The following is a 112,613-nucleotide window of genomic DNA, read 5'->3' on the forward strand; positions in this document are numbered from 1 at the left end:
TGATCGAAGCGACGCTGTCGGGCGCCGCCGAGGTCGAAGCCTATGAGATGTAGCCTGATCCTCCCTGTGGCGAAGCCATGGGGAGGGGGACCGTCGCCGCAGGCGATGGTGGAGGGGCGACGACCGTTGCGCCATGGCCCCTCCGTCAGCGCTTCGCGCTGCCACCTCCCCATGGCTGCGCCACAGGGAGGATCATCGCGCGGCGACGATATGCTTGAAGCCCGGCCGCTTCGTCTCTATGTGCGCCGCGGGCGCGGTTCCTTGTCGGCCGTGCAAGTTCGGGAAAATATGATGTCCAGCCTTTTCACCTTTGTGCTTGTCCTGCAGGCGCTGGTTGCCGCCGCGATGATCGGCGTCATTCTGATGCAGAAGTCCGAAGGCGGCGGCCTGGGAGTCGGCGGCAGCCCCGGCGGCATGTTGTCGGCGCGCGGCGCGGCGGATTTCATGACGCGGGCGACGACCATCCTGGCCTGCCTGTTCGTCGGCCTGTCGATCGTCCTCGCCGCGATGGCGTCGGTCGGCCGCAGCGGATCGACGATCGACACCTCGCTGTCGAAGACCGCACAGCCCGGCGGCGCGGCGCCGACGTCGTCGCTGACGGCTCCGGCCCAGCCGGCGCCCGACGCGCCCGCCAATGCGGCACCGGCGCCGGTCAGCAACGATCCGCTCGCCGCAGCCGCGGCAGCCGCGACGCAGGACGCCGCACCGATCGAGGCACCCGCGAAAAAATAGTCCGCGCGGCTTCGGCCGACCGGTTCCAGCCCGCAAGGCGGAAATATTTCCGCTCTTTGCGATTCGACGGCTTGCGCCGTCCCCCTCCCTTTGAGTAAGTCTTTCCTCCCATGGCGCGGTTCATTTTTATCACCGGCGGCGTGGTCTCCTCGCTTGGCAAAGGTTTGATGGCGGCTAGTCTGGCCGCCCTGCTGCAAGCGCGTGGCTATCGCGTCCGCATCCGGAAATTCGATCCCTATCTGAACGTCGATCCCGGGACGATGTCGCCCTATCAGCACGGCGAGGTCTATGTGACCGACGACGGGGCGGAAACCGACCTCGACCTTGGCCATTACGAACGCTTCACCGGCGTGGCGGCGCGGCAGAGCGACAATGTCACCTCGGGCCGCATCTATCAGGGCATCATCGCCAAGGAACGCCGCGGCGACTATCTGGGCGCGACGGTGCAGGTCGTCCCGCACGTCACCGACGCGATCAAGGAGTTTGCCCGCGCCGAAACCGACGACCTCGATTTCGTGCTGTGCGAGATTGGCGGCACCGTCGGCGACATCGAATCGCTGCCGTTCATCGAGGCGATCCGCCAGCTGAAAAACGAAGTCGGCCGCGAAAATGCCATTTCGGTCCACGTCACCTTGGTCCCCTATATTGCCGCCGCAGGCGAGCTGAAGACCAAGCCGACGCAGCACAGCGTGCGCGAACTGGCGTCGCTCGGCGTCCAGCCCGACATTTTGCTCTGCCGCTGCGAAAAGCCGCTGCCCGAAACCGAGCGCGCGAAGATCGCGCAATTTTGCAACGTGCGCAAAGAAGCGGTGATCCCGGCGCTCGACGCCGACAGCATCTATTCGGTGCCGGTCCAATATCATGGCGAAGGGCTCGACGCCGAAGTGCTCCATGCCTTTGGGATCCACGACGCCCCCGCGCCCGACCTGACGGCCTGGTACGACATCATGGACCGCAAGCAGCATCCCGAGGGCGAAGTGACGATCGGCGTCGTCGGCAAATATGTGTCGCTGCCCGACGCATACAAGTCGCTCAACGAGGCGTTGGTCCATGGCGGCATGGCGCACCGGGTGAAGGTCAATATCCGCTGGCTCGACGCCGAAATGTTCGAGCGCGACGAGGATCTGGCGGCCAATCTGGAGCCGCTGCACGGCATATTGGTGCCCGGCGGGTTCGGCGAGCGCGGGTCCGAGGGCAAGATTTCGAGCGTGCGTTTCGCCCGCGAGCGCGGGGTGCCCTTCTTCGGCATCTGTCTGGGCATGCAAATGGCGTGCATCGAGGCGGCGCGCAACACCAGCGGGATCGCCGACGCATCGAGCACCGAATTCGGTTCGACGAACGAGCCGGTGGTCGGCATGATCACCGAATGGATGAGCGCCGAAGGGCTGCAAAAGCGCGGCGCCGACACCGATCTGGGCGGTACGATGCGGCTGGGCGCGTATGAGGCGAAGCTGTCGCCGAACAGCCATGTCGCGACGATCTATGGTGAGAACGACATCAGCGAGCGCCACCGCCACCGCTACGAGGTCAACGGCGCCTATCGCGAGCGGCTGGAGAAGGGCGGGCTGGTGTTTTCGGGCATGTCGCCCGACGGCATGTTGCCGGAAATCGTTGAGCGGCCCGACCATCCGTGGTTTATCGGGGTGCAATTCCATCCGGAGCTCAAGTCAAAGCCGTTCGATCCGCATCCGTTGTTTGCGGGCTTTATCGAAGCGGCGGTGAAGCAGAGTCGGCTGGTCTGACCGTTCGGATTAGGGGGTATCAGGGGCATGGATCACGCAAAACTAGCCGCGTTGCAGAGCCCCGACAGCATCTTTTCCGGCCTGTCGATCGACGATTGGGCCGAAATCGCCCGCCGCGCGGTGCAGGTGAATTTCGCCAAGGGCAAGGAACTGCTGGTCCAGGGCGACCCCGGCGACATGATGCTGATCCTGACCGAAGGCACAGCGCGCGTGTCGATGCTGACCGCGGGCGGACGCGAGATCGTGCTCGCCTATGCCGAACCCGGCGCGGTGCTGGGCGAGATCGCGCTGCTCGACGGCGGCGAACGCACCGCGTCGGTCGTTGCGACGAGCGCTGGGAGCGCGCTGCAACTGGGGCGCAATGCGCTCAAGGATTTTGCCGCGAGCCATCCCGAATTCGCCTGGTCGCTGATGCAGCAACTGGCACGGCGGCTGCGTACCGCCGACCAGACGATCGAAAGCGATCGCGCCTATGCGTCGGGGCCGCGGCTGGCGCGGTATCTGAAACGGTTGATCCGCAAGGATGTCGGGGCTGCGCAGCGCGTCGAGCTGAGCCAGACCGAGCTGGGCAATTTCGCGGGAATGAGCCGCGAGCATATCAACCGCCAGCTGAAAAGCTGGGAGGAATCGGGGGTGATTTCGCTCGAGCAGGGGCGGGTACGGGTGCTCGATACCGCCATGCTGGAGGATATCAGCGAGAGCGAGGGGTAGGGGAGCGGTAATTCCTCCCTGTGGCGTAGCCATGGGGAGGTGGCAGCGCGAAGCGCTGACGGAGGGGCAATGGCGCCGACGTCGCGGCCCCATCCACCATCCGCTTCGCGAGCGGTCCCCCTCCCCATCGCTGCGCGACAGGGAGGATCGGCGATGTCGCCTCTTCGCAACCCGGTTGTCAGTTCCGTTTGCGGAAAGCCCCGAATCACAACGCCCGGGCCTCTTGCGAAACCCGGGCGCGTGTGACGAACACTCGCCATCCCCTTTTGTTGCAGGCCTGGCGAAAGGCCTGCACTCCCTGGAACCGGGCCTTGGGCCGCTTGATCCAGAAGTCATCGGGCTAGGCGCAAGGGGGCGGTTTGTCACCCTGTGGAAGCCATCCGCCGCCGCTTTTGCTGCCGGTTGTGGCCAATGGGCAACATATTGTGCGATTCGTTCGCAACAGCCGCGCGCGCGAGCGGCCATTGCCAGCCGCGGCGATGCCCCGTAAAGCCGCCGCATGTGTGTCATTTCGCATGCGCCGCAACGGCCGGTCGCCCCATGATCCTGCGTCCGTACGAACGCACCATCTTCAAACGCTATTTGCTGCCCCAGCGCGGGGAGGGGTTCATCTTTGTCGCCGCGGCGTTCAGCTTTGTCGCGGTGACCTTGGGCGTCGCGGCGCTGGTGATCGTGATGAGCGTGATGAACGGGGTGCGCGCCGACCTGTTCGACAAGATCGTCGGGCTCAATGGCCATGCGGTGGTGCAGGGGTTCGGCGGCCGGCTCGACGACTGGCGCGATGTGCTGAAACAGGCGAAGGCGACGACGGATGTGGTGTCTGCAACCCCGCTGATCGAACAGCCGTTGCTCGCGACATTCAGCGGCCGCGTCGAGGCGGTGCTCGTGCGGGGGATGACGGTGCCCGACATCCTCGACAACGATACGCTGGGCGCCAAGGTGCTGCAGGGCAATCTGGCCACGCTGACCGCCAATGCCGGCAATATCGCGATCGGCAGCGAGCTGGCGCGCAACCTGGGCGCGACGGTCGGGTCGAACCTGACGATCATCAACCCGCAGGGGCGCCCGACACCGTTCGGCACCGTGCCGCGCGAGATCAGTTACCGCGTGACCGCGGTGTTCGAGATTGGCGTCTATGATTTCGACAAGGCCTATGTCGTGATGCCGATGGAGGATGCGCAGCTGCTCCTGCTCACCGGCGATCAGGTCGGGATGATCGAGGTCAAGGTCACCGATCCCGACAAGGTGGGCGACATCTTGGCGCCGCTGAAGGAAAAGGTCGCGGCACAGGCGGTGATTTCGGACTGGCGGCAGATGAACAGCAGCCTGTTCGAGGCGCTGTCGATCGAACGGGTGGCGATGTTCGTGATCCTCTCGCTCATCATCCTCGTCGCCTCGTTCAACATCATTTCGTCGCTGATCATGCTCGTGCGCGCCAAGACGCGCGACATGGCGATATTGCGCACGATGGGCGCGCCGCGCGATTCGGTGATGCGGATCTTCATGGCGATCGGGCTGTCGATCGGGATCGCCGGGACGCTGATGGGCATGGCGCTGGGGTTCGGCCTGCTCTATTTCCGGCAGGGGGTGCTGCGCGGGGTCGAGTTTCTGACCGGCCAGCCGCTCTGGGATCCGTCGATCCGGTTCCTGACCGAATTGCCGTCGAAGCCCGATCCGTTCGAAATCACCGGGATTGCGGTGATGGCGGTCGTGTTCAGTTTCCTCGCGACGCTGTATCCCGCGTTCAAGGCGGCGAATACCGACCCGGTGCAGGTGCTGCGTTATGAATGATCTGGCGCTGGAACTGGTCGGCCTGAAGCGCAGCTTTACGCAGGGCGAAGTGACGATCGAGGTGCTGCGCGGCGTCGACGCGCACCTGAAACGCGGCGAGATCGTCGCGCTGCTCGGGCCGTCGGGGTCGGGCAAGTCGACGATGTTGCAGGCGGTCGGGCTGCTCGAGGGCGGCTTCGACGGGACGATCCGCATCGACGGCGCCGACGTGACGCAATATGAGCAGGGCGAGCGGACCAAGACGCGGCGCGAAAAGATCGGCTTTGTCTATCAGTTCCACCATCTGCTGCCCGATTTCAACGCGATCGAGAATGTCGTGCTGCCGCAGCTGATCCGCGGTGCGGTGCAGGCCGAGGCGGAGGAACGCGCCGCCGATCTGCTCGGGCGGCTGGGGCTGGGCGAGCGGTTGCATCACAAGCCGAGCAAGCTGTCGGGCGGCGAACAGCAGCGCGTCGCGGTGGCGCGCGCGCTGGCGAACCGGCCGTTGCTTGTGCTCGCCGATGAGCCGACGGGCAACCTCGACGAGGCGACCGCCGACCGGGTGTTCGACCAGTTTGTGAAGCTGGTGCGCGACCATGGGTCGGCGGCGCTGGTCGCGACGCACAATGAGCGGCTGGCGACCAGGATGGACCGCGTGCTGCGCTTGCACGAGGGACGGATCGAGACGTAATTTGCTTCAACCCCTCCCACTTGCGGGAGGGGCAGGGAGATTTGGCAGCTTGCTGCCTAGTCGCAACGGGGTGGGCCGGGACAGAGCGGTTCCACAGCCCACCCCGCTGCGACTAGGCCTGGCTACGCCAAGCCAAGTCTCGCTGCCCCTCCCCTGAAGGGGAGGGGCTATTATGGGAGATAAGACCATGAGCCTTTATGATTTTTCGGCACCGCTGCCCGGCGGGGCAAGCCAGTCGATGGCGGATTATCGCGGCAAGGTGCTGCTGATCGTCAACACCGCGTCGAAATGCGGCTTTACCCCGCAATATGAGGGGTTGGAGGAGCTGTACCGCGATTACAAGGATCGCGGGTTCGAGGTGCTGGCCTTTCCGTGCAACCAGTTCGGGGCGCAGGAGCCGGGCGATGCCGACGAGATCAAGAATTTCTGTTCGCTGACCTATGACGTCAGCTTTCCGGTGATGGCCAAGATCGAGGTCAATGGCGACGGCGCCGACCCGATCTTCAAGCATCTGAAGCAGGAAAAGTCCGGGCTGTTGGGCAGCGGGATCAAGTGGAACTTTACGAAGTTTCTGGTGGACCGCGACGGCAAGGTGGTGTCGCGGCATGCGCCGACGACGAAGCCCGAGCAGCTGCGCAAAGAGATTGAGGAGTTGTTGGGGTAACCCCCCAAACGCATCGTCATTGCGAGCGAAGCGAAGCAATCCAGAGTGTGACAAGCCGCCCTGGATTGCTTCGCTTCGCTCGCAATGACGATTTTGTGCATAGGGCGGTGGTCGAATCAATGGCGCGGCGTTAGCGTCGCCCCATGGCCTACAGCCCCTTTGTCCCCCTGCGCGTCTTTTCCAGTTACACGATGCTCGAAGGGGCGATCGAGCCCAAGGCGATTGCCAAGGCCGCACGCGATCGGGGGTTTCCGGCGATCGCGATTTGCGATCGCAACGGGCTGTACGGCGCGATGGCGTTTGGCGAGGCGTGCAAGGCGGCGGGGGTGCAGCCGATCGTCGGCGCGCTGCTGAGCGTCGCGCGGCCGGGGCAGCGGCTGGCGAATGGCGCGCCGCTGATCGACTGGCTGGCGCTGTTTGCGCAGGACGAGGCGGGTTACAACAATCTGTGCGCGCTGGTGTCGGCGGCGCATCTCGGGCGGCCGGTCGAGCAGGAACCGCATGTGCTGTTGTCGGGCATGGCGGGCAAGACCGAGGGGCTGATCTGCCTGACCGGTGGCGGCGAAGGTGCACTCGCGCGCTTGCTGGCGGGCGAGCAACAAAGCGCCGCCGAGGATTATGTCGAGCAGTTGGAGGCGCTGTTCGACGGACGCCTGTATATCGAATTGTCGCGGCGGAACGACGCGACCGAAATGGCGGCCGAAAACGCACTGATCGATCTCGCCTATGCGCGCGCGCTGCCGCTGGCCGCGACCAATCCCGCCAATTTTGTCGAGCCGCAATTCCACCCCGCGCACGATGCGATGCTCTGCATCGCGCAGTCGGCCTATGTCGAAAGCGAGGACCGACGGGTGTCGAGTCCCGAAGCGTGGCTGAAGCCTGCCGAGGCGATGGAGGATGCGTTTTCGGACCTGCCCGAGGCGATCCGCAACACGCTGGTCATCGCGCAGCGCTGCGCCTTCATGGCGCCCAAACGCGCGCCGATCCTGCCCAGCCTGGCGGGCGACCGCGAGGGTGAGGCGGCGCAGCTGAAGGCCGACGCCCATGCCGGTCTCGCGGCCCGGCTGGCGCTCTATCCCGATCTCTCGGACGAAGATCGGCAGGCCTATGTCGAACGGCTCGACTTCGAGGTCGACGTCATCACCCAGATGGGGTTTCCCGGTTATTTCCTGATCGTTGCCGACTTCATCAAATGGGCGAAGGCGCAGGATATTCCGGTGGGGCCGGGGCGCGGGTCGGGCGCGGGCAGCGTCGTTGCGTGGGCGCTGACGATCACCGATCTCGATCCGCTCAAGCTGGGGTTGCTGTTCGAGCGCTTCCTCAATCCCGAGCGCGTGTCGATGCCCGACTTCGACATCGATTTCTGCGAAACGCGGCGCGGCGAAGTGATCCGCTATGTGCAGGAAAAATACGGCCGCGATACCGTCGCGCAGATCATCACGTTCGGGAAATTGAAGGCGCGCGCAGTTCTCAAGGACACCGGGCGCGTGCTCCAGATGAGCTATGGCCAGGTCGACCGGCTGGCGAAGCTGGTACCGAACCATCCGACCGATCCGTGGACGCTCGAACGCGCGCTGAACGGCGTCAGCGAGCTGATGACCGAGTATAAGCAGGACGACGGCGTCCGCCGCCTGTTCGACATGGCGCGCCAGCTGGAAGGACTGCCGCGGCACAGTTCGACCCACGCCGCGGGGGTGGTGATCGGCGACCGGCCGCTCGACCAGCTCGTGCCGCTCTATCGCGACCCGCGCTCGGACATGCCGGTGACGCAATTCGACATGAAATATGTCGAGAGCGCGGGGCTGGTGAAGTTCGACTTTCTCGGATTGAAGACGCTGTCGGTGCTGAAAGAGGCGCGGCGGCTGCTGGCGCTGCGCGGGATCGACGTCGATCTCGATACGCTGAGCTGGGACGATCCGGCGGTTTACGAATTGCTCCAACGCGGCGAGACGGTCGGGGTGTTCCAGCTGGAATCCGAAGGAATGCGGCGGACGCTGTCGGCGGTGAAGCCGACCAGTTTCGGCGACATCATCGCGCTCGTCGCGCTCTATCGACCGGGGCCGATGGACAATATCCCGTTGTTTGGCGCGCGCAAGAACGGGCGCGAGCCGATCGCCTATCCGCACCCGTTGCTCGAGGGCATTCTCGCCGAAACATACGGCATCTTTGTCTATCAGGAACAGGTGATGCAGGCGGCGCAGATCCTGGCGGGTTACAGCCTGGGCGGCGCCGACCTGCTGCGCCGCGCGATGGGCAAGAAGGTGCAGGCGGAGATGGACGCGCAGCGCGACACCTTTGTCAAAGGCTGCGGCGAGCATAACCAGATCGCACCAAAGGCGGCGAACGAGCTGTTCGACTTGATCGATAAATTCGCGGGCTATGGCTTCAACAAGAGCCACGCCGCCGCTTATGCGTTGCTGTCCTATCAGACGGCGTGGCTGAAGGCGCATTATCCACACGAGTTTTTCGCGGCGTCGATGTCGTTCGACAGTCACCAGACCGACAAATTGTCGATCTTTATCGACGACATGCGGCGGCTGGGGGTGGCGGTGGCGCCGCCGTCGATCAACGAGAGCGAGGCCGATTTTTCGGTCGGACAGAGCGGCGACGAGCTGACGGTGCGCTTTGCACTCGGCGCGCTGAAGGGCGTCGGAGAACGCGCGATGGAGGCGCTGGTCGCCGAGCGGCAGGCGAAGGGGGATTTTGCGAGCCTCGACGATTTCGCCAACCGGATAGATCCCAAGCTGCTTAACCGGCGACAAATCGAGGCGCTGGCGGGGGCGGGGGCGTTCGATTGTGTCGAGCCCAACCGCCCGCGCGTCTATGCCGGCGCCGAAAGCCTGCTTGCCTGCGCCAACAGTTCGGCGCACGAGCGATCGACGGGGCAGGCCGGGCTGTTCGGCGGCGACATCGACGTCGCGCCGGTGCTGCAACTGCCCGCCGCCGAACCCTGGACGCTGGCCGAGCGGATGACGCGCGAGAAGGAAGCGTTCGGTTTCTATTTCTCGTCGCATCCGGTGGAGCAATATGAGGCGATCGTCGCGGCGCGCGGCGCGCGCAGCTATGGCGACATCTGCGCCAATGTCGAAATGACCCCCGGCACCCGCATCCCGATGATGATGGCGGGCATGGTCGAAAACGCCAAGGCGCGCGTGTCGCAGCGCGGCAACCGCTTCCTCAACCTGACCTTGTCCGACCGCAGCGGGCAGTTCCAGTCGAGCTGTTTCGACGAGCAGACGTGCAAGCTGCTGGAGACGCTGGCCGCCGACGGCGGCTGTGCGATGCTGTCGGTCGAACTCGACCTGCTGGAAGGCGAAGAGACGCCGCGCGTGACGGTGCGCGGGGCGCAGCCGCTGGCCGAGATCGCCGCGACCGCGGCGCTGGAGCTGACGTGCCGCGTCGCGCTGCCCGAGGCGATTGCCGACATGGCGCGGTTGCTGGAAAAGCGCGACGATGCGCGCGGCAAGGTGATTGTCGTGGCGGACGACCCCGACACCGGCGGCGAGATCAGGATATGCCTGGGCCGCCGCTTCGCGCTCGGCCCCGATGTTGTATCGCGGCTCGAAACCGTCGCGGGGATCAGCGAAACCGCGCTGGCGCTGGTGACGCCGCGCGATTTTCGGGTGCGCGGATAGGTGTAGCTGATCCTCCCTGTCGCGCAGCGATGGGGAGGTGGCAGCGCGAAGCGCTGACGGAGGGGCTTTCACACTACCGGCGGCGCCCCTCCACCACCGCTTCGCGGCGGTCCCCCTCCCCATGGCTTCGCCATAGGGAGGACCTCCAGTTTCGGATGCCCCTTGCCACATGGACCGTCCTCGCCTTATCCCTTGCGGAAACAAGAGAGGAATGCCGAAATGTCCGGAATGCAAAGCCAGCCGTTGCTGGTCACCAGCCTGATCGATCATGCCGCGCGCGAACATGCGGGACGCGAGATTGTGTCGCGCTGGGCCGACGGCAGTGTGACGCGATCGAACTGGGGCGAGGTCGGGCAGGATGCGCGGCGGTTTGGCGCGGCGATGGTCAAGCTGGGGATGAAGAAGGGCGACCGTATCGCGACGCTGGCGATGAACCACGGCCACCATCTGGTCAGCTGGTACGGTAGCGCCGGGATGGGCGGGGTGCTGCACACGGTGAACCCGCGGCTGTTCGACGAACAGCTGGTCTATATCATCAACCATGCCGAGGACCGCGTGCTGTTGTTCGACGCGATGTTCCTGCCGATCGTCGAACGGCTGCGCGATCAATTGCCGACCGTCGAGCATTTTGTGCTGTTCGACGCGCCCGCGCAGGGCGATTACAAATCGTACCGCGACCTGATTGATGCCGAGGACGGCAGCTTTCAGTGGGTCCACCTCGACGAGCGCGATCCGGTCGGGCTTTGCTACACCAGCGGCACGACCGGTAATCCCAAGGGCGTGCTGTACGAGCATCGCTCGAACGTCATCCACGCGATCACCGAGATTCAGCCCGACGCGTTTGATTTGTCGAGCCGCAGCGTGATCCTGCCGATCGTGCCGATGTTCCATGCGAACAGCTGGGGCATCCCCTTTGCGGCGGCGACGGTGGGGGCGAAGCTCGTGTTTTCGGCGACCAACGACGCGCAAGTCCTCTGCGACCTGATGCACGCCGAGGGCGTTACGCATAGCGCCGGGGTGCCGACGGTATGGCTTGCGATGTTTGCGCATATGGACGCGACGGGGATGGGTTATGGCGCGCTCCATCATGTCATCATCGGCGGGTCGGCGGCGCCGCGCGCGATGATCGAACGCTTTATGAAGGCAGGGGTCTATGTCGGCCACGCCTGGGGGATGACCGAAACCAGCCCGATCGGGACGATGGGCAAGCGCCCGTGGAACTGGGACGCGTTGAGCTTCGACGAACAGGTCGACATTATCTGCCGTCAGGGCTGTCCGCCATTCGGGGTCGAACTGCGGATCGTCGATGACGAGGGCGGCGAACTGCCGCGCGACGGACAGACCAGCGGGCGGCTGCAGATCCGCGGGCCGTGGATCATCCAGCGCTATTTCAAGGCCGATGCCGATGCAGCGGATACCGACGGCTGGTTCGACACCGGCGACGTGTCGGTGATCCACCCCGACGGGGTCATGCAGATCACCGACCGGGCGAAGGATGTGATCAAGTCGGGCGGCGAATGGATTTCGTCGATCGAGCTGGAAAATGCCGCGGTGGGTGCGCCGGGGGTCCAGGAAGCGGCGGCGGTTGGTGTCTATCACCCAAAGTGGGACGAGCGGCCGATCCTGCTGATCGTCAAGAAACCCGGCGCCGAGACGAGCGAGGCGGCGATCATCGATTATCTGAAGGACAAGGTCGCGAAATGGTGGCTGCCCGACGAGGTCGTGTTCGTCGACGAGCTACCGCACACCGCGACGGGCAAGATTTTGAAGCGGCAGATCCGGGACGATTATAAGGATTATAAACTGCGGTCGTTGGCTGAGGCGTAAAGGCGCCAACCGCAAAAGCTGCGTCATTGCGAGGAGCCGAAGACGACGCGGCAATCCAGAGGAGGTATAAACCGCTCTGGATTGCTTCGCTTCGCTCGCAATGACGATGTGCCTCTAGAACAGCTCCATCTGCCCATCGCGCTCGGGCGGTCTGAACAGGTCGCTGCGCAGTGGCGGAAACCGCCTGTCCATGTCATGTTCGCGCGCCGCGCGTTTGACGCGGGTGCGGATCAGTTGCGCCCAGACGCCCTGACCCTTCATGCGGGTGAAGAACTCCGCGTCATTGTCGCGCCCGCCGCGGATGTCCTGCACCATGTGCATCACCTTGTCGGCGCGGTCGGGGTAGTGGGCGGCGAGCCACGCGCGGAACAAGGGCGCGACTTCATAGGGCAGGCGCATCAGGATGTAGGAGGCGCGGATGGCGCCCGCCTGCGCGGCGGCGGCCATGATCGCTTCGATCTCGTGATCGGTGATCGCGGGGATGATCGGCGAAATATTGACCTGCGTCGGAACCCCGGCGTCGATCAGCTGGCGGATCGCGGCGAGGCGGCGTTTGGGGTGTGGGGCTCGCGGTTCGAGGGTGCGCGCAAGCGCGGGGTCGAGCGTCGTGACCGAGATCGCGACGCCGACCAGATTGTCGCGCGCCATGGCGGCGAGCAGGTCGATGTCGCGGAGCAGCCGGTCGGACTTGGTGGTGATGAGCAGCGGGTGGCGCGTTTCGGCGAGCACTTCGATCACCGAGCGGGTGATGCCCCATTCGCGCTCGATCGGCTGGTAACCGTCAGTGTTGGTGCCGATCGCGAGCGGGGCGGGCGTGTAGCCGCGCTTGGCCAGTTCTGCGCGCAGCAGTTTGGCGGCGTCGGGTTTGGCGAACAGGCGGCTTTCGAAATCGAGCCCGGGCGACAGGTCGTGAAAAGCGTGGGTCGGGCGCGCGTAGCAATAGATGCAGCCATGCTCGCAGCCGCGATAGGGGTTGATCGAGCGGTCGAAGCCGATGTCGGGCGATGTGTTGCGCGCGATGATGGTTTTGGGCTGTTCGACGGTGACGGTGGTGCGCAAAGGCGGCGGGGCGCCGTCAACATCTTGCGCTGTGTCGAGCCAGTCGCCGTCGGCCTCGCGATCCAGCGAGCCGGTGCGCGTCGGGCGCGGGTTGGCGGGCGCGCCGCGGCCGGAAATCGGGGGGAGGGGTTTGGCGGTTTCCACTGGGCGAGGATATCGCGGCGATAGGAACAAAGAAAGAACATTATTGCATCGTCATCCCGGCGAAGGCCGGGATCTCGCCCTATCATCACCCATCACCGGTGAGATCCCGCCCTTCGCCGGGATGACGGAGTGGGAGCTATTCCATCAACCGCGGCATCAGGTCGACGAAATTGCAGGGCTTGTGCCGACTATCGAGCTGGGTTGCCAAAATGCCTTCCCACGCATCGGTCACCGCGCCCGTCGAACCCGGCAGCGCGAAGATGTAGGTGCCGCGCGCGACGACGGCGCAGGCGCGCGACTGGATCGTCGAGGTACCGATCGTCTGGTAGCTGAGCCAGCGGAACAGTTCGCCGAAACCGGGAATATCCTTGCCGTCCAGCCGGTGTAGCGCTTCGGGGGTCACGTCGCGGCCAGTGAGGCCGGTGCCACCAGTGGTGATCACGACGTCGACGTCGGGATCGTCGATCCAATTGTGGAGGCGCGAGACGATCAGCGACGTTTCGTCCTTGATGATCGCGCGCGCGGCGAGAATGTGGCCCGCGGCGGTCAGCAATTCCTCGAGCTTGTCGCCCGAGCGGTCTTCTGCTGCGCTGCGGCTGTCCGAAATCGTCAGCAGCGCGATCCGGACCGGTTTGAAGGTCAGACTTTCGTCAATCGGCATTGGCGAGGCCGCCTGCCCAGGTCAGCCGGGTGCGGTCCTTGCCGTCGGGGAAGCGCGGCCATTTGCCCTGCGCCAGCGCGGCGCGGCTGACCGATGGCTTGCCCTGTTGCGCCTCGTACATCCAGTAATTGCGCAGCACGATGCCGACATAGCCGCGCGTTTCCCAATAGGGGATCGATTCCATGTAGAGCAAAGGATCGCCATTATCGCGGATTTCGGACTGCCAGCGGGCGATCGGGGCGGGACCGGCGTTGTACGCGGCGATCACCTTGGGCAGCTGGCCACCGGTCGAGGCGTCGCGGGCCAGATATTGCAGATAGCTTTGCCCCATGTCCATGTTGACCGCGGGGATCGACAGGTCGCGTGTGTCGATCGTGTCGCCGCGCCAGCGCGCGACGTCGCGCGCGGTGCCGGGGCGCACCTGCATCAATCCCTTGGCGCCCGCCGGGCTGACCACGGCGCGCTGGAAGCGCGATTCCTGCAAGGTGTGAGCGAACACCAGCGCCGGATCGACCTTCCACCCGCCATTGGGTTCCCATTTGGGCTGCGGATAGCGTGCCTGTGCGGCAGGCTTGCGGCCCTGCGGGGTGTTGTGCGCGAGGTAGAGCTGCGTTTCGGGCAGGCTGAGCGCGCCTGCAATGGCGAGCAATTGTTCGTGTTGGCGCGGATCGCCGATCCGCGCCTGGTGGCGCAGCACGGCGTCGGCATATTTATCTTCGCCGATTTCGGCGAGCGCCATGGCGGCGCGGACATTGGGCAACTCGTCGAGCGCGCGCCACGCGCTGCGATCTGCACGGACCAGCTCGCGCTGGTTATTGACCGCAATGCCCAGCGTTTCGACCGCCAGCATGCCGTAAAAGGTTTCCTCGTTGGCGGCGGCGGAGCGCAGGCGCGCCTGTACCGAAGCCGGTTCGCCCGCCGCGACGGCGGCACGAGCGGCCCAATAATAGGCGGCCGCGCGCAGTTCGGCGTCGGGCGCCTCGCGCGAAACGCGGTCAAACGCTGCCAGCGCGGTGCGATAATCGCGGGTTCGCCATGCCGCGAGCGCCTGAACCCACGCGCCTTGCGTCGACCAGGCACCCCGTCCGGCAGCACATTCGCTCGCGAGACGGAGCGCATTGGCGTCGTCGTTTTCGATATAATAGGACCAGGCGACCTTTTGCCGCCATTCGTCGCGCGCTTCGGGCGTCAGGCGGTCGATGACGGCGTTAAGCAGCGCCTCGGCGCCCGCCGGGTCGTCGTTCTTGATCCGGTCGGGGATCGTGCGTGCGAGACCGGCAGCGACCGGATCGCTGTTGACGGTGTCGGCGTTCAGCCGTCGCGGCGCGCTTCCCGCCCAGGTCAGGCGAGCCTGCAAGGGGAGTGTCGGCAGATCGGTCGCACCGCGCCGCGCCGCCAGCCGGCCAAGCTGTTCGGCCTGCGGCAAATGCGGCGATCGCGCGAGGATCGGCATGATGTCGGTCACTTCGGCGCGGGGACTGTTCGCTGCGGTGAGCAGTTCGGCCCGCAGGAAATCGTTGAGCGGGCCCCCTTTTGCGTCGGCGTCGGCGCTATCGAGCAATGCCTTGGCATCGGCCCAGCGCTGGCCGCGGATTGCGGTCAGCACCTGCGTATAGAGCTGTTTCTGTTTCGCCGACAAAATGTCGGGAACGGTTTGCGGCGCGGCGACAAGATCGCGGCTGCTGGCATCGACCGCCCAGACCGGTGTCGCTGTCGCGGTCGCGGCCAAAACGGCCGCCGAAACAAGGTTTCTGGTCATCATCGTCATCTGTCAACGTCCCCGGTTGAGCAGTTTCAGGCTGTCCCACACCGCCGCCTTTTGCGCGGGCCGGGCCAGGAGCATCGCGGGATGCGCCACAGCCACCGCCTCCACCTTGCCGCCATCTTGGTTAATATCGAGTAACTTTCCGCGGGTTTCGGGCAGCCCGGCCGCCGCCGCCATCCGCACGATGTCGCTGCCGATCAGCAGCAGCCTTTCGGGCCGCGCCAGTTTGAGGTGATGCCATAGCAAGCGGTCGAGTTCGGCAGCATCGGCGCCGTCGCAACGCCCGCCCGCGGGGCGGGTGACCGCAAGACTCGCCATATAACAGGCGTCGCGGGTCATCCCGATCGCGCGCAGCATCGCGTCGAGCAACTGGCCTGCGGCGCCGGTGAACAATGTGCCGTCGCGCTGGTCGTCGATTTCGGGCCAGGCGGTAAGCAGCATCAGCGGCATGCCCGCCTGACCGACCGGCAACACGCGGCGCGCGTCCCACTGGCTGCCCGGCACGTCGTCGCCGGTTGCCAGCCAGCGCTGAAATTCGTCCCAATCGTCGGGAAAGACGACCGGGCCCTTGGGCGCCGCCACCTCTGGTGCCTCGTGCCGCTGGAGTGCGGCGGGGAGGGGGGCGGCTTCGGCTTCCGGCGCCAGCGTCGGTCTGAGCCGCACCGCCGTAGCGTCATTCGCCGGGGGCAGCACCAGCCAGCCCGCCGGTTCCTCACCGACGAGCGCGTCGACGCCCGCCAGCGACCACCAGTCGGTTATGCTTTCCGCCAGCGCCAATGATTGTGGCCCACCCATGGGAAATGTTCAAACAGGCTGTTGACGGACACGTCAATTGGCGGGCATCGCAATTCGTGACAGAATGAGCGCAGGACACGATGAATGTCCGCGCTGGGACGGCAGAAAGGTATTTGCGGTGAGCGAACGGGAATCGATGCCCTATGACGTGGTCATCGTCGGCGCGGGTCCAGCGGGGCTTTCGGCGGCGATCCGCCTGAAACAACTTGCGAATGAAGCGGGCAGCGAGCTGTCGGTCTGTATCCTGGAAAAAGGGTCCGAGGTCGGCGCGCACATCCTGTCGGGCGCGGTGATCGATCCCAAATCGCTCGACCAACTGCTCCCCGAATGGCGCGACATGGGCTGTCCGATGGCCGAGGTGCCGGTCAACGACAACCAGCATTGGGTGCTGACCAAGACCAGGAAAATCGGGGTGCCGCACTTCATCACGCCCGGTTTCATGCACAACAAGGGGACTTATACGGGCAGCTTGGGCAATCTGTGCCGCTGGCTCGCCGAGCAGGCCGAAGGGCTGGGGGTTGAAATCTTCCCGGGCTTTCCGGCGGCGGAAATCCTCTATAACGATGACGGTTCGGTCAAAGGCGTCGCGACCGGCGACATGGGCGTCGCGCGCGATGGCAGCCACAAGGCGGATTATGCGCCGGGGCTGGAACTCCACGCCAAATATACCTTCTTTGGCGAAGGGGTGCGCGGGCATCTGACCAAGATTTTGAAACCGCAATTTGCGCTCGACGCCGATTGCGAGCCACAGGTTTACGGGCTGGGCGTCAAGGAATTGTGGGACATCGATCCCGAAAATCACGCGCCGGGCCGGGTGATCCACACGCAGGGCTGGCCGCTTGACGAGCATGCCAATGGCGGCGGCTTTCTGTACCACCAGGCAAACGGACAGGTTGCGCTGGGGTTCGTGACCTGGCTCAATTACCGCAATCCCCACATCTCGCCGTTCCAGGAGATGCAGAAGTGGAAAACGCATCCCGAGATTGCGAAGATTTTGAAGGGCGGCAAGCGCGTGTCCTATGGCGCGCGCGCGATCAGCGACGGCGGTTATCAGTCGGTGCCGAAACTGGCCTTTCCCGGCGGCGCGCTGATCGGAGACAGCGCCGGTTTCCTCAATGTCCCGCGCATCAAGGGTACCCACACCGCGATGAAATCGGGGATGATGGCGGCCGAGGCAGCGTTCGCGGCGGTGACCGCAGGACGCGGCGGCGACACGCTTGATGCCTATCAGGCGGCGTATGACGACAGCTGGGTCAAGAAGGAACTCAGCGTCGTGCGCAACGTGCTGCCGCTCGTCGAGAAATGGGGCGATCTGGGCGGGACGATCCTGTCGGGGATCACGATGTGGCTGGAAACGCTCAAGATCAAAGTGCCGTTCACGATGAAACATCATCCGGACAATGAGAGCCTTTACCGCGCCGACATGATGCCGAAGCCCGATTATCCGAAGCCCGACGGCGTGCTGACCTTTGACCGCCTGTCGTCGGTGTTCATTTCGAACACCAACCATGAGGAAGACCAGCCGGTCCATTTGCAACTGAAAGACCCGTCGATCCCGGTCGCGTACAACCTGCCGCTCTATGACGAACCCGCGCAGCGCTATTGCCCGGCGGGGGTTTACGAGATTGTCGGCGAGGAAGAGGGCGATCCGAAGTTCGTGATCAACGCCCAGAATTGCGTCCATTGCAAGACGTGCGACATCAAGGATCCGACCCAGAATATCAACTGGGTCACCCCCGAAGGCGGCGGAGGCCCCAATTACCCGAACATGTAAGATCGTCCGCCTGTTGCTGGCGGCCGGGACATTGGCCGCTGCCGTTCCGGCACAGGCGGCCGACCAGGGCGGCGGCGCCGCGATCAATGCGCTGGTACGGGCGCGGCTCGCCGAGGAACGGGGGGATGCCGCTGGGGCACTGGCGGCGCTGACCAGCGTTTCGAGCCTGGCGCCGGACCTGCCGGGGATACGCGGCCGCATCCTCGAACAGGCGATCGAAGCGGGCGATCTGGCCGCGGCGCGCATTGCGGCCTTGCAATCGTGGAACAGCGGCGAGCGCCGCTTCGACGCGCAGCTGGTCCTGCTGGTCGATGCGATGCGGCGGTCGGACTGGAAAGGCGCGCGCGCGGCGATCGCGGGACGTGACGACAAGACCGGGACCGATGTCATCGGGCGGCTGGTGATGCCGACGGTCAATGCCTGGATCGACGTCGGGGCACGGCAGGCGACGCCCGAACGGTATCTGCTGGCGGCGCAGGGCCGGACCCGGCCCGAACCCTCGCTGGCGTTGCAGGCGGCACTGATCCAACTTGCGACGCGGCGGACGGACGAGGCGGCGGCACTGGCCGACGACATCGTGCTGAGCGACCGGACAAGCCAGCTTGTCGCCCTGCGGCTGGCGGCCACGCTGGACAAGGCGGGTCGGCGCGACGCCGCGGTCAGGCTGCGCGGGCGAACGCTGCTCGCCGCGGCGCAGCGCGAGGACCCGATGCTGCTGCTGCCCGACCAGCCGGTCGTGACAGCACGCGCCGGGGTGGCGCAATGGCTGGGTCTGCTCGCGGACGGGCTGGTCCGGGTGCCGAACAGCAACACCAAGCTGCCGCTGCTGTTCGCGCGCGCGGCGCATTGGCTGAACGATAAAGACTGGGCGGTGCAGGCGACACTGGTCGAGGTGCTCGATCGCAATGGCCAGCGCGACGCAGCGGTCGCCCTGTTGAGCGGCGGGCGTTCGGCGCTGCCGCCGGTGCTCGTCATGCGGCGCGCCGAATTGCTGGCCGATAGCGGCGATCTCGCCGGTGCGGCCAAGCTGGCAGAAACAGCGGCGGCGGGCGAAACCGCGCGTAGTCTGCTCGTCCGGCTCGCCGATATTGCACGGCGATCGGAAGATCGGAAGGCTGCGGCGGACGCGTATGAGCGGCTGGAAGCGGCTTTGGGAGAGGAACAGGGCGACCAGCAGTTGCGGGGAACGCTGTTGATCGCGCGCGCCGAGCTGTTGCTGCAAGCCGATGACTGGGACGCGGCGGCACCGCTGATCGAACAGGCCGTGGCGTTGCGCCCTGCCGACGCGATGATCCTCAACTTTGCCGGCTATTCGGCCCTGGAGCGGCGCAAGGACGTGCCGCAATCGCTGGCGCGGATCGAGGCGGCGTGGGCGAAGGAGCCGCAGAATGCCAGCATCACCGACTCGCTTGGCTGGGCCTATTTCCTGACCGGGCGCACCGGCGAGGCGGTCGAGTTGCTGGAAAAGGCGCAGCGTGGCGAGCCGACCAACGCGGTGATCGTCGAACATCTGGGCGATGCCTATTGGCAGGCGGGACGCAGGTTCGAGGCGCGCTATAAATGGCGCGCCGCGGTGCTGCTCGCCGAGGCGGAGATGGCGACGCGGCTTGAGGCGAAATTGCGCGACGGGCTGACCCCGGCGACGGTGGCGCCATGAGTGCGGTGATGGAGGAAACCGGCTGGGCGAAGATCAATCTCGCGCTGCACGTGCGCGCCCGGCGGAACGACGGCTATCATGAGATCGAAACGCTGTTTGCCTTTGTCGATGGCGGCGACGGGATTGTTGCCGAGGTGGCGGATGCAGATCGGCTGACGATCGAAGGTGAATTTGCCAAGGGATTGAGCGACGGCGCCGACAATCTGGTGATGCAGGTGCTCGCGCTGCTGCGCGCGCGCTATGGTACCGATCGGGTGCCGCCGCTGGCGGTGACCTTGACCAAGCACTTGCCGGTCGCGGCGGGGATTGGCGGCGGGTCGGCCGATGCAGCGGCGATGGCGCGGTTGGTGCGGACGCATTTCCTGCCCGAACTGGGTGATGCCGTGCTGGCACGGATCATCAGTCCGCTGGGCGCCGATATTGCTGCTTGTGTAGCGAGCACGACCTGTCTGGGGGTCGGGGTGGGCGAGGAGTTGCGCGCGGTCCCCGAACTGCGGCTGGGCGGGACACCGGTGCTGCTGGTCAATCCGCGCCAGCCGGTCGCGACCGGGCCAGTGTTTGCGGCATGGGACGGGATCGACCGTGGGGAACTGTTCGGCGATCCCGCCGGGCGGGCGCAGCTGCTGGCGGCACGCAACGATCTGCAACGTCCGGCAACGGCGCAATGTCCTGCGATAACCGACATGTTGACCGAATTGGGAGCGCTTGGCCCCTGGCTGGCGCGGATGTCGGGGTCGGGGGCAACCTGTTTTGCGCTGTTCGACGCCGCCGCAACGCGCGACGCGGCGGGGGTTCGACTGGCGCAAAGCCATCCGCATTGGTGGTACATGGCGGGCGCGCTGCGATGAGTGAGGCGTGGCGGCAGCTCGGAACGCCGCGCGCTGGCGGCACCCTGCTGATTGCCGATCATGCGTCGAACCATGTTCCCGATGACATTGATCTCGGCATCGATCGGGCGCTGCTGACCAATCATATCGCGATCGACATCGGGGTCGCCGAAGTCGCGGCACGACTGGTCGAAGGTGGCGCGGTTGATGCGGCGATCCTGGGCGGGGTGTCGCGGCTGGTGGTCGATTGCAACCGCGACGAGGACGCGCCGGGGGTGCTGCCGATCGCCAGCGACGGCCATGCGGTGCCCGGCAACGCGCTTGACGACAGCGCGCGCGAGGCGCGGCTGGCGCGCTTCTTCCGTCCCTATCACGACCATATCGCCGCGACGATCGCGGCGCAGCGGCCCGCGATGATCCTGTCGCTGCACAGCTTTACCCCGGCGCTGGCGGCGCATCCCGACCAGGTGCGACCGTGGCATGTCGGGGTGCTGTATAATGAGGATGACCGGCTGGCGGCGGCCGCGATTGCGGCGCTGGCCGATGAAGGGCTGAACGTCGGCGACCAGCTGCCCTATTCGGGCAAGCTGCTCAACGCGACGATGAACCGCCATGCCGAAGCGAACGACATACCCTATGTGGGGATCGAGATGCGGCAGGATCTGGTCGGCGACGCGGTGGGACAGGCATTGTTCGCCGAGCGACTGGCGCGCATGTGCCGGAAAGTGGCGTTGAACATCGGGGCTTAGGCGTGTAGAGGCGCATCTCGCCGCTGGTCTGCGAAACAAAATTATCAGGATTGAGTAAAATGCCTTCTTATCGTTCGCGAACCACGACCCACGGCCGCAACATGGCGGGCGCGCGCGGCCTGTGGCGCGCGACGGGCATGAAGGACAGCGATTTCGGCAAGCCAATCATCGCGGTGGTCAACAGCTTTACCCAGTTTGTGCCGGGCCATGTCCATCTGAAGGATCTGGGCCAGATGGTCGCGCGCGAGATCGAGGCGGCGGGCGGCGTCGCCAAGGAATTCAATACGATCGCGGTCGACGATGGCATCGCGATGGGGCACGACGGGATGCTCTATAGCCTGCCGAGCCGCGACCTGATCGCAGACTCGGTCGAATATATGGTCAATGCGCATTGCGCCGACGCGATGGTTTGCATTTCCAACTGCGACAAGATCACTCCGGGAATGCTCATGGCGGCGCTGCGCATCAACATCCCCGTGGTCTTCGTGTCGGGCGGGCCGATGGAAGCGGGCAAGGTTGTCCTGAACGGGAAGACAGTTGCCCTCGATCTGGTCGATGCGATGGTTGCGGCGGCGGATGAAAAATATACCGATGAAGAAGTCACCGCGATCGAGCAGGCGGCGTGTCCGACCTGCGGTTCGTGCTCGGGAATGTTCACCGCCAATTCGATGAACTGCCTGACCGAGGCGCTGGGGCTGTCACTGCCGGGCAATGGCTCGACTCTGGCTACGCATGCCGACCGCAAGGAGCTGTTCCTGCGCGCCGGGCGGATCGTCGTCGAAATGTGCCGCCGCCATTATGAGGAGGGCGACGACAGCGTGCTGCCGCGGAATATCGCGACCTTCGAGGCGTTCGAAAATGCCATGAGCCTCGACATCGCGATGGGCGGGTCGACCAACACGGTGCTGCACCTGCTCGCGGCGGCGTTCGAGGCGGGGGTCGATTTCACCATGACCGACATCGACCGGCTGTCGCGCCGGGTTCCATGCCTGTCGAAGGTCGCGCCGGCCAAGTCAGACGTCCATATGGAGGACGTCCACCGCGCGGGGGGGATCATGGCGATCCTTGGTCAGCTGGAACGTGCCGGGCTGATCCACGCGCATCTGCCGACGGTGCACAGCGCGACGCTGGGCGACGCGCTGAACAAATGGGATATTTCGCGGACCAGCGATCCTGATGTGCAGAAATTCTTCATGGCGGCGCCGGGCGGGGTGCCGACGCAGACCGCGTTCAGCCAGGACCGGCGCTGGGATTCGCTTGATCTGGACCGTGAGACCGGGGTGATCCGTTCGGCGGACCATGCGTTCAGCCGGGATGGCGGGCTGGCGGTGCTGTCGGGCAATCTGGCGGTCGATGGCTGTATCGTGAAGACCGCCGGGGTGGACGAGAGCATCCTGAAATTTTCGGGTCCGGCCAGAGTTTATGAAAGCCAGGACGCCGCGGTGGCGGGCATATTGACCGGGCAGGTGACGGCGGGCGACGTCGTCGTCATCCGTTACGAAGGGCCGAAGGGCGGACCGGGGATGCAGGAAATGCTCTATCCGACGAGTTACCTCAAATCGAAGGGGCTGGGCGCGGCTTGCGCGCTGGTCACCGACGGGCGCTTTTCGGGCGGCACATCGGGGTTGTCGATCGGTCATGTCTCGCCTGAAGCCGCCGAGGGCGGAACGATTGCGCTGGTCGAGGACGGCGACCTGATCGACATCGACATCCCGTCGCGGACGATCACGCTGGCGGTGGCGGACAGCGTGCTCGCCGAGCGCCGCGCGGCGATGGAGGCGATGGGCGAGGCCGCATGGCAACCCGCCAAACCGCGCCCGCGCAAGGTTTCGGTAGCACTTCAGGCCTATGCCGCGATGACGACGAGCGCGGCGCGCGGCGCGGTGCGCGACCTGTCGCAGTTGAAGGGCAAGTAATGCGGACGTGGGGAGGCATTGCGGGGTTGCTGTTGCTGGCGGCGTGTGGTGGCGCCCCCGACAATGGCGATCTGGCCGAGGCCGAGGCGCGCGGGGCGCGCGAAGCAGCCGCCGACGGCCGGATCGAATGCGCGCTGGAGGGCGCCAAGCTGTTCGATCGTACCTGTACCGTCGAACAGATCAGCGGAGCGGACGGGACGGTGCTGGTCGTCGGGCGCGCCAATGTCGGCTATCGCCGGTTGCAGATCACGACCGACGGGCGCGGGGTTGTATCGGCAGATGGGGCCGAACCGGCGAAGGTGACGATCGTCGGCGACGGAGTGATCGAGGTGGCAATCGGCAGCGACCGGTACCGGTTGCCGGCGAATACGGGTGGCACGACCTAAGGAACTCGTCATTGCGAGCGCAGCGAAGCAATCCAGAGCAGTTCATGCCTCTCTGGATTGCTTCGCTGCGCTCGCAATGACGAGATATAATGGCGGGAGCTTCCATCGCGACTTTTCGGTCAACCGTGCTAGTCTAGCGCCATGCTCATCCCCGCCGACGCCCCGATCCTGACCAGCGCCGCGATGCGCGAAGCCGAGGCGGCGTGTGCGGCGCAAGGGACGTCGCTGTCCGAATTGATGGAGCGCGCGGGGGCGGCGGTGGCGGACACCGCATGGCGCATGGCGGCGGGCGCGCCGGTGCTGATCCTGTGTGGCCCCGGCAACAATGGCGGCGATGGCTATGTGGCGGCGCGGATACTGGCGGCGCGGGGTGCGGCGGTGCGCGTGGCGGCGTTGGCCGAACCGGCAACTGATCTGGCGACGGCGGCGCGCGCGGGGTGGCAGGGTGCCGTCGAACCGATCACCGAGGCGCTGGCGCCCGCTCCGGTGATTGTGGATGCGCTGTTCGGGGTCGGGTTGTCGCGGCCGCTGGACGATGGAATGGCCGCTACGCTGCGTCGGTTTAGCGGTCGCCGCGTGCTGGCCGTCGATATGCCTAGCGGCGTGGAGAGCGACGGCAATGCCGGCTGGATGCCGCCGCTGCCAGCCGATGTCACGCTGGCGCTGGGCGCATTGAAGCCCGCGCATGTGCTGCTGCCGACCGCCGCCGCGTGCGGCAGCGTGCTGCTCGCGCCGATCGGGATCGCTGCGCAGGCAACGATGCGGACGCTGCCGAGCCCGACGGTCGCAACACCCGCCGCGGCGGCGCATAAATTCGACCGCGGGATGGTGCTGGTCTTTGCCGGGCCGATGCCCGGCGCGGCGGGGCTGGCGGCGGCAGCGGCGCTGCGCGCGGGGGCGGGCTATGTCGTGCTGGAAGGCAGCGAACGCGCTCCGCTGTCGGCGATCATCACCGAAAGCGATGCGCGCTTCGGCGAAAGGCTGAGCGATCCGCGGGTCGGTGCGGTGGTGATCGGGCCGGGCTTTCCCGCCAGCGACGAGTTGCTGTTCGACGTCGAGGCAGCGCTCGATTCGGGCAAGCCGCTGGTGCTCGATGCGGCCGCAATCGCCGCAGCCCTACCGCGCTTGTGCGAAACGCCGTGCCGCGCGATTCTGACCCCGCATGAAGGCGAGTTCGCGCGCACCTTTCCCGAGCTTTACGGGAGCAAGATCGACCGCGCCAAGGCGGCGGCAGTGCGAACTGGGGCGGTCGTCGTCTATAAGGGCGCCGACACCGTCATTGCCGCGCCCAATGGCCGGGTCGCTGCGGGGTGGCCGGGTAGCCCATGGCTCGCGACGGCGGGGACGGGCGATGTGCTGGCGGGGGCGTGCGGCGCGATGCTGGCGCGCGGCGGTGATCCTTTCGACGCCGCGGTTGCCGCGGTGGGGTGGCATATTGCGCGCGCAAAGGCTATCGGCCCCGGCCTTGTCGCCGACGATCTGGTTGCCGACGATCGTATGAAAGCCTGATGTGACCGAAACCGCTTTGATTACCCGCATTGCCGCGCGCGGCGACGGCGTCACGGCCGATGGCCGCCATGTTGCGGGCGGTGTGCCGGGCGACAGGGTGCGGGGCGACGGGATCATCATCCCGGGACCGAACCGCGCCGAACCGCTGTGCCGCCATTTCGGCAAATGCGGCGGGTGCGAGTTGCAGCATGTCGCCGAAGGCGCGCTCGCCGATTTCGTGCGCCACCGGGTGGTTGGCGCCCTGGCGGCGCAGGATGTTGCCGCGGGCAACGTGCTGCCCGCGCTGCTGTCGCCGCCGCAGAGCCGACGCCGCGCGGCGCTGACCGCGCTGCGTACCGGCAGGCAGGTCGCGATCGGCTTCAACGCCGCGCAGAGCAACCAGATCGTCGACATGCAGCAGTGCCCGCTGCTGCTGCCCGAATTGTTCGCGCTGATCGCGCCGCTGCGCGAGCTGTTGACCGAGATTGCGCAGCCAAGGCGGCCGGTGAAGGTCAAGCTCCAGATGCTCGATCAGGGGGTCGAGGTGTTACTGGAGGGGGTCAAGGCAGAGGGGCTTGACGCGGCCATGGCGTTGCAGGACTTCGCGGGCGTGCATCGGCTGTCGCGCTTTGCCGTCGATCAGGGCTATGGCCTGGAAACCCTGTGGCAGCCTGAACCGCCGACGGTGGGGTTCGGCGAGGTAATGGTCGAAGTGCCGACCTTTGCCTTTCTGCAAGCCACCGCGGCGGGGCAGGCGGCGCTGGTCGAGGCTGTGACGAACGCGATCGGCGATGCCCCTGCCGTGGCCGATTTGTTCGCCGGGGTCGGGACATTTGCACTGTCGATCCAGAAGGGGCGCAAAGTTTATGCCGCCGAGGGGGCGCGCGATGCGATCGCGGCGCTGACTGCCGCCGCGAACCGCACCGGGGCGCTGGTCGCGACCGAGCATCGCGACCTGTTCCGCCGCCCGCTGATCGCCGCGGAGCTGAACCGATTTGGCGCGGTCATTCTCGATCCGCCGCGCGCGGGGGCGGAGGAGCAGGTGGTGCAACTGGCGGCGTCGGCGGTCCCGGTGATCGCTTATGTCAGTTGCAATCCCGCCAGCTTTGCGCGCGATGCGAAGCTGCTGGTCGCGGGTGGTTACACGCTCGATTGGGTGCAGCCGGTCGGGCAGTTCCGCTGGTCGACGCATGTCGAATTGGCCGGACGGTTCAGCCGGTAGCAGAAGCCCCTCCCCTTCAGAGGAGGGGATGGGGTGGGGCCATCAGCCTTGCGCAAGGCGTCGGACCCCCACCCGCTGCGACTAACGAACAAGTTCGCAAGTCTCGCTGCCCTCCCCTGAAGGGGAGGGCGTAAGGGCTTCAGTTCAACACAAACCCCATGAACGCATGCACGCACAGCGCGAGCAGCGCGAGGCTGGCCAGCGCGAACACCAGGAACCGCCACATCACGCGGTTGACCGTCACCTGGATCAGGCTGTGAACGATCCGCAAGACCACATAGGCCCAGGCAAGCTGGGCGTTCAGCCCGCCGCCCATGCCGCCGACCGCCAGCGCAATGGCGACCGCGTAGAACACCGTCGGTTGTTCCATCAGATGGTTATAATTATGCGCCTTCCACTGCACTTCGGCGGGCAGCACGTCGTCGAGCCCCTTGCCGGTGCCGCCGACCATCTTGGCGGCGTCGATCTTAGCGCGTTGCATGGCGGGAATGCGAGTCGCGTACATCCACACCCACATGATCATCGACCACAGCGCGAGCGTGGCGACCGGCCCAAGAATATCGTTCGTATCCATATATCTTCCCCCTCAACCCAAAGTGGCGATCACCGCCAGCAACGCCAACGCGATCAGACAGAATGTCGCCAGCGCAAAAATCGCGAAGCGCACCGGAACGCGGTTCACGGTCGCTTGGTACAGGCTGTGGATGACCCGCAGCACGACGTAGGCCCACGCCAGCCCGCGTGTCAGGTCGGTGCTGCCGCCCGACAGATGCAGAAAGATGATCACCGCGTAGAACAGCGTCGGCTGTTCGAGCAGATGTGTATAATTGTGCGATTTCCAGTTGGTAAGCGGCGGCAAAACACCTTCCAGATCGACCCCGCGTCCACCCGGGGGTGCAGTCTTGAGGTCGAGGCCGACCTTGCCGAACGCCTGAAATCGCGTGACCGCGGCCCAGCCGAGCATGATGAGTGTCCACAGCGCGAGTACGGCGCCCGGCGCGAGCAGGTTTTCAGGCATGTCGTTCCCCCTTCCAGAATAAGCGCGATGCTAGGGCGCGCGCACAGCAAAGCAATCGCGGAAATTCAGCCCTGCCGTGCCGCCAGTTCGGCGCGGATCGCCGCGCCGTCGCCATCGACCCTTGGCGCAAAACCCAAGTCGCCGGGGGGCGACGCGCCATATTTCACCGGCGGCTGTATTTCGTGGAACGCGCCGATGTCGGGGTGGACGCGGGGACGGAAAAAGCCGGTGGCGACGAAATGCGGGTCGTCCTTGATGTCCTGCAAATCGCGCGCGGCCATCGCGGGGATGTCGTTCGCAGCGAACAGCGCCAGCCATTCGGCGGTGGTCTTGGCCGGGGTCTTGCGCGCGATCTCGCGGTAAACGATCGGCATGTGCTCGCCCTTCGCTTTCGCCGCCTCGAATTCGGGGGTTTGGGTCAGTCCTTCGCTGCCGAGGAGCGCCATCAGCCGCGCCGTCGATTCGGCGGTATAGGGGACGATCGCCAGATAGCCGTCGCTCGTCGGAAAGGGCTGGCGCGTCGGATCGAGCTGGCGCGGATAGCCCGCGGGGCCGAGTGGGGGGTCGAGCGCCGCGTCGCGCAGATGTTCGGTCAACATGAAAGATGCGAAACATTCGAACATCGGCACCTCGACCGCCTGCCCCTCGCCGGTGCGCAGCTTGTGGATCAGCGCGACGAGAATCGCCTGCGCGCCAAACTGGCCCGCAATCTTGTCGGCGATCAGCGACGGGAAATAGCGCGGGCGCGGGTCGCCATCGACGCGTGGGAGCAGGCTGGTGGTGCCGGTCGCCGCCTGGATCACATCGTCATACGCCTGCAAATCGGCATAGGGGCCGTCCTGCCCGAACCCGGTGCCATGGACGTAGATGATGTCGTCCTTGATCGCCTTGCACCCGGCATAGTCGAACCCCAGCTTGGCGATCGCCTTGCCGCGGACATTGTGAAAAAATACGTCGGCGGTGGCGACCAGGTTGCGGAGCACCGCCGCGTCTTCGGGCTTTTTGAGGTCGAGCGCGATCGAGCGTTTGCCGCGGTTCACCGTCAGGTGGATCGACCCCATCGTCGGGTCGGGAACCCCGCTGCCCAGATAACGCGAAATGTCGCCCGTGCCCGGTGTCTCGACCTTGATGACCTCGGCCCCCAGATCGGCGAGCATCTGCGTCGCATAGGGGCCGAAGATGACGGTGGTCAGGTCGATGATTCGGATGCCGGACAGCAAGGCGCGTCTCTCCCTCCTTGTGGTTCGGCAAGGATAGAATGATTTCGATATGAAACGGAAGAGGAGATGTGGTGGGTCGCGCGGCGATCGGCGACGCCCCGGCATCCGTTGCGATGGCAACGGGTGCAAGGACGCCGCCGACTGACGGGCATGTGGGTCGCAGAAACGCCGCCAGTGACGGGATCAAAGCCGATTCGGCGGCGCACCGCATCCTCCATTTGAAGGACGGACGCGCGCTCGCGCTCGATCAGGTAGGTGCGTTTGCGCCAATGCGCGCCAGCAGCGCGGCGAGATCGGCCTGCCGCGCACACCCGGTCTTTTCCAGCACGCGGCGCAGCTGGGTCCGTACCGTGCTGATCGCAACATCGCCTTCGGTCGCGAGCGCCTCGGGCGTTTCGCCCGCGGCAATGCCGCGCGCGATGCGCGCCTCGGCGGGCGTCAGGTCGAACAGCGATTTCATCAAGGTCGCGCTCGGCGCGCGATCCGACGCGACGGGGATGAGCAGCAGCAGCGCGAAGCTGTCGCCGAACACGTCATGCGCGCCGCGCCGGACGGGAATGACATGCGCGACGAGTCCAGGCAGGCCGTCGTCGCCGCGCACTGGAAAGGAGCGAACCCTGTCGCCGGCATCCTGATCGAGCGCAGCGATCGCGTCGGTCAAGATCTGGTCTGCCTTGCCATCGCGCAGGCGCAGGCGTCCGTGCGCGCCATGAACAACATGATCGCTGAGGTCGGCGGCGAGCGGGCTGGTTTCGGTAACCTCGCCCGTCGCCTTGAGCAGAAAGGCGGGGAGCTGGAGGGCGGTCAACGCCTCGGTCGCGCCCTGCGCCCGCTTGTGCTGGAGACGGGCGCTGACCAGCGCGCTGCGTGCAAGGTGGGGCCGGATCATGTTCAGCCGCGCAACACTATCGGGATCGACGGGGCCGTCGGCAAAGGGGCGTTCGACGCTGAACACGATATTGTCGCCGGTCGGCACCTGCAGCCCGGTCCCCGCCGACCAGCCCAGGCCGCGCGGGCGAAAGAAATCGCGATAAACGGGGTCGGCGTCGATTTCCGCGTCGCTCCAGAAATCATGCTCTACGAAGAAGGACGGCGCGTCCTGGCTCATCAGGCAGACGCGGCGGCTGCATTTTCCGAACCAGCCGTCGTTGACATATTCGGCAAACACGTCGGCGACCCGTTCCGATGCCGTCCAATTCAGCGCCTTGCGTGCGGAGAATAGCAGACCGCCGACCGCTCCGGACAGCGCCGCGACATCATCGAGCACCGCCGGCCACGCCTCGGGCACGACCGAGCATTCATAGATACGGTCGATCAGATCGTCCTGCATTCCGCCCCCGGTTGTTGCGACGTCGCGGCGACTTTCCAGTGCCGGCACCTTTTTTGCAAGTGTGGTTGCGGGAAAATGTACCGTCGTCGGACGGTGAAATGTTTCGACAACTATCGAAATAAGAATTGACGACCGCTTATAATTCGATAATTCCGGAAATATAGAATCAAATCGGGCATGGCGGATGAACCGCCTGCGCGGAAAAGTACCGGAAGGAAGCGAAATGGTTTCGATGGTGACGTCGCCTGCGCCCTGGCGCGGCGAGGCTTTGCAAGACCGGCCAGAGCAGTGGCTCTATCTGCCGAACGAAGCCGAAATACGGACGATCGTGACGGCGGCGCAATCGGCGGTCGCGGCGGGCGTGCCGCTGGGCGAACTGGCGCGTGAAGATTATCCGATGACCGGGTTGGAGGCGGCGCTGGACGACTGGCGCGCGCGGATCGATAGCGGGCATGGCATGGTGCTGATCCGCGGGCTTCCGGTCCGGCGCATCGGGCGGGAGGTTGCGGCGGCGGCCTATTGGCTGATCGGCTTGCATCTCGGCCAGCCGACCGCGCAGAATCCGGCGGGCGAGATGCTGGTCGATATTCGCGACACCGGTGCGCCGGCCAGCGACCACAATGTCCGGCTGTACAAGACGCGCGCCGAACTGGCCTTTCACACCGACGGTGCCGACATCATCGGGCTGCTCTGCCTGCGCGGCGCGCGGGCGGGCGGGGTCAGCCGCATCTGCTCGTCGGTCGAGGTGTATAATCAGGTCGTCGCGCGGCGACCCGAGCTAGTGCCGCTGATGGAGCGGGAATTTCATCATCACGCGCACGGACAGCTGGGACCGGATGGCCCGAAGACCTTTCGCTATCCGATCGTCAGCCGCGATAGCGGGATTTTCCGGATGATGTTGCTGACCTGGTATATCCGTAATGCCGCCGAGGATTTCCCGGAGATTGCGGCGCTGAGCGACGACGAGCAGAGCCTGCTCGACCTGCTCGAATGGCTGCCCTTTGAACCGGGCATGGCGCTCGACATGAATTTTCAGGAAGGCGACATGCAGTTCCTCAAAAACTCGGTCGTACTGCATGCGCGCACAGATTATGAGGATTGGGACTCAGCCGAGGAAAAACGGCATTTGCTCCGGCTGTGGCTGAACGTTCCGGAATTTGCCGACGGCGATGACCGGTTGCGGCATGGTTTTGCCAAAGAGACCAACGGATGATCGATCATCAGTTTGTGGTGATCGGGGCCGGACAGGCGGGGCTGGCGGCAGCACGTCGTTTGCAACGCGCGGGTGCCGACTTCTTGATCGTCGATGCCGAGCAGGCTGTCGGCGGCTCGTGGCGCCATTACTACGACAGTCTCGAGCTGTTTTCGCCGGTGCGCTACTCGTCATTGCCGGAATTTCCGATGCAGGGCGCGCCCGACGCCTATCCGACGCGCGACGATGTCGTCGACTATCTGCAGCGGTATCGCGACCATTTCGCCTTTCCTTTGAAACTGGCGACGCGCATATCGTCGGTCACCCGCGATCCCGATGGGTTTGTGTTGATGCCCGAAGGCGGAACGGCGATCCGCGCGCAAAAGCTGATCGTCGCGTCGGGCGCCTTTGGCGCGCCGAACCTGCCGCAGATCGCCGGGCAAGCCGAATATCGGGGCCGCATCGCCCATTCATCGGAGTACCGCAATCCGGATGCCCATCTGGGCCAGCGGATCATCGTGGTCGGCGCCGGAAATTCAGCGGTGCAGATTGCCGTCGAGCTGGCGGATCATGCCGACGTGACCTTGGCCGTCCGAGACAAGCTGCGCTTTCTGCCGCAGCGGGTGCTGGGCCGCGATATTCACTGGTGGTTCGACAAGCTGCGCCTCAACGGCCTGAACCTGTTTTCGGACCATGGCGTCCCCATCGTCGACGATGGCCGCTACAAGGCTGCGTTGCGCGCCAATCGCCCCACAACGCGAAAGATGTTCCGTGCCTTTACCGCCGACGGTGTCGTGTGGCCCGACGGCACGACCGAGCGGATCGACCAGGTCATTTTCGCCACAGGCTTCCGTCACGCGATGGACTTTCTCCGCCCATCGGGCGCGCTCGACGCGCAGGGGCAGCCGCTGCATCGGCGTGGGGTGTCGACCAGCGTCCGCGGGCTCGGCTTCGTGGGACTCTCGGGACAGAACGGCTTTGCATCGGCGACGCTGCGCGGCGTCGGGCGCGACGCCGATTACGTCATCCCCCGTATCGCCGCGATGTGATCCAATTGCCGCGCGGCGGTGATCAGAACAGCTTGGTCACCGTTGCGCTGCGGCGTTCCTGTTCGACTTCGCCGGTGTAGAGGCTGGTCATCGGTTCGTCGCTGACGACATGCGTTTCGTCGGCGCCGAAGCCGTTGAACTTGGTCCGCATCGCGCAACCATAAGCACCGAGCATCCCGATTTCGATGAAATCGCCCGCCTTGATGTCGGCCGGCAGGAAGAAGGGACCGGCCATATGGTCAAGGTCGTCGCAGGTCGGGCCATAAAAGCTGAACGGCACCAGCTCGGCATCGCTTTCGACATCGCGTTGCAGCGATACCGGGAAGCGCCAGCCGACATGCGCGGCGTCGAACAATGCGCCATAGGCACCGTCGTTGATGTATAGCTCCTCGCCGCGGCGCTTTTCGACGCGGACGATCAGCGAGCTGTATTCGGCGGACAGCGCGCGGCCCGGTTCGCACCAGAGTTCGGCCGAATAGCTGATCGGCAGGCTTTCGAAGCTGCGGTGGATGGTGTCGAAATAGGCGTCGAGCGGCGGCGGCTCCATGCCCGGATAGGACGACGGAAAGCCCCCCCCGACATCGATGATGTCGACGGTGACCGACGCGGCGACAATCGCGGCGCGGACACGCTCCATCGCCTGGGCATAGGCGTGCGGGGTCATTGCCTGGCTGCCGACGTGGAAACAGATGCCAAGCGCGTCGGCGGCCTGCCGCGTGGCCATCAGCAGTTCGGCCACTTCGTCGGCTTCGGCACCGAATTTGGCGGCGAGGCTGAGCTTGCTGTGGTCGGACGAGACGCGCAGACGCACGAGCAGGTTGAGGTCGGCGGCGCCTTCGGTGGCACGGACGATCTTTTCCAGCTCGTCCATCGTGTCGAGCGAGAAGGTGCGCACGCCATGCTTCCAATAGGCTTCGGAAATCGCTTCCTCGGCCTTCACCGGATGCATGAAGCAGAGGGTCGCCTGCGGCAGGGTGCGCGACACCAGCCGGACCTCGGCGATCGAGGCGACGTCATAATGGGTGATGCCCGAATCCCACAGTACGCGCAGCAGGTCGGCGGACGGATTTGCCTTGACCGCATACATGGTCGTGCCGGGAAACCGGTCGATGAAGAAACGCGCTGCGCGCCGCGCGGCGTGCGGGCGGACGAGCGTGACGGGTTCGACCGGCGAAAGTGCCTGAATCAGCCCGTGGGCGCTATGATGCTGGTGCAATGCAAGGGACCCCCAAAAGTGTAACGGTAAACGACAAGGCTGCCTTGCGGTTATTGGAAGTCCCCCTGGGGCAGCGGAGAGCGCATATATGGAGGGGGGTCCCCCCTGTAAAGTCCCTATCGCGCAATTTTGTAATAGTGCGGTAACACAAAGGGCGAAGCGGGGCCGTAGTGCGCCGAACGGGGCAAAATCGAGACAAGCTGGTGGTCCCGCGTTATGGTTGAACTCCATTTTGTTTCGTCACCCCGGCGAAGGCCGGGGTCTTGCCGGTGCATACTGACGCGACGTTGAGATCCCGGCCTTCGCCGGGATGACGAGGAAGGGAAGCTGGCAACCAATGGTCTCACCCGCCGATGTGAATCATACGTTTAGCGGCGCAGAGCTCGACGAACTGCGCGCTTTTGGTACCGTCGAATCGCATCGCGCTGGCGAATTGCTCGTTGCAGAGGGGACGATGGCGCCCGATTGCATCGTCACCCTGTCGGGGCACACCGACATCTTTGCCTCGACCGATGACGGGCCAAAGCGCGTCGGGTGGATGGAGCGCGGGCAGTTTGCGGGTGATTTGTCGGTGCTGACGGGACAGCGGCATTTGTCGCGGGTCGAAATGGGGATCGATGGCGAAATCTTGCGGATCGCCCATGCGGATTTCCAGCGGCTGATCGCGGGCAATTCGCATTTTTCGGACATCTTCGTCCGAATTTTCGCGGCGCGGCGCGAGTTCAGCAACAGCCGCGGTTTTGCGGCGATCATCGTGATCGGCGCGGCGATGGACCGCAGCGTTTACGCCATGCGTGACCTGCTGACCAAGCATGGCGTCGCGCATCGATGGTTCGATCCCGCCGATGGCCCGGTTGCGGGGCATCTGATGACTGAGCGCGACTTGATCGCCGAGCAGTTGCCCGCGGTGATACTTGGCGCCGCCGACGTGCTGGTTCAGCCGACCCCGGAGCAGCTTGCGGCCGCGCTGGGGCTCGACCTGCTGCCCGACGGGGCGACCGCGGATGTCATTGTCGTTGGCAGCGGTCCCGGCGGGCTAGCGGCGGCTGTCTATGCCGCGTCTGAAGGGCTGACCGTGATTGCGATCGACGCGCTGGCGCCGGGCGGGCAGGCGGGGACATCGTCAAAGATCGAAAATTATCTTGGCTTTCCGACCGGCATTTCGGGCAACGAGCTGGCGCGGCGCGCGACGGTGCAGGCGCAGAAATTCGGCGCGCGGCTGGTGGCGCCGGTGCGCGGCGCGGCGATTGACCGCGATGGTGAGGCCTATTGCCTGAAGCTTGCCGATGGCCGCAAGCTGCGCAGCCGCGCGGTGGTGATCGCGAGCGGCGCGCAATATCAGCGGCTGCCGATCGACGACATCGAGCACTACGAAGGCCGCGGCATCTTTTATGGCGCCACCCCGATGGAGGCACAACTGTGCGGCAATGCCGAGGTCACGGTCGTCGGCGCGGGCAATTCAGCGGGGCAGGGGGCGATCTACCTCGCCAATGCGGCGCGCAAGGTGCATGTCATTTTTCGCCGCGCGTCGTTGCGCGAGACGATGTCCGAATATCTGGTCAAGCGGCTCGAGGAGCATCCGAACATCGAGCTGCACGCGATGACCGACGTCGTCGCGCTGCACGGCGCCGACGCGGGGGACGGGTGGCTCGACGGGATTACTTATCGCTGCCGTGAGACGGGGGCAGAGAGCGGTTGCGACTGCCGGTTCCTGTTCCTGTTTCTCGGCGCCCGTCCGAATACGGGCTGGCTGCCGAAGGAAATGGTGTGCGATGAACGCGGGTTTGTGAAGACCGGTGCCGACATAGCGCCGGTCGAGCTGGTCAAGGCGGGCTGGTCGCTGAACCGTATGCCGAGCCGCTATGAAACCAGCTGGCCGCGGATCTATGCGGTCGGGGACGTGCGCAAGGGATCGGTCAAGCGCGTGGCGTCGTCGGTGGGCGAGGGGTCGGTGGTGGTCAGCGATATTCACGCGGCGCTGGCGGAGATTGGCTCCGCCGAATTTTAGTGGTCATCCCGGCGAAGGCCGGGATTTCGACCTCGCTCAACGACGCACCGGCGAGATCCCGGCCTTCGCCGGGATGACGGAAACGGATCAACTCAGCCGCGTCTTGAAATCCTCATAGCCGAACTCGCGGATGAGTTTGAGCTCGTCGGTTTCGCTGTCCCACAACCAGATCGACGGCAGCGGGACACCGTTGAACGTATTGGTCTTCACCATTGAATAATGCGCCTGGTCGAGGAACGCGAAGCGCTGGCCGATGCGCGCACCGCCGGGGACACGGTAATCGCCGATGACGTCGCCCGCGAGGCAGGACGGGCCGCCGAGGCGCACCGGCATGCCTTCGTCGCCCTCGCCCAGCATCGCGGGACGATAGGGTGCCTCGATCACGTCGGGCATGTGGCAGGTCGCCGAAATGTCGGTGATGCCGATGGGCATGCCATTGTCGAACAGATCAAGGATCTCGCCGACAAGGATACCCGCGTCGAGCGCGATCGCTTCGCCGGGTTCGATCATCACGTCGCAGTCGGTTGCGGCGCGGACCTGTTTCAGGAAGGCGATCAGGTCGTCGACCTGATAATCGGCGCGGGTGACATGGTGGCCGCCGCCGAAGTTGATCCATTTGAGCTGGCCGAAAAAGGGCCGCAGCATCGGCTGGACGGCGTCCCAGGTGCGGGCCAGCGGCGGGAAATCCTGTTCGCACAGGCTGTGCATGTGGATGCCGTCGATGCCCTCCATATGGTCGGGCAGCAACTGGGTGACCGGAAAGCCAAGGCGGCTGCACGGCGCGGCAGGATCATATTTGGCGACCTCACCCTCGCTGTGCATCGGGTTGATGCGCAGGCCGATGTCGAAGGCCACGCCCTGCGTGCGCAATTGGTCGAGCAACGGGCGGAAGCGGGCGATCTGCCCGGGCGAGTTGAAGATCAGATGATCGGACAGCGCCGCGATTTCGGGCAGGTCGGCTTCCTTATACCCCGCGCAATAGGTCGCGACTTCACCGCCATATTCGGCGCGGCCCAGCTTGGCTTCGTACAGGCCGGACGCGCAAACGCCGTCGAGATATTCGGCGACCGTCGGGCCGAGTGACCACATCGAAAACGCTTTGAGCGCCGCGAGCACGCGTGCACCCGACGCGTCGCCGATATGGCGGAGCACCGACAGATTGGCGCGGACCTTTGCCGCATCGACGACAAAGGCGGGCGAGGGGACGCGGCTGAGGTCGAAGCTTGTGAAAGCTCCCGGATCGCCGGCACGGGTTTCCATGGGTTATCGGTTCCTATGCGACCGCAATCGGCCCCTTGAAGATGAAGAAAGCCCCCGCCGCAATCAGGACAAAGCCGACGAGATGGTTCACGGTCAGCTTCTCACCGAGCCAGAAGACCGCGAACCCCGCGAATATGACGAGGGTGATGACTTCCTGCAAGGTTTTGAGTTCGGCGGCGGTGTAAACGCCGTAACCGATGCGGTTGGCGGGGACCGCGAGGCAATATTCGAAAAAGGCGATACCCCACGCAATCAGCACCGCGAGCCACAGCGGCCGCGACATATCGCCGAGGTGGCCGTACCAAGCGAAGGTCATGAAGATGTTGGAGATGATCAGCAGCCCGATCGGGGCGAGATAGGCGGTCATGGCTGCTTCCAATCACAGGCTCCTGTACCCCTGCTTTCGCAGGGGCGCAGTTCGTTTAGAAATCCAGCGGTGCGTCCAATTCCTTCACCTGCCACGGCAGGCCGTGCTGGTTCAGCATCTCCATGAACGGATCGGGATCCATCTGTTCCATGTTGAACACCCCGTCGCCGCTCCACGTGTTCGTCACCATCATCGCGGCGCCGATCATCGCGGGGACGCCGGTCGTGTAACTCACCGCCTGATTGCCGGTTTCGGCATAAGCGTCTTCATGGTCGCAGATATTGTAGAGATAGAGCGTCTTTTCCTTGCCGTCCTTGCCCAGCCCGGTCGCGATGACGCCGATGTTGGTCTTGCCCTTCGTCGTCTCGCCCAGGCTCGAGGGTTCGGGGAGAACGGCTTTGAGGAATTGCAGCGGAATGATCTCGCGACCTTCATAGATCACCGGGTCGATGCGCGTCATGCCGACATTCTGCAGCACGTTGAGGTGGGTGATATAGGCCTCGCCAAAGGTCATCCAGAAGCGGATGCGCTGGATTTCGGGGAGGTGCGTTTTCAGGCTTTCGATTTCCTCATGGTACATGAGGTACATCGTCTTTTCGCCGACCGCTTCGAAGTCGAATGTCTGCTTGACCGACATCGGCGGGGTTTCGACCCAGTCGCCATTTTCCCAGTGGCGCGCGACCGCGGTGACTTCGCGGATGTTGATTTCGGGATTGAAGTTGGTCGCGAAATGCTGGCCATGATCGCCACCGTTGCAGTCGAGGATGTCGAGCGTGTCGATCCGGTCGAAATGATGTTTCTTGAGCCAGGTCGTGAACACGCTCGTCACGCCGGGGTCGAAGCCCGAACCGAGCAAAGCCATCAGCCCCGCATCCTTGAAGCGGTCGTGATACGCCCATTGCCAATGATATTCGAACTTCGCCTCGTCGCGCGGTTCGTAGTTGGCGGTGTCCATATAATGCGCGCCGGTCGACAGGCACGCCTCCATGATCGTCAGATCCTGATAGGGCAGCGCAAGGTTGACCACATGCGTCGCGCCGATCTCGCGGATCAGCGCTGCGGTCGCGTCGATATGGTCGGCGTCGACCTCGGCGGTCTTGATCGTCACGCCGGTGCGCGCCTTGACCGACTCGGCGACCGCATCGCATTTGAACTTGCGGCGGCTGGCCAACGTAATGTCCGGAAAGATGTCCGCGTTCATCGCCATCTTGTGCACCGCGACCGAGCCGACGCCGCCTGCGCCGATCACCAGAACCTTGCTCATCGAAAATCTCCTGCGCCTAGCTATGCGGCTTGTCTTGTATGCCCGGCCCTATAGGACGAAGCCATGACACAGCAAAGCCCCGATCCCCTCCTCGATCCCGCCCGCGCGCCGACGCTGGCGGGGGTCGAACGCGCCGCGGCGAAAGTCGCTGCATTACTGCCGCAAACACCACTTTTGCCGATGGAAATCGACGGGCGTACGATCTGGTGCAAGGCCGAATGCCTGCAACCGGTCGGGGCGTTCAAGATCCGCGGCGCCTGGCACCGCCTGACCGACCTGACGCCCGAGCAAGCGGCGGCCGGAGTGGTCGGGGTGTCGAGCGGCAACCATGCGCAGGGGGTCGCCTGGGCGGCGAAGCGGCTGGGCATTTCGGCGACGATCGTGATGCCGAGCAACGCACCCAAGATGAAGCTGGCCGCAACGCGCGCGCTGGGGGCCGAGGTGGTGCTGTACGACCGCGTGGCCGAATCGCGCGACGCGGTGGCGGCGAAACTGCTCGAAGCGAGCGGCGGGACGCTCGTCCATGCCTATGGCGATCCGTGGATCATCGAAGGGCAGGGGAGCGCCGGGATCGAGGCGCGGGCGCAGCTGGCGGCGCGCGGCATATCCGGACCCGACAAGGTTATCGCCTGTTGCGGCGGTGGCGGGCTGTCGGCTGGGCTGGCGCTCGCCTGTCCCGATGCGGAGATTATCGCGGTCGAACCCGAAGGGTGGGACGATGTGACGCGGTCGCTCGCAGCGGGGGAAATCTTGTCGGTCGAGGATCTGGCTTATCCGACCGAATGCGATGCGCTGCAAACGCCGCAGACCTGGCCGATCAATTTCGCGGTGCTGCAAGCGCGCGGGGTGCGCGGCACGGTTGTGACCCGTGCCGAGGTGCGCCATGCGATGCGGGTGGCGTTCGAGCGGCTGCATCTGGTGGTCGAACCCGGCGGTGCGGCGGCGCTGGCGGCGGTGCTGGCAGGCAAGGTGGACTTGGGCGAGGCGACGCTGGTCACCCTGTCGGGGGGCAATGTCGATCCCGGGCATTATGCTGAGATTTTGGCCGGATAAGCGGATATAGGTCACACTCCATGCGTTGCGATGGCGAAGGAGAAGCGAGATGAAAAAGAGCGTGATTCTGACTGGTGCGGCGACACTTATGTTGCTGACCGGGTGCGAAAAGGCCGAAGCCCCCGCGCCTGCCGAAACGGCGGCAACCGAAGCCCCTGTCGACACGGCGGCACCGGAAGAGGCCGCCGCTGCGTCGCATCGCTATGCCGCCTGGGCGGGCAAGTGGACCGGGGTGGAGGGCATGTATGTGACGATCACTCCCGGCGAGCCGGGAAAATACAAGCTGGAGATGCAGTCCGACCTCGACACCAAGGGATCGTATGACGGCAGCGACAGCGACGGGGGCATTGCGTTCACCCGTGGCACCGAAACGCTGACGCTGGCAGCCTCGACCGGCGATGCGACGGGCCTGAAATATCTGGCGGGCAAGAAGGATTGCCTGAAGGTCAAGGACGGCGAGGGTTATTGCCGCGATTGAATACCTAGGGTCCTTGTCATTGCGAGCGCAGCGAACCAATCCAGACTTGCGTAACCCGCTCTGGATTGGTTGGCCTACGGCCGCCTTCGGCTCGCTGCGCTCGCAATGACGACGGGGGAGGGGGGAAATGGACCAAGTTAGCGTTGCGACCGCAGCCGATCACCCCGCGCTGATCGAAACGCTCGCGCAGGCCTTCCGGACCGACCCGGCGCTGTCATGGATATTGCCCGACCCCGCCCACCGCGCGCGGGCGCTGCGTAGCCTGTTCCGCACCCTCGTCCCCGCCGACATGCGCGCCGGTGTTGCGTTGCGGTCGGCGGGCGACGAAGCGGCAGCGCTGTGGCGCGCGCCGGGGCAGGCACATGGCGGGACGCTGGAATCCCTGCGCACGGCCCTGCCGCTGATCGCCACCTTTGGTACCGCCTTGCCGCGCGGGCTGCGCGTACAGGGCGGCATCGACGCGCATCGTCCCAAAGGGTGCTTCTGGTATCTCCACTATGTCGGCGTGCGCACGGAGCATCAGGGAAAAGGTCATGGCGGACGGATCATCCGGGCGCAAACCGCGGTTGCCGACGCTGAACGACTGCCGTGCTGGCTGGAAACCGCGACGCCGGAAAATGTGTCGCTTTACGAGCGACTGGGCTTTGTCACGCAGGTCGAATGGGATGTGCCGGACGGCGGGCCGCATTTCTGGGGCATGATGCGGCCTGTGGCCTGATCGTCAGTCGTCGAACCCTATAAACCGGGCCGCTTCCGCAACGCTTTTGCGATTCGATACCACCGCATTGGCGGGAAAATCGTCGTCGGGCCAGCCGAGCGCGACGCAGATCATGATCACCTGATCGTCGGGGATTTTCGCATGCTCGCGCACCACCGGGCTTTGCATGATGCCCTGGCTGTTGATGACGCAGCCCAGCCCCCGCGACCATGCGGCATTGACCAGCGCGTTGGTGACCGCGCCGCAATCGAAGGGTGCGATGTCGCTGCCGAGCAGGACGCGGTCATAGGTGACGACGATGCTGACCGGTGCGTCGAACTGGCGGAAACCGCGCAGCACCCAATCCTGCCGCCCGTCCTTGTCATCGCGGTCGATGCCCATCGCGCCGAACAATTGTTTGGCGACCTCGATCTGGCGGCCGCGATGTTCGTCGGGGACGACGTTGAACGTCCGAAATTCGCGGCTGTCGGGCTTGCCCGCCAGGATACCGTCGGTGTTCCCGCGGCGGATCGCGTCGAGCGGTGCGCCGGTGACGACCGAGAAATTCCAGCACTGGTTGTTGTAGGACGAAGGCGCGCGCATCGCGACCTCGATGATCTCGGCGATCAGTGCCTTCGGGACGGGCTTGTCGAGGAAGCCGCGGATCGAGCGGCGCCCTACGACAATGGCGTCGTAAGCGGCAGCGGCTTTCACGCGGCCTTGCGCAGTTCGAGCCGGTCCCAGATTTCGACGAGTGCCTGCGTCAGCTCGCGCATCATCGCCTCGTCATGCGCCGGACCGGGCGTAAAGCGCAGGCGTTCGGTGCCGCGCGGCACGGTCGGGAAATTGATCGGCTGAACGTAAACGCCATATTCGGCGAGCAGGATGTCGCTGATCTTTTTCGCGCGCACCGGGTCGCCGACCATCAGCGGGACGATGTGCGTCGTCGAGTCCATCACCGGCAGGCCCGCGTCGCGAAAGCATTGTTTGAGATAAGCGGCGGCGGCCTGCTGCGCCTCGCGCTCGACGCTCGATTCCTTGAGGTGGCGGACGCTGGCCAGCACCCCGGCGACGAGCACCGGCGACAGGCTGGTCGTAAAGATAAAGCCGGGCGCATAGCTGCGAATGACGTCGATGATATTCCTGTCGGCGGCGATATAGCCGCCCATCACGCCGAACGCCTTGCCCAACGTACCTTCGATGATTGTCACGCGGTGGGCGGCTTCGTCACGGTCGGTAATGCCGCCGCCCCGCGGGCCGTACATGCCGACGGCATGGACTTCGTCGCAATAGGTGAGCGCGTTATATTTTTCGGCGAGGTCGCAGATCGCGTGGATCGGCGCGACGTCGCCGTCCATCGAATAGACGCTTTCGAACGCGATCAGCTTGGCTGCGTCGGGATCGTCCTGCGCAAGCAGTTCTTCGAGGTGATCGAGGTCGTTGTGACGCCATACGCGCTTTTCGCAGCCCGAATTGCGGATGCCGGCGATCATCGAGGCGTGGTTTAATTCGTCCGAATAGATGATGCAGTTCGGCAGCAGTTTGCCGAGCGTGCCGAGCGTCGCCTCGTTCGAAATATAGCCCGAGGTGAACAGCAGCGCGCCTTCCTTGCCGTGCAGGTCGGCAAGCTCAGCCTCGAGATCGACATGGTAATGGGTGTTGCCGCCAATGTTGCGCGTGCCGCCCGACCCGGCGCCGACATCGTGCAACGCCTCTTCCATCGCGGCGACGACCTTGGGGTGCTGGCCCATGGCGAGATAGTCGTTCGAGCACCAGACGGTGATCGGTTTCGGGCCATTGTGGCCGGCGAAGCAGCGGGCATTTGGAAAGGCGCCCTTGTTGCGGAGAATGTCGATAAAGACGCGGTAGCGTCCCTCTTCGTGCAGCCGGTCGATCGCGCGCGCGAAAATATCGTTGTAGTTCACGTTCCAGCCCCGCAGTCAGGTGCCAATATCAGGCCTTTGGCCGCTCCCTCGGGCGGCTGTTAACATGCGCGCCAATAACGGCGAAACGCCGCAAAGGCCAGTGCAAACGATTCGCAAATCACCGCGTCGATCAGTGTCATCGACGCACCGGGACGTTGACCGACAGCGCGGAAGTTGCGAACCACGGTTTCGGAAAGGAACGGTCCCGATGCGCCCGATCACCATCGCTTTGTTGTCGCTGGCTGCCGCGGGCGTGGCGGCGTGGCCCGCCCCCGCGGCGTCGCCCGCGCCGTTCGATGGTGCCTGGATGTCCTGCGAGACCTATCGCGGCGCGCGGATTTGCTCGTACAAATTGCTCGTGCAACGCGAAGAACGGCTTTGCGGGGTACAACGCTATTTCGCGACCAGCGCCTATTACGAACAACGGTTCGTCGGGACGGTGAAAGCGAATGTCGCACATATCGAGAAGATCTGCGGCGACCCGGGGTCGGAAACCGACACCTATTGCGCCGGGCAGGCGCCGGACGATGCCGCGCGCGTCGGATGGGGTACATCGGACGAAAGGCTGTTCCGGTGCCGCGGTCGCTTGCTGAGTGCGACCGGCGACGAGGCGACCAGTTGCCAGGGCGTCATGCGCGGTGCCGGGTTGCCGAAAGTGCACACGCTGGGTGGCGAGGGGCCAGACCCCGACGACCGTGCCTGGCTCGCCTCCTGCGCCGCCGGACGCGAATAGCGTTCAGATCGTTTCGATCCGGCCAATGCCATAGGGGGCGAGCGTCGCCAGCGGAGGCGGGAGGCGTTCGGCGCTGCGGGTAAAGGCGGCGATTCCGGGCGAGGCTGCGGCAGGCCAGGGCTGCCCGTGCGTCAGGTCCGCAACCCGCCGCGCGATGCCCTCGGCACCGTCGATCAGGCGCACGGACGGGCCGGCGACGGCCTGCAATTCGGCGGCGAGGAGCGGAAAGTGGGTGCAGGCAAGGACGATCACATCAATCGCGTCGCCGCCCGGCTGGTCGCGTAGGCCGCCTACCGCGCGTGCGATCACTTGGCGATCGACCGGCTCGCCGCACAATTTCGCTTCGGCGGCGGTCACCAGGCCGGGGCTGCCGTATCGCAGGACGCGCTTGTCCCCGGCAAAACGCGCGCTGAGATCGTCGACATAAGGCTGGCGCACCGTTGCCTCGGTCCCGAGCACGCCGATCGTGCCGGTCCTGGTGAGGGCAGCGGCAGGTTTGATTGCAGGGACGGTGCCGACGATCGGCAGGTCGAGCGCGGCGCGGACGTGGGCGAGGGCGATGGTCGAGGCGGTGTTGCACGCGATCACCGCCAGTCGCGGCTGATAGCGTTCGACCAGCCGCCCGAGCAGCGCCGGGACGCGCGCTGCCAGCTCGGCTTCGCTTTTCTGGCCGTAGGGCAGCCCAGCATAATCGGCGGCATAGACGATCGGCGCGGTCGGCAGCAGCGCGCGCGTCGGACCGAGAACGGTAAGGCCGCCGAGGCCGGAATCGAAGAACAGGATGGGGGCGTCGGCGGCGGGGTTCATGCGCGGCGCGTAGCAGGGGGGAGGGCAGTGCTCAATCGGTTCCGATTGTCCCAACGTCGCCATCCCGGCGAAGGCCCGGATATCATCGCCGCGGTCCGACCCAACGGCGAGGTCCCGGCCGTCGCCGGGATGACAAGGGATGATGCTTGTCCAATTCGGCGACAAAGGAATCCGAATCCGTTGCCTGCGCCCCCCAACTTCGCCACAACCCTCCCGAACGGAGCCAAGGAACATCATGACCGTCTATCTGCTGATTGCCGCTGGCTACCTGCTCGGCTCGATTCCCTTCGGCGTGATCCTGACCCGGCTGTTCGGCGCGGGTGATCTCCGCCAGATCGGTTCGGGCAATATCGGCGCGACCAACGTGTTGCGGACGGGGCGCAAGGGGCTCGCCGCCGCAACCCTGTTGCTCGACGGGGCAAAGGGGGCCGTGGCCGTCCTGCTGGCGCGCCACTTCGCCCCCGAATTGGGTGACCACGGCGCGATGATCGCGGGCGCCGCGGCGATGATCGGGCATTGCTATCCGCTGTGGCTGAAGTTCCGCGGCGGCAAGGGCGTTGCCACCTTGCTGGGACTTGCGCTCGCGCTCGCCTGGCCGATCGGGCTGGTGTTCGCGGCGGTGTGGCTGGGTGCGGTGCTGCTGCTGAAGATTTCCTCGCTCGGCGGGATGCTGGGGGCGGTTGCCGCGCCGATCGCGGCGCTGTCGCTGGGCTATCCAACCTATGCGATCGGCCTTGCCGGGCTTGCCGTTATCGTGCTGTGGCGGCACCGCGAGAATATCGCGCGGCTGCGCGCCGGGACCGAGCCGCGCGTCGGCGCGAAAAAGGACGGCGCTGCATGACGCATGCGGAACGGATCGCGCGGCTGCGTCTGATCCGCACCCCGCATGTCGGCCCGGTCAGCTGGCACCAGTTGATGCAGCGTTTCGGTTCGGGCGAGGCAGCACTCGACGCGCTGCCCGATCTCGTGCTGCGCGGTGGAGCCGGCAAGGTCCGGGTCGCAGCGCTGGACGTCGCGACGCGCGAGTTCGAGCGTGTTGCCGCGCTCGGCGCGCGCCACATCTTCAGCGACGAGGCCGATTATTCGCCGCTGCTGCGCGAGGTCGAGGGCGCGCCGCCGGTCATCATCGTGCGTGGCGACACCGCGATGCTGCGACGCCCTTGCGTCGCGATCGTCGGCGCGCGCAACGCCTCTGCTATTGCTTGCCGTTTTGCCCGCCAGCTCGCTGTCGACCTGGCGGCGCGCGATGTGACGGTGGTCAGCGGTCTGGCGCGCGGCGTCGATACGGCGGCGCATGTCGGCGCGCTCGGTGGATCGACCGCTGCGGTGATCGCCAGCGGCATCGACATCGCCTTTCCGCCCGAAAACGCCGCGTTGCAGGAAAAGATCGCCACCGACCAGCTGCTGATCGCCGAACAGCCGCCGGGCAGCGAGCCGCTGGCACGCCACTTTCCATCGCGCAACCGGATCATCGCCGGGCTGGCGCACGGCACGGTGGTCATCGAAGCCGCACCGCGCTCGGGGTCGTTGATCACCGCGCGCCGCGCCGGCGACTATGGGCGCGAGGTGATGGCGGTGCCCGGCTCGCCGCTCGACCCGCGCGCGCAGGGCTGCAACCTGCTGATCCGCGAAGGCGCGACGTTGGTCCAGAATATCGACGATGTGATCGAAGCGGTAGGGCCGATCGATACGCGCATGGTACGCGAGGGCGCCCTCCCTGCCTTCGATTTCTCGGTCGAGCCGTTGTGCTCGGCGGAAATACGTGATGCCGAACGTAGGGAAATAATCGATCTTCTCGGTCCCACGCCAGTAGCTGTCGATGAAGTCATCCGCCAATCCGGTCACCCCGCATCGGCAGTCCAACTGGTCCTTCTTGAACTCGAGCTGGCCGGGCGCCTGGAACGTCATGCCGGTTCCCGTGTTAGCGCAGTCTGACTGGCCGATCAGGGGACGTAACGCTTCGCTCGAATCCAGCGCGAGGCGATATATTTCGTCCCGCTGAGGACCGGCATTCCGCAATGTTCCGACATGGGATCAACAGCACCATCATCCAGCGTATTGCGGAAAAGCAGCAGATCGCCCTTTCGCGCCTTGAACTTCAGCGGTGTTTTGACGAAGCTCGTTTCACCACCTTTGTAATCGTGGTTCAGGTAGATGAGCGCGGTCGCGACGCGCTGATTTTCCAGCTGCGGATTGAAATCATAGTGTGCGCGATACTGCTGGCCGGTGCGATACCGTAATAACTGGATCGCCTCGCCATGATCAGCGGGAATGCCCGCAACAGCAGCGATCCGCCGATTGATCGCGTGGACAACCGGGTCTTCGATCAACCAGTGAATGGTAAATTCGTCGCTGTTGCGTATCGGGTCGAGCCGGGTCCCGCCGCGGCCGTCATTGATCTGCGCCGGCCGATAATTTTTGCCGCCGACGTCGAGAAGATAGGAACATTCGGCCGCTGTTGCGAAGGCAGGAAAGCGCAGCACGTCAGGGGATTCGGCCAATCGCTCGGGCTCCCGGCATCGCTCGGGCTCGCCCGTCGGTGTCAGCGCCATCTTTCCGAGCAGTTCTAACTGGATCCTTCGCCGCGGATCGATGGCGACCTCACCAGGCATCCGCGCCAGCGCCGTAAGCCAGTCGCGCGAGCCGGCGATGCCGTTGGCGAGCAGGTTGGTGGCAAGTACCCGCGCCGCGGGATGTCCCGCCTTGCCGGCAAGTTCAAATTGAACCCGCGCCGCTACCGGGTCGGAACCCAATATCCCGCCGCTCCACAGGTTTCGGGCCAGCACGAACAAGCCGTCGCGATCGCCCTTCGCGGCAAGTTGCCGGATGAGCAAAATCGCTTCTTCTGTGTGGCCGGCGCCGACGAGTGCCTCGGCGCGAGCAAGGACCGGGTGTGGTTGCTGGGGGCGATGCTGCGTTGCCATGCAACGCCCCTTAGCGCGCCACGTCGCTGTATGACAATGTGATCGAGCACACAGACGACCCACCGCAGTTCACCCACCGTTCACCGCAGCGGCCGCAATTGACAGGCGGGTTCGCGTCATCCGACCAGGCATTTTCCGGGGAGCGTTCATGACCAACAGATTTCTGACATCGACGACAATATTTGCGGTTCTGGCGACGGGCGCTGGTCCGATACCGATCACCGCTATCCAGGCCAGGGAGGCGCCCCAGCAGGGCTATTGCCGGAACGCGGGCCCGTTGCCGCAACTAGCCCCCGAATCGCAGTGGCAGGCGCAGCAGTCTAACGATGGTCCCAGAGCGATGGGCGGTAAGCGTGATCGGGGCAGCCGGATCGAAGCAGTGCCCCCGCCACCACCTCCGCCGCCCGCGCCCCCGCCGCCGGTGATGGCGCCGCCGCCGGTCGCGATGGATTCCAGTGGATCTGCAGAGGTTGTTGTCACCGGCTCGCGCGTCGGCGCGGAAAGCGCCTCGTCCGCGGGACGCGGTGCGGACATGGCTGCCGAGGCGCCGGCGCCAGGTTCGATCGATGGGGCGCGCATCCTGCCGCCGCGGCCCTATCCCCGTCCCCAACCGCAGTCGGGTATTTTGACCGCCGGTGAGCATGATGATTTGTTGAACCCGGAGCTGTATGCGGCCTACGTCAATCGGAACGGCAATCTCGGGCAACAGATCCGCGATTTGCCGCGCGTCGATACGATGCGGATGGTGACGGTCCAGATCCGTGATCGCGCCGGCCGTGCAGTCCCCTTCGCCGACGTCGTCGTGACGTGCAGTGACGGCAACAGCATCACAATGGCAACGCAGGCGGACGGCACCGCGGTTTTCTTTCCCGGTCTCGACCGGCTGAGCGAACAGGTTACCGTGTCGGCGCGCAAGGCGGGGCGAACAATCGCCGACGCGCGGCCGATCATCGTCGCCAATGCGCCCGGCGGCCAATATGTCGGGCTGACAGCGACCGAGGCGGCAACGCGGGCAACCAAACTCGACCTCATGCTGGTGATCGACACGACCGGCAGCATGGGCGACGAAATCGCCTATCTGCAATCCGAATTGCGGTCGATCATTAGCGCCATTTCGGCCAAGCACCGCGATCTCGATATCCGGATCGGTTTTGTGTTCTACCGCGATATTGGTGACGAATATGTCACGCGCACCGTGGCGTTCGATCGCGACATCGGCCGCGTTCAGGGCGTCCTGGCGCGGCAGAATGCCAACGGCGGCGGCGACTATCCCGAGGCGATGGACCAGGCGATGATCCGCGCGGTCGGACAGGACTGGCGCCCCGACGCGGTCAAGTCGCTCTTGCTGGTCGCCGACGCGCCGCCGCACGACGACAAATTTGGCCGGACGTGGGCGGCGGCCGAGGCCGCGCGCGCCAAACGCATTCACATCACGCCGGTCGCCGCGTCGGGGGTCGCCGACAAGGCGGAATATGCGATGCGCGCGATGGCGGCCGCAACCCAGTCGCGGTACCTGTTCCTGACCGACGACAGCGGTGTCGGCAACCCGCACGCACCGCCGGCGGTCGACTGCTATCTGGTAACCCGCCTCGACGCGCTGGTCCGCCGGGTGATCGACAGCCAGATCAGTGGCCGCCGGATCGAGCCTGACAAACAGGAAATTATTCGCAGCGTCGGCAATTACGACGCCGGCAAATGTATCCTGCCCGCCGATTTCAAATGGCAGAACGGGTGAAGGCTTCGCACATCAGGCCATCTTATCCTCCATCTGGATGATGCGGCGACCGCAGCCGCCTCGATAACTTGCCTCGCGGTCCGGTTGAGTCGGGCCGCGGGGCAGGGCATCGAGGGGGTTTACGATGAAACGACTATTATCGGCATTGGCCGTCTTGGCGCTGCTAGCGCAGCCCGCAGTGGTTGCGGCGAATGGAAAGGAACCGGTCAAGATCGCCGGCCCCGCCAACGCCAAGGGCGTTACCATCGTTGCCGTTGGCGCCTTCAACGTCGGCTTTATCTTTGAATCGACCGATCAGACCAAAGCCACCGGCGGACTGATGGGCGCATTCGGCGGCACCACCAAGGCGAGGAGCGAACTGGTCGGGGTGACGCCAGAAATGATGCAGGCGGTGACCGACGCGGCCTATGCCGATTTTGTCGCGCAGCTGACGGCGAGCGGATATGTTGTGCAGCCGGCTGCCGACCTGTTCGGCCATGCTGCACTCGCCCGGATCAAATCGCAGGATGCGCCGCTCGACATCAATATCGCGCTCGAAAAGGGCAGCAAGGGCAAGGCGACCTATTTCAAACCGTCGGCGTTGCCGTCGCTGTTGATGATCCCCGGTGATTTCCTGGGATCGGGGATGAGCAGCATGGGAATGAACATGGCGGCGGGACAGTCGGGCATGGCGTTCGCCAATTATGCCAAGGCCGCCGGGGTCGGGGTGATCGACGTCGTCTATCTGATCGATTTTTCGGAACAAAAGCGTCCCGGCGCGTTCAGTTTTGGCGGCTTGCAGGTCAACAGCGGCCTGTCGGTGACCGCCGACTATTCGCGGATGACGTTGATCGCGCCGAGCGGTAAACAGTCGGTGATTACCGTCAAGGCGCCGGTCGCGGTCGAGGGCGAGTTTGTCGAAAAGGCCGATGCGTCGAGCGGCACCGACAAGGCGCTGCAGTCCGGCGCGAACGTCGCGGGCGGTCTGGCTGCGGTTGCGGGTCTTGGCGGGATGCGTTTCGGCAAGACGCGCAAGTTCCAGTTCACGGCGAAGCCCGGCGCTTATGAAGAGGGTGCGGCAAAGGCCGCCAGCCTGGCCAGCGCGCTGCTGATCGGGCGATTGGGCACGCTGCGCTGATCCTTGCTATCGTGCCCGCCCCGGCGGGGACGATGCAGCGCCGCAATCCCTCTTGACGGCGACCGCCAAGCCCCGCCACCCTCGCGCGTACGTACGTGAGGTTTATCGGGGAACGAATTTTTCCATGCAGTTGGTCATTGTGGAATCGCCCGCCAAGGCGAAGACGATCGAGAAATATCTGGGACGCGATTTCAAGGTGCTGGCCAGCTATGGCCATGTCCGCGACCTGCCGCCGAAGGACGGGTCGGTCGATCCCGACGACGGCTTTGCGATGCAGTGGCAGCTGTATCCCGACAAGACGAAGCGGATGAAGGAAATTCAGGACGCAGCCAAGGGCGCCGACCGCCTGATCCTCGCGACCGACCCTGACCGCGAGGGCGAGGCGATCAGTTGGCATGTGCAGGAATTGCTGCGCAGCAAAAAAGCTCTGCCGGCCGCGGTCGACCGCGTGACGTTCAACGCGATCACCAAGCAGGCGGTGACTGACGCGATGGCGCATCCGCGCGCGCTCGACACCGACCTGATCGACGCCTATCGCGCGCGCCGGGCGCTTGACTATCTCGTTGGTTTTACACTGTCACCCGTGCTCTGGCGCAAGCTGCCGGGTGCCAAATCGGCGGGCCGCGTCCAGTCGGTCGCGCTGCGGCTGGTGGTCGAACGCGAGCGCGAAATCGAAGCTTTTGTTGCGCAGCAATATTGGTCGGTCACCGGCCTTTTCGAAATGGGGGGCACGCCGTTCAAGGCGCGGCTGTCGCGTTGGAAGGGCGACAAGATCGAGCGGCTGTCAATCACCAGCGAAGCCGACGCGCGCGCCGCCGAGACCGATGTGAAGGCGGGCCATTTTACCGTCAATACGGTCGAAACCAAACCGCTGACGCGCAACCCGCCGCCGCCTTTCACCACCTCGACCTTGCAGCAGGAAGCGGCGCGCAAGCTGGGTTTTTCCGCCAGCCACACGATGCGGATCGCGCAGGCGCTCTACGAGGATGGCGCGATCACCTATATGCGGACCGACGGCGTCCAGATGGACGGCAGCGCGATCAGCGCCGCGCGGAAAGCCATCGCGACGCGCTACGACGGCGGCTATGTCCCCGATCAGCCGCGGCAATATCAGACCAAGGCGAAGAATGCGCAGGAAGCGCACGAGGCAATCCGCCCGACCGACTTTTCGAAGGACAAGGCGGGCAGCGGCGATCACGCGCGCCTCTACGAGCTGATCTGGAAGCGCGCACTCGCGAGCCAGATGGCGTCGGCGCGGCTCGAACGCACCAGCGTCGACCTCTCCGATGGCACGGGCAAGACGGTGTTGCGCGCGACCGGGCAGGTGGTGAAATTCCCCGGCTTCCTCGCGCTCTATGACGAAGGCCGCGATGATGCCGATGACGAGGACGCACGTTTGCTCCCCGCGATGGCGAAGGGCGACGCGCCCGCCAAGACCGGGGTCGAGGTCGAAAGCCACGAAACCCAGCCGCCGCCGCGCTATTCGGAAGCAAGCCTGGTCAAGAAGATGGAGGAGCTCGGCATCGGGCGCCCGTCGACCTATGCCTCGATCCTTCAGGTGCTCAAGGACCGCGCCTATGTGACGGTGGAGAAGAACCGCTTCATTCCCGAGGAGAGCGGGCGGCTACTTACGGCGTTCCTCGAACGCTTTTTCGAACGCTATGTCGGCTATGATTTCACCGCCGGGCTGGAGGAAGAGCTTGACGATGTGTCGGGCGGCCGCGCGCAATGGCAGGCGGTGCTCGAACGCTTCTGGCGCGATTTCAAGCCGCGCACCGGCGAAGTGATGGAGCAGAAGCCGTCGGAGATCACCGCGGCGCTCGACGAATTTCTCGGCCCCTATCTCTTCCCCGACAAGGGCGACGGCAGCGACCCGCGACTCTGCCCCAATTGCGGCACCGGGCGGCTCGCGTTGCGCGGCGGCAAGTTCGGCCCATTCATTGCGTGCAGCAATTATCCCGACTGCAAATTCACCCGCAAATTCGCGCAGCCGGGCGGCAGCGATGCGGGCGACACCGGCCCCGAGACGCTCGGCACCGACCCCGACAGCGGGCTGGAAGTGACCAAGCGCAGCGGGCGTTTCGGCCCCTATGTCCAGCTCGGCGATGGCAAGGAGGCGAAGCGTTCGTCGATCCCGAAAGATATCCCGGGCGAGGATTTCGACCTCGATTACGCGCTGCGTTTGCTCAGCCTGCCGCGCGAGGTCGGGGTGCATCCCGAAAGCGGCAAGCCGATCATGGCGGGGCTGGGGCGCTATGGCCCCTATCTGCTCCACGACGGCAAATATGCCAAGCTGACCGGCACCGCCGAAATCTTTGACATCGGCATGAACGCCGCGGTCGTGCGCATCGCCGAGGCCGCCGCAGGCGGCGGGCGCGGGCGGACCAAGGCCGAACCGCTCAATACCTTCGGCCCGCACCCGACCAGCGGCGGCGAGATGAAGCTGATGGAGGGACGATTTGGACCCTATGTCACCGACGGCACTACCAATGCGACGCTTCCCAAGACCGCCGATCCCGCCGCACTGACACTGGAAGAAGCAATCGCGCTGATCGACGCGCGCGCGGCGAAAGGGCCGGCCAAGGGCAAGAAAAAGGCCGCCCCGAAAAAAGCAGCGGCCAAGAAGGCGCCGGCAAAGAAAAAGGCTGCGGCGACGAAGAAAGCGGCGAGCTGACTGGTCGCGGCGTTCAGATCACCGCCATATTGTAGCAATGCCAGCTAAAGATCGCCGCGGCGCCGCGGTGGGGGCGCCAGGCCTCGGCGAGTGCGCGCGCTTCCTTCTCGCCGGGACGCGAGCCCAGTTGCAGGATGCGGCCCACCGCTTCCTGTACCGCGAGGTCGCCCGCGGGCCAGATGTCAGGGCGCCCTTCGGCAAACAGCAGGTAGATCTCCGCCGACCAGCGGCCGATGCCCTTGACCCGCGTTAACAGCGCGATCGCTTCCTCGTCGTCGGCGGGCAGGGCGTCAAACGTCAGTTCGCCGTCGAGCACCAACTGCGCGAGGCTTTTGGCATAGCCCTGTTTCTGTCCCGACAGGCCGCAGGCGCGCAGCGTGTCGAAATCGGCCGCCGCCACCGCTTCGACCGGGCAGTCGGCGCCAAACCGTGCTTCCAGCTTGTTCCAGATCGAGGTTGCGGCGGCAACGCTCACCTGCTGGCCGACAATCGTCCGGAGCAGGGTGGCATAGCCGCGTTCGCGGATGCGCGGTTCGGGGTAACCGGCATGACCCAGCGCGCGGGCGAAATTGGCGTCGCGCGCCGCCAGGGCGTCGATCCCCGCGTTCAGCTGCTCCTGTGTCAGTCCCACCCTTCATTCCCCTTTTGTTCCTACCCGAGGCTTTAGCAGCGCTTGATTTGCCGCGCAACGCGCGACATAGCGCCAGCAACTTCGAAGATATGGGGACTAGCATGGCCAAGCTGATTGTCGTGACGCGTGACGGAACCGAACATGAGATCGAGGGCGATACCGGCCTGACGGTGATGGAAAATATCCGCGACGCCGGTTTCGACGAACTGCTGGCGCTGTGCGGCGGTTGCTGTTCGTGCGCGACGTGCCATGTCCATGTCGAGGCGGGGGCAAGCGACGCGATGCCGGCGATGAGTGAGGACGAAAACGACCTGCTCGATTCGACCACCGACCGCGATGCCACCTCGCGCCTGTCGTGCCAGATTCCGTTCAGCGACGCGCTCGACGGGCTGCGTGTGCGGATCGCCGCCGAGGACTGATTAATAACGTCATTGCGAGCGGCGAAGCCGCGCGGCAATCCAGAGTAGCGTAAATCGCTCTGGATTGCTTCGCTTCGCTCGCAATGACGAGGCTTGGTTTCAGCTCTGGCCCGCGGTCGCCACCGCGTAGAGCGCGATCGCCGCGGCGTTCGAGATGTTGAGGCTCTCCATGCGCGGCGAGATCGGCAGCTTGGCCAGCACGTCGCAATGCTCCATGACATTGTGACGCATCCCGTCGCCCTCGGACCCCAGCACCAGCGCGACCTTGCTGCCGTCGAGCGTCGACCCCAGCGTCGTTTCGGTGTCGCCCATCAGCCCGATGCGCCAATATTGCGCCTCGGCGATTTCTTCCAGCGCGCGCGACAGGTTGACGACACGCACCCACGGCACGGTTTCGAGCGCCCCCGACGCCGATCGCGCGATCACGCCGCTTTCGGGCGGGCTGTGCCGGTCCTGCGTGATGATCGCGGCGGCATCGAACGCCGCCGCCGAGCGCAGCACCGCGCCGATATTGTGCGGATCGGTGACCTGGTCGAGGATGACAAGCGGGCGTTTGCTTCCGGCGTCGACCTCGTCCTGCAACAGGTCACCGAGAAAGACGCCCTCCAGCGGATCGACCTCGATCACCAGCCCCTGATGCGGCGCGTCGCGCGCGACGAGCCGCGCCAGGTCGGCGACGTCGGCGTAGCTGATCGGAATCACCGGCGGCAGGTCGAGCTGCCCCAGCGCCTCACGCGTGCCCCAGATCCGCTTGACGGTGCGGTCGGGATTGGCGAGCGCGGCGAGGACGGCGTGACGACCCCAGAAACGAATGGCCTGACCACGTTGATTGCCGCCGGCCGGGCGGCGGTGACGGGAAAATTGTCTCATGCGCGCGCCTTTCCCATGACTGGCATTGACAGGCAAGCATCGTTTCGCCATTGGACCGCTTCCCAAAGCGGGCCCCATGGACAGGTGGCCGAGTGGTTAAAGGCAGCAGACTGTAAATCTGCCCGGGTTTCCGTACGCTGGTTCGAATCCAGCCCTGTCCACCAACCTCCGGTCCGAGGGCATCTCTGCGATCATAATGGGATGGGCGTGGCGTTCCGATGTCGGAGGAGACGCCGCAACCCAGTCTCCTTTCGGCCTCCAAAGCGCGATCGTCGAGCGTGGTGGTACATGGCACCAAGCTCGCCTTCATCAGCTCAACAGGGGCTCGCGCGCCTCTGGCCTTTCCTGTCTTGACGCGTCGGATAAATGCGCCATTTAGGATCTATCAACCTGACCTTTTGATCGCCGGCAGGGGCCGAAGATCTCGCGTCATTGGGGTGCGGCGACCGACTGTCGTTGGATGAAGGTCGATCGGAGCACCGCCGCCCCACCATCATCGACCTCCGCTGTGAAGGGAAGAAAGTCGGGTACGAGCGTCTTTGCCGCACGCACCCCCATTTCGCGGATCGGCCAGCGCACGGTGCTGAGCGCGGGCCAGATATGTGTCGCTGTCGGGCTGTCGTCGAAGCCGATGATCGACAGCGCGCCGGGGACTTCGATGCGCTTGGCGTGCGCAACGCTCATCACCCCGGCGGCCATCTCGTCGTTCGAACAGAAGATTGCGGTCGGCGGTTCGCCAAGCGACAGCAATGCCTCGCCCGCGTCGATCCCGGCGGCGTAGCGGTAATTGCCCGGCGCATTATAAGCATCGGGAAGGTCGAGACCCGCCTCCGCCAGCGCTTCGCGGAAACCCTTTTCGCGCTCGGCGGCCGAGCGGAAACCCTGCGGGCCGCGCACAAAACCGATACGGCGATGGCCGAGCGCGATCAGCGCGCGCACCGCCTCCGCAACCACCTCGCGGTCGTTCGACGACACGCAATGCTTGGCATCGTCGAGCGGCGCCGATCCGACGCGCACATAGCGCACGCCCAGATCTTCGCAGAGCGCGGCGAGGGCGTCGTTTTCGGAGATCGGTGGCAGCAGCAGCGCGCCGATCGGGCGCTGCTTTTCCAGAAAGGTGCGGACGTCGTCGAGCATCCGCTCCGATCCGCGATCGACCGGGCGGACGAGCAGCGCGAGGTCGCTGTCCTTGATCGCGTCGAGCACGCCTTGCTGAAAATTCAGCACCGTCTGGGCATTGGGATTGTCGTGGAGCAGCGCGATCAGGAAGTTGCGGCGGAACGCCAGCGCGCGCGCCTGCGGGTTGGGGACGAACCCAAGCGTCTCGATCGCCTGCTCAACCGCCTTGCGCGTCTTTTCAGTCAGAAATTCGGAGCGGTTGATGACGCGGCTGACGGTCTTTTTCGACACCCCGGCGAGCGCGGCGACATCGTTGATCGTCGGCTGCTTGCCACTTGCGCCCTTTTTCTGTGCCGCCATATGCGTCCAATCCTCTGCGGGTTCGGGCTGCTGTCCCGCCATTCGCCCGGTGTGATGGGCGCTTGGCGTGGCGAAATCAACCGCGACAAGCCGCCATCTGCCGAAAACGGATACCGGTGTCTAGGTTAGCTTCGCAATCGCATTGATCTGATCGTTGACACCGGTTACCAAAATCACTAGCGTGTCGCAAAATCCAGCAAAGGAACCGCATCATGAAGATCGCGCTGATCACCGAAAACAGCCAGGCCGCAAAGAACGGCATCATCCACGACGCGCTGACCACAGTCGCCGAGCCGCTGGGGCATGAGGTGTTCAATTACGGCATGTATTCGGCCGACGACACGGCGTCGCTGACCTACATCATGAACGGCCTGCTCGCGGGCATCCTGCTCAACGCGAAGGCTGCCGATTTCGTCGTGACCGGTTGCGGCACGGGTATGGGCTCGATGCTCGCCTGCAACGCGATGCCGGGGGTTTTCTGCGGTCTGGTGATCGACCCGACCGACGCCTTCCTGTTCGGCCAGATCAACGACGGCAACGCGATTTCGATGCCCTATGCCAAGGGTTTCGGCTGGGCGGCCGAGCTCAACCTGCAGGACGTCTATCGCAAGCTGTTCGACGGCGAACGCGGGCTGGGCTACCCCAAGGAGCGCGCCGAAATCATGCGGACGAACCGCGGCATCCTGAAAGATCTCAAGGCCGCGTCGTGCCACGACATGCTGACCGTGCTGAAGACGGTCGATCAGGATCTGCTGCGCGCGGCGATCGCGGGCGAAAAGTTTGCGGAATATTTCTACGCCAATTCGCAGGACGACGAGATCAGCGCCTATCTGAAGAGCGTGTCGGCGGAGCGGGCGCTCGCCTGACATGGCCGGGTTGTTCGATCTTTCGGGACAGGTCGCGCTGGTCACGGGTGCGAACACGGGCATCGGGCAGGGGATTGCGCTCGCGCTCGCCGAAGCCGGAGCGGACATTGCTGCAGCGGGCCGGTCGGCAGCGGACGAGACGGTCGGCAAAGTGCGCGGGCTGGGCCGGAAGGGCGAGAATTTTTCCGCCGATCTGTCGAGCGTCGGCGCGGTACAGCCGCTCGTTGACGCGGTGCTCGCCGAGTATGGTCGCATCGACATACTCGTCAACAATGCCGGGATCATCCGCCGCGCCGACGCGGTCGATTTCACCGAAGAGGATTGGGATGCCGTCATGGACACCAATCTTAAGACCTTGTTCTTCCTCTGTCAGAGCGTGGGGCGTCACATGATCGCGCGCGGCAGTGGCAAGATCATCAACATCGCCTCGATGCTGACCTTTCAGGGCGGCATCCGCGTGCCGAGCTATACCGCGTCGAAATCCGGCGTCGGGGGGCTGACCAAGCTGCTCGCCAATGAATGGGCGGCGAAGGGAATCAACGTCAACGCGATCGCGCCCGGCTATATTGCGACGAACAACACTGCGGCACTGCAAAGCGACGAGACCCGAAACCGCCAGATCATGGAGCGCATCCCGACAGGACGCTGGGGCGATCCCGGCGACATCGGGGGTGCTGCGGTATTCCTGGCGTCACGTGCGTCGGATTATGTGCAGGGCCATATCCTTGCCGTCGACGGCGGCTGGCTGGCGCGGTAGGCTTGGAACAATCACCGTAGCCCTGAGCCTGTCGAAGGGCGCTTATCCGATAGGCGCCCGTCGACAGGCTCAGGGCTACGGTTGAGATATAACCCGCATCAGGGGCAAACGGAGTAAGGATGGCGCAAGGCAAGCTGGTCTTTTTCGGCGAATTGCTGATCCGCCTGACCGCGCCGGGCAACGAGCTGCTGATGCAATCGCCGTCGCTGGCGCTCCACGTTGGCGGCGCCGAGGCGAATGTCGCGATCGGGCTCGCGCATCTGGGCCATGACTGCGCGATGGTCAGCAAGATACCGGACAATGCACTGGGGCGCGGAGCCGTGGCGGCGGTGCGCGGTGCGGGCGTCGATTGCAGCGCCGTCACCAGCGGCCCAGGCCGCATGGGGCTGTATTTCCTCAGCGTCGGCGCGGGTCTGCGCTCGTCCGAGATTGTGTATGACCGTGCGGCGTCGAGTTTTGCGGCGACCGGCGCCGATGATTACGGCTGGGATGCGCTGCTTGGCGGTGCGCGCCTGCTCCACCTGTCGGGGATCACCCCCGCGCTCGGGCCGCGTTCGACCGAAGCGGCGCTCGCTGCGGCGCGCGCGGCGAAACGTCTGGGCGTGCCGGTCAGCTTCGATGGCAATTACCGCGCGATGCTGTGGGACGCATGGGACAGCGATCCACGCGCAGTGCTGTCCGAACTCATCGGCCTGACTGACATTTTGTTCGGCAACCACCGCGACCTCTCGCTGGTGCTTGGACAGGAATTCAGCGGTGAAGGCGAACACCGGCGCCGTGAGGCGGCCGAGGCGGGTTTTGCCGCTTTCCCCCACCTCAAGCTGATCGCCTCGACCGCGCGGCACACGATCGCTGCCGATCACCACCGCATCGCGGCGCGGGTCGATCTGCGCGGCGGCGGGCATCAGACCGCCGAGATCGACGTCACCGGCATCGTCGACCGCATCGGCGCGGGCGACGCCTTTGCCGCCGGGGTGCTCCACGCGCACCTGGCGGGCGGCGATGCGCGGGCCATGGCCGAAAGCGGCCTCGCGCTAACCGCGCTCAAACATTCGCTGCCCGGCGATGCGAGCCGCTTTGGGCAGGCCGACATCGACGCCTTCCACGGCGGCGGGCTCGATGTCAGGCGATAGGCTGACGCGGCGGTACCTGCTCGCCGCAGGCACGGCGTCGCTGCTGATGCCTCTGGTCGCCAAGGCCGAGATTGTTAAGCCGATTCATCATGTTGGCGGGGTCGAAGCCCGGGACGGATTCTATCGATTGGGCACGCGGCGAAGCCTTGGCGATGGTTCGGTCTGGGCCTTCACCGGCATCCGCTACGCTCGCGCCCGGCGCTTTGCGGCCCCGGTTGCGGTGACCAAAGCCGAGCAGTTGAAGGGCGACAGCTTCGGTCCAGTCTGTCCGCAGGTGGGCGACCGCTACCAGCCGCAATCAGAGGACTGCCTGTTCCTCAACGTCTGGACCCCCGACATCGAGGATCAGCGCAAGCGCCCGGTGATGGTCTATTTCCACGGCGGCGCCTATTCGACTGGCAGCGTCAGCGACCCGATCAACGATGGTGCCGTGCTCGCCGCGCGCGGTGATGTTGTGGTTGTCACGGTCAATCACCGGTTGAACGCGCTGGGCTACCTCTATCTCGCGCGGCTCGATCCGCGCTTTCCAGACAGCGGCAACGCCGGGCAACTCGACCTGATTGCTGCGCTCCAATGGGTCCAGCGCAATATCGCGGCCTTCGGCGGCGATCCCGCCAATATCACCGTGTTCGGCCAGTCGGGCGGCGGCGCCAAGATCGCGACGCTGATGGCGATGCCCGCGGCGAAGGGGCTGTTCCACAAGGCGATCACGATGAGCGGGCAGCAGGTAACCGCCTCGGGGCCGCTCAACGCGACCAGGCGCGCCGAGGCATTTCTTGCCAAGCTGGGCGACGGCACCGACCCCGCAACCGCGCCGGTCGAGCAACTGGTTGCGGCGCTGGCGGCGACCGATCCGGTGCTCGGCGGCGGGGTGTATATGGGACCGGTGCTCGACATTCAGCACCTGACGCGCCACCCCTTTTGGCCCGATGCCGCGCCGCAGTCGCTCGGCATCCCGATGCTGCTCGGCAACACGGTGCTGGAAACGCGCGCCTTTTATGCGCGCGACGGCAAGCAGCTTTCCGGGCTCACATTCGACAATCTCGCTGCCCGGATCGCCCCCGAAATGCGCATCGACGCGCATCCCGAATGGGTCGTCAGCGAATTTCGCGCGCGCTATCCGAAGGCTACGCCGATCGACCTGTTCCACCGCATCGTCACCGCGGCGCGCAGCTGGCGCGGGCAGATCGAGGAAGCCGAAGCGCGCGCCCGCGCGGGTGCACCGGCCTTCGTCTATCAGCTCGATTTCGAGGATGCGAAGCATGCCGACGACATCGGGCTCAGCTTCGGTACCATCCCCGATCCAACCGCTGCGCAGCAGGCGATGAGCGACAGGATGATGGATGCGTTCGTGCGTTTCGCGCGCACCGGCAATCCGGGCTGGCCAGCCTATGATTTGAGACAGCGGCAGACGATGGTGTTCGATACCGACAGTCGGGTGTTGAACGATCCGCGCCAATGGGAGCGCGAGCTGTTCGCGCGGGTGCCGTATATTCAGCCCGGCACCTGACTGAAGAGCGCTCGTCCCTTGACATCGTCATCCCGGCGAAGGCCGGGATCTCACCGGTGCGCAAGTCCGTGAGGTCGAGATCCTGGCCTTGTCACAGGATCTTCTGCGACCCCAACCAGTTCCACAGCAGCTCGGGCCAGATCGCGACCGGTAAGCCAGCCGTCCTCATCAACCCGAAACCATGCTCGCCGCGCTCGAAAAAATGCGCCTCGCACGGCGCCCCGACTGCGCGCGTGGCTTCGCGCAACCGGACACTGTTTTCGACCTTCACCACGCTGTCGTCCTCGGCGTGGAGCAGCCAGAGCGTCGGCTGATCGGCGCGGACATTCAGTTCGGGAGAATAGAGCCTTTCGCGCGCCGCGTCGGGGTTGGCGCCGATCAGTTTCTCGCGGCTCACCGCATGTGCGATCGCCGGGTCCATCGATACCACGGGATAAATGGCGGCAAGTGCGTCGGGGCGCGCTGATAGCTGGTCGGTGCTGTCGACCGGCGCACAGGCCTTCGCATCGAATCGCGTGAGCAGGCTCGTCGCGACCTGCCCGCCCGCGGAAAAACCGCCGAAGGTGACGCGCGCCTGGTCGATTTGATCGACCGCCGCGCGGCTGCGCACCAGCCGCACTGCGCGCTGCGCATCGGCGAGCGGGACATCGGATCCGTTTTCCCAGCCATCTCCGGGCAGGCGGTAGAAGAGGACGTATACGGTGATGCCGCGATCCTTCAGCCAGCGCGCGAGTTCATAGCCCTCCTTGTCGATCACGACATAGCGATAGCCGCCACCGGGCGCGAGGATCACTGCGGCCCCAGTGGGCTTGGCCGGGCGGAAGATGTCGAGTCGCGGGCGGGTGATGCCTTGCAGCATCCGGTCGCTGGCATCCGGATCGTCGCTGCGCTGGACGACCTGTTCGACCAGACCTGCGGGCAGTCGGAGGTGACGGCTTGGCCAAAGCGGAACGCTGGCATCGGGGGTTACGCCCGCGGGCCGGGTCCAGGCGGCTTGTGCGGCGGCGGTAGCGAAGGGTACGGCGAGTCCCGCCGCCAGCAGCGCGCGGCGGTCGATCGTCATGGCGCATGCGGGTTGTTCGGGTACGCGATGATCAGCACCAGCGGCTCGCTGCCGGTCTGGCGGATGCCGACATTGGCGCCCTTGTAGAGCCATGCCGCTGTGCCAGCTTTCAGCTCGTTCTGGATGCCATCCGAATGGACGACGCCGGTACCCGACAGCACATAATAGATTTCATCATGGTCGATCGGGTGGATGCCGATCGCGGCGCCGATGTGCAGCGCACGCTTGCGGAATTCGAAGCTGCGCGGTGCTGGGATAGCGTCGCTGATCCGGTACGCCGTGGACGTACCGATTGCGCCATGCGGCGGCGGTTCTTCGCGCACCGTGGCGGCTTCGTCGATCACGATCATTGCGGGTGCCTCGGCCCCGGCGAGCAGCAGCGCGGCGAGCCACATCGTCACTGGCCGGTCCGCGAAGCGCGGTCGCGTGGCGACAGGATTTCCTGTGGCGTCGGTGCGGTCTGGCCGGGATAGAGGCCCGAGTTCGGCTCCATGGTCGCTAGATCCCATGCGCTCTCGACAAATGGCGCGCGGACGGCCTCCTTGACCTTGGGATAGGCGCTTACCTCGCGCTCGTCGTCGATCACCTCGCCGCGCCCTTCGGCGATGAAGTATAGGACGCGGATTTCCTCCGGGTCACGAGCCCAAGGGCGCGCGCCGGCGGTGGCAAGGACCGAGGTTTCGACGTCCCGAACTGGCAGGATCCGGTAAGCGCCGGTCGGTGCAAGCGGCGCCTTCGCGCGGATCAGTTGCGCGCGTGTTTCGCCATAGCGGCCGAATTCGGGAAGCGGCTTGCCGTGGCGGTCGACCGCCAGATTGTCCTTGCCATAATAAGCAAGGTCGCCGTCGCCGCCGAGCATCAGAAAGGGCAGGCCGTCATCCGTATCATTGCCGCCGCGCAGGACGTTGCCGATCGCGGTGATTTCGCCGGTTACATAAGGTTGCCCGACCCATTCAAGATTCATCAAATTGTAATGCACCGCGCGGTGCTGCGGGTTGTAGATCAGGTTGTTTATCATCAACACCTGCGCGCCCCCCTTTACCAGCGGATTGCGCTCGACATTGTGCGCCCACACATTGCGGTAAAAGACGATGCCGGTCGCATTGTCGTGGATCAAGGATCCCTTGCTGTGCTCGCCTTTGGGATGACTGGCATCGGCAAGTCCTTCCGCGGCAAGATTGTTGGAAAAGCTGATATTGCGGCTTGTGCCGCCGCGCCAATCATCCACCGTTTTGCCGGTAAACCGGGGGCCAGACGCCGACATATTCTCGTCGATCGCCCACAAGAAGGTGCAATGGTCAATGATGACATTGTGTGCCGCGACGGTCGACAGCGCATCGGCTTCCCAGCCGCTGCGCTTCGCCTGGCCATCGGCGCCGGTGTAAACGCGCAGGTGGCGGATGATGACATCGTGGGTCCGCACGTCGATGCCGGTACGGATTAGCGTGATCCCCGGTCCCGGGGCGGTCTGGCCTGCTATGGTAAGATAGGGGTGCTTGATGTCGATTGTCTGGCGGCCAAGGTCGATCACTCCGCCGACCTCGAACACGATGATGCGCGGTCCCGGCGTCTCGATTGCAGCCTTTAGGGATCCCGGTCCGTCAGGCGCCAGTGTCGTGACGCGCAGGATCTGGCCGCCGCGTCCACCGACGGTGGTGGCGGCCGGTCCGACCGCTCCAGGGAATGCAAGCGTTGTCGCGTGTGCCGCCGCAACCAGCCCCGCAGGCTGCACGATCGCCAGAAAAAATGCGGTTATCCAAGTTCTTACAGCCATATTGCCTCTCCGCTTTTTTGGGGTATTGACACCGCTATACCGATCCTCCTATCTTTCTGACACCGGTTACCCCAATCGGTCAACGAGAAAATATGTCGAGGGAGAGGGGATAGGGCGGTCGGTCGTAGTCGCGGCGACGCCATCATCACTCTCGAAAAATTCCTGGCCGGGCGATCTCGCCGATTTGTTCGGTCCAACAAAGTAACCGGTGTCATTTCTTGTGCAATCAGGAATTTCAGCCGATCAAGGGAGGATGATAATGGCAATTCAAGCACTGCGGGTTCTCACGACATTGGCGTGCGGCGCCTCGCTGTCGGCGTTGGCTGCGTCGCCCGCATGGGCGCAGGATGCGGCGCCCGTTGATAGCGAAGCGGATGCGGCCGAGGGAGAAATCGTCGTCACCGGCTTTCGTGCCTCGCTCGATGCGGCGTTGAATGCCAAGCGTGCCGACGGCGGAATTGTCGATGTCATCAAGGCCGAGGATATCGGCAAGTTTCCTGACACCAATCTTGCCGAGTCGCTGCAGCGCGTCCCCGGCGTCGTGATCGATCGCGACGCAGGTGAAGGGCGTTCGATCACCGTGCGTGGTCTCGGTCAAGATTTTACCCGTATCCGCATCAACGGGATCGAGGCTCTGGCGACCACGGGCGGGACCGACAGTTCGGGCGGCGCCAACCGGTCGCGTGGTTTTGATTTCAATGTGTTTGCCTCGGAACTGTTCAATTCGATCACCGTGCGAAAAAGCGCATCGGCCAATGTCGATGAAGGCTCGCTCGGCGCGACGGTCGATCTTCAGGCGGCACGACCTTTCGACTTCAACGGCTTTCGCCTCGCGGGTTCGGTCAAGGCGCGATACAACGACCTCAACGAAAAGGTCGATCCGCGCGCAGCGCTGCTGGTCTCCAATACCTTTGCCGATGGACGCTTCGGTGTGCTTGTTTCGGCCGCCTATTCGAAGCGGCGCCTGTACGAGGAGGGTTTCAGCACTGTACGTTGGGACAATGGTCCTTCGTCCCAAGGCTGGTGCGCGCCGATCGGGCTGACGTCGCAGGGTACCAACGCGACGCAGGCAACCTGCGGGCCCGCTGCGCAAGGTGTGGCTCGCCTGCCCGACACGCCCGCCAACCGGGCGGCCTTTCTGGCGGCCAGCGACCCGGCCAATTTCCATCCGCGCCTGCCGCGCTACGGGCGTCTGACACACGACCAGGACCGTCTGGGGGTCACAGCGGCGGTGCAATGGGCGCCGACGGACAATACGACGATTACCGCCGAGTTCCTTTATTCCAAGCTGAAAGCGACGCGGCAGGAAGATTTTATCCAGGCCATTTCGTTCAGCCGTAACGCGGCTGCGGGCGGCAAGCCGCAGACCAGCGTGGTCGCCACCGAATATGCCAGCAACGGCGCGTTGCTCTATGGCCTCTACAACGGCGTCGATATCCGATCGGAATCGCGTTTTGACAAATTATCGACCGAGTTCACCCAGCCGACCCTGACGATCGATCATGAATTCAGCGACCGGTTGCGTTTCAACGCACGCGCTGGACGTGCCGATTCGAAATTCCGCAACCCGTTGCAGACAACCACGACGCTCGATGCGCTCAACGTCAACGGCTATTCGATCGACTTTCGCAACAGCGACCGTCTGCCGACGATCAATTTCGGGCTTGATGTCAACAGCCCCACTGCGCTGACCATTCTTGGCGTGCCGCAGGTCAGCAGCGGGACGCAGCCCAATACGGTCCCGAACACGACCACCAGCGAAATCCGCATCCGTCCGCAGGGCGCCACCAACCGTAATGACGTTCTGCATTTTGATCTGACGTGGGACGTCGTCCCCGACGGCTTTGCGGTCAATGTGGGTGCTGATTTCAAGAAATATACCTTCGACACGTTCGAATTCCGCCGGGTCAACCAGAATGATACGATCTTTGCGCCGGCCGGCGGGATGACGGGATTGACGACGGCGGTGACGGGTTTTGGCAAAGGGCTTGGCTCGGGCGTCGTCACCGGTTGGATCATTCCCGATCTAAAGGCGATTGCGACCGCATATGATATCTATTGCAACTGTCTGAAAAGCGGCCCGGCAGGCGGCCCGGGTGATTTCACCCTGTCGTCGATTACCAACGGCAATGCCCGCGGCAACAACCGGCGTATCGTCGAAAAGGATACGTCGGGTTTCTTGATGTTCGACTTCAAGCAGGATGTTGGCGGGATGCCGGTACGCGGCAATTTCGGCGTCCGTTATGTCGAAACCGACATAACGGCGCAGGGATATGTGGCGACGGGCGGTGGCACGCTTGTCACGGTAAAGAATAAATATGAGGACTGGCTGCCGTCACTCAATCTGGCCGCCAATGTGGCCGATGATTTCATCGTCCGCGTCGCCGCGGCGCGGGTTATGGCACGCCCGCAGCTTGGCAATCTCAATCCCGGTGGGACGATCAACACGACAGGCAATCTGACGATCACCAGCGGCAATCCGTTGCTCAAGCCGTTCCGCGCCAACACGCTGGATGCCAGTTTCGAATGGTACCACGGCAAGGGCGCCTTTGTCGGGCTGGGGCTGTTCTACAAGGATATCGGCACCTATATCCAGCAGCTCCGCACGACGATTCCCTACAACCAGACCGGCCTGCCGCAGTCTTTGCTTCCTGCGAACTTCACCGGCGAGGAACTGTTCCAGGTCACCACCCCCATCAACACCAGCGGCGGACCGCTGAAGGGCTTCGAAATCAATGTGCAACAGCCGTTTGATTTCCTGCCCGGCCTGTTCAAGCATTTCGGGATGACCGCGAACTACACGCGGGTGCAATCGAAGATCAATTATCAGGTTTCGCCGACGGCAGCGGGAACGATCCGTGACGATCTTATCAATCTTTCGCCGGAAAGCTGGAACGCGACACTTTATTATGATGACAAGAAATTCAGCGCGCGCGCCTCGGTCGCTTATCGTTCAGACTATCTCCAGCGGGTACCCGGGCAGAACAACAATGACGTGGAAGGCAAAAACAGCACCCTCAATGTCGATGCCCAGCTGCGCTACAAGATCAACGACCGTTTCGAGCTAACACTGGAAGGGGTCAATCTGACCGACGAGTTCAACGACCAGTTCATCAGCCGTGCGCGCGACAGCGTGGTGGTATATAACCACACCGGTCGCGAGTTTCTCGCGGGCATCCGTTTCAAATACTGACGATGAAAATCTCGTCAAAGGGGGGGAGGGCGCAGTTTTGGGTCTGCGCCCTTCTTCTCTGCCCGCCGTCAGCGCTTATCGTCGCCGAAACCGCATCGGCGGCGTCCGCAGGACCGCCACTTGCCTTCGCGGGCGCCGAAGGCGCCGGGCGCTTCGCGGCGGGCGGGCGGGGCGGACGGGTGCTGCGCGTTACCCACCTCGGCGATAGCGGTCCTGGCAGCTTGCGCGACGCGGTGGAGCGTGATTTTCCGCGCATCATTCAGTTCGACGTCGCGGGTACCATCCGACTGGAAAAGGATCTGGTGATTCGCCACCCGCGCGTGACGATCAGTGGTCTCGGCGCACCGGCAGGCGGGGTCGCGCTCGCCGATCGCAGCCTCGTCATCGATGCCGACGATGTCGTTATCCGGTACATCCGCTCGCGGCTTGGCGCCCGCTCGGGAAGCCAGGGTGATGCGATCTCGATTGTCGGGGGGCGACGCATCATCCTCGACCATGTGTCGGCGAGCTGGTCGGTCGATGAAACGCTGTCGGTGTCGGCGCGCTATGACCGTACACCCGGCATCTACGATGTAACCGTACAATGGTCGATCATTTCGGAATCGCTGCGCCGTGCCGGTCATGCCAAGGGCGAGCATGGTTATGGCAGCCTGATCCGCGGAGGTCGCGGGGCTCGATTTTCTTTTCACCACAATCTTTGGGCGCATCATGTCCAGCGGATGCCGCGTCCCGGCAACTACACGCCGGTCGGCGAAGACCCCGAAGGCCCGCTGATCGAATTTCGTTCCAATATCTTCTACAATTGGGGCGGTAGTGCAGCAGGATATAATGCAGATAAGGACAGTATCGCCACCTACGCGTTTGTCGACAATTGTTATGTGGCGGGACCCGACACGCTGGGGTTGCACATTTTCCGTGAGGAAAACCCCAATGCCAGGGGCTGGTTTTCGGGCAACAGCTTGAACGGGTCGATCCCCGCCGACCAGTGGAGCCTTGTAAAGGGACTGCACAATGCGCTGGTGCGCGCGCCCGATATCGCGCCGGTTTCCAGCGATCCGGCACCCGGCGGTTGCGCGGCGGTTCTGGCATCGAGCGGCGCTTCACTGCCGCGTGACGCGGTTGACGCCCGCATCGTCGCCGACGTCGTCGCGCGGGGCGGCCGGATCATCGACAACGAGGATGAGGTCGGCGGCTGGCCCGATCTTTCCCTTGCGCCATGAAACGGCGGAAATATTCTGGACAGCGCTTGGTTGCGGCGTGCCGAATGCCAATGGGCTTGTGTTTGACACCGGTGTCTTATAGAGGGTTCGGCGGAAGAGAGAAATCACGATAATGTCGGCAACCTCCGAACAACAAACGATTGCGCGAGCATTTCTTGCAGCGCGCGAGAGCAGGACACCGCTTGCCGACTATCCCGGGGCGATACCGCTAACCATGGGCGACGCCTATTCTATTCAAAGCGCGGCGATCGCGCTGGACGGGCGTGCGGTTGGGGGGTGGAAGGTCGGCCGTATCGCGCCCGATCTGGTTGCACATTATGCCAGCGACCGCATCGCCGGACCCATCTTTGCCGACGAAATCGCCGAAAACGGCGCCGCCATGCCGGTCTATGTGGGTGGCTTTGCCGCCGCCGAGGCAGAGGTTCTGCTGCGTTTCGGCGCGATCGGTGACCGCGAATATGATCTCGACACGGTCCGATCCTGCATCGCCGAAGTGCGCACGGGCATCGAGATCGCGAGTTCGCCCTTTGGCGGGATCAATCGATATGGCCCGGCGGTCACTGCGTCGGATTACGGGAACAACAATGGACTGGTCCTTGGACCGCCGATCGACGACTGGCGCGAACGCGATTTGATCCGCATGCCGGTCGAGATGTTTGTCGACGGGGCGTTGGTCGGCGCCGCGACGATGGAGGGGATGCTCGATGGTCCCTTTGGGTCGGCGCTCTTCCTGATTCGTACCCTGCGCGCGCGCGGCCTGGCAATCGAGCCGGACACCTGGGTTTCGGCAGGTGCGATCACCGGCATTCACGAGGTGCGGCCCGGGCAAAGGGCGGAAGCGTTGTTCGACAAGCGAATCCGCGTCGGCTGTTCAATCAAAAGCTATTAGAAGAACGGGAGAGATTTATGGCACAGGCATTCGCGAAGGAGGAATCTGCGCTGCCGGTGCCTCGGGCAGGGCGCTACCGCTGGCTGATCGTCGCGGTTCTGTTTGCCGCGACCACGGTCAATTATATCGACCGCACCATGCTGGGCCTGCTCGCGCCCACCCTCGGCAACGAACTCGGGTGGAGCGAAAATGACTATGGGAACATCGTCACCGCCTTCCAGGCCGCTTATGCCCTGGGCTTCCTGTTGATGGGCTGGTTGATCGACCGCTTCGGCCCCAAAATCGGTTATGCAATCGCGATATCGATCTGGACGATCGGCCATGTGGCGCATGGCTTTGCCTCCTCGGTCGCGTCCTTCATGCTGGCCCGCATCGTTCTGGGTGTCGGCGAGGCAGGGCATTTTCCGTCGGTCGTGCGCGCGTCGAGCGAATGGTTCCCGCAAAAAGAGCGCTCTTATGCGATCGGCTGGGTCAACAGCGCGACGACGATCGGCGTTATCCTGACCGCACCGACGATCTGGCTGTTCATGGTCTGGATGGGCTTCAACTGGCGCGAAACCTTCATTTATTCAGGCCTTTTCGGCGTCGTCCTGTTGCTGCTCTGGCTCTGGCTATACAGCAATCCGCGCGAAAGCGGAAAGGTCAGCGAAGCCGAACTGGCATGGATCGAGCATGATCCGCCCGAACAGGTACAGCGTCTTGGCTGGGGCGCGATCGTCACCAAGCGCGAGGCGTGGGCCTATGCAATCGGCAAATTCCTGACCGATCCCGTATGGTTCCTGATGCTGTTCTGGCTGCCCAAATATTTCAGCAGCACCTATAATGTTGATCTGAAGGTCGTGCTGCTCCCGATGATCGTCATGTACCTGCTTTCCGATGTCGGCAGCATTCTTGGCGGCTGGGTATCGTCGAAACTGATCCAGACCGGCCATAGCGTCAATTTCGCCCGAAAGGTGACGATGCTTGGCGCAGGCTGCTGTGTCCTGCCGCTGCTGTTCGTGTCGGGGCTGGAAAATATGTGGCTGGCGGTGGTGCTGATCGGCATCGCGCTGGCCGGGCACCAGGCCTTTTCGTCGACCATCCTGTCGATCCCGCCCGACATGTTTCCGAAACGCGCGGTGGGGTCCGTGATCGGCCTGGGCGGCTTTGCGGGCGGTGTCGGCGGCATGATCATGGCAAAGTCGACCGGGCTGGTGCTCGATGCGACGGGCGGCAGCTATACGGTCATTTTTGCTGCCTGCACCGTCGTTTACTTCATTGCCGTGCTCGCGATCCATATTCTCAGTCCGCGTCTCACTCCTGTCACCGTGGAGGCAAAGAGATAGGGCGATGACGCGTCCTCTGGTCCTCTCCCGACCGGCTGTTTCCGTCCGGACCGGCGCAGCGCGACATCATGCGCCGGCTGTACCGGGAAGTAGCGGGTCTCCCGATCATCAGTCCGCACGGCCATACCGAGTCCGCTTGGTTTGCGGATAACGCATCGCTCGGAAACGCGGCGGAACTGCTGCTCCACCCTGACCATGATGTGTTCCGGATGTCTTTGACAATTAACAGCTCAGCCGTCGAATCGAACGCGCTACTGGTCGATGACCATGGTTCCGGGATGATGTTTGTCGAGGTGGCGTTTGATGATCTTCAGGTTGCGGGTATTCGAACGGAAGAACAGGTCGAAGGCATCGCCCACCAGCGGGATGGCGCCTAGGGCAGTATCGACGCCGACATTCCCCGCCATCCGCCAAAGTTGCCATTTCGGCATACCCAGATTGCGCGCTTCCCAAATGAGATAGCTGCCCATCAGTCCGGCGATCAGATCGCCCACGACGGGGACCAGCCCGACGATCGCATCGAGCCCCACCGGACGGTTGATGCCGGGGATGACAAAGCTGCGCTCGAGCAGCATCTCCAATGTCTCGACACGCTTGCGCAAGGCGGCAGGATCGCAGCGGTCCGGAATGATCGCGTCGAAAATCGCATCGGGATTGGAGGGCGAGGGGGACATCGAGATACCTTCACAAAGCGCACCCACTGGCGCCAAAATTTTAATTGGGTGCAGCGATCACATGATTCAATGGGTGTTGCGCGCGGGCATTGGCGCGCAAACCGCTCAATCGTTGTGCCGCCACCGACCATCGCAGCGGTGTGGCGATCGGGATGAAGGGCGTATAGCGCGCCAGGACCGCCTCGGCTTCCGTCAATTGCGCGCTGCGCTGGCCCGCATCGATGTTGCGCGTCGCCTGATCGATCAATTGCTGCGCATCGCGATTACACAGCGTGTCGCGGCGGCACGACAGGCGGCGCAGCGACCACAGCGGATCGTCGTTGGGCGTCACTTCGTCGATCAAGCGCAGATCGGCGGTCGACGCCATCGCGACGCGGCGGCTGGGGACGCCGATCGTCGCAAAATCGGCCGCGACATAGGCGTAAAGGATTCGGCCGCCCGGCGTATCGGGCACCGCGATCCGCAATGGTTCGATCGTGCGCCCTGCCGCCAGCCACGCATCGACGGCGCGCCGCGCCTGCGTTTGCCTCGAAGCTTCGTCATAGGCGGCCCATGCCGGCAACATCGGCGTCGGTCCGCCGTCGCGGGTATGGACCGACGGGCGCAGGCTCAGCTGGGGCTGCCATTCGGACAGGCCGAATGCCGCGATCAAACGCTCGCGGCGGATCGCCCGGGCCAGCGCATCGCGGTTCGCGTCGGTCGCCAGAAAGCCCTCGGCCCGCACAAAAGCCAGGCCGAACAGGCCCGGCGCCGGATCGACCACGAGCCGTGAACGTCCAATGTTCGATGCCGCATAATAGGGGAGGGTGGAAAAGCGACCGCCGATGACGCCATCGGCATAGCCGTTCTTGAACCGTGCGAGCGCGCCTGCGGGTGAAGTGCCGACAAGTTCGATCGATGCGGCGGGATCGTTCGCCGCCGCTTCGGCGGCCTCCGGATCTTCGGCCAGCGGATCGGGCACGGGGGTGAGCAGCATGGCGCGTCCGACCCGGCGGCCGCGCATCGGGCCCCAGCCCATGCCTTTGTTGACGATTGCCATCGACGGCTGGGCCAGCAGCTCGAGAATGGCGGGTTGCGGCACCGCCAGGCGAATTTCGATCACGACGTCGGTCATCGCGCGGATTGTTTCGACTTCGGGAAAATCGTCCTTCAATATGTGTCGGCTGTTCGGCGCCAGATAGTTGCGCAAAATTGCCGCGACGTCCTGCGCCGTTACCTTCCTGCCGTTTGTCCACTTCGCCTCGCGCAGCCGAAAGATATAGCTGCGCCCGTCGGTGGTGACGGTCCAGCGATCGGCGAGCCCGGTATCGATCTGTCCGGCGCCGTCGAAACTGACCAGTCCCTGTGCGGTGGCATCGAGCAGCGCGAGATTGGTCGCCGACAATTCGCCATCGAGCGGACTGGCGGCGGGATTGATCGGCCCCATCGCCGCAATCCGCACCGGCCCCGCCTCGCCGAAAAGCCCGCAGCTCGCCAGCGACAGCGCGATCAGGCAGCCAACCGTTGTGGCCAAACGGCGCTTGGCGGTCTTGGTTCGGCGAAGTGTACGCATCGTAATCTTCATAGAGATGTGACAGGAAACCGAAAGCGCTTTGGGTGGCCGATCAGGTCGGGGTTGTCATCATCGACCGCCCGTCGGTAATCTTCCCGATTCATGATCTTCCGGAATTTTACCATTTGTCACCCGTTCGTTGCTAGCGTCGTGACACGCGGTCGCCCCGCCAGGAGACGAAGATGTTTCGCGCGGAAGCGCCCCGCCTTACGCCAACCGGCACGATGGATGTGCCGACGATAGATGCTCGGGGGCGCGGTTCCGTTGCGTCGGGCATCCGACCAGGCAAGGTCGCCGCACGATGATCGGCGCCGATGGCACCGTCACGTTGCGCGTCGAGTTGGCCGGGCGTCGGTTCGGGTCGATCCGCCGCAAATTGGCGATCGTGCCCCACCCGCTCGACCTTGTCCTTGCCAACCGGCTTGCCCCCGTTCCGGCTCCAGCGCGCGACGGGTATCTGTTCACGTCCGTTCCGGCGGCGCGGGTCGGCGAACTGAAGTCGATCCTTTCCGACCATCTGGTGATGGTTCGCCAGACCTTCGCGCGCCATTATGTGCCGATGGAGGGGCGGAGCTTCGACGACTGGTGGGTCGGATTCTCCGGAAAAACGCGGTCGGGACTGACGCGCAAGGCACGGCGATTGGAACGGGAACTGGGTGCGGTGACGGTGCTGGCTTATCGTACCCCCGCCGAAGTACGCGAATTTATGACGATCGCCGGCGGATTGTCCGAGCGGACCTATCAAGCGCGGCTGTTGCAGGCTGGACTGCCGGGCGGCGGCGCCGCGATCGAGAAAGCGACCGGCTTGGCGGCTGCGGACAATATCCGTTGCTTCATCCTGTTCGCCGCCGGTCGTCCGCTAGCGTATCTTTATCTTCCCGTCGAAGACGATGTCGTGGTGTATGGGTTTGTCGGCTATGATCCGGATCATGCCGCCTTGTCGCCCGGCAATATATTGCAGGTAGAAGTGATGCGCGCCTTGTTTGCCGAGGCGCGTTTCCGTTATTTCGATTTCACCGGCGGCGACGGCGCGCACAAGGCGCATTTCGGCCGGGGCGCGGTCGCGTGCGCCGATGTCATTGCGCTCCGGCGGACGCTGCGGAACCGCGTTGCTCTCGGCCTGCTGCAAAGCGTGGATGCAACGGCGCGCTGGGGCAAGCGGCTGATCGCCCATGTACAGCGCGTGCGGGGTAACTGACCACGCGCCATATGCTGGTGCGGACGGCGGGACTTGAACCCGCATATCCAGAGGATGGCAGATTTTAAGTCTGCTGCGTCTACCGATTTCGCCACGTCCGCTTGGGCTGCCGGTCAAGCCGAAGCATTGTTTCAGGTCAAGCGCTGTTTGCCGCTTCACCCCGCGATGCCTGTCGGCTAGACGGCGGTCATGACAGCGGTGCTTCAGATTTCCGGCCTCGGAAAAACCTATCAAAGCGGTCACACGGCGCTCAGCCATGTCGACCTGACGATCAACAAGGGCGAGATTTTTGCCCTGCTGGGACCCAATGGCGCCGGCAAGACGACGCTGATCAGCATTGTCTGCGGCATCGTGACGCCCACGGCCGGATTGGTCAGCGTCGCCGGGCACGACCATGCGCGAGAGTATCGCGCCGCCCGCTCGCTGATCGGTCTGGTGCCGCAGGAACTGCATACCGACGCGTTTGAAACGGTGCTGGCGACGGTCAGCTTTTCGCGCGGTCTGTTCGGCAAGCCGCGCGATCCGGCGTTCATCGAAAAACTGCTGCGCGACCTGTCGCTGTGGGACAAGCGCGATGCCAAGATCATGGAGTTGTCGGGCGGCATGAAACGCCGCGTCATGATCGCCAAAGCGCTGAGCCACGAACCCGAAATCCTGTTTCTCGACGAGCCGACCGCCGGGGTCGACGTCGAACTGCGCCGCGACATGTGGCAGATGGTCCACGGGCTGCGCGAGCGCGGCGTAACGATCATCCTGACCACGCACTATATCGAGGAGGCGGAGGAAATGGCCGACCGCGTCGGGGTGATCAGCAAGGGCGAATTGATTCTGGTCGAGGAAAAACACGCGCTGATTAAAAAGCTCGGTCGCAAGACGTTGACGCTCAATCTCGCCGAACCGCTGTCGTCGATTCCGCCCGCTCTTGCCGACTGGAAACTAGAACTGGCGGGTGACGGGCATGAGCTTGTGTACGAATTCGACAGTCAGGCCGAAGCGACCGGTGTGCCGTCGCTGCTCCGGCGGATGAGCGACATCGGCGTCGGTTTCAAGGACCTGCACACCAAGCAAAGTTCGCTCGAGGATATTTTTGTCGGGCTGGTGCATCGCGACAACAACGCCGCCGCGACGGGAGAGGCCGCATGATTTCGAATCTGCGCGGCATTCGCGCGATCTACCAGTTTGAAATGGCGCGCTTCGGCCGCACCTTCTGGACCAGCCTGATGCTTCCCGTCATCACCACGGCGCTCTATTTCGTCGTGTTCGGATCGGCGATCGGCGGGCGGATGAGTGAGGTCGGCGGGGTGCCGTACGGCGCCTTCATCGTGCCCGGGCTGATGATGCTGACGATGTTCACCGAAAGCATCAGCAATGCGTCGTTCGGCATCTATATGCCGAAATGGACGGGAACGATCTACGAAATGCTCTCGGCACCGCTGTCGCCGCTCGAAACGGTGATCGCCTATGTCGGGGCGGCGGCGACCAAGTCGGTGATCATCGGTGCGATCATCTTTGCCACCGCGCACCTGTTCGTCGATGTGCAGGTCGCGCACCCACTGCTGATGGTTGGCTTCATGCTGCTGATGGCGGTGACCTTCTGCCTGTTCGGGTTCATTATCGGCATCTGGGCGCAAAGTTTCGAGCAGTTGCAGGTAATCCCCTTGCTCGTCGTCTATCCGCTGACCTTCCTCGGTGGCGCCTTCTACTCGCTCGACATGCTGCCCGCGACTTGGCGGACGGTGACGCTGTTCAATCCGGTGGTCTATCTGATCAGCGGCTTCCGTTGGACCTTCTTCGGGCAGGGCGATGTCGCGATTGAGGTGAGCATGGGGGCGGTCGCGCTGTTTTTCGCACTGTGCCTAGGGATCATCTTCTGGATGTTCCGGACGGGGTACCGGCTGAAAAGCTGAACCGGACACGCAGCGGCTCCGCCGGTCTCGCCAAGGAGGCCGGACTTAAGCATCGTGACGAACCTGCGGCCCTTTTCCCCTGCGTTCGCAGCGATAAGGACCGGTGTGGTCAGTCGTTCAGGCGCTCGCGCATTTCCTTGCCGGGTTTGAAATAGGGGACGTTTTTCGCCTTCACATCGACCGCGGCGCCGGTCCGCGGATTGCGACCGGTGCGCGATTCGCGCGCGCGCGTTGAAAATGCGCCAAAGCCGCGCAGTTCGACACGGCCCCCCGCTGCGAGCTGGTCGACAATAGAGTCGAAGAATGTGTCCACAATGCGCTCGACTTCATCGACTCGCAAATCGCTGTTTTCGTTCGCGATCTTTTGAACCAGTTCTGACCGGATCATTTGCTTCCCCTAGTATAAGTCACGCGTCTCCCGCCGAAGCAGGCGTCCGGTCGTTGCCGGTCCATTGTTTTGCGTGAGACCCCTCCCAACGCGCGCGGAAGGTATCATGAATCACTGTTTGGTCAAAATATATCACTGAAAGAAAAAGGCCCGCAGAGGGACACTCTGCGGGCCTTTAATTTCGCCTGACGGCTAAAGGAGGAAATTAATCCTTCTTGCCGGCCTTCAGCGCTTCGCCGAGGATGTCGCCGAGCGACGCGCCCGAGTCCGACGAGCCGTACTGCGCGACGGCTTCCTTCTCTTCGGCGATCTGCATCGCCTTGACCGAGAAGTTCGGCTTTTTCGAGCGGTCGAACCCGATGACCATCGCATCGAACTTCTGGCCGACCTGATAGCGTTCGGCGCGCTGTTCGTCGCGGTCGCGGCCAAGGTCGGCGCGCTTGATGAAGCCGGTGATGCCGTCTTCGCCGGCCTGGACTTCCAGGCCGTTGTCGCGAACTTCGAGCACGGTCACGGTGACGATGTCGTTCTTCTTGACCGAACCGGCTGCGGCGACGCCGCCGCCGACGGCCGGAGCGCCCTTTTCAAGCTGCTTGATGCCCAGGCTGATGCGTTCCTTTTCGACATCGACGTCGAGCACGACGACCTGAACATTTTCGCCCTTGCGGTGCAGGTGCAGCGCTTCTTCGCCCGAGATGCCCCATGCGATGTCCGACATATGGACCATGCCGTCGACGTCGCCCGGCAGGCCGACGAACAGACCGAATTCGGTCGCGTTCTTGACTTCGCCTTCGACGACCGAACCGACCGGATGCGCTTCGGCGAACGCCCCCCACGGGTTCGACTGTGCCTGCTTCAGGCCCAGCGAAATGCGGCGCTTGTCGCTGTCGACTTCGAGGACGATGACGTCGACTTCCTGGCTGGTCGAAACGATCTTGCCGGGGTGGACGTTCTTCTTGACCCACGACATTTCGCTGACGTGGACCAGGCCTTCGATGCCGGCTTCCAGTTCGACGAAGGCGCCGTAATCGGTGATGTTGGTGACCGTACCCGACAGCTTGGCGCCGACCGGATATTTGGCGGCAACGCCTTCCCACGGATCGCTTTCCAGCTGCTTCATACCCAGGCTGATGCGCTGCGTGTCGCGGTTGATGCGGATGATCTGCACCTTGACCGTGTCACCGATGTTGATGACTTCGCTCGGGTGGTTGACGCGCTTGTAGCTCATGTCGGTGACATGGAGCAGACCGTCGATACCGCCGAGGTCAACGAACGCACCATAATCGGTGATGTTCTTGACCGCGCCTTCGATGATCTGGCCTTCTTCCAGGTTGAGGATCAGGCCCGAACGCTGTTCGGCGCGCGTTTCTTCCAGGATGGCACGGCGCGACACGACGATGTTGCCGCGGCGGCGATCCATCTTCAGGATCTGGAACGGCTGCGGCAAGTCCATCAGCGGGCCGACGTCGCGCACGGGGCGGATGTCGACCTGGCTGCCGGGCAGGAACGCCACGGCGCCGCCGAGATCGACGGTGAAGCCGCCCTTGACGCGGCCAAAGATCACGCCTTCGACGCGCGCTTCCTTGTTGAATTCTTCTTCCAGGCGGTCCCAGGCGGCTTCGCGGCGGGCGCGGTCGCGCGACAGCATGGTTTCGCCATTGGCGTTTTCGACGCGGTCGACATAGACTTCGACTTCGTCACCGACCTTCAGGTCGGCCTTCTGGCCCGGCATGGCGAATTCGCGCAGGGCAACGCGGCCCTCGCTCTTCAAGCCGATGTCGATGACTGCCAGGTCGTTTTCGATCGCGGTGACGGTGCCCTTGACGACGCGGCCTTCAAAGCCGCCGTCCGCACCACCAAGCGATTCATTGAGCATCGCGGCGAAATCGTCGCGCGTCGGAAAAGCCGTAGTGGCCATAGAGAAAATTTCCTTACTTCATTTGTTCCGGCCAAGCGGTTGGTTCCGCTGGTCTTGTGGCCGATATGTCCCGCCCGCCGGATGCGATGCGGAACATCCTTGGGACCTTTGCGGGCGGGGCAGGGGCAAAGCAAAACGGGCGCGACGGGTGCATCCCGTCACGCCCCGCACGCGTTTTCAGGCGGCGGTCTGTCCGTGCCTCGACCGGCACAAAGCCCGTCGGACCGCGCGCCTATAGGCGGCAACACCTGCAAATGCAAGGTTCAAAGCCGGGTTCAGCCATTGTTTCGAGTCCGCGTTTCGACAAATGCAATCGCCGCTGCGATTGCGGCTGCGGGCGGCATGTCGCTGTTGTCGAGCAGCATCGCATCGGGCGCGCGCAGCAACGGGGCATCGGCGCGGCCGGTGTCGCGGGCATCGCGGGCGTGAACGTCGGCCAGCACCGCGTCATAGGTCACATCGACACCACGCGACAGCATCTCGGCATGGCGGCGGCGCGCGCGCGCCTCGGCGCTGGCGGTGACGAACAGCTTCGCGTCGGCGTGCGGCGCGATCACTGTACCGATGTCGCGGCCGTCGAGGATCGCGCCGCCGGGCTGGTTGGCAAAATCGACCTGCCGCTGGAACAGCGCGGCGCGGACCGGCGGATGCACCGACACCCGGCTGGCAAGGCTGCCGGTACTTTCAAAGCGTAGCGCGGGATCATCGAGCAGACTGGCGGGGAACTGGCATGCCGCCAGCGCGTCGGCGGCATCGTCCGGATCGCCGTGATTGAGCTGTGTCTGATAGCCGACCGCGCGATAGAGCAGCCCCGTGTCGAGCACCGGCAGACCGAAATGCTCCGCCAGCGCCCGCGCAATCGTGCCCTTGCCCGATGCGGTGGGGCCATCGACGGCGATGATCATCAATTGCCCTGGAATGCGTCGATGCGCACGGAGATCAGCTGGTTATCGGGACCGAACAGCAATTTGATCCATCCGTCGGGTTCGAACGAGCCACCGCACGATGCGATGCCGTCGCCTTCGCCCGCCTGGCCGGGTTCCAGGCAGTCGATCGCGATTTCGGGCAGGAAAGCACGAACGCGCGCCATAACCTCGGGCCGCGCGCGGGCGGTGCCGATATCGAGCGCAGCAATGTCGCGGTTTCTAACTTCGGCCGCATTGATAATTTTGATCGCGATGACCTCGCCAAAAATGATGTGGCGGACACCGGCGCTGTCCTGCCACTCGCAATCGATTGCGGTTTCGGTGCAATCCTTTTCGTTGACCAGTCGTCCAATCCTTTCGGGATCGACCGCGCGATTCAGCGCATGCGCCGAAAAGCTCGCGTCGGCGCGCTTCAAGGGATCGCTGATCGCTTCGCTGGCGTGGGCGCCATGCATACCGAACAGCAGTGCGAGCGCAGCAAAGGCCGATGTGGCGGTGGTGCGACGGACGATCATGACTGCAATTCTCCCAGCAGCGCCTCGAAATTGGGAAAGCTTGTCGCGACCGGTGCCATGTCGTCAATCGTCACCGGTGACCCGGTGACAAGTCCGGCAATCGCAAAGCTCATGCAGATGCGGTGGTCGAGATGACCGGCGATTGTTGCGCCGCCGGGCAGCGGGTCGCCGCCGGTGCCGTCGATCACCAGCCCGTCCTCGCTTTCGGTCACGCGTGCGCCGATCGCCGTCAGCCCGGTCGCCATGACGGCAAGACGGTCGCTTTCCTTGACGCGCAGCTCGTCGAGGCCGGTCGTCACCGTGCGGCCCTCGGCGAGTGCGGCGGCGACGAACAGGATCGGATATTCGTCGATCATGCTGGGCGCGACCGCGGGATCGACGTCGATGCCGGTCAGCGCACTGTGGCGGACGCGCAGATCGGCGACGGGTTCGCCGCCGACTTCGCGTGGATCGATGAGCTCGATGTCGCCGCCCATCTGGCGCAGCACCTCGATCAGCCCGGCGCGGGTCGGGTTCAGCCCGACATGGGTGATGGTGATGTCGGAGCCCGGCACGATCAGCGCCGCGACGATGAAAAACGCGGCTGATGACGGGTCCCCGGGGACAATGATCGTCTGCGGCTTCAACTCGGCTTCGCCCGCGATACGGATATGGCGGGTGCCGTCCGCATCGGTTTCGACCGCCAGGTCGGCACCGAAACCGCGGAGCATCCGCTCGCTATGGTCACGGGTGGGCACCGGTTCGATGACTTCGGTGATGCCGGGCGTGTTGAGCCCGGCGAGCAGCACCGCGCTCTTCACCTGTGCCGAGGCGACGGGCAGGCGGTAGGCAAGGGGGATGGCGGGGGCGAGGCCGCGCACCATCAGCGGCAGACGGCCGCCGGGCGAGGCCGAGATGTCGGCGCCCATCTGCGCCAGCGGATCGATCACGCGGCCCATCGGGCGGCCCGACAGGCTGGCGTCACCGACGAACGTAGCAGTGATCGGATGGCTGGCGACCAGTCCCATCAGGAGCCGCGTCGAGGTGCCGCTGTTGCCCATGTCGAGTGCTTCGCGCGGCTGGAGCAACCCGCCGACCCCGACGCCATGGATGCGCCACTCGCCGTCGTCACGCCGTTCGATCGTCGCGCCCATCGCGCGCATCGCGGCCGCGGTCGCCAGCACATCATGCCCCTCGAGCAGGCCGGTGACGCGGCTTTCCCCCACTGCAAGTGCCGCCAGCATCAGCGACCGGTGCGAGATGCTTTTGTCGCCGGGAATCGCGATCCGGCCGTTCAACGGAACGGAGGCGGCACAGCTGCGCGGGGTGGCGGTTCGATCGGTCATGGCGAGCGGCTTTTGACAGCGCCCTTACAATCTGGCAAGGCGCACGCCGATTTGACGGATAGCTATTCAGACGCCGTCGTCTTCCGATATTTTCATATTGTTTCCAGAAGGTTACGAGGCTTTTATGATCAAGGCTGAATGGGGCACGAAGCGCAGCTGCCCGAAATGCGCCACCCGATTCTATGATTTGACCAAGGATGATCCGGTCAGCTGCATCAATTGCGGCTACAGCTGGATCCCGGAATCGGTGCTGAAATCGAAGCAGCCGATGCCGTTCGAACAGATCGAAAAGCCGGGCAAGGTCGTCAAGGAAGACACGGCCGACGAGGATCTGGATCTGGATGTCGACGTCGACGAGGACAGCGACTCGCCTGACAATGACGTCGACCTCGGCGGCGACGATGATCTGGGTGTGGCGACCGGCGACGACGACGACGACGAAAGCTGACACCTTTTCGCCGGGGGCCAAAAAATCGGTGAAAGATGATTTGGCCCCTTGCATCGCCCGGCGGCGCTGCTAAAGGCGGCGTCCCGGTCGCACCGCCCAGGGCGATCACATCTGGTACGGGGCCTTAGCTCAGCTGGGAGAGCGCCTGCATGGCATGCAGGAGGTCAGCGGTTCGATCCCGCTAGGCTCCACCATTTTTTCAAAAACGGTCCGCGCAAGCGGGCCTTTTTTGTTGGGCGTGGCGGCTGCAATTGGGCACCATCGATGTCGGGTTTGGGGTGGGAAATTGACATTCGCCCATTCTCCCTCCTTCTTGCTGTTCCAAAGGATTGTAGGAGCAAGATGGGGATGAGACGCTGCCACCACAACGGCTTCTTATTTGCCGTATCGGCGTCGTTGGCTCTACCGATCGTCGCGTGTGGCGACGCCGAGAAATTACCTGTTGATGACTCACGCCCATCGTTGAGCAATGCCGCTGGCGGATGCTCTGCAGCTAGATTCAGCTACTTAGAAAACCTGAAGGCAGTCCATCACGATAGCGCTGATCCCATCGTAGAAGCTGCATGGATCGCAGCTGCCGATGCCGCTGGAGAGCAACGCGATAGCTTTGCTTCGGAGTATTGTTCAGTGGAAGTTCGCGCCCCTCCTGATAATGTGCGATGTTTTCAATTCTATATGAAGGAACCGGCGCCGGGCGGTGCCATTCAGCTGTGCTTGGATGACAACCGGAAAGTTTCACGCATTCATCTCGATGAATAGGCTTGTGAAGGTCCGCAACTGGTCGAAACCTTCCAGCACCGGGAAGGCACCCCTTATCCCGCAACCTCATCAAACAAGGGTTCCAGCGCGATCGGATCGGCCAAGGTAATCCGGTCCAGCACCGAGGCGGTGTCGTCGCGGACTTTCAGCATCAGGCTGCGCAACCGGCATTCGGCTTCGGGCAGGCAATTCTTGCAATGTTCGTGCGCGTTGCGCGACGCGCAGGGCACCAGCGCCAGCGACCCGCGCGTCAGCCGCACGAGGTCACCATAGCTGATATCGACCGGCGGCAACGCAAGCTGATAACCCCCGTCGCGTCCGCGCTGCGAGATCAGCAGCCCTTCGCGCGCCATTTCCGACAGGATCACGGTCAGGAACTTTGGCGGAATGTTCTGTGCGTCGGCAATATCCGCCAGTTGGACCTGGCCCTTGCCCCAATGATCGGCAAGATGCTGGAAGGCACGGATCGTGTATCGGGTCTTTTGCGAGAGCATGGCGCGGTTACTGTGACATATTCAGGCTTAATTCAACCTGTCTGGATGAGATTTCGCCGAGAGTTGATGAAAATCACAGCGGGTGGCATGAACGTCGGTTATAAGCGAAGCCGACATGCCGCGATGGCGATGATTTGGGGCAGGGCTGTATGATGCGTAAATTCTTGAGCGTTCCGGCGATATTGGCGGCTTCCATGCTCGTGGCGACGCCGACCTATGCCCAGTTTGGCGGTTTGCTGAGAAAGGTCACGGCACCGACGCCGACTCCGAGCCCTAGCGACGACAACGGCGGATGCCCCAAGGGGAAGAAGGGCAGCAGCGTCGGACGCGGCATATTGGGCGGTGTCATTCGCGACGCGGTCGGTGACGCGGCGAGCAAGGCGGGCGTTTACAGTTATGTGCCGATCTCCGAAGTCAGCGGTACATTGACCGATGCCATCGCCTGCCGGCTGGATCCCGCCGAGCAGGTGCAGGCAGCGACGGCGACCGAAGAAGCGACGCGGGGCGAGGAGGTCGGGGCGACCGTGAACTGGACCAGCGCGACCCGACCCGAAGTCAGCGGGTCGTCGACTGTCGCGTCGATCAATGAAGAAAGCGGCGGCCGCAAATGTATGAACGTCAACGATTTCATCATCGTCGATGGGGAAGAGACACGGGTCACAAAGCGGATGTGCAGGGGACCGGGTGAATCGCGCTATGTCCTTGCTGCGTAAAATCGCGCGGATCGGCGTCGCGGCGCTGGCGCTTGCCAGCCTGACCGGCGCGACCGCGATGGACCCCGCCAATCCGACTTGTCCGCTGAACCCGAACTGGTCGACCAATCCGACCATGAAACTGACCATCGAAAAACGCGGGGAAATGAAGGTCATGCTGGCCGAAGGGCGCGTCGATCCGGGATTGCCCGAACGGTTGGCCGCAGCACTGAAAGCCAATCCCGACGTTGGCGAAATCTGGCTGCGCTCGCCCGGCGGCGACGCGCGCGCGGGCAACGCGGCGGGGCGGGTCATCCGATCCAATATGGGCGTCACGACGCGAATCCCTGCAGGCTGGGCCTGTTTCAGCGCATGCAATTTTGTGTTCATGGGCGGCGCGCCGCGGGTCATCGATCCCGGCGGCCTGTTCATCGTCCACATGTTCACCCGCACCGGCGACCGGTCGGCGATCGACATGAGCGTGGCGATGGGCACCGACGCCACACGCGAACTGATCGGCGATATCGAACAGGATTCTGCGCTGCTCGCCAGCGAAGACAATGATTTCCTGATTCGGATGGGGATCTCGCGAAAATTGTTGACCGAGGTCATGTATCGCCAACAGGCGGTGGCGACCGAAGAGAACAAGTCAACCCGCCGCTGCCTGACGCTTGACGAGGCGCTCAAATATGGGGTGACCTACGCGCCCGAGTAAGGCGCGGGCATCTTCCGTAGAGTTGCAAACAGCAACGAATGACGTAGACTGGCGGCTAACAAGGAGAGGCTGCCATGACCGACATGACGCACGACCACGCCACCTTCCGCTCGATGATCGACGGGACGCAGGAAGACTGGGACATCATCGCGCGCGAGCAGAAGGCGTTCGCGCCGCAGAATGGCAAGCGCATCCTCGACCATCTGAAATTGCTCGGCGGCGATTATGGCGGCTTTCCGGTCGACCGGCTGGAACATTGCCTGCAAACCGCCACCCGCGCGCACCGTGACGGCCGCGACGAGGAATATGTCGTGATGGCACTGCTCCATGACATCGGCGACACGCTCGGCGCATTCAACCACCCCGACGTCGCGGCGGCGATCCTCAAGCCCTTTCTGTCAGAGGAGAATCTGTGGATCGTCCAGCATCACGGCATTTTCCAGGGCCATTATTTCTTCCACTATATCGGCCTCGACCGCGACATGCGCGACCAGTTCAGGGATCATCCCTTTTATGATGCCTGCGCGGAATTCTGCGAAAAATATGACGCGCCGGCGTTCGACCCGGATTACGACAGCGAGCCGCTTGAATTTTTCGAGCCGATGGTGATGCGGATCTGCTCCTATCCCAAAACCAGCATCTATAAAAAGGTGATGGTCGAGGAAGCGGCGGAATGAGATAGCCGTCGCCCCCGCGAAGGCGGGGGCCGCTATCGTCGCTGTGCAAGGTTGCTAGCGGCCCCCGCTTTCGCGGGGGCGACGCTAACCTATTTCCCCTTGAACTCAGTCTTGCGCTTCTGCTGGAACGCCATGATGCCCTCCATCGCGTCGGCGGTGCCGCCCGCGATGAACTGGCCTTTGGCTTCGGCATCGAGCGTCGTTGCGAAATCCTGCGTCAGCCCGTCGCGCAGCACCCTGCGCATTGTGCCGAGCGCGATCGTCGGCCCGTTGGCGAGCCGCGTCGCCAGCGCCTTCGCTTCGCCCATCAGCTCGGCATCTTCGACGCTTTTGTAGATCATGCCCCAGTCGGCTGCTTGACCGGCTGAGATTTTCTCACCCAACATCATCATTTGCAGCGCGCGCGGGACGCCGACCAGCCGCGGCAACAACCACGACGAACCGCCGTCGGGGACCAGACCGATGTTGACGAAGGCCTGCAGGAAATAGGCGCTTTTGCCCGCGATGGTGAAATCGCCCGACAGCGCAAAGCTGCATCCGACCCCTGCCGCCGGGCCATTGACCGCGACGACCACCGGGATGTCGAGATTGGCGAGCGACAGCAGCATCGGGTTATAATGGCCACGCAGCGCGTTACGGCTCCGCGCGCCGCCGCTCACGGCACCGCCGGCCGAGCGGTCGCCCGCCAGATCGGCGCCCGAACAGAAACCGCGCCCTTCGCCGGTAATCAGCAAAGCGCGCGCCCCGAGTGAGGGCAGATGGTCGAGCGCCTCGCGAATATCGTCGGCCATTGCGGGGGGCATCGAATTGAGCCGGTCGGGGCGGTTCAGCGTGATGGTCGCGACTTGATCGGCGATATCGAGTTTGATCGTTTCAAAGGTCGGAAGGGTCATGGGGAAGAATCCTCTCGCAGGCTGCTTTACCTTTACGTTCACGTAAAGATGTGGCGCATTTGCGGGACGAGTGCAAGAGTGAAGGGAGAAGAGCCGTGACGGCTTTCGACCGGTTGCGGACGTAGAGATCCTCCCCGCTTGCGGGGAGGGGGACCACCGAAGGTGGTGGAGGGGTCTCGCGGCCTGACGCAAGCATTGCGTGAAGACGCCAACCCCCTCCGTCAGCGCTTCGCGCTGCCACCTCCCCACAAGCGGGGAGGATCTCTACGTCCGCTCTCCCCCCAAAGCCGTCCCTATTCTCCGCCCAGCCGCACGAACCGCATATCGCCTTCGGTGCGGTGGAGGGTGAGCCCGCGTTCGGTCTTTTCGGCGCAGGCGCCCTCGAAATTCACGACGCCCATATCGTTCGGCACGATGATTACGCGCAGCTTGCCGCGATCGGCTTCGGTCAATTCGAAGCGCGGCGCGGTGACGTCGTAGATCGGCTCGCGGACCTCGATCCAGCGCGGCACGCGCTTGTCGTTTTCGGGCATCGTCCAGCCATAATATTGGGTGTAATCTTCCACCGGATCGCCGCTGTCGAAGCCGATCGTGAAATCGACCCCCGGGACGCCCTTGCCGTTGGGCCAGGTGACGAGCAGGGTGGGGATGGTGCCTTCGACTTCGATAAGCGGCCCCTTTTCCATTGCGGGCGGCAGCGGCTTGGGATCGGTGGTGAAGCAGACCATGTCGCCGTGCGTTTCCCAGCGGCCTTCGGCGTGCTCGTCGAGCGCGCCCGCCGCGAGCACATATTGGAAGCGACCGTCGCTGCGGATTAAAAGGCCACCACCTACGTCGGGGCCTTCGGCCAGACGGTACTCGCCAACGAACGGTGATTCCTCCGCTACGGCAGGGGCGGCGATCAGCGCGACGGCAAGGAGAAGGGTTCGCATCGGGGGATCATGCGGCCGCCGCGCCGCCGACGCCAGCCCCTTTCCACATCCGCCGCCGCCTGCTACGCGCCCGCGCCATGTCCAAGCATCCCGACCGCCGCACCTTTGCCATCATCTCGCACCCCGACGCGGGCAAGACGACGCTGACTGAAAAACTGCTCGTAGCGGGCGGCGCGATCCATATGGCGGGCGAGGTCAAGGCGCGCGGGCAGGCGCGGCGCGCGCGATCTGACTGGATGAAGATCGAACAGCAGCGCGGCATTTCGGTGACCTCGTCGGTGATGACGTTCGAGCATGCCGGGCTGGTGTTCAACCTGCTCGATACGCCGGGGCACGAGGATTTCAGCGAGGATACCTATCGCACCCTCACCGCCGTCGACAGCGCGGTGATGGTGATCGACGCCGCGAAGGGCATCGAGCCGCAGACGCTGAAGCTGTTCGAAGTCTGCCGCCTGCGCTCGGTGCCGATCATCACCTTTATCAACAAGGTCGACCGCGAAGGGCTGCCGCCGTTCGAGCTGCTCGACGAGGTCGCCGACCGGCTGGCGCTCGACGTCTGCCCGATGAACTGGCCGGCCGGAATGGGCGGGCAGTTCGAGGGGATTTACGACCTCGTCGATCCGGCGATCATGAAGCCCGGCGGCGATGCTTCGCGCATGTATGAGGGCGACCGCATCGCCGTGTCGGGACTGGACGACGACGGACTCGCGGCGCAACTCAGCGGCGATGCGCTCTCGCTTCTGAAGGAAGAAACCGAGCTCGCCTCGGCCTGTTACGCGCCGTTCGATGCGGCCGCCTACCGCAATGGCGACCTGACCCCGGTCTATTTCGGATCGGCGCTGAAGGAGTTCGGCGTGACCGACCTGCTGAATGCGCTGGCCCAGCACGCCCCGGGGCCGCAGCCGCAACCGGCCGAACCAGCCCCCGTGCAGCCGGGCGACGATGCCGTCACCGGCTTTGTGTTCAAGGTGCAGGCGAATATGAACCCGGCGCACCGCGACCGCATTGCCTTCATGCGCCTGTGTTCGGGCAAGTTCGAACGCGGGATGCGGCTGATGCAGGGCGGGACGGGCAAGGCGATCGCGATCAGCCGCCCGATGCTGTTCCTGGCGCAGGACCGCGAGATGGCGGAAGAGGCTTATCCCGGCGATATCATCGGGATCCCGAACCACGGCACGTTGCGCGTCGGCGACACGCTGTCCGAACGCACCGACGTCACGATCACCGGTCTGCCGAATTTTGCCCCCGAAATCCTGCGCCGCGTCGCGCTCGTCGATCCGACCAAGACCAAGCAGCTGCGGAAAGCGCTCGACGACATGGCGGAGGAGGGGATCATCCAGGTCTTCTATCCCGAAATCGGGTCGAACATGATCGTCGGCGTCGTCGGCCAGCTGCAATTGGAAGTGCTGATCAGCCGGCTGGAGGCCGAATATAAGGTCGAGGCCAAGCTGGAGCAGTCGCCGTGGGATACCGCGCGCTGGATCGCCAGCGATGATCCGGCGGCGCTGAAGGCCTTTCAGGCCGACCATCGCGGCGCATCGGCCACCGACCGCGACGGCGCGCCGGTATTCATGGCAAAGGATGCGTGGGAAGTCGGCTATGTGACGCAGCGTCACCCCGCGATCCGTTTCACCGCGACCAAGGAGCGCATTTTCGCCGCTGCGGGTTGATCGCCGACCGCAACTTTGTCACGATCTCCCTGCGTGGACCGAAGGAGGGAGTATCGATGCGAAGGATGGGATACTGGATTGCCGCCGCGTCGCTGGGGATGGCCGCGCCGGTTGCCGCACAGCCGGCGATATCGCTGCCGATCGCACCGGGGTTCTGGACCAACGAAGGCCAGAAATGCGGGTCGGTGCATTACGGCTATATCTACGACGGAAAACGCTGGGGCTCGGTCTATTATTACGGCCCGACGCAGAATCTGGGGCCGAACGCCGAATTGCAACCGATCACGCAGACGCGCGCGGTCGCGGGCGGTTTTACACAGATGCAGTTTGGCGGGTTCGATGGCGCTGGCTATTTCCGGGTGAAGGCGACCGCGCCCGACCGCGCGCTTTATCGCGTCGGCGCACCCTTTCGCGACGAGATCCAGGTTTCGGACGAAACGCTGATCCGCTGTTCCTATCGGGCGATGTCGCCGAAGATGCAGGCGGCGATGCGTCGCTTTACGCCCGCGCTCGCTAAATAAGGCTGAGCAGATCGGCCGGGGCGGAGCTTTCCTCCTCTTCCTCATCGCCCTCGAATTTGCTCAGGGTGACGCCGAGGAGGCGGATGCCCTGTTCGGTGGGGAGCAGCGGCGCGAGGATCGCTTCGCCGGCCGCGAGCAGGGCGTTGCCGTCGGCGATCGGCGTCGCGACCGATTTCGCCCGCGTGATCGTACGAAAATCGGCGTAGCGCAGCTTCAGCGTCACCGTCCGCCCGCGCGCGCCCTTCTTGGCGGCGCGATCCCACACGACGGTGCAGACATGCGCGAGCGCTTCGCGGATTTCGGTGTCGCTGACCAAGTCGTTGAAAAAGGTGCGCTCGCCGCCCAGCGACTTCAGCGGCCGGTTCGACTTGACCCGGCGATGGTCGATGCCGCGCGCCAGATTGTAAAGCCATTCGGCGCTGTTGCCGAAATGCGTCGCGAGCCATAGCGGGTCCCTGGCGGCGAGGTCCGCGCCCGAAAAGACGCCGAGCCCCTCCATCTTGGCCGCCGTCACCGGCCCGATCCCGTGGAAGCGGCGGATCGACAGCGTCTGCACAAATGCGGCGCCCTTTCCCGGCGGGATTACCGTGAGGCCGTCGGGCTTGTTCTGGTCCGACGCCAATTTGGCGATGAACTTGTTGTAGGAAACCCCCGCCGAGGCGGTGAGGCCCGTTTCCTCGCGAATGCGGCGGCGGATCAGCCGCGCGGTCGCGGTGGCGCTCCCCAGTCCTGCCTTGTCGGCGCTGACATCGAGATAGGCCTCGTCGAGCGACAGCGGTTCGACCTCGTCGGCATAGTCGCGAAAGATCGCGCGGATCTGGTGCGAAATGTCGCGATATACCTCGAACCGCGGTGGCACGAAAATCAGGCCCGGGCATTGGCGCTTCGCGGTGATGCTCGGCATCGCCGAGCGAACCCCGAATTTGCGCGCCTCATAGCTGGCCGCGGCGACGACACCGCGCCGCGACGAGCCGCCGACCGCGACCGGTTTGCCGCGCAGCGCCGGGTCGTCGCGCTGTTCGACCGACGCGTAAAAGGCATCCATGTCGACATGGATGATCTTGCGAACGGGGCGTTCGGCAGCCTCGCCGGTCGGGGAATCCTGCACATCTTCCACCAGCAGCGTTTAACATGTTGCCCGAATGTTCTCAACGCCCGTCGTCGCGGCGCTTGACGCGCGCGACGTGAAATGGCAATCGCGCCAGCCTTGGCGATGCGGGTATAGCATAGTGGTAATGCTCTAGCCTTCCAAGCTAGCTAGGCGGGTTCGATTCCCGCTACCCGCTCCATTCCCTCATTTCGGCCCAGGCGCCTTTGGCAGATTTCGACTGCCGTCCCGCCAGCGGGTTAACCCGATGGTCAAGTTTCTGCGCCAATGGAACGGGTCGGTCCCCCATCCTCCGGCGGCCATTTGGGCGGTCACCGCAGCCGGTGCGCGGACTGGGGAATAGCGGGCCGTTGCAGGGCAGACTGGCATGAGCGAACTCAAGATTTCCAGCGACACCACCGATTTTGAAGTGCCGGCGTCCCTGGATGAACAGGGCAAGCTGACCGACGATTGCGTGCGGCGCGCGCTGGCGACGATGGACGCGCACGGTTTCGTTGTCCTGACCGACCTGCTTTCGAATGCCGAAGCGGCCTTCGGTCTCGACCTGATCCGTCAAACCATCGACGATCCCGAGCGCAACCGCTGCTCGTTCGCCAGCGAGACCGACAATCGTTATTTGCGGCGCGACTTTTGCTCGCTTCCCTCGAACGAGCCCGTCATCCGCTTTGCGGCCACATTGTGCCAGCGGCTGGAGGGCGTTTTTACCGAATATTGCGGCAGGACGCGCGCGCTGCTCGAAGTCATCACCCTGACCAGCTACCGCGGATCTTCGCACCAATATATCCACCGCGACCCGATGGGCGTGATCAGCCTGCTGGCGGCCGTGGAAGATGTATCGGAGGAGCAGGGCGGGACGGTGTTCGTACCGGGCACGCATGGGTATAGCGGCGCCGAATACCGGCATGGCGGCGCGGCCGACGAGCTGATGCGCCTGTTCAGAATAGCGTGCAACTGGCGCGTCCTGCGCCACAATCTGAAAAAACTCTGGCGGATGCGCAAAAGCGGAGAGGCTCCCTTGGCCGACGGCGAGTTTCTCGACCGGGTGTTTTCGACCAGATGGGACCAGCATCAGCCGAACCTGCTGCGCTTCGTGTTGGGCAAGAACAATGAATTCAGCATCCGCATGCTGGGTCCGCGCACTTTGTGGAAGCTGTATCGCCAGCGAAAAACGCTGAGCAGCCGGTTCCGCCTGGTACAGGCGGCGCCGCGCAAAGGAACGGTCATTCTGTATCGCAGCGATATCCTCCATGCCGGTCCCGACAACCGGTCGCCGGTGCCGCGGCGCCTGTTCGCGATGAGCATCGCGCGCGACGTCATCGATACCAAATATTGGCATGACGGATATTCGCCGCACCCGACCCTCACGGCCGAACCCCTTTGCCTGGGTGACCTGTTGGATCAATCGCCGCTGCTGCGACCTGCCGGCGCACCGGTTCGCCGTCCAAATGCTTTGGCGAGCTAGCCCGCGGGTTCGATGCCCAGCAGTTCGACGGTGAACAGCAACGTCGCAGCGCCCGGGATCGGGCCTTTGCCGTCGGGGCCATAGGCAAGCCGCGCGGAGATCGCGAGTTCGAGCTTGTCGCCGACGCCCATCAGCGCGACGCCCTCCTGCCAGCCCGGGATGACGCGATTGAGCGGAAAGCTGGTCGGGGTGCCGCGTTTGATCGAGCTGTCGAACTCGCTGCCGTCCGCGAGCGTGCCGACATAATGGACCGTCACGACATCGGTCGGGTCGGGGCGGGCGCCGGTACCGTCGCCCGCGACGCGGCGCCACCGCAGCCCGCTGGGTGTTACCTGCCAGCCATCGGCGCCGTTACGCTCGGCCAGCGCCGCCATCTGGCGGTTTAGCCAAGCCGTGCCTTGGGTCGGTTGCGCGCTGGCGGCAACCGCGTGAGAAAGTGCCAGCGAGGCGGCAAGCAAGAGCAAATGCCGGGAGAGTCGGTTAGCGGACATCGGAACCCCTGTTGGAACGCAGCGAAAGAAAGACACCGCCTTTCCATAGCGCCGCCTGTGCGATTTGACACCGTATGATTGGCGGAAGTGCGACATTGCGGGTGGCGTCGATGCGGCAGATCGGCGCGACGAGTCGTGTTGGAACGATGGATCGATCGGCGGCCCCGTTCGTTGGCCTTTTGCTCTAACCCTTTTCATCGACGGAGAAAAAAATGCGCACTTCCCGGAAAATTCTTGTCGCGCTGGCCGCGGCCTCGACCGTCATCGCGCCGGTCGCTGCTTCCGCTGCGCCGGCTGCCGCTTCGGCCCGTGCCGGATCGGCGGTGAGCGGCGAAAGCAATCTTGAGGGCAATTCCAGCTGGATCATCGGTCTGGTCGGGCTGCTTGCCGGCATTACCGCAATCATATTGGTCAGCGACAAGGACGAGGATTCGCCGGTCAGTCCTTAATGGCAAGAACCTCGGCGCCAGCTTTGGACGGGGCGTGCCGCGCTGGCACGCCCCGTCTTGTATCGCGATGGCCGATTCCGTTGCGCGCTGATGAACAGGGCTCGGTTTCTGCGACAAGTTGCGACAATTATCGCCCGATCCGGCAAGTTGCTGGGACAAAATGTGCCTAAAACGCCTTCATCGGAACCCGGCAACGGTCGGGTCAATTCCCGCGAAGGAGTTTGATGATGTACAAAAAAATATCCCTTATGATGATCGGCGCCGCTCTGGTGGCGACGCCCGCGCTGGCCGCGCCCGGCGGCGCAAAGGGCGATGGCGATCGCTCGCTGACCCGGGCCGAGGCGCAGACGCGCGCTGCCGAGAGGTTTGCAAAGATGGACGTCAACAAAGACGGCAAGATCGATGCCGCCGATCGCGCCGCCAAGCGCGCCGAAATGCAGGCCAAGCGCTTTGCCAGCCTCGATACCAATGGTGACGGCAGCATCAGCCGCGCCGAATGGGACAACCAGAATGCCGATCGTGCTGCAAAACGCGCCACGCGGGTCGCAGCGGGGGAAGCCCGTGAGGGCAAGCGTCATGCCATGCGCGGTCCGGGCAAGCGTGGCGGTCAGTACGCCATGGGCGGTCGGATGATGCGCGGAGCGGATGGCAACCAAGCGATGAGCCTCGCCGAATTCCAGACCGCGGCGCTTGCTCGCTTCGATGCCGCCGACGCAAACAAGGATGGCGTGGTAACGGCCGAGGAACGCCAGGCGCAGCGCGCAGCGTGGCGTGCCCAGCGCGGTACCACGGCGCCAAAGGCTCAATAATCTGGCGGGATCCGGCGGCGGAGGCGAGCTTCTTCCCCCTCCCGGCATTGCCTTCGCTGCGGCTCCCTGCCAGCTATCGCCCATCGGTCCGTCGGACCGGTGGGCGAACTATTTTCCGGATGAAAGAACGATGACCGATATTGGCACTCCGCGCATCCTGCTGATCGATGACGAACCGTCGATCCGCGAACCGCTCGCCGAATATCTGACGGCGCAGGGCTTTGCGGTGACGGACGCCGCCAGCGCGGCGGAGGCGCGATCGGTATTGCGCGCGCAAGGCGTCGACCTGGTGGTCAGCGATATCATGATGCCGGGCGAGGATGGTTTGTCGCTCACGCGGCACCTGCGCGAGACGAGCGCGATCCCGGTCATCCTGCTCACCGCGCGCGCCGAGGATACCGAGCGGATCATCGGGCTGGAGATCGGCGCCGACGATTATGTCGTCAAACCGTTCAACCCCCGCGAATTGGTGGCGCGCATCCGCACCGTGCTGCGCCGCACGCAGCAGGGCGGACGCACGCTCGATCCGGGCGGGGTATCCTATGCCTTTTCAGACTGGATCTTGCGCGAGGTCGAACGGGTGTTGGTCGACGCGGCGGGCAACGAAGTGGCGCTGTCGTCGGGCGAATATCATCTGCTGCACGCGCTGGTGCGCCATCCGCGCCAGGTGATGAGCCGCGACCGCCTGCTCGATCTGGTGCGCGGGCGCGAAGCCGACATCTTCGACCGCGCGATCGACAATCTGGTCAGCCGGTTGCGCAAGAAGATCGAGGTCGACCCAGCGCATCCCCAGATCGTCAAAACGGTGTGGGGAGGCGGCTACACGCTGGCGTGCGAAGTCAAACGGATCGGAGCGACGGGATGAAATTTCGCCTGTGGCCGCGCGGCCTGATCGGCCAGCTCGTCTTTGCTGTCGCGTTGATGCTGTTCGTCGCGCAGGCGATCAACTTTGTCTTGCTGGTTCGCGGGCAAAAGCAGCAAGCGCTGGCGCACGGGGGCGGCATGGCGGTGGCGCGTATCGTCGATGCGCTCGACCGCGACCGGCGCGGCGAATTCGTACCGGACCGGCGCGGTCGCCGCGGCGATCCGGAGGTGCGCGACCGCGCGCAGAAGCTGGTGATCTCTGACCGGCCGGTGCCGCTGCCCGCGGGCGCCGTGCCGATGCGCGACCTAGCCGATTATGTCGCCAATCTGCTCAATGACGCCGACGTCGCAGCCCAATCGGTCGATGCCTGGGCGTTGCCGCAGCGGCCGCGGCTGCGCGCCAATATCCCCGGACGGACTGTCGTCGTGTCGGCCCGCATCGATGGCCGCTATATCGCCGTCCGCGGCCGTATCCCGACCAGCGGGAACCGGCTGCAGGGGTTTCTGGTGTGGCAAACCTTGTCTTTGTACCTGCTGCTGTTGGTTCCGATCATGGTCATCGCGTGGCGCGTGGCCGCGCCGCTGCGCGACCTGACCCGCGCGGCGCGGGCGAACCCGGCGCTGCGTGACGCGACGCCGGTGGAGGAAGAGGGGCCGTCCGATGTGCGGGACCTGATCACCGCCTTCAACGCCTATCGCGCGCGGATCGGGACAATGCTGGCCGACAAGGACCGCATGCTTGGCGCGGTCGGGCACGATCTGCGCACCCCGCTCGCCAGCTTGCGGGTGCGGGTGGAGCAGATCGATGACGATGTGCTGCGCGACAAGATGATTGCGTCGATTGAGGAAATGACCGCGATGTTGACCGACATATTGGCGCTGGCGCGCTCGGGCGCGGGCACGGAATCGCGCGAACCGGTGGCGCTACGTGGGTTGGCCGAAGAACTGGCGGCCGATTATCGCGAACGCGGCAAGGATGTGACCGTGGCTGCGGCCGCCGATGCTGTGGTGGTCGCGCGCCCGTTGCTGCTGCGCCGTGCGCTCCGCAACCTGATCGACAATGCCGCGGCATACGGCACGCGCGCGCGGCTGTCGGTCGAGCGGGAGCAACGAGAGGTCAGGATCATCGTGTCCGACGATGGTCCCGGTCTGACGGACGATCAGATACGGACGCTGGTCGAGCCCTTTGCGCGCGGCGAGCAGTCGCGCAACCGGGCAACCGGCGGGTCGGGGCTGGGGCTTTCGATCGCGCGCGACATCGCCGAGGGCGAGGGCGGCGAACTGACGCTCCGCAATCGTGCCGACGGCGGTCTGGACGCGGTGATTACACTGCCGGCAGCGGCTCAGGCGTAAATCGCAATCGCCTGGCTGCCGCTCAGCACCGGCTCGCCGGCGCGGTTCCACAGCATCATGTCCTGCACCGACAAGCCGTGGCGGGCATAGCCGGTCTTGGCCGACAGCAGCCACCAACCATCGTCGGTTCGCGGATCGGCGGTGAGCATGTTCACCGTCCAGTTCATCGAGCTGATCGGGCCGAACTGGCTGAAAAGCGCCATCGCCGCAGGCGGCAACGCGTCGCCCATCGCGAGCAGCGCGACCGCCGGGTGGCACGCGGGTTCCTCGACAAAACGCACCCAGGTCAGATATTCACCAACCTCGCTTTTCCACGCAAAGCGCGGGCCGGTCGTCGGGCGCATGTCGAAATGGCGGGTAAAGGCGGGGCGCGCGTGATGCTCGGGCACAGGCTCGAGCGTTTCGGGCGCCGGTGCATCAGGCATTGCCAGCCAATTATGGTCGAGATGACTTTGGCGATCGGGCGAAAAGGCAAAGACCGCCGCGGTTCCGAAACCCGCGTCGCTCGACACGCCCGCGTCGACGAACAGCGAGGATTTCGACTGGCGCAGCACGCGGGTGTTCACGATGCAGTCGCCGCCGACCGGGCCGACAAAGCTGATCTGCGCATAGCGCAGCGGCGTGTCGGTCGGATGGAGCGCCATGGTCCCGGCGAGCGCGACCGCCGAGCTGATCCCGCCATAAGCGGTGCGCCCCTGCATCCAGCCGTCGTCGATATGCGCCTTTGCCACGCCGTCTTCGGTGCGCAGCGTCGAAAGCAGCGCGTCGAGCGCGCTGGGAGAGGTCGACATCGTTCGGTTATTCCTCGACCTGGAAAGTCAGTCCGGCATGTTCGGTGAGCCGCGCGATCAGCGCGTCGCCGAGCAGCGCGCCGGGGGTCCACACCCCGCCTTCGCCCTTGTTGGCGAGCAAGGCGATGCCGGTTTCCGCCAGCATCTTTGACGTCGAGCCATAGCCGGGGTCGCGGTCACCCTGTACGCTGGCGCGGACCGTCGTGCCGTCGGGATATTCGCCGATAAAGAGGATGTCGTAAAAGCCGTTTTCGCGCTCTTCCTTGCTCGGCCCTTCGCCGGGCTTGAGCTTCGATTCGCCGAACGGGTTCGCCTTCGCCATAGCTTCGGCCATCGCTTTTCCGGCGTCGCCGATCGTCGTCATCACCATCTCGTCATAAACCAGATCGGCGCCCCACGCGTGGCCGAGCAGGAAGTTGGTGCGGTGGACATTTTTGGTGTTGATCGGCGCCATGACGAAGGGCGCGGTCCAGGTGCCGGTGGCGCTGTCATATTCGGGGAACAGCCCGGTCGGCTGCGACGGTCCCTCGAAGCCGGGGGTCAGCGCGAAGCTGGATTTGAGCAGCAGCGCCAGCGACGGCTTTTTCGCGACCGCCTTCAAGGTTTCGGTCAGGCTGGCGATGGTGCCGCCCGATGCGCCGCCCGCCATTTTGCGGACGCGGCCTTTGACGCGCGGCGCGGGCTTGCCATGGCGCTTCACAGCCTCGGCCTGCAGGAAATGGACGCCAAGATCGAAGGGGATCGAATCGAACCCGCAGCTGAAGGTAATGCGCGCGCCCGACGCTTTGGCCGCGGCTTCATGTTCGTCGATCATCTCGCGCATCCAGCCGGGTTCGCCGCACAGGTCGGCATATGCGGTGCCCGCCTTCACACACGCCGCGACGAGGTAGCTGCCGTAAAGCTGATAGGGGCCGACGGTGGTCAGAACGACGCTCGTGCGCGCGGCCATTGCGTCGAGCGTTGCGGGATCGCTGGCGTCGGCGACGACCAGCGGGGTATCGGCAGGCGCGCCGATCAAGTCGCGCACCTCGGCCAGCTTGGCCGAGCTGCGCCCCGCCATCGCCCATTTCGGCGCATCCTTTCGGCCCGCATAATGCTGCGTCAGATATTCGGCAACGAGCCGACCGGTGAACCCGGTCGCGCCATAGACGATGATGTCAAACTCGCGGCTGGCCATATATGCCTCCCTTTACGTAAACGTAAAGGGAGGCTAGCTCAGCATGACGCCGATGCCAAGCACCAAGCGTCAGCGGCGCCAGAAGGGGCGTTTTTCGACGACCACCGTTTCGCCAACCGCCGCTTCTGCGCGGCCCTCGGCGCGCGCGGCGCGCACTTCGGCTTCGGTGGCGCGGAGCTGCGCGTCACGGGTAGCGAGTTCGTCGCGGCGGCGCTGGCGCAGCGCGTCATAGCTCCAGCGCGTATGGCCATAACCGAACAGCGCGAGCAACCCGCCCGCGATCGCCAGATTCTTCATCGCGGCCATTGCCTGCACCGGATCGGTAAATTCGCGGTGGAAGAACAGGATCGTCGCTAGGACAAAGCCCGCGAGCAGCACCGACCACATCCGCACCGCTATGCCGAGCGCGATGCAAACGCCCGCTATCAGTTCGAACAGGCCGACGGGGATGGCGAGGCCGGCGGGCAGCCCGGTGGCGGTGATCATCGCATTGGTATCGTTGACGTGAATCAGCTTGTTGATTCCCGACACGATGAAAATCAGTGAAATGAAAAGGCGCCCGATAAAGACAGCGATCATGGACATGCGTCAATCCTCCAAACGATGCCCCAACCGCTGGTGCAGAAAGGACGCTTGGGAGGACAACTAGTTCCTAGTGGCTCCCCACCGCGTCATTGCGAGCGTAGCGAAGCAATCCAGAGTGCGCGTAAACCGCACTGGATTGCTTCGCTACGCTCGCAATGACGGACCGTTACAGCTTGGGCAGGGTGACGCCCTTTTGCCCCATATATTTGCCCGCGCGGTCGGCGTAGCTCGTCTCGCACGGCTCGTTGCCCTGTAAAAACAGGAACTGGCACGCGCCCTCATTGGCGTAAATCTTCGCGGGCAGGGGAGTGGTGTTGGAAAATTCCAGCGTTACATGACCTTCCCAGCCGGGTTCGAGCGGGGTGACGTTCACGATGATGCCGCAGCGCGCATAGGTCGATTTGCCGAGGCAGATCACCAGCACATCGCGCGGAATGCGGAAATATTCGACCGTGCGGGCGAGGGCAAAGCTGTTCGGCGGGATGATGCAGACGTCGGTTTCGCGATCGACGAAATTTTTCGGGTCGAAATCCTTGGGATCGACGATCGTCGAATCGACGTTGGTGAAAATCTTGAACTCGGGCGCGACGCGCGCGTCATAGCCGTAGGAAGAAAGGCCGTAGCTGATGCAGCCGTCGCGGCGCTGCGCCTCGACGAACGGTTCGATCATGCCCTGCGTCCGGGCGGCTTCGCGAATCCAGCGGTCGGAAAGAATGGCCATGCCGCTGTCTTGTCGAGGGCCGCGCGATTGCGCAAGCGGTCAGTCGTCAAACGCCATTGTTCTTTCCGTTCCCCTGCGAAAGCAGGGGCCCATCACCCAATTTCTCGCTTTCCGGCGCCGTTGCGCGAGAACGCGACGTCAGGAGACGGACCCCCGCCTTCGCAGGGGAACGGTGGAACGGAAACTCAGACCAGTCCCAGATCTTTTGGGCCAAAGGCGGCAGGGAGCAGCTCGCTGAGCTGGTAGGTCTTCACCGCAGCGCCGTCGCCCGACGCACAATGCACCAAGATATCGGTCTTCGACCGCTCGGCGGCCTCGTTCAGGATCTGGCGGCAGCGTCCGCACGGGTTGACGGGATCGCTACCGAGCAACACATTGCCGTCGGGGCGCCCGCCGATGATCGCGACCTCGACCAGCTCGCCGATCCAGCCCTCGTTGGCGATCTTGGCCACCGCGGCGGTTTCGGCGCAGAGCGTCAGGCCATAGCTGGCGTTCTCGACATTGGCGCCGGTCACGACGTCGCCGTTCTTGAGTAGCAGCGCCGCGCCGACATGAAAGCCCGAATAGGGCGCATAGGCGCGGCTGGCGGCGTCGCGTGCGGCGGCGATCAGTTCGTCGCGGGTGTCGTTCATTCGGGGTCTCCTTGCGGACGGAGGACGTTCCATCCCACCGTGCCGTCGGCGCCCGACAGGCGCACATAATTATTCGCCTGCCACATCGTCCAGGGATGCGCGCCATATTCGGGTTCGAAAAAGTCGCGGCGCAGCCAGATGGTGCGGGCGATGCCACGCGTCACCTGATAATCGCTTTCGAACGCCGGGCCGGGCGCAATCAGGCTGCGCTTGCCCATATGCGCCTCGATCTGCGCAAGAAAGGTCGCGAGTTCCGACAGCAGTAACGCGCGGGTCGGGCGGTCGGGGCAGCGATCGTCATAGTCGAGCCAGACCACGGCGGGCAGCGCGTCGGCGCGGCGGGGGACGTGGCGGATGAAGTTCGCCGCCTGGTCGGTCGCGAGCTGGCACAGGCTGTAACGGTGGATCGCGCCGGTCTGTACGCCCGCTTCGCGTGCTGCAACCATGTTGCGGGTAAATTTGGTGTCGATGCCGCGGGTGCCGTCGGTGCCCATGACATAGGCAAAGTCGGCGCCCGCAGCCTTGATCGAACCCCAATGCACTTCGCCGTTGCCCGCGTCGATCGTGACGCCCTGCGTCGGATAGAGGGCGCGGTCGGGAGTCCAGCGCGCGGCCCACCAGAGCGCGAGCCCGACGGCCAGCAGCAGCAGGACGATGGCGGCGCCGATGCGACGGAGCAGGCGCGCGGCGGCGCTACGCCAATCGCCGCCCGGTCGTGTCGGCCGTTTGTTCCTGATCGCCCCCGTCGCCACGCTTCAACCCTTGATGTGCAGAACGCAGATCAGCGTGAACAGCCGCCGCGCGGTGTCGAAATCGACCGCGATCTTGCCGTCGAGCCGGTCCATCAGCATCTCGGCCGCTTCGTTGTGCAGCGCGCGGCGTGCCATGTCGACGGTCTCGATCTGCTGCGCGGTCGACGTCTTGATCGCCTGATAATAGCTGTCGCAAATCGCGAAATAATCGCGGATCGGGCGGCGGAAGCGGCCAAGGCCGAGGATGATCGCTTCGAGCGGCGATCCGTCCTCTCGGCTGATTTCGAAGATCAGACGTCCGTCCTCGACGCGCAACAGCAGGCGGTAGGGGCCGGCATAGCCATCGGGGTGGCCGCGTTGCGGCACGAACCTGTTCTCTTCCAGAATGTCGAAAATCGCGACGCGGCGCTCCTGTTCGACGTCCGGGTTGCGCCAGATGATCGAGCCTTCGTCGAGCTCGATCGAGATGATGCGCTGTCGGGATGGGTCGGCGTCTGACATTGTGCCTGTGCTTCTACTTGTCACGGGGCGAAGGGCAAGCCGACTTATTCACAGCATTCCACAGTTATGATAGGCTGGCGGACATCGCCGGTTGCACCCTGTCGGGCGCTCGCCCATGAAGATCGCTATGCCCGAACTCGCCCTGATCCCGACCCCGGCAAGGACTGGGGATGAACGCCAATTGCCCCGCAATATCGAGGCCGAGGCGGCGTTTCTGGGTGCGATCCTGATCGACAACCGAGTCGTCGAGGATCTGCCGGTCCAGCTGAGCCCAGATCATTTCTTCGAAGCGCTGCACGGGCGCATCTTTCAGCAGACGATGGCTCTCATCGAGCGCAACAGCATCGCGACGCCGGTGACGTTGAAGCCCTATTTCGAAGCCGACGAGGCGATGAAGGCGGTTGGCGGGGTCGGCTATCTGGCGCAGCTCACGGGCAGCGGCGCCGGCCTGATCGGCGCGCGCGACTTTGCCAAGCAGATTTACGACCTGGCGTTGCTCCGCGAACTGGCGGGCGTGGGGCGGACGCTGGTCGAAAGCGCCCTCGACACCAGCGAGCGCGTCGATCCGCAGGCGCAGATCGAGGAGGCCGAAACCGCGCTGTATCGCGTCGCGGGCGGCGAGGCCGAGATGGGGTCGGTCAAAAGCTTCAACCAGGCGAGCCTCACCGCGCTGCAAGCCGCCGAACGCGCGCTCAATTCGGGCGGCCATCTGTCGGGGATCACCACTGGCATTTCGAGCATGAACGCCAAGATCGGCGGCATGCACAATTCGGACTTGATGATCCTCGCCGGACGTCCCGGCATGGGCAAGACCTCGCTCGCGACCAACATCGCCTATAACGCGGCCGAACGCTGGCGCCGCGACGAGGATGACGGGATTCCGCCCGAAAAGAATATGGGCGCCAAGGTCGCCTTTTTCAGCCTCGAAATGTCGGCGGACCAGCTGGCGACGCGCGTGCTTGCCGAACAATCGGGGGTGTCGGGCGAGGCGCTGCGCATGGGCAAGATCAGCAAGGAGCAGTTCCAGCAGCTGAGCCGCGCCGCGCAGCAGCTCCAGACGCTGCCGCTATACATCGACGACACGCCCGGACTGACGATCGCCGGGCTGCGAACGCGCGCGCGGCGGCTCCAGCGGCGCCACGGCATCGGCTTCATCATCGTCGACTATCTGCAATTGTTGCAGGGGTCGTCGCGCAGCGGCGACAACCGGGTGCAGGAAATTTCCGAAATTTCGCGTGGTTTGAAGACGCTGGCCAAAGAATTGAACGTCCCGGTGATGGCGCTGTCGCAGCTCAGTCGCCAGGTCGAAAGCCGCGAGGACAAGCGCCCGCAACTGTCCGACCTGCGCGAATCGGGCTCGATCGAACAGGACGCCGACATGGTGCTGTTCGTTTTCCGCGAGGATTATTATGTCGCGGCGCGCGAGCCCAAACGCCCGATCGAGGGTGACGATGTCAAAATTCATGCACAGCACGAGGAATGGGCGGCCGAAATGGAGCGCGTCTTCGGCCTCGCCGAAGTGATCGTCGCCAAATCGCGTCACGGCTCCACCGGCAAGATCCGCCTGCACTTCGAGGCGAAGACGACCAAGTTCAGCGACCTGGCCGACGACAGCCAGGCGTATGACGATTATGAATAGCGCGTAACCGGCCGCTGGAGTCTGTCATTGCGAGCGAAGCGAAGCAATCCAGAGCGGTTTACGCAGGCTCTGGATTGCCGCGTCGCCCTCGGCTCCTCGCAATGACGAGGTTGTCAAAACGCCGGGTCGTTCGCCGGGTCGTCGTCGATCGGCGACGCCACGGCTTCATGGATACCGCATTCGGTCTTGTCCCAGCCGCGCCAGCGGCCCGATCGCGGGTCTTCGCCGGGTTTCACCTTCGACGTGCAGGGCGAGCAGCCGATCGACGGGTAGCCCTCGGCTTCGAGCGGATGCCGCGGCAGGTCGTGCGCCGCGAAATAATCGTCGAGCATTGCGCGCGTCCAATTGGCGAGCGGGTTGAATTTCAGGCGGCCGGTGTTGCCGTCGAGTTCGAAGCGCGGCAGTCCCTGCCGCGTCGCCGACTGGAACCCCTTGCGCCCGGTGATCGACGTGTCGAAATCGGTCAGCGCCTTTTCGAGCGGCTTCACCTTGCGGATTTCGCAGCAACCGTCGGGATCGTAGGACCAGCGCAGCTCGGTCGCATCCTTCTTCGCCAGATCGTCGGGATCGGGGGTCAGGTTGACGATATTGAGCTTCAGCCGCGCCGCCAGTTCGTCGCGATAGGCCAAAGTTTCGGGGAAATGCTTGCCGGTATCGAGGAACAGCACCGGCATGTCGGGCGCCACCTGGGCGACGAGATGGAGCAACACCGCGCTTTCGGCGCCAAAGCTCGACACGACCGCCGTCTCGCCGAGCAGCCCCGCGCCGATCACGCTTGCGACGACCTCGGCCGCATCCTGGCCGCGGAACAAATTGTTGAGGCGGATGACGTCCGCCTGCGTGAAACGCGGCGCGACGTCGATGCGGTCGCGGCTACGGTCTTCGCCGGCTTTGGGGAGAACGTGTTTCACGTCAGCCATGCCTCAGCTTCCATATCGGCACCGCGCCGTCGGCGGCGGTCTGATAATGTTCGGGCCAGCGCGTCAGCGCCGCCTCGACATCGGCGGGATTGAGAGATTTTTCGGGCGCAAAGCTGTCGAAGCCGCAGCGCTTCATATAGGCGATCTGGTCGACCAGCACGTCGCCCTGTGCGCGCAACTCGCCCGTGAAACCCGCCTCGCGAAGGATGCGCGCCGACGAATAGCCGCGGCCGTCGCGGAACTTCGGGAACGCGACCTCGATCAGCTTGAGCCGGTCGAGAAAGGGGATCAGCGCGCGGGCGTCTTCATCGGATTCGAGCCGCACCGCGGTCGCGTTCGACTGTTCGAGGAAGGCGTCGAGCGTGACGCAGGGTTCCTCGCCGTCCGAGTGAATATGTTCAACCATAGATCGCCTCCTTAAAGGGGGCCATGCCGACGCGGCGGAAAGTGTCGACGAAACGCTCTCCCTCCGACCGTTCGGCGAGATATTTGTCGGTGACGCGCTCGATCGCGTCGACAATGCCGTCTTCGTCGAAGCCGGGGCCGGTGATCGTGCCGAGCGACACATCTTCGGCACCCGATCCGCCGAGCAGAAGCTGGTAATTTTCGGTGCCTTTGCGGTCGACGCCAAGGATGCCGATGTGACCGGCATGGTGATGCCCGCACGCGTTGATGCAGCCTGAAATCTTGAGCTTGAGCTCGCCCAGTTCCTTCTGACGGCCGAGGTCCGAGAAGCGCGTCGCGATCTTCTGCGCGACCGGGATCGAGCGCGCGTTGGCGAGGCTGCAATAATCGAGACCGGGGCAGGCGATTATGTCGCTGATCAGGTCGAGGTTCGGCGTCGCGAGGCCCGCGGCGTCGAGCGCCTGCCAGATCGCGTACAGGTCGGCCTTGCGGACATGCGGCAGCACGATGTTCTGCGCGTGGGTAACGCGCAGTTCGTCGTGGCTGTAGCGTTCGGCCAAATCGGCCATGACGTCGATCTGCGCCGACGACGCATCGCCGGGGATGCCGCCGACGGGCTTCAGGCTGATATTGACGATCGCATGGCCGGGCACCTTGTGCGCGGCGACATTCTGGTCGACCCAGACCGCGAAATCGGGATCGCTGCGGTCGATCGCGTCGGGCGCCGAGGCATCAAGCGGCGGCATCGCAAACTGCGCCGCGATGCGGTCGAATTCGGCCTTCGGCGGATCGATGCCGAGCGACTTCACATGCGAGAATTCTTCCTCGACCTGACGGCGATATTCGTCGGCGCCCAGCTCGTGGATCAGGATCTTGATCCGCGCCTTGTAGATATTGTCGCGCCGGCCGTAGCGGTTGTACACGCGCAGGCACGCCTCGGTGTAGCTGAGCAGGTCGTCGAGCGGCACAAAATCCTTGATCAGCGGCGCGATCATCGGGGTGCGGCCCATGCCGCCGCCGACATAGAAAGCGGCGCCGTGGGCGCCGTCCTTCTCGACAATCTGGATGCCGATGTCGTGGAGACGCATCGCGGCGCGATCTTCCTCGGCCGCGATCACCGCAATTTTAAACTTGCGTGGCAAATAGCTGAATTCGGGGTGGAAGCTCGACCATTGGCGCAGCAGCTCGGCCCACGGGCGCGGATCGGTGATCTCGTCGGCGGCGGCGCCCGCCCACTGGTCGGAACTGATGTTGCGGATGCAATTGCCGCTCGTCTGGATCGCGTGCATCTCGACCGACGCCAGATCGGCGAGGATCGCGGGGGCATCCTCCAGCTTTATCCAGTTATACTGGATATTCTGGCGGGTGGTGAAATGGCCGTAATCGCGGTCATATTTGCGCGCGATATGCGCCAGCATCCGCATCTGGCGGCTGTCGAGCGTGCCATAGGGCACCGCGACGCGCAGCATATAGGCGTGGAGCTGAAGATAGAGGCCGTTCATCAGCCGCAGCGGCTTGAACTGATCCTCGGTGATTTCGCCCGCCAGGCGGCGCTTCACCTGATCCGAAAATTCGGCGACGCGGGCGGCGACCATCGCATGGTCATATTCGTCATATTTATACATGTTAGATCACCCAGTCGCCGGCCGCGGGATCGGCGGGTTTCAGTGTCAGGTCGGGGCGCACGGTCGGGCCGAGGGCGCGGATGCGGTCCTTGATATGCGCGGGGCGCGGGCCGTCGGCGGTTTGCTCACCCGCGATGATATAGGGTGCGTTGACGCGGCGCGCGGCTTCCTCGACCGCAAGGATCGCCTCGCCCTGTTCGCCGACGTCGGCAGCGTCCTCGATGTGCAGCGACCAGTCGGCGCCGGTCCACCAGGTGACAAATCCTGTTTTCAGATCGTTGCCGGTCAACAGTTTCATGCAAAATTCCCCAATTTTTCGGCAACCCCAGGCGCGCCGAGACAGTCGAGCGCATCGGCGCGCGCGGCAACCTTGCCGACGATGATCAGCGCCGGGCTCTTCACCACTTTGCGCGCGACGAGATCGCCCAGATCAGCGAGCAGCGTGCGCAGGACGCGCGCGTCGGCGGTGGTACCGCGCTCGATCACCGCGACGGGCAGGTCGGGCGACACGCCGTTGGCGATCAGCTTGTCGGCGATCGCGGTCGCGGTGGCGATGCCCATATAGATGACGAGGGTGCGGCCATGGCCCGCGAGGCCCGACCAGTCCTGATCGGACAGATCCTTGCACTGACCAGCGACGAAGCTGACCGCGCTCGCGTCTTCGCGGTGGGTGAGGGGGAGGCCTGCCTGTGCTGCGCAGCCTGCTGCAGCGGTGATGCCGGGGACAACTTCGCAGACGATGCCCGCTTCGCGCGCCGCGTCGAGTTCCTCGCCGCCGCGCCCGAAAATAAACGGATCGCCGCCCTTCAGCCGCACCACCTGCTTGCCCGCCTGCGCCTCACGGACGAGCAGTTCGTTGATCAGCTCCTGCTTCATCGTATGGCGACTGCGCTGCTTGGCGACGCTGATCCGCTCGACATGCGGCGGGATCAGCGCGAGCACGCCGTCGCCGACCAGCCCGTCATGGACGACCAGATCGGCGGTTTCGAGCAGCCGCGCGGCGCGCAGGGTCAGCAGGTCGGGGTCGCCGGGACCGGCGCCAACGAGCCACAATTTGCCCGAGGTAGAGGGAGTCTTTTCCATGCACGATAGATGATGGCGCGGCCGCCGAATGGCAAAGCAGGCTTTATTGACGCTGATGAAGGTAAAATTGCGCCGACATTCTTCCACTCGTCATTGCTTCGCTTCGCTCGCAATGACGAGGCGCTAGTTGTAATTCTTAGGGATCAATCGCGACCCCTCGGGATCGCGCAACCCAACCCCTATCGAAGCGCGCAGCGCGTCGCTTTCTGCGCTCGCGACCGGATAAGCGCAATAATCGGCGGCGTAGAAGGCGCTGGGTCGATGGTTGCCCGACAGGCCGATGCCGCCAAAAGGTGCGACAGACGACGCGCCGTTGGTCGGGCGGTTCCAGTTGATCACCCCGGCACGGGCATTGGCCCAGAATTGGTCGTACAGCTGCGGCGTCCCGCCCACCAGCGACGCCGACAGGCCGAACGCGGTGTTGTTTGCTTCGGCAATCGCGGCCTCGAAGGTCGCGACGCGGATCACTTGCAGCAACGGGCCGAACAGCTCGATATCGGGGCGTTCGGGCATCGACGTCACGTCGATGATGCCCGGGGTGAGGAACGGGCGCCCTGCCACCGGACGCGTCATATGGCGGATCACCTGACCGCCGTTCGACATCAGAATGAGGAAGCTTTCGGTCAGGCCGTCTGCGGCCTCATTGTCGATCACCGGCCCCATATAGGGCGCCGGATCGGCATGCGGATGGTCGACGATCAGCCGGTTGGCCAGCGCCTTGACCTCCTCTATCAACGCATCGGCCAGCCTGTCGCGCACGATCAGCCGCCGCGCGTTGCTGCACCGCTGGCCGGCGCTGAGGAACGCCGACTGGACAACGATGATCGCGGCGGTGCGAATGTCAGCCGTGTCCCACACGACGATCGGATTGTTGCCGCCCATTTCGAGCGCCAGCATCTTGCCCGGCTGGTCGGCGAACTGGCGGTTGAGCGCGAGCCCGGTGCGCGCAGAACCCGTGAACAGCAGGCCGTCGATTCCTTCATGCCCGGCCAGCGCCTTGCCGGTGTCGGGACCACCGACGATCAGGCGCAGCACGTCCTGCGGGACGCCCGCCTCATGATATAGTTCGACCAGCTTCGCGCCGACCGCGGGGGTCTTTTCGGACGGTTTGAACAGCACCGAATTGCCCGCGATCAACGCCGGAACGATATGGCCGTTTGGCAGATGCGCCGGGAAATTATAGGGACCGAGCACCGCCAGCGCGCCGTGCGGTTTGTGACGTACCGCATTGCGGAGCCCCATCGCGCCCTCGATCCGCCGGTTCGGGGTGCGTTCGCCATAGGCTTTTACCGAAATGTCGACCTTGTTCGCGACCGATTCGACCTCGGTGCGCGCTTCCCACAAAGGCTTGCCCGTTTCGCGCGCGATCAGATCGGCGAGCACTTCACCTTCGGCTTTGACCCTGTCGGTAAAGCGGCGCAACGTTTCGGTGCGAAAGGTGACGGGTTTCGCCGCCCATTCGGGCCAGGCGCGCCGCGCGACGGCAACCTCTTCGTCGACATTGCTGACCGTGCCGCGCCACAGCTCCTCGCCGGTTGCGGGTTCGAAGGAAAGCAGGGTCTCGCTCATGGTCGTGCCGGTCTTATCGGCGAATGCCGGTGGCGGCAACCTGTGCCAAGCCGCAACGTGACGGATGGCTTGCACCGCGCGGCGCGGTTGGCGATAGACGTTACCCGATCCCGGGCGCCGGGACGCGAACCAAGGGGATCGACCATTTTGGCCAAGCTGGAAGCAAAGCAGGAGGCGCGCCGCGACTGGTCGGACCATTATTGGTGGTCCGGCGACGGGGTGCGATTGCACGCGCGCGTTTATGCCGGGCCGGAAGGCAGTGGAACCAAACCGCCGGTGCTGTGCATGCCGGGGCTGGCGCGCAACGCACGCGATTTCGAGGCGCTGGCGCCGCATGTCGCGCAGCAGCGCCACACTATCGCCATCGAATTCCGCGGCCGCGGCGACAGCGCTTATGCCAAGGATCCGATGACATATGTCCCGCTGACCTATGTTCAGGATGTCATCGCGCTGCTCGATGACCTCGGCATTGATCGTTTCGCGACCATCGGCACCTCGCTGGGCGGGCTGGTGTCGATGCTGCTGGCGGCGACGCTGCCGGGCCGACTCGTCGGCGCTGTCCTCAACGACGTCGGTCCCGAGCTTCAGACCAGCGGGCTCGATCGCATCCGCGATTATATCGGAGCGGGGGGCAGCCAGCCGACGTGGATACACGCGGCGCGTGCCTTTGCCGAATTGAACGGCGCGATATATCCGCATTATGACATCCACGACTGGCTGCGGCTGACCAAACGGACCCACCGACTGACCCCCGGGGGACGGATTGTCACCGATTATGACAAGCAGATCGCCGCCCCGCTGCGCGTGACCGGCGGCGAGGCGGCGTTCGACATGTGGCCGGTTTACCGCGCGCTCGGAAGTGTGCCCTTGCTGATCCTGCGCGGCGAGCTGTCAGACATTTTGGCGCGGGCGGCCGGCGAAAAGATGGTTGCGGAACTGCCGCAGGCGCGGCTGGTCGAGGTGCCGGGGGTCGGCCATGCGCCGACGCTGGACGAACCCGAAGCGATTACCGCGATCGATGCCTGGCTGGCGGAATTGCCGACCGCGTGAGCGATGTGAATACTCCCGTCCGTCTGCTGCACCTGCATTCCAGCTTTTCGCTGGGCGGGAAGGAGGCGCGGGCGGTCCGGCTGATGAACCTGATGGGGCCGCGCGCGCGGCACACGATCCTGTCGGCGGTGCCCGAGGCGATGGGCGCGCGCGATGCCATCGATCCCGCGATCGACGTCGATTTTCCAAAGGACGCGCCACCGCTGCACGGCAAGCCGGGGCTGGCGCGCTATCGCGATCTGGCGCTTTACATGCAGCAGTTTGATCTGGTGCTCACGTACAATTGGGGGGCGATGGACGGGGTGATGGCGCATCGCGTCTTTGCCCCGTTCCGTGACCTGCCGCCGCTGATCCATCATGAGGATGGTTTCAACGAGGATGAGAGCGTCCGCCGCAACTGGAAACGGAGCGCCTTTCGCCGCCTCGCGCTGCCGACGGCGGAGGCGCTGGTGGTGCCGTCAACCCTGCTTGAACGGATCGCCGCCGATGAGTGGCGGGCGCGGCAGCGGACGATTCTCATCCGCAACGGAATCGACACCGCAGCTTATGGGGCCGCGCCTTCAGTCGCGATACCGGGGCTGGACAGGCGGGCGGACGAGGTCGTGATCGGGACGGTCGCGGGACTGCGCATGGTCAAGGATCTACCGCGGCTTGTCAGGGCGGTTGCTGCTTTGCCCACGCATATCAGGCTGGCGATTGTCGGTGCGGGGCCGGAGCGGGACGCGATCGCTGCCGAGGCCGCGGCGGTCGGGATTTCCGACCGGTTGGTTCTGCCGGGCTTTATGGCCGAACCGGCGCGCTGGATCGGTCATTTCGACCTGCTGGCGCTGTCGTCGCAGAGCGAGCAGGCGCCGATCGCGGTGATCGAGGCGATGGCGGCGGGCTTGCCGGTGGTGAGTCCCGATGTTGGCGACGTTGCCGCGATGGTGGCTCCCGATAACCGACGCTTTATCGTCGGCGACGAGCCGGGCTTTCGGGCTGCACTGGCGGAAGTTGCCGCCGATTCCGATCTTCGCACGCGGATCGGCACCGCGAACCGGCGCGTCGCCGTCGAGCGGTTTGATGAATCGTCGATGGTCGCGGCCTATGAAAATCTCTATGTTCGGGCGCTCAACGGTCGTCGCCTGTTTGCTGGCTAGCCAGCCGCGGAACCATTGACTTTCGCCGCGCGCTTCCGCTTACGGAACGGAAACGGGGACTGGCCGCGACGTAGACGGCCGGTGGAGAGAAAGAGATCTAAAATGTTCAAAGGATTGAAGCCCATCCTTTACGGCGGACGTGAAGTCTGGCCGTTGATCGAGGGCGGCAAGGGCGTGTCTGCAACCAATCATATGTCGAGCGGCGCCTGGGCCGCGGCGGGCGGGATCGGCACCGTGTCGGCGGTCAATGCCGACAGCTACGACGCCGAGGGCAAGATCATTCCGCAGGTTTACAAGTCGCTGACGCGCAAGGAGCGGCACGAGGAACTGATCCATTACGGCATCGAAGGCGCGGTGGCGCAGGTCGAACGCGCCTATGAAATTGCGGACGGCAAGGGTGCGATCAACATCAACGTGCTGTGGGAAATGGGCGGCGCGCAGCAGATATTGGAAGGCGTCCTGGCCCGCACCCCCGGGAAGATCGCGGGGGTCACCTGCGGTGCCGGGATGCCGTACAAACTCAGCGAAATCGCCGAGCGCCACAATGTCATGTACCTGCCGATCATCAGCTCGGCGCGCGCCTTTCGCGCGTTGTGGAAACGCGCCTATCACAAGGTGCCCCAGCTGCTCGGCGCGGTGGTCTATGAGGATCCCTGGCTCGCGGGCGGTCACAACGGCCTGTCGAACGCCGAAGACCCGCTGGTGCCGCAGGATCCGTACCCACGCGTCAAGGCGCTACGTGACGTCATGAAGGCGGAAGGGATCCCTGACAGCGTGCCGATCGTGATGGCGGGTGGCGTCTGGTATCTGCGCGACTGGGACGACTGGATCGACAATCCCGAACTCGGCCAGGTTGCGTTCCAGTTCGGAACCCGCCCGCTGCTGACCGAGGAAAGCCCGATCCCGCAGGCGTGGAAAGACCGGCTGCGGACGCTCGACGATGGCGACGTGCTGCTCCATCGCTTCTCGCCGACCGGCTTTTATTCAAGCGCGGTTCGGACCCCGTTCCTGCGCGACCTGGAGGCGCGGTCGGAGCGCCAGATCCCTTATTCGAAGCAGGAAGCGGGCGATCATATCGTCCAGCTCGACGTCGGGGTGAAGGGCAAGAATTTCTGGGTCACCCCGCATGACCGCGCCCGCGCGCGCGACTGGGCAGCCGAGGGTTACACCGACGCGCTGAAAACCCCCGACAACACGGTGGTGTTTGTCACCCCGGCGGACAAGGCGATGATCCGCAAGGACCAGACCGACTGCATGGGGTGCCTGTCGCATTGTGGCTTTTCGTCGTGGAAGGACCATGACGACTATACCACCGGCTACCTCGCCGATCCGCGCAGCTTCTGCATTCAAAAGACGCTACAGGACATCGCGCACGGCGGCGATCCCGAGCAAAATCTGATGTTTGCGGGCCACGCCGCATTCAATTTCAAGACCGACCCCTTTTATTCGAACAACTTCACCCCGACGGTGAAGCAGCTCGTCGACCGGATTTTGACGGGGGACTGATAAACCTCGTCATTGCGAGCGAAGCGAAGCAATCCAGGTGCGGCCATGCGCGAACATCTGCCAGCGGTTTACATTGTTGCCAATCGGCGCAACGGAACGCTCTATACGGGAGTGACCGCGCATCTCGTGCAACGGATATGGCAGCATCGTGAAGGTCTTGGCGGTTTCTCGACCCGCTACGGGTGCAAACTACTTGTCTGGTTCGAGATTCACGCGACGATGGAATCGGCGATTGCTCGCGAGAAGCAGATCAAAGTCGGCAGTCGCGCCAAAAAGCTGGCGTTGATCGAAGCTGACAATCCGCTCTGGGTCGATCTGTGGCCGACGATCCTGGACGGCAGCGAGTGACCTCTGGATTGCTTCGCTACGCTCGCAATGACGATGCGTTGTGCAGCCTCGTCATTGCGAGGAGCGCAGCGACGAAGCAATCCAGAGCGGTCGTAAGCCCACGCTCGCGATGATCCGTTATGCCCACCCCTCCAGCACTTGGTCGGGTGGGCGATGTCCGTCGCACCAGGCACGGATGTTGGCGATGACGCGTTCGCCCGATGCTTCGCGACCCTCGATCGTCGCCGAGCCAAGGTGCGGGAGCAACACGACGTTCTGGAGCGCCAGCAACGCCGGATCGACGGCGGGTTCGTGGGTGTACACATCCAGCCCCGCCCCGGCGATACGCCCGGTCTGGAGCGCCGCGATCAGCGCCTTTTCGTCGACGATTTCGCCGCGCGCGGTGTTGATGAGGTACGCCGTCGGCTTCATCGCGCCGATGCGGGCAGCGTTCACCATTTCGTGCGTTTCGGCGGTGTGCGGGCAGTGGATCGTCACGACGTCGCTGATCCGCAGCAGCGTATCGACGCTGGCGTGATAGCTCGCGCCCAACTCCTCCTCGATCGCTTCGGGCAGGCGGCGTCGGTTGTGATAATGAATCGACAGGCCGAAGGCGCGCGCGCGGCGGGCAACCGCCAGGCCGATGCGGCCCATGCCGATGATGCCGAGCAGCTTGCCGCCGACGCGGTGGCCCAGCATGGCGCTGGGCGCCCATCCGGCCCATTGACCCGACCGCATCAATTTTTCGCCCTCGGCCAGACGCCGCGGCACCGACAGGATCAGCGCCATCGTCATGTCGGCGGTGTCTTCGGTGAACACGCCCGGCGTGTTCGACACCATGATGCCCTTGGCGCGCGCTGCGGCGAGGTCGATATGATCGACCCCGGCGCCGAAATTGGCGATCAGTTTCAGCCGTTCGCCTGCCGCTGCCAGCACATCGGCGTCGATTTCGTCGGTGACGGTCGGGACGAACACATCGCAGTCGGCGACCGCGGCCTTCAGCTCGTCCTTGGTAAAGGCATGATCGTGTGCCGACAGCGCGACGTCGAACAATTCGGCCATGCGCGCCTCGACGTGCGGCATCAGCTGGCGGGTGACGATAACGCGCGGGCGTTTCGGGCGAGTGGGATCGGGCATGGCCGCCGATAGAGCGCGCTGTGCGGCAGGGGTCAAGGGGCTGTTGGTCGCATGGCGGTGCATAGCTGCACGATCACGGACAGCGACCGGTTGATAAAGCGCGGCGATTTTGACAAGGGTCGCGGATGACCAGCCGAAAAATTGCCCTGATTGCAATCAGCCTCGCCGTGGTGGGACCGGCGGCGGCGCAGTCCGACCCGAAATTACCCTATTGGGCGTCGATCAGCGTCGACGAAGCGCGGATGCGCAAGGGGCCGTCGCCCGACGTGCCGGTCATCTGGGAATATCGGCGCAAGGATTTGCCGGTCAAAGTCGTTGCGCGGCATGAAAACTGGCGCAAGATCGAGGATCCCGACGGCACCCAGGGCTGGATGGCAGCGCGGCTGCTCAGCCGCACGCGGACCGCGATCGTAACGGGCGATATTCGGCCGATGCGCGAGCAGCCCGACCCGGCGGCCCCGGTTGTCTATCGCGCCGAACCTGGGGTTGTCGGGCGAATCACCGAATGTTCGGCGGGCTGGTGCCGGTTTGACGTCAAGGGCCGTCGCGGCTGGATCCAGACCGATCATATCTGGGGCAATTGACGACTTGCATGAAAAAGGGGCCGGACGCTTTTTCGTCCGACCCCACTTTTCAATCAGTCATCAGCGCCACCGGAAGTGGTTGCGATACACCCGGATGACCTTGCCGTTGCGCGTATTGACGAGCAGCAAGTCGTTATAGTGCCGGACATAGGTCATGTTGCGACCCGCGCGCGGCACGCCCCAACGGCTGTCCCAGGCGGGACGATAGTTCGGCGCGTAGTAATTGGGGCGCAACGTCGCTCCGACGGCAAACTGCTGGTAACGGAACGGTGCCCGGTAGTTCTGGTAGCGCGTGTCGCGGCGCCAGTCGCGCTGGCTT

107 protein-coding genes, 4 tRNA genes and 1 pseudogene (1 of these 112 running past the window's edge) are annotated in these 112,613 nt (G+C 64.4%); 62 read left to right on the top strand and 50 right to left on the bottom strand.

Going from position 1 to position 112,613, the window contains the following annotated elements:
- The first annotated feature begins 288 nt into the window (after nucleotides 1–288).
- The 8 genes from secG to IR187_RS00040 all read left to right on the top strand — a co-directional run bounded on the left by secG (nucleotide 289) and on the right by IR187_RS00040 (nucleotide 11,772).
- Nucleotides 289–732 (top strand): preprotein translocase subunit SecG, encoded by a 444-nt coding sequence (gene secG, locus IR187_RS00005; RefSeq protein WP_194952622.1) that lies wholly within the window; start codon nucleotides 289–291, stop codon nucleotides 730–732.
- 110 nt (nucleotides 733–842) lie between these two features.
- Nucleotides 843–2,474, top strand: a complete 1,632-nt coding sequence (locus IR187_RS00010; RefSeq protein ID WP_194952623.1) for a CTP synthase — start codon at nucleotides 843–845, stop codon at nucleotides 2,472–2,474.
- A 27-nt stretch (nucleotides 2,475–2,501) separates the two neighbouring features.
- Nucleotides 2,502–3,185: a Crp/Fnr family transcriptional regulator gene (locus tag IR187_RS00015; RefSeq protein ID WP_194952624.1), complete on the top strand. Its 684-nt coding sequence runs from the start codon at nucleotides 2,502–2,504 to the stop codon at nucleotides 3,183–3,185.
- A gap of 540 nt (nucleotides 3,186–3,725) precedes the next feature.
- A complete protein-coding gene (locus tag IR187_RS00020; RefSeq protein ID WP_194952625.1) occupies nucleotides 3,726–4,976 on the top strand; it encodes a lipoprotein-releasing ABC transporter permease subunit in 1,251 nt (416 codons plus the stop codon).
- The gene (locus tag IR187_RS00025) at nucleotides 4,969–5,646 is read left to right on the top strand and encodes an ABC transporter ATP-binding protein (RefSeq protein WP_194952626.1); all 678 of its coding nucleotides are present in this window, start codon (nucleotides 4,969–4,971) and stop codon (nucleotides 5,644–5,646) included. Before IR187_RS00020 ends, IR187_RS00025 begins: the two co-directional genes overlap by 8 nt.
- Nucleotides 5,647–5,833: 187 nt before the next feature.
- Nucleotides 5,834–6,310: a glutathione peroxidase gene (locus IR187_RS00030; RefSeq protein ID WP_194953009.1), complete on the top strand. Its 477-nt coding sequence runs from the start codon at nucleotides 5,834–5,836 to the stop codon at nucleotides 6,308–6,310.
- 143 nt (nucleotides 6,311–6,453) lie between these two features.
- On the top strand, nucleotides 6,454–9,945 hold the full coding sequence (gene dnaE / locus IR187_RS00035) for a DNA polymerase III subunit alpha (protein WP_194952627.1): 3,492 nt from the start codon (nucleotides 6,454–6,456) through the stop codon (nucleotides 9,943–9,945).
- 228 nt (nucleotides 9,946–10,173) lie between these two features.
- On the top strand, nucleotides 10,174–11,772 hold the full coding sequence (locus IR187_RS00040; RefSeq protein WP_194953010.1) for a long-chain fatty acid--CoA ligase: 1,599 nt from the start codon (nucleotides 10,174–10,176) through the stop codon (nucleotides 11,770–11,772).
- 114 nt (nucleotides 11,773–11,886) lie between these two features.
- Here IR187_RS00040 and IR187_RS00045 read toward each other — a convergent pair whose 3' ends face one another.
- From IR187_RS00045 to IR187_RS00060, 4 genes are all read right to left on the bottom strand, one after another.
- The gene (locus IR187_RS00045; protein WP_194952628.1) at nucleotides 11,887–12,975 is read right to left on the bottom strand and encodes a PA0069 family radical SAM protein; all 1,089 of its coding nucleotides are present in this window, start codon (nucleotides 12,973–12,975) and stop codon (nucleotides 11,887–11,889) included.
- A 136-nt stretch (nucleotides 12,976–13,111) separates the two neighbouring features.
- Entirely contained in the window at nucleotides 13,112–13,636 is a 525-nt protein-coding gene (moaB, locus tag IR187_RS00050) for a molybdenum cofactor biosynthesis protein B (RefSeq protein WP_194952629.1), read from the bottom strand.
- Nucleotides 13,626–15,395, bottom strand: a complete 1,770-nt coding sequence (locus IR187_RS00055) for a lytic transglycosylase domain-containing protein (RefSeq protein ID WP_228765418.1) — start codon at nucleotides 15,393–15,395, stop codon at nucleotides 13,626–13,628. Before IR187_RS00055 ends, moaB begins: the two co-directional genes overlap by 11 nt.
- A 12-nt stretch (nucleotides 15,396–15,407) precedes the next feature.
- Nucleotides 15,408–16,196: a uracil-DNA glycosylase family protein gene (locus IR187_RS00060; protein WP_194952632.1), complete on the bottom strand. Its 789-nt coding sequence runs from the start codon at nucleotides 16,194–16,196 to the stop codon at nucleotides 15,408–15,410.
- 118 nt (nucleotides 16,197–16,314) lie between these two features.
- Between IR187_RS00060 and IR187_RS00065 the strand changes: the two genes are divergently transcribed.
- From IR187_RS00065 to IR187_RS00100, 8 genes are all read left to right on the top strand, one after another.
- The gene (locus IR187_RS00065; protein ID WP_194952634.1) at nucleotides 16,315–17,970 is read left to right on the top strand and encodes an electron transfer flavoprotein-ubiquinone oxidoreductase; all 1,656 of its coding nucleotides are present in this window, start codon (nucleotides 16,315–16,317) and stop codon (nucleotides 17,968–17,970) included.
- A gap of 31 nt (nucleotides 17,971–18,001) precedes the next feature.
- A complete protein-coding gene (locus IR187_RS00070) occupies nucleotides 18,002–19,627 on the top strand; it encodes a tetratricopeptide repeat protein (protein ID WP_228765419.1) in 1,626 nt (541 codons plus the stop codon).
- Nucleotides 19,624–20,475 carry a 4-(cytidine 5'-diphospho)-2-C-methyl-D-erythritol kinase gene (locus IR187_RS00075; RefSeq protein WP_194952636.1) on the top strand — a complete coding sequence of 284 codons (852 nt, stop codon included), beginning with the start codon at nucleotides 19,624–19,626 and terminating at the stop codon, nucleotides 20,473–20,475. Before IR187_RS00070 ends, IR187_RS00075 begins: the two co-directional genes overlap by 4 nt.
- Nucleotides 20,472–21,203 carry an N-formylglutamate amidohydrolase gene (locus tag IR187_RS00080; protein ID WP_194952638.1) on the top strand — a complete coding sequence of 244 codons (732 nt, stop codon included), beginning with the start codon at nucleotides 20,472–20,474 and terminating at the stop codon, nucleotides 21,201–21,203. Before IR187_RS00075 ends, IR187_RS00080 begins: the two co-directional genes overlap by 4 nt.
- A gap of 59 nt (nucleotides 21,204–21,262) precedes the next feature.
- Nucleotides 21,263–23,119 (top strand): dihydroxy-acid dehydratase, encoded by a 1,857-nt coding sequence (gene ilvD, locus IR187_RS00085; protein WP_194952640.1) that lies wholly within the window; start codon nucleotides 21,263–21,265, stop codon nucleotides 23,117–23,119.
- Complete coding sequence (locus tag IR187_RS00090) at nucleotides 23,119–23,505, top strand: hypothetical protein (RefSeq protein ID WP_194952642.1); 387 nt, start codon at nucleotides 23,119–23,121, stop codon at nucleotides 23,503–23,505. The genes ilvD and IR187_RS00090 overlap by 1 nt, the downstream gene beginning before the upstream one ends.
- Before the next feature lie 141 nt (nucleotides 23,506–23,646).
- Nucleotides 23,647–25,014 carry an NAD(P)H-hydrate dehydratase gene (locus IR187_RS00095; RefSeq protein WP_194952644.1) on the top strand — a complete coding sequence of 456 codons (1,368 nt, stop codon included), beginning with the start codon at nucleotides 23,647–23,649 and terminating at the stop codon, nucleotides 25,012–25,014.
- Nucleotide 25,015: 1 nt separating this feature from the next.
- A complete protein-coding gene (locus IR187_RS00100; protein WP_194952646.1) occupies nucleotides 25,016–26,215 on the top strand; it encodes a class I SAM-dependent RNA methyltransferase in 1,200 nt (399 codons plus the stop codon).
- Between the two features lie 139 nt (nucleotides 26,216–26,354).
- On the opposite strand, the gene IR187_RS00105 is transcribed toward IR187_RS00100, so the two are convergent.
- The 4 genes from IR187_RS00105 to IR187_RS00120 form a co-directional block, all read right to left on the bottom strand.
- The gene (locus tag IR187_RS00105) at nucleotides 26,355–26,789 is read right to left on the bottom strand and encodes an MAPEG family protein (RefSeq protein ID WP_194952648.1); all 435 of its coding nucleotides are present in this window, start codon (nucleotides 26,787–26,789) and stop codon (nucleotides 26,355–26,357) included.
- A gap of 12 nt (nucleotides 26,790–26,801) precedes the next feature.
- A complete protein-coding gene (locus tag IR187_RS00110; RefSeq protein WP_194952649.1) occupies nucleotides 26,802–27,233 on the bottom strand; it encodes an MAPEG family protein in 432 nt (143 codons plus the stop codon).
- A gap of 65 nt (nucleotides 27,234–27,298) precedes the next feature.
- Nucleotides 27,299–28,453, bottom strand: coding sequence for a CaiB/BaiF CoA transferase family protein (locus IR187_RS00115; RefSeq protein WP_228765420.1), 1,155 nt, complete (start codon nucleotides 28,451–28,453; stop codon nucleotides 27,299–27,301).
- A 247-nt stretch (nucleotides 28,454–28,700) separates the two neighbouring features.
- Nucleotides 28,701–29,831, bottom strand: a complete 1,131-nt coding sequence (locus IR187_RS00120; RefSeq protein WP_194952651.1) for a helix-turn-helix transcriptional regulator — start codon at nucleotides 29,829–29,831, stop codon at nucleotides 28,701–28,703.
- A gap of 175 nt (nucleotides 29,832–30,006) precedes the next feature.
- On the opposite strand from IR187_RS00120, the gene IR187_RS00125 reads away from it, so the two are divergent.
- A complete protein-coding gene (locus tag IR187_RS00125; RefSeq protein WP_194952652.1) occupies nucleotides 30,007–30,996 on the top strand; it encodes a TauD/TfdA family dioxygenase in 990 nt (329 codons plus the stop codon).
- Nucleotides 30,993–32,024, top strand: coding sequence for an NAD(P)-binding domain-containing protein (locus IR187_RS00130; protein ID WP_194952653.1), 1,032 nt, complete (start codon nucleotides 30,993–30,995; stop codon nucleotides 32,022–32,024). Before IR187_RS00125 ends, IR187_RS00130 begins: the two co-directional genes overlap by 4 nt.
- Before the next feature lie 22 nt (nucleotides 32,025–32,046).
- Here the strand turns inward: IR187_RS00130 and IR187_RS00135 are convergent, their stop codons facing one another.
- Nucleotides 32,047–33,240, bottom strand: coding sequence for a type III PLP-dependent enzyme (locus tag IR187_RS00135; RefSeq protein WP_194952654.1), 1,194 nt, complete (start codon nucleotides 33,238–33,240; stop codon nucleotides 32,047–32,049).
- Between the two features lie 355 nt (nucleotides 33,241–33,595).
- Here IR187_RS00135 and IR187_RS00140 point away from each other — a divergent pair, with 355 nt between their 5' ends.
- Nucleotides 33,596–35,248 (top strand): FAD-dependent oxidoreductase, encoded by a 1,653-nt coding sequence (locus IR187_RS00140; protein ID WP_324187618.1) that lies wholly within the window; start codon nucleotides 33,596–33,598, stop codon nucleotides 35,246–35,248.
- A gap of 87 nt (nucleotides 35,249–35,335) precedes the next feature.
- On the opposite strand, the gene IR187_RS00145 is transcribed toward IR187_RS00140, so the two are convergent.
- Genes IR187_RS00145 through IR187_RS00155 form a run of 3 tightly spaced genes read right to left on the bottom strand, consistent with a single transcriptional unit; the run spans nucleotide 35,336 to nucleotide 38,139 of the window.
- Entirely contained in the window at nucleotides 35,336–36,508 is a 1,173-nt protein-coding gene (locus tag IR187_RS00145) for a carboxynorspermidine decarboxylase (RefSeq protein ID WP_194952657.1), read from the bottom strand.
- A gap of 13 nt (nucleotides 36,509–36,521) precedes the next feature.
- Nucleotides 36,522–36,875, bottom strand: a complete 354-nt coding sequence (locus IR187_RS00150) for a DMT family protein (RefSeq protein ID WP_194953012.1) — start codon at nucleotides 36,873–36,875, stop codon at nucleotides 36,522–36,524.
- Nucleotides 36,876–36,930: 55 nt separating this feature from the next.
- Nucleotides 36,931–38,139, bottom strand: coding sequence for a saccharopine dehydrogenase family protein (locus IR187_RS00155; protein ID WP_194952659.1), 1,209 nt, complete (start codon nucleotides 38,137–38,139; stop codon nucleotides 36,931–36,933).
- Between the two features lie 63 nt (nucleotides 38,140–38,202).
- Here IR187_RS00155 and IR187_RS00160 point away from each other — a divergent pair, with 63 nt between their 5' ends.
- From IR187_RS00160 to IR187_RS00170, 3 genes are all read left to right on the top strand, one after another.
- Nucleotides 38,203–39,192 carry a threonine ammonia-lyase gene (locus tag IR187_RS00160; RefSeq protein ID WP_194952661.1) on the top strand — a complete coding sequence of 330 codons (990 nt, stop codon included), beginning with the start codon at nucleotides 38,203–38,205 and terminating at the stop codon, nucleotides 39,190–39,192.
- A 49-nt stretch (nucleotides 39,193–39,241) separates the two neighbouring features.
- Nucleotides 39,242–39,670 (top strand): hypothetical protein, encoded by a 429-nt coding sequence (locus IR187_RS00165; RefSeq protein WP_194952671.1) that lies wholly within the window; start codon nucleotides 39,242–39,244, stop codon nucleotides 39,668–39,670.
- A gap of 127 nt (nucleotides 39,671–39,797) precedes the next feature.
- Entirely contained in the window at nucleotides 39,798–40,388 is a 591-nt protein-coding gene (locus IR187_RS00170; protein ID WP_194952673.1) for a GNAT family N-acetyltransferase, read from the top strand.
- Nucleotides 40,389–40,391: 3 nt separating this feature from the next.
- On the opposite strand, the gene IR187_RS00175 is transcribed toward IR187_RS00170, so the two are convergent.
- The gene (locus IR187_RS00175) at nucleotides 40,392–41,081 is read right to left on the bottom strand and encodes a nitroreductase (protein ID WP_194952675.1); all 690 of its coding nucleotides are present in this window, start codon (nucleotides 41,079–41,081) and stop codon (nucleotides 40,392–40,394) included.
- Nucleotides 41,078–42,292: a 5-aminolevulinate synthase gene (hemA, locus tag IR187_RS00180; RefSeq protein ID WP_194952676.1), complete on the bottom strand. Its 1,215-nt coding sequence runs from the start codon at nucleotides 42,290–42,292 to the stop codon at nucleotides 41,078–41,080. Before hemA ends, IR187_RS00175 begins: the two co-directional genes overlap by 4 nt.
- Before the next feature lie 208 nt (nucleotides 42,293–42,500).
- Here hemA and IR187_RS00185 point away from each other — a divergent pair, with 208 nt between their 5' ends.
- Nucleotides 42,501–43,025, top strand: a complete 525-nt coding sequence (locus IR187_RS00185) for a hypothetical protein (protein WP_194952677.1) — start codon at nucleotides 42,501–42,503, stop codon at nucleotides 43,023–43,025.
- Nucleotides 43,026–43,028: 3 nt separating this feature from the next.
- Here the strand turns inward: IR187_RS00185 and murI are convergent, their stop codons facing one another.
- Entirely contained in the window at nucleotides 43,029–43,832 is an 804-nt protein-coding gene (gene murI / locus IR187_RS00190) for a glutamate racemase (RefSeq protein WP_194952678.1), read from the bottom strand.
- 235 nt (nucleotides 43,833–44,067) lie between these two features.
- Between murI and plsY the strand changes: the two genes are divergently transcribed.
- Both plsY and dprA read left to right on the top strand, forming a co-directional pair.
- A complete protein-coding gene (plsY, locus tag IR187_RS00195) occupies nucleotides 44,068–44,673 on the top strand; it encodes a glycerol-3-phosphate 1-O-acyltransferase PlsY (protein WP_194952683.1) in 606 nt (201 codons plus the stop codon).
- Complete coding sequence (gene dprA / locus IR187_RS00200; protein WP_194952693.1) at nucleotides 44,670–45,767, top strand: DNA-processing protein DprA; 1,098 nt, start codon at nucleotides 44,670–44,672, stop codon at nucleotides 45,765–45,767. Before plsY ends, dprA begins: the two co-directional genes overlap by 4 nt.
- Before the next feature lie 8 nt (nucleotides 45,768–45,775).
- On the opposite strand, the gene IR187_RS00205 is transcribed toward dprA, so the two are convergent.
- Nucleotides 45,776–46,756 (bottom strand): 2OG-Fe(II) oxygenase, encoded by a 981-nt coding sequence (locus IR187_RS00205; RefSeq protein ID WP_194952695.1) that lies wholly within the window; start codon nucleotides 46,754–46,756, stop codon nucleotides 45,776–45,778.
- 148 nt (nucleotides 46,757–46,904) lie between these two features.
- Between IR187_RS00205 and IR187_RS00210 the strand changes: the two genes are divergently transcribed.
- The 3 genes from IR187_RS00210 (at nucleotide 46,905) to topA (ending at nucleotide 52,282) form a co-directional block, all read left to right on the top strand.
- Entirely contained in the window at nucleotides 46,905–48,491 is a 1,587-nt protein-coding gene (locus IR187_RS00210; protein ID WP_228765421.1) for a vWA domain-containing protein, read from the top strand.
- 124 nt (nucleotides 48,492–48,615) lie between these two features.
- Nucleotides 48,616–49,608 (top strand): hypothetical protein, encoded by a 993-nt coding sequence (locus IR187_RS00215; RefSeq protein WP_194952697.1) that lies wholly within the window; start codon nucleotides 48,616–48,618, stop codon nucleotides 49,606–49,608.
- A 124-nt stretch (nucleotides 49,609–49,732) separates the two neighbouring features.
- Nucleotides 49,733–52,282, top strand: a complete 2,550-nt coding sequence (gene topA, locus IR187_RS00220; protein WP_194952699.1) for a type I DNA topoisomerase — start codon at nucleotides 49,733–49,735, stop codon at nucleotides 52,280–52,282.
- Nucleotides 52,283–52,295: 13 nt separating this feature from the next.
- On the opposite strand, the gene IR187_RS00225 is transcribed toward topA, so the two are convergent.
- Nucleotides 52,296–52,913, bottom strand: coding sequence for a DNA-3-methyladenine glycosylase family protein (locus tag IR187_RS00225; protein ID WP_194952701.1), 618 nt, complete (start codon nucleotides 52,911–52,913; stop codon nucleotides 52,296–52,298).
- A 101-nt stretch (nucleotides 52,914–53,014) separates the two neighbouring features.
- Between IR187_RS00225 and IR187_RS00230 the strand changes: the two genes are divergently transcribed.
- A complete protein-coding gene (locus tag IR187_RS00230) occupies nucleotides 53,015–53,332 on the top strand; it encodes a 2Fe-2S iron-sulfur cluster-binding protein (RefSeq protein WP_194952704.1) in 318 nt (105 codons plus the stop codon).
- Between the two features lie 99 nt (nucleotides 53,333–53,431).
- Here IR187_RS00230 and rlmB read toward each other — a convergent pair whose 3' ends face one another.
- The gene (gene rlmB / locus IR187_RS00235; protein ID WP_194952706.1) at nucleotides 53,432–54,202 is read right to left on the bottom strand and encodes a 23S rRNA (guanosine(2251)-2'-O)-methyltransferase RlmB; all 771 of its coding nucleotides are present in this window, start codon (nucleotides 54,200–54,202) and stop codon (nucleotides 53,432–53,434) included.
- A gap of 78 nt (nucleotides 54,203–54,280) precedes the next feature.
- Between rlmB and IR187_RS00240 the strand changes: the two genes are divergently transcribed.
- A tRNA-Tyr gene (locus IR187_RS00240) sits at nucleotides 54,281–54,366 on the top strand.
- A gap of 265 nt (nucleotides 54,367–54,631) precedes the next feature.
- On the opposite strand, the gene IR187_RS00245 is transcribed toward IR187_RS00240, so the two are convergent.
- A complete protein-coding gene (locus IR187_RS00245; protein WP_194953014.1) occupies nucleotides 54,632–55,681 on the bottom strand; it encodes a LacI family DNA-binding transcriptional regulator in 1,050 nt (349 codons plus the stop codon).
- Nucleotides 55,682–55,893: 212 nt separating this feature from the next.
- Here IR187_RS00245 and IR187_RS00250 point away from each other — a divergent pair, with 212 nt between their 5' ends.
- The 4 genes from IR187_RS00250 to IR187_RS00265 all read left to right on the top strand — a co-directional run bounded on the left by IR187_RS00250 (nucleotide 55,894) and on the right by IR187_RS00265 (nucleotide 59,947).
- Nucleotides 55,894–56,547 (top strand): RpiB/LacA/LacB family sugar-phosphate isomerase, encoded by a 654-nt coding sequence (locus tag IR187_RS00250; RefSeq protein ID WP_194952708.1) that lies wholly within the window; start codon nucleotides 55,894–55,896, stop codon nucleotides 56,545–56,547.
- 1 nt (nucleotide 56,548) lies between these two features.
- Nucleotides 56,549–57,304, top strand: coding sequence for a 2-dehydro-3-deoxy-D-gluconate 5-dehydrogenase KduD (gene kduD / locus IR187_RS00255; protein WP_194952710.1), 756 nt, complete (start codon nucleotides 56,549–56,551; stop codon nucleotides 57,302–57,304).
- A gap of 119 nt (nucleotides 57,305–57,423) precedes the next feature.
- The gene (locus tag IR187_RS00260) at nucleotides 57,424–58,437 is read left to right on the top strand and encodes a sugar kinase (protein WP_194952712.1); all 1,014 of its coding nucleotides are present in this window, start codon (nucleotides 57,424–57,426) and stop codon (nucleotides 58,435–58,437) included.
- Nucleotides 58,424–59,947, top strand: coding sequence for a carboxylesterase/lipase family protein (locus IR187_RS00265; RefSeq protein WP_194952714.1), 1,524 nt, complete (start codon nucleotides 58,424–58,426; stop codon nucleotides 59,945–59,947). Before IR187_RS00260 ends, IR187_RS00265 begins: the two co-directional genes overlap by 14 nt.
- A gap of 91 nt (nucleotides 59,948–60,038) precedes the next feature.
- Here IR187_RS00265 and IR187_RS00270 read toward each other — a convergent pair whose 3' ends face one another.
- The 3 genes from IR187_RS00270 to IR187_RS00280 are packed head-to-tail and all read right to left on the bottom strand — an operon-like array spanning nucleotide 60,039 to nucleotide 62,784.
- Complete coding sequence (locus IR187_RS00270) at nucleotides 60,039–61,010, bottom strand: alpha/beta hydrolase (RefSeq protein WP_194952715.1); 972 nt, start codon at nucleotides 61,008–61,010, stop codon at nucleotides 60,039–60,041.
- Nucleotides 61,007–61,405, bottom strand: a complete 399-nt coding sequence (locus tag IR187_RS00275) for a cupin domain-containing protein (protein WP_194953015.1) — start codon at nucleotides 61,403–61,405, stop codon at nucleotides 61,007–61,009. The genes IR187_RS00270 and IR187_RS00275 overlap by 4 nt, the downstream gene beginning before the upstream one ends.
- A gap of 2 nt (nucleotides 61,406–61,407) precedes the next feature.
- On the bottom strand, nucleotides 61,408–62,784 hold the full coding sequence (locus tag IR187_RS00280) for a pectate lyase family protein (RefSeq protein ID WP_194952717.1): 1,377 nt from the start codon (nucleotides 62,782–62,784) through the stop codon (nucleotides 61,408–61,410).
- 259 nt (nucleotides 62,785–63,043) lie between these two features.
- Here IR187_RS00280 and IR187_RS00285 point away from each other — a divergent pair, with 259 nt between their 5' ends.
- The 5 genes and pseudogenes from IR187_RS00285 to IR187_RS16670 all read left to right on the top strand — a co-directional run.
- A complete protein-coding gene (locus IR187_RS00285) occupies nucleotides 63,044–65,977 on the top strand; it encodes a TonB-dependent receptor (protein WP_194952719.1) in 2,934 nt (977 codons plus the stop codon).
- A gap of 2 nt (nucleotides 65,978–65,979) precedes the next feature.
- The gene (locus tag IR187_RS00290; RefSeq protein WP_228765422.1) at nucleotides 65,980–67,197 is read left to right on the top strand and encodes a pectate lyase; all 1,218 of its coding nucleotides are present in this window, start codon (nucleotides 65,980–65,982) and stop codon (nucleotides 67,195–67,197) included.
- Nucleotides 67,198–67,411: 214 nt separating this feature from the next.
- Nucleotides 67,412–68,086, top strand: a complete 675-nt coding sequence (locus IR187_RS00295) for a 2-keto-4-pentenoate hydratase (protein ID WP_324187619.1) — start codon at nucleotides 67,412–67,414, stop codon at nucleotides 68,084–68,086.
- Nucleotides 68,087–68,103: 17 nt separating this feature from the next.
- Entirely contained in the window at nucleotides 68,104–69,411 is a 1,308-nt protein-coding gene (locus IR187_RS00300) for an MFS transporter (protein WP_194952722.1), read from the top strand.
- Between the two features lie 35 nt (nucleotides 69,412–69,446).
- A pseudogene (locus tag IR187_RS16670) lies at nucleotides 69,447–69,623 on the top strand (glucuronate isomerase); the annotation flags it as partial.
- A 39-nt stretch (nucleotides 69,624–69,662) separates the two neighbouring features.
- Here IR187_RS16670 and IR187_RS00305 read toward each other — a convergent pair.
- Together IR187_RS00305 and IR187_RS00310 are read right to left on the bottom strand one after the other, a co-directional pair.
- Complete coding sequence (locus IR187_RS00305; protein ID WP_194952723.1) at nucleotides 69,663–70,085, bottom strand: DUF4112 domain-containing protein; 423 nt, start codon at nucleotides 70,083–70,085, stop codon at nucleotides 69,663–69,665.
- A 40-nt stretch (nucleotides 70,086–70,125) separates the two neighbouring features.
- Nucleotides 70,126–71,637 (bottom strand): ABC transporter substrate-binding protein, encoded by a 1,512-nt coding sequence (locus IR187_RS00310; protein ID WP_228765423.1) that lies wholly within the window; start codon nucleotides 71,635–71,637, stop codon nucleotides 70,126–70,128.
- 301 nt (nucleotides 71,638–71,938) lie between these two features.
- Here IR187_RS00310 and IR187_RS00315 point away from each other — a divergent pair, with 301 nt between their 5' ends.
- Nucleotides 71,939–72,835: a GNAT family N-acetyltransferase gene (locus IR187_RS00315; protein WP_194952726.1), complete on the top strand. Its 897-nt coding sequence runs from the start codon at nucleotides 71,939–71,941 to the stop codon at nucleotides 72,833–72,835.
- 15 nt (nucleotides 72,836–72,850) lie between these two features.
- Here IR187_RS00315 and IR187_RS00320 read toward each other — a convergent pair.
- Nucleotides 72,851–72,936: transfer RNA gene (locus IR187_RS00320), tRNA-Leu, on the bottom strand.
- Nucleotides 72,937–73,024: 88 nt separating this feature from the next.
- Here IR187_RS00320 and IR187_RS00325 point away from each other — a divergent pair.
- Complete coding sequence (locus IR187_RS00325) at nucleotides 73,025–73,978, top strand: ABC transporter ATP-binding protein (protein WP_194952728.1); 954 nt, start codon at nucleotides 73,025–73,027, stop codon at nucleotides 73,976–73,978.
- Entirely contained in the window at nucleotides 73,975–74,742 is a 768-nt protein-coding gene (locus tag IR187_RS00330; RefSeq protein WP_194952729.1) for an ABC transporter permease, read from the top strand. The genes IR187_RS00325 and IR187_RS00330 overlap by 4 nt, the downstream gene beginning before the upstream one ends.
- Before the next feature lie 109 nt (nucleotides 74,743–74,851).
- Here IR187_RS00330 and IR187_RS00335 read toward each other — a convergent pair whose 3' ends face one another.
- The 5 genes from IR187_RS00335 to aroA form a co-directional block, all read right to left on the bottom strand.
- The gene (locus IR187_RS00335; protein ID WP_194952730.1) at nucleotides 74,852–75,130 is read right to left on the bottom strand and encodes an integration host factor subunit beta; all 279 of its coding nucleotides are present in this window, start codon (nucleotides 75,128–75,130) and stop codon (nucleotides 74,852–74,854) included.
- Nucleotides 75,131–75,335: 205 nt separating this feature from the next.
- A complete protein-coding gene (gene rpsA, locus IR187_RS00340; protein WP_194952731.1) occupies nucleotides 75,336–77,048 on the bottom strand; it encodes a 30S ribosomal protein S1 in 1,713 nt (570 codons plus the stop codon).
- A gap of 275 nt (nucleotides 77,049–77,323) precedes the next feature.
- Entirely contained in the window at nucleotides 77,324–77,953 is a 630-nt protein-coding gene (locus tag IR187_RS00345) for a (d)CMP kinase (RefSeq protein WP_194952732.1), read from the bottom strand.
- Nucleotides 77,953–78,489 (bottom strand): hypothetical protein, encoded by a 537-nt coding sequence (locus IR187_RS00350; RefSeq protein ID WP_194952733.1) that lies wholly within the window; start codon nucleotides 78,487–78,489, stop codon nucleotides 77,953–77,955. Before IR187_RS00350 ends, IR187_RS00345 begins: the two co-directional genes overlap by 1 nt.
- Entirely contained in the window at nucleotides 78,486–79,814 is a 1,329-nt protein-coding gene (gene aroA, locus IR187_RS00355; protein ID WP_194952734.1) for a 3-phosphoshikimate 1-carboxyvinyltransferase, read from the bottom strand. Before aroA ends, IR187_RS00350 begins: the two co-directional genes overlap by 4 nt.
- Before the next feature lie 124 nt (nucleotides 79,815–79,938).
- Between aroA and IR187_RS00360 the strand changes: the two genes are divergently transcribed.
- From IR187_RS00360 to IR187_RS00370, 3 genes are all read left to right on the top strand, one after another.
- On the top strand, nucleotides 79,939–80,262 hold the full coding sequence (locus tag IR187_RS00360) for a TIGR02300 family protein (protein WP_194952735.1): 324 nt from the start codon (nucleotides 79,939–79,941) through the stop codon (nucleotides 80,260–80,262).
- Between the two features lie 118 nt (nucleotides 80,263–80,380).
- Nucleotides 80,381–80,456: transfer RNA gene (locus tag IR187_RS00365), tRNA-Ala, on the top strand.
- A 154-nt stretch (nucleotides 80,457–80,610) separates the two neighbouring features.
- Nucleotides 80,611–81,021, top strand: coding sequence for a hypothetical protein (locus IR187_RS00370; RefSeq protein ID WP_194952736.1), 411 nt, complete (start codon nucleotides 80,611–80,613; stop codon nucleotides 81,019–81,021).
- Nucleotides 81,022–81,074: 53 nt separating this feature from the next.
- On the opposite strand, the gene IR187_RS00375 is transcribed toward IR187_RS00370, so the two are convergent.
- Nucleotides 81,075–81,515, bottom strand: a complete 441-nt coding sequence (locus IR187_RS00375) for an RrF2 family transcriptional regulator (protein ID WP_194952737.1) — start codon at nucleotides 81,513–81,515, stop codon at nucleotides 81,075–81,077.
- A 152-nt stretch (nucleotides 81,516–81,667) separates the two neighbouring features.
- On the opposite strand from IR187_RS00375, the gene IR187_RS00380 reads away from it, so the two are divergent.
- From IR187_RS00380 to IR187_RS00390, 3 genes are all read left to right on the top strand, one after another.
- Nucleotides 81,668–82,228, top strand: coding sequence for a hypothetical protein (locus IR187_RS00380; protein WP_194952738.1), 561 nt, complete (start codon nucleotides 81,668–81,670; stop codon nucleotides 82,226–82,228).
- A complete protein-coding gene (locus tag IR187_RS00385) occupies nucleotides 82,200–82,922 on the top strand; it encodes a COG3904 family protein (RefSeq protein WP_324187620.1) in 723 nt (240 codons plus the stop codon). Before IR187_RS00380 ends, IR187_RS00385 begins: the two co-directional genes overlap by 29 nt.
- Before the next feature lie 74 nt (nucleotides 82,923–82,996).
- Nucleotides 82,997–83,599, top strand: a complete 603-nt coding sequence (locus tag IR187_RS00390) for an HD domain-containing protein (RefSeq protein WP_194952739.1) — start codon at nucleotides 82,997–82,999, stop codon at nucleotides 83,597–83,599.
- An 89-nt stretch (nucleotides 83,600–83,688) separates the two neighbouring features.
- Here IR187_RS00390 and IR187_RS00395 read toward each other — a convergent pair whose 3' ends face one another.
- Both IR187_RS00395 and IR187_RS00400 read right to left on the bottom strand, forming a co-directional pair.
- Nucleotides 83,689–84,492, bottom strand: coding sequence for an enoyl-CoA hydratase-related protein (locus IR187_RS00395; protein ID WP_194952740.1), 804 nt, complete (start codon nucleotides 84,490–84,492; stop codon nucleotides 83,689–83,691).
- Nucleotides 84,493–84,785: 293 nt separating this feature from the next.
- Nucleotides 84,786–85,424 carry a hypothetical protein gene (locus tag IR187_RS00400; RefSeq protein ID WP_194952741.1) on the bottom strand — a complete coding sequence of 213 codons (639 nt, stop codon included), beginning with the start codon at nucleotides 85,422–85,424 and terminating at the stop codon, nucleotides 84,786–84,788.
- Nucleotides 85,425–85,501: 77 nt separating this feature from the next.
- Between IR187_RS00400 and IR187_RS00405 the strand changes: the two genes are divergently transcribed.
- Together IR187_RS00405 and IR187_RS00410 are read left to right on the top strand one after the other, a co-directional pair.
- Nucleotides 85,502–87,094 (top strand): peptide chain release factor 3, encoded by a 1,593-nt coding sequence (locus IR187_RS00405; RefSeq protein WP_194952742.1) that lies wholly within the window; start codon nucleotides 85,502–85,504, stop codon nucleotides 87,092–87,094.
- Between the two features lie 56 nt (nucleotides 87,095–87,150).
- Complete coding sequence (locus IR187_RS00410; protein ID WP_194952743.1) at nucleotides 87,151–87,615, top strand: hypothetical protein; 465 nt, start codon at nucleotides 87,151–87,153, stop codon at nucleotides 87,613–87,615.
- Here IR187_RS00410 and dinB read toward each other — a convergent pair.
- Nucleotides 87,608–88,732, bottom strand: coding sequence for a DNA polymerase IV (gene dinB / locus IR187_RS00415; protein ID WP_324187621.1), 1,125 nt, complete (start codon nucleotides 88,730–88,732; stop codon nucleotides 87,608–87,610). The two genes, IR187_RS00410 and dinB, sit on opposite strands and share 8 nt — an antisense overlap.
- A gap of 98 nt (nucleotides 88,733–88,830) precedes the next feature.
- Between dinB and IR187_RS00420 the strand changes: the two genes are divergently transcribed.
- Together IR187_RS00420 and IR187_RS00425 are read left to right on the top strand one after the other, a co-directional pair.
- Nucleotides 88,831–88,904: transfer RNA gene (locus IR187_RS00420), tRNA-Gly, on the top strand.
- Nucleotides 88,905–89,090: 186 nt separating this feature from the next.
- Entirely contained in the window at nucleotides 89,091–90,185 is a 1,095-nt protein-coding gene (locus tag IR187_RS00425) for a phytanoyl-CoA dioxygenase family protein (RefSeq protein WP_194952744.1), read from the top strand.
- Here the strand turns inward: IR187_RS00425 and IR187_RS00430 are convergent.
- A complete protein-coding gene (locus tag IR187_RS00430; protein ID WP_194952745.1) occupies nucleotides 90,182–90,676 on the bottom strand; it encodes an FKBP-type peptidyl-prolyl cis-trans isomerase in 495 nt (164 codons plus the stop codon). The two genes, IR187_RS00425 and IR187_RS00430, sit on opposite strands and share 4 nt — an antisense overlap.
- 212 nt (nucleotides 90,677–90,888) lie before the next feature.
- Here IR187_RS00430 and IR187_RS00435 point away from each other — a divergent pair, with 212 nt between their 5' ends.
- From IR187_RS00435 to IR187_RS00450, 4 genes are all read left to right on the top strand, one after another.
- On the top strand, nucleotides 90,889–91,125 hold the full coding sequence (locus IR187_RS00435) for a hypothetical protein (protein ID WP_194952746.1): 237 nt from the start codon (nucleotides 90,889–90,891) through the stop codon (nucleotides 91,123–91,125).
- Nucleotides 91,126–91,352: 227 nt separating this feature from the next.
- Nucleotides 91,353–91,934 (top strand): EF-hand domain-containing protein, encoded by a 582-nt coding sequence (locus IR187_RS00440; RefSeq protein ID WP_194952747.1) that lies wholly within the window; start codon nucleotides 91,353–91,355, stop codon nucleotides 91,932–91,934.
- Nucleotides 91,935–92,064: 130 nt separating this feature from the next.
- Nucleotides 92,065–92,799, top strand: coding sequence for a response regulator (locus IR187_RS00445; RefSeq protein ID WP_194952748.1), 735 nt, complete (start codon nucleotides 92,065–92,067; stop codon nucleotides 92,797–92,799).
- A complete protein-coding gene (locus IR187_RS00450) occupies nucleotides 92,796–94,151 on the top strand; it encodes a sensor histidine kinase (protein WP_194952749.1) in 1,356 nt (451 codons plus the stop codon). The genes IR187_RS00445 and IR187_RS00450 overlap by 4 nt, the downstream gene beginning before the upstream one ends.
- Here IR187_RS00450 and IR187_RS00455 read toward each other — a convergent pair.
- From IR187_RS00455 to IR187_RS00485, 7 genes are all read right to left on the bottom strand, one after another.
- Nucleotides 94,142–94,942: an acyl-CoA thioesterase gene (locus tag IR187_RS00455; protein ID WP_194952750.1), complete on the bottom strand. Its 801-nt coding sequence runs from the start codon at nucleotides 94,940–94,942 to the stop codon at nucleotides 94,142–94,144. The two genes, IR187_RS00450 and IR187_RS00455, sit on opposite strands and share 10 nt — an antisense overlap.
- A 7-nt stretch (nucleotides 94,943–94,949) precedes the next feature.
- A complete protein-coding gene (locus tag IR187_RS00460) occupies nucleotides 94,950–96,119 on the bottom strand; it encodes a saccharopine dehydrogenase family protein (protein WP_194952751.1) in 1,170 nt (389 codons plus the stop codon).
- A 69-nt stretch (nucleotides 96,120–96,188) separates the two neighbouring features.
- Nucleotides 96,189–96,704, bottom strand: a complete 516-nt coding sequence (locus IR187_RS00465) for a DoxX family protein (protein ID WP_194952752.1) — start codon at nucleotides 96,702–96,704, stop codon at nucleotides 96,189–96,191.
- 166 nt (nucleotides 96,705–96,870) lie between these two features.
- On the bottom strand, nucleotides 96,871–97,425 hold the full coding sequence (gene dcd / locus IR187_RS00470; protein WP_077146023.1) for a dCTP deaminase: 555 nt from the start codon (nucleotides 97,423–97,425) through the stop codon (nucleotides 96,871–96,873).
- A gap of 185 nt (nucleotides 97,426–97,610) precedes the next feature.
- On the bottom strand, nucleotides 97,611–98,057 hold the full coding sequence (locus tag IR187_RS00475; RefSeq protein WP_194952753.1) for a cytidine deaminase: 447 nt from the start codon (nucleotides 98,055–98,057) through the stop codon (nucleotides 97,611–97,613).
- Nucleotides 98,054–98,809: a glycoside hydrolase family 25 protein gene (locus IR187_RS00480; protein ID WP_194952754.1), complete on the bottom strand. Its 756-nt coding sequence runs from the start codon at nucleotides 98,807–98,809 to the stop codon at nucleotides 98,054–98,056. The genes IR187_RS00475 and IR187_RS00480 overlap by 4 nt, the downstream gene beginning before the upstream one ends.
- 3 nt (nucleotides 98,810–98,812) lie before the next feature.
- The gene (locus tag IR187_RS00485; protein ID WP_194952755.1) at nucleotides 98,813–99,310 is read right to left on the bottom strand and encodes a UPF0262 family protein; all 498 of its coding nucleotides are present in this window, start codon (nucleotides 99,308–99,310) and stop codon (nucleotides 98,813–98,815) included.
- Between the two features lie 127 nt (nucleotides 99,311–99,437).
- On the opposite strand from IR187_RS00485, the gene IR187_RS00490 reads away from it, so the two are divergent.
- Nucleotides 99,438–100,949 (top strand): replicative DNA helicase, encoded by a 1,512-nt coding sequence (locus IR187_RS00490; protein WP_194953018.1) that lies wholly within the window; start codon nucleotides 99,438–99,440, stop codon nucleotides 100,947–100,949.
- Nucleotides 100,950–101,062: 113 nt separating this feature from the next.
- Here the strand turns inward: IR187_RS00490 and IR187_RS00495 are convergent, their stop codons facing one another.
- From IR187_RS00495 to astD, 6 genes are all read right to left on the bottom strand, one after another.
- The gene (locus tag IR187_RS00495) at nucleotides 101,063–101,869 is read right to left on the bottom strand and encodes a phosphoadenylyl-sulfate reductase (RefSeq protein ID WP_194952756.1); all 807 of its coding nucleotides are present in this window, start codon (nucleotides 101,867–101,869) and stop codon (nucleotides 101,063–101,065) included.
- Nucleotides 101,862–102,275 (bottom strand): DUF934 domain-containing protein, encoded by a 414-nt coding sequence (locus IR187_RS00500; protein WP_194952757.1) that lies wholly within the window; start codon nucleotides 102,273–102,275, stop codon nucleotides 101,862–101,864. The genes IR187_RS00495 and IR187_RS00500 overlap by 8 nt, the downstream gene beginning before the upstream one ends.
- Nucleotides 102,268–103,899: a nitrite/sulfite reductase gene (locus IR187_RS00505; protein ID WP_194952758.1), complete on the bottom strand. Its 1,632-nt coding sequence runs from the start codon at nucleotides 103,897–103,899 to the stop codon at nucleotides 102,268–102,270. The genes IR187_RS00500 and IR187_RS00505 overlap by 8 nt, the downstream gene beginning before the upstream one ends.
- Nucleotide 103,900: 1 nt before the next feature.
- On the bottom strand, nucleotides 103,901–104,197 hold the full coding sequence (locus IR187_RS00510) for a DUF2849 domain-containing protein (RefSeq protein WP_194952759.1): 297 nt from the start codon (nucleotides 104,195–104,197) through the stop codon (nucleotides 103,901–103,903).
- A complete protein-coding gene (gene cobA / locus IR187_RS00515; protein ID WP_194952760.1) occupies nucleotides 104,194–104,982 on the bottom strand; it encodes a uroporphyrinogen-III C-methyltransferase in 789 nt (262 codons plus the stop codon). Before cobA ends, IR187_RS00510 begins: the two co-directional genes overlap by 4 nt.
- A gap of 123 nt (nucleotides 104,983–105,105) precedes the next feature.
- Complete coding sequence (gene astD, locus IR187_RS00520; RefSeq protein ID WP_194952761.1) at nucleotides 105,106–106,551, bottom strand: succinylglutamate-semialdehyde dehydrogenase; 1,446 nt, start codon at nucleotides 106,549–106,551, stop codon at nucleotides 105,106–105,108.
- 147 nt (nucleotides 106,552–106,698) lie between these two features.
- Here astD and IR187_RS00525 point away from each other — a divergent pair, with 147 nt between their 5' ends.
- The 4 genes from IR187_RS00525 to IR187_RS00540 all read left to right on the top strand — a co-directional run bounded on the left by IR187_RS00525 (nucleotide 106,699) and on the right by IR187_RS00540 (nucleotide 110,594).
- Nucleotides 106,699–107,601 (top strand): alpha/beta fold hydrolase, encoded by a 903-nt coding sequence (locus IR187_RS00525; protein ID WP_228765424.1) that lies wholly within the window; start codon nucleotides 106,699–106,701, stop codon nucleotides 107,599–107,601.
- Between the two features lie 5 nt (nucleotides 107,602–107,606).
- Nucleotides 107,607–108,740 carry a glycosyltransferase family 4 protein gene (locus IR187_RS00530; protein WP_407699056.1) on the top strand — a complete coding sequence of 378 codons (1,134 nt, stop codon included), beginning with the start codon at nucleotides 107,607–107,609 and terminating at the stop codon, nucleotides 108,738–108,740.
- A 102-nt stretch (nucleotides 108,741–108,842) separates the two neighbouring features.
- Complete coding sequence (locus tag IR187_RS00535; RefSeq protein ID WP_194952762.1) at nucleotides 108,843–110,246, top strand: NAD(P)H-dependent flavin oxidoreductase; 1,404 nt, start codon at nucleotides 108,843–108,845, stop codon at nucleotides 110,244–110,246.
- Between the two features lie 45 nt (nucleotides 110,247–110,291).
- Complete coding sequence (locus tag IR187_RS00540) at nucleotides 110,292–110,594, top strand: GIY-YIG nuclease family protein (protein WP_194952763.1); 303 nt, start codon at nucleotides 110,292–110,294, stop codon at nucleotides 110,592–110,594.
- Nucleotides 110,595–110,711: 117 nt separating this feature from the next.
- Here IR187_RS00540 and IR187_RS00545 read toward each other — a convergent pair whose 3' ends face one another.
- A complete protein-coding gene (locus tag IR187_RS00545; RefSeq protein WP_194952764.1) occupies nucleotides 110,712–111,710 on the bottom strand; it encodes a 2-hydroxyacid dehydrogenase in 999 nt (332 codons plus the stop codon).
- Between the two features lie 125 nt (nucleotides 111,711–111,835).
- On the opposite strand from IR187_RS00545, the gene IR187_RS00550 reads away from it, so the two are divergent.
- Nucleotides 111,836–112,294 (top strand): SH3 domain-containing protein, encoded by a 459-nt coding sequence (locus IR187_RS00550; RefSeq protein ID WP_194952765.1) that lies wholly within the window; start codon nucleotides 111,836–111,838, stop codon nucleotides 112,292–112,294.
- Nucleotides 112,295–112,354: 60 nt separating this feature from the next.
- Here IR187_RS00550 and IR187_RS00555 read toward each other — a convergent pair whose 3' ends face one another.
- Nucleotides 112,355–112,613, bottom strand: partial view of a hypothetical protein gene (locus IR187_RS00555; RefSeq protein WP_194952766.1) — the 3' portion only. 206 nt of this gene lie beyond the right edge of the window; only the last 259 of its 465 coding nucleotides appear in the window; its start codon lies off the right edge, out of view; the stop codon is at nucleotides 112,355–112,357.

This window comes from Sphingopyxis solisilvae (assembly GCF_015475875.1).
Taxonomy (GTDB): Bacteria; Pseudomonadota; Alphaproteobacteria; order Sphingomonadales; family Sphingomonadaceae; genus Sphingopyxis; species Sphingopyxis solisilvae.

Coding starts and splice junctions, on each gene's coding strand:
- IR187_RS00270 (WP_194952715.1), bottom strand. CDS start 61,010: ATGACGATCGACCGCCGCGCGCTGCTGGCGGCGGGACTCGCCGTACCC.
- IR187_RS00245 (WP_194953014.1), bottom strand. CDS start 55,681: ATGGCGGCACAGAAAAAGGGCGCAAGTGGCAAGCAGCCGACGATCAAC.
- IR187_RS00475 (WP_194952753.1), bottom strand. CDS start 98,057: ATGAACGACACCCGCGACGAACTGATCGCCGCCGCACGCGACGCCGCC.
- IR187_RS00075 (WP_194952636.1), top strand. CDS start 19,624: ATGAGTGCGGTGATGGAGGAAACCGGCTGGGCGAAGATCAATCTCGCG.
- IR187_RS00430 (WP_194952745.1), bottom strand. CDS start 90,676: ATGTCCGCTAACCGACTCTCCCGGCATTTGCTCTTGCTTGCCGCCTCG.
- IR187_RS00055 (WP_228765418.1), bottom strand. CDS start 15,395: ATGACCAGAAACCTTGTTTCGGCGGCCGTTTTGGCCGCGACCGCGACA.
- IR187_RS00205 (WP_194952695.1), bottom strand. CDS start 46,756: ATGGCAACGCAGCATCGCCCCCAGCAACCACACCCGGTCCTTGCTCGC.
- IR187_RS00405 (WP_194952742.1), top strand. CDS start 85,502: ATGTCCAAGCATCCCGACCGCCGCACCTTTGCCATCATCTCGCACCCC.
- IR187_RS00260 (WP_194952712.1), top strand. CDS start 57,424: ATGGCGCAAGGCAAGCTGGTCTTTTTCGGCGAATTGCTGATCCGCCTG.
- IR187_RS00550 (WP_194952765.1), top strand. CDS start 111,836: ATGACCAGCCGAAAAATTGCCCTGATTGCAATCAGCCTCGCCGTGGTG.
- IR187_RS00400 (WP_194952741.1), bottom strand. CDS start 85,424: ATGCGAACCCTTCTCCTTGCCGTCGCGCTGATCGCCGCCCCTGCCGTA.
- moaB (WP_194952629.1), bottom strand. CDS start 13,636: ATGCCGATTGACGAAAGTCTGACCTTCAAACCGGTCCGGATCGCGCTG.
- IR187_RS00510 (WP_194952759.1), bottom strand. CDS start 104,197: ATGAAACTGTTGACCGGCAACGATCTGAAAACAGGATTTGTCACCTGG.
- IR187_RS00025 (WP_194952626.1), top strand. CDS start 4,969: ATGAATGATCTGGCGCTGGAACTGGTCGGCCTGAAGCGCAGCTTTACG.
- IR187_RS00210 (WP_228765421.1), top strand. CDS start 46,905: ATGACCAACAGATTTCTGACATCGACGACAATATTTGCGGTTCTGGCG.
- IR187_RS00060 (WP_194952632.1), bottom strand. CDS start 16,196: ATGGGTGGGCCACAATCATTGGCGCTGGCGGAAAGCATAACCGACTGG.
- murI (WP_194952678.1), bottom strand. CDS start 43,832: ATGAACCCCGCCGCCGACGCCCCCATCCTGTTCTTCGATTCCGGCCTC.
- IR187_RS00250 (WP_194952708.1), top strand. CDS start 55,894: ATGAAGATCGCGCTGATCACCGAAAACAGCCAGGCCGCAAAGAACGGC.
- IR187_RS00545 (WP_194952764.1), bottom strand. CDS start 111,710: ATGCCCGATCCCACTCGCCCGAAACGCCCGCGCGTTATCGTCACCCGC.
- IR187_RS00460 (WP_194952751.1), bottom strand. CDS start 96,119: ATGGCCAGCCGCGAGTTTGACATCATCGTCTATGGCGCGACCGGGTTC.
- IR187_RS00015 (WP_194952624.1), top strand. CDS start 2,502: ATGGATCACGCAAAACTAGCCGCGTTGCAGAGCCCCGACAGCATCTTT.
- IR187_RS00230 (WP_194952704.1), top strand. CDS start 53,015: ATGGCCAAGCTGATTGTCGTGACGCGTGACGGAACCGAACATGAGATC.
- IR187_RS00080 (WP_194952638.1), top strand. CDS start 20,472: ATGAGTGAGGCGTGGCGGCAGCTCGGAACGCCGCGCGCTGGCGGCACC.
- IR187_RS00455 (WP_194952750.1), bottom strand. CDS start 94,942: ATGTCGACCTCTCCCAGCGCGCTCGACGCGCTGCTTTCGACGCTGCGC.
- topA (WP_194952699.1), top strand. CDS start 49,733: ATGCAGTTGGTCATTGTGGAATCGCCCGCCAAGGCGAAGACGATCGAG.
- rpsA (WP_194952731.1), bottom strand. CDS start 77,048: ATGGCCACTACGGCTTTTCCGACGCGCGACGATTTCGCCGCGATGCTC.
- IR187_RS00350 (WP_194952733.1), bottom strand. CDS start 78,489: ATGATCGTCCGTCGCACCACCGCCACATCGGCCTTTGCTGCGCTCGCA.
- IR187_RS00040 (WP_194953010.1), top strand. CDS start 10,174: ATGCAAAGCCAGCCGTTGCTGGTCACCAGCCTGATCGATCATGCCGCG.
- IR187_RS00495 (WP_194952756.1), bottom strand. CDS start 101,869: ATGGCTGACGTGAAACACGTTCTCCCCAAAGCCGGCGAAGACCGTAGC.
- cobA (WP_194952760.1), bottom strand. CDS start 104,982: ATGGAAAAGACTCCCTCTACCTCGGGCAAATTGTGGCTCGTTGGCGCC.
- IR187_RS00325 (WP_194952728.1), top strand. CDS start 73,025: ATGACAGCGGTGCTTCAGATTTCCGGCCTCGGAAAAACCTATCAAAGC.
- IR187_RS00215 (WP_194952697.1), top strand. CDS start 48,616: ATGAAACGACTATTATCGGCATTGGCCGTCTTGGCGCTGCTAGCGCAG.
- IR187_RS00390 (WP_194952739.1), top strand. CDS start 82,997: ATGACCGACATGACGCACGACCACGCCACCTTCCGCTCGATGATCGAC.
- IR187_RS00380 (WP_194952738.1), top strand. CDS start 81,668: ATGCGTAAATTCTTGAGCGTTCCGGCGATATTGGCGGCTTCCATGCTC.
- IR187_RS00360 (WP_194952735.1), top strand. CDS start 79,939: ATGATCAAGGCTGAATGGGGCACGAAGCGCAGCTGCCCGAAATGCGCC.
- IR187_RS00160 (WP_194952661.1), top strand. CDS start 38,203: ATGACACAGCAAAGCCCCGATCCCCTCCTCGATCCCGCCCGCGCGCCG.
- IR187_RS00315 (WP_194952726.1), top strand. CDS start 71,939: ATGATCGGCGCCGATGGCACCGTCACGTTGCGCGTCGAGTTGGCCGGG.
- IR187_RS00280 (WP_194952717.1), bottom strand. CDS start 62,784: ATGGCTGTAAGAACTTGGATAACCGCATTTTTTCTGGCGATCGTGCAG.
- IR187_RS00265 (WP_194952714.1), top strand. CDS start 58,424: ATGTCAGGCGATAGGCTGACGCGGCGGTACCTGCTCGCCGCAGGCACG.
- IR187_RS00450 (WP_194952749.1), top strand. CDS start 92,796: ATGAAATTTCGCCTGTGGCCGCGCGGCCTGATCGGCCAGCTCGTCTTT.
- IR187_RS00010 (WP_194952623.1), top strand. CDS start 843: ATGGCGCGGTTCATTTTTATCACCGGCGGCGTGGTCTCCTCGCTTGGC.
- rlmB (WP_194952706.1), bottom strand. CDS start 54,202: ATGAGACAATTTTCCCGTCACCGCCGCCCGGCCGGCGGCAATCAACGT.
- IR187_RS00330 (WP_194952729.1), top strand. CDS start 73,975: ATGATTTCGAATCTGCGCGGCATTCGCGCGATCTACCAGTTTGAAATG.
- IR187_RS00090 (WP_194952642.1), top strand. CDS start 23,119: ATGCGGACGTGGGGAGGCATTGCGGGGTTGCTGTTGCTGGCGGCGTGT.
- IR187_RS00285 (WP_194952719.1), top strand. CDS start 63,044: ATGGCAATTCAAGCACTGCGGGTTCTCACGACATTGGCGTGCGGCGCC.
- IR187_RS00505 (WP_194952758.1), bottom strand. CDS start 103,899: ATGTATAAATATGACGAATATGACCATGCGATGGTCGCCGCCCGCGTC.
- IR187_RS00020 (WP_194952625.1), top strand. CDS start 3,726: ATGATCCTGCGTCCGTACGAACGCACCATCTTCAAACGCTATTTGCTG.
- IR187_RS00310 (WP_228765423.1), bottom strand. CDS start 71,637: ATGCGTACACTTCGCCGAACCAAGACCGCCAAGCGCCGTTTGGCCACA.
- IR187_RS00485 (WP_194952755.1), bottom strand. CDS start 99,310: ATGTCAGACGCCGACCCATCCCGACAGCGCATCATCTCGATCGAGCTC.
- IR187_RS00305 (WP_194952723.1), bottom strand. CDS start 70,085: ATGTCCCCCTCGCCCTCCAATCCCGATGCGATTTTCGACGCGATCATT.
- IR187_RS00275 (WP_194953015.1), bottom strand. CDS start 61,405: ATGTGGCTCGCCGCGCTGCTGCTCGCCGGGGCCGAGGCACCCGCAATG.
- IR187_RS00125 (WP_194952652.1), top strand. CDS start 30,007: ATGGTTTCGATGGTGACGTCGCCTGCGCCCTGGCGCGGCGAGGCTTTG.
- IR187_RS00410 (WP_194952743.1), top strand. CDS start 87,151: ATGCGAAGGATGGGATACTGGATTGCCGCCGCGTCGCTGGGGATGGCC.
- IR187_RS00500 (WP_194952757.1), bottom strand. CDS start 102,275: ATGGTTGAACATATTCACTCGGACGGCGAGGAACCCTGCGTCACGCTC.
- IR187_RS00155 (WP_194952659.1), bottom strand. CDS start 38,139: ATGAGCAAGGTTCTGGTGATCGGCGCAGGCGGCGTCGGCTCGGTCGCG.
- IR187_RS00110 (WP_194952649.1), bottom strand. CDS start 27,233: ATGCCTGAAAACCTGCTCGCGCCGGGCGCCGTACTCGCGCTGTGGACA.
- IR187_RS00185 (WP_194952677.1), top strand. CDS start 42,501: ATGCGCCCGATCACCATCGCTTTGTTGTCGCTGGCTGCCGCGGGCGTG.
- IR187_RS00370 (WP_194952736.1), top strand. CDS start 80,611: ATGAGACGCTGCCACCACAACGGCTTCTTATTTGCCGTATCGGCGTCG.
- aroA (WP_194952734.1), bottom strand. CDS start 79,814: ATGACCGATCGAACCGCCACCCCGCGCAGCTGTGCCGCCTCCGTTCCG.
- IR187_RS00145 (WP_194952657.1), bottom strand. CDS start 36,508: ATGGAAACCCGTGCCGGCGATCCGGGAGCTTTCACAAGCTTCGACCTC.
- IR187_RS00105 (WP_194952648.1), bottom strand. CDS start 26,789: ATGGATACGAACGATATTCTTGGGCCGGTCGCCACGCTCGCGCTGTGG.
- IR187_RS00150 (WP_194953012.1), bottom strand. CDS start 36,875: ATGACCGCCTATCTCGCCCCGATCGGGCTGCTGATCATCTCCAACATC.
- IR187_RS00290 (WP_228765422.1), top strand. CDS start 65,980: ATGAAAATCTCGTCAAAGGGGGGGAGGGCGCAGTTTTGGGTCTGCGCC.
- dprA (WP_194952693.1), top strand. CDS start 44,670: ATGACGCATGCGGAACGGATCGCGCGGCTGCGTCTGATCCGCACCCCG.
- plsY (WP_194952683.1), top strand. CDS start 44,068: ATGACCGTCTATCTGCTGATTGCCGCTGGCTACCTGCTCGGCTCGATT.
- IR187_RS00295 (WP_324187619.1), top strand. CDS start 67,412: ATGGGCGACGCCTATTCTATTCAAAGCGCGGCGATCGCGCTGGACGGG.
- IR187_RS00170 (WP_194952673.1), top strand. CDS start 39,798: ATGGACCAAGTTAGCGTTGCGACCGCAGCCGATCACCCCGCGCTGATC.
- IR187_RS00345 (WP_194952732.1), bottom strand. CDS start 77,953: ATGATCATCGCCGTCGATGGCCCCACCGCATCGGGCAAGGGCACGATT.
- IR187_RS00490 (WP_194953018.1), top strand. CDS start 99,438: ATGCCCGAACTCGCCCTGATCCCGACCCCGGCAAGGACTGGGGATGAA.
- IR187_RS00030 (WP_194953009.1), top strand. CDS start 5,834: ATGAGCCTTTATGATTTTTCGGCACCGCTGCCCGGCGGGGCAAGCCAG.
- IR187_RS00375 (WP_194952737.1), bottom strand. CDS start 81,515: ATGCTCTCGCAAAAGACCCGATACACGATCCGTGCCTTCCAGCATCTT.
- IR187_RS00300 (WP_194952722.1), top strand. CDS start 68,104: ATGGCACAGGCATTCGCGAAGGAGGAATCTGCGCTGCCGGTGCCTCGG.
- dnaE (WP_194952627.1), top strand. CDS start 6,454: ATGGCCTACAGCCCCTTTGTCCCCCTGCGCGTCTTTTCCAGTTACACG.
- dcd (WP_077146023.1), bottom strand. CDS start 97,425: ATGGCCATTCTTTCCGACCGCTGGATTCGCGAAGCCGCCCGGACGCAG.
- IR187_RS00335 (WP_194952730.1), bottom strand. CDS start 75,130: ATGATCCGGTCAGAACTGGTTCAAAAGATCGCGAACGAAAACAGCGAT.
- IR187_RS00435 (WP_194952746.1), top strand. CDS start 90,889: ATGCGCACTTCCCGGAAAATTCTTGTCGCGCTGGCCGCGGCCTCGACC.
- IR187_RS00465 (WP_194952752.1), bottom strand. CDS start 96,704: ATGTCCATGATCGCTGTCTTTATCGGGCGCCTTTTCATTTCACTGATT.
- IR187_RS00440 (WP_194952747.1), top strand. CDS start 91,353: ATGTACAAAAAAATATCCCTTATGATGATCGGCGCCGCTCTGGTGGCG.
- IR187_RS00130 (WP_194952653.1), top strand. CDS start 30,993: ATGATCGATCATCAGTTTGTGGTGATCGGGGCCGGACAGGCGGGGCTG.
- IR187_RS00395 (WP_194952740.1), bottom strand. CDS start 84,492: ATGACCCTTCCGACCTTTGAAACGATCAAACTCGATATCGCCGATCAA.
- IR187_RS00540 (WP_194952763.1), top strand. CDS start 110,292: ATGCGCGAACATCTGCCAGCGGTTTACATTGTTGCCAATCGGCGCAAC.
- IR187_RS00425 (WP_194952744.1), top strand. CDS start 89,091: ATGAGCGAACTCAAGATTTCCAGCGACACCACCGATTTTGAAGTGCCG.
- secG (WP_194952622.1), top strand. CDS start 289: ATGATGTCCAGCCTTTTCACCTTTGTGCTTGTCCTGCAGGCGCTGGTT.
- ilvD (WP_194952640.1), top strand. CDS start 21,263: ATGCCTTCTTATCGTTCGCGAACCACGACCCACGGCCGCAACATGGCG.
- IR187_RS00445 (WP_194952748.1), top strand. CDS start 92,065: ATGACCGATATTGGCACTCCGCGCATCCTGCTGATCGATGACGAACCG.
- IR187_RS00165 (WP_194952671.1), top strand. CDS start 39,242: ATGAAAAAGAGCGTGATTCTGACTGGTGCGGCGACACTTATGTTGCTG.
- IR187_RS00535 (WP_194952762.1), top strand. CDS start 108,843: ATGTTCAAAGGATTGAAGCCCATCCTTTACGGCGGACGTGAAGTCTGG.
- IR187_RS00095 (WP_194952644.1), top strand. CDS start 23,647: ATGCTCATCCCCGCCGACGCCCCGATCCTGACCAGCGCCGCGATGCGC.
- kduD (WP_194952710.1), top strand. CDS start 56,549: ATGGCCGGGTTGTTCGATCTTTCGGGACAGGTCGCGCTGGTCACGGGT.
- astD (WP_194952761.1), bottom strand. CDS start 106,551: ATGAGCGAGACCCTGCTTTCCTTCGAACCCGCAACCGGCGAGGAGCTG.